We start from the raw sequence: 112,306 nt of genomic DNA, 5'->3' as shown, positions 1-112,306 counted from the left end.
GCTGACCTGGGGGATGGGCATATTGGTGTATCGGCAGGCCGACGCCATCCGCACCCTGCTGCGGCGCTTCGAGGGCGCGCTGGGCTGGACCGCCGACACGGTATTCGATGCCGTCATGTTCGGGCTGATCCGCTTTTCGGGCGCGGTGACGCGGCTGCTGCACCATGGACGGCTGGAACTCTACCTGGCGGTGGTGTTCGCGGCCATGGCGGTGGCGCTGTTCGGGCCGCTGCTGGCCTGGGGCGGGCTGGACTGGCTGGTGCCGGCGACGGATCTGGGCGACTGGCGCCCGCGCCTCCTGCTGCTGCCCGGGCCGACACCTTACGAATGGGGCGTGGCAGGGCTGGCGGTGCTCGGCCTTGCGGCGGTGCTGGCGGCGCCGACGCGGCTCATCGCCATCCTGTCGCTGGGCGTGCAGGGAACGGCGCTGGCGCTGATCTTCCTGCTGTTCGGCGCGCCGGACCTGGCGTTTACCCAATTTATGGTGGAAATCCTGTCCGTGGTGATCCTCACCTTCCTGATGACGCGGCTGCGGCTGGACGACCGCGATCCCCGCCCCTTCGAGGACTGGATGCGCGACGGCACGCTGGCGCTGGTCTGCGGGGCGGGGGTGAGCCTGCTGCTGATGCTCGTTCTCAACGGCAGCTATGATTCGCGCCTGCCCGATTTCTTCAGCGCCACCAGCGTGCCGCTGGCGCATGGGCACAATATCGTCAACGTCATTCTCGTCGACTATCGCGGCTTCGACACGCTGGGCGAGATCGCCGTGGTGATGGGGGCGGGCATGGCCATAATGGCCCTGCTGCGACGGCGGAAAAAACCGGCCTTGCCCGACGAGCGGCGGAAGGCGGCGCCATGAACACGGTGATTTTTCGCACGCTGGCGCCGACGGTGGTGGCGATCATGCTGGTCTTTTCCGCCTATGTGTGCCTGCGCGGCCATAACGAGCCGGGAGGCGGATTCATCGGCGGGCTGATCGGGGCGGCGGCCATCGCCGTGTTCGCCCTGGCCTCTGATGTCCGGGCGGTACGGCGGGCCCTGCGGGTCGATCCGCTCGCCATAGCGGGGTTCGGCGTGGTGCTGGCGGGCTCGTCCGGCCTGCTCAGCCTCTTCACCGGCTCGCCCTTCATGACCAGCATCTGGATCGAACTCGGAGCAGGGCAGGGTGCGCTGGCGCTCTCGACGCCGCTTTTCTTCGACCTCGGGGTCTATTGCACGGTGTTCGGAACGCTGTCCTGCGTGGCGTTGCTGCTGCTGGATGGCGAGCGGGAGGAGGAAGCCTAGATGGATTACGTGCTTGCCGTGCTGGTGGGGCTGTTCATCGCACTGGGCATCTATCTGCTGCTGTCGCGCTCGGTGATCCGCATGCTGATCGGCATGACCATTTTCGGCAACGGGGTGAACCTGCTGATCTTCACGGCCGGGCGGGTGACGCGGGAGCTTGCGCCCATCGTGCCGCCGGGGCTCAAGGCACCGGCAGGGCCGATCGCCAATCCACTGCCGCAGGCGCTGATCCTCACCGCCATCGTCATCGGCTTTTCCATGTTCGCCTTCCTGCTGGTGCTGGCATTCCGCGCCTATCGGAGCCTCGATGCGGACAATACCGACACCATGCGGCTGGCCGAGCCCGAACGCTCGCCGCAGCCGCCGCTGAGTTATTGACGCCATGGACGCTGAAACAGCCATTGCCGAACTGCCCGCCGCGACGATCGACACGCTGACCCCCGTGGCCGACTGGGTGATCGTGCTGCCGGTGGTGCTGGCGCTGCTGGGGGCGGCGGGCCTGCTGACGGTCCGGCTCCGCCCCGGCATGCCGCTCATCGGCGCCCTGATCGTCATCGGCGGCATCATCGCCTGCGAAATCGCGCTGCTCGCGGAAATCCTCGCCAACGGGCCGGTCAGCATGACCATGGGCAAATGGTTGCCGCCCTTCGGCATCAGCCTCACCGCCGATCTTTTCGGGGCGGGCTTCGCGCTGGCGGCATCGCTGGCGACGCTGTGCGTGCTGATCTATGCCGAAACGGAGCGCGGCGCGGAAGATGACGGGGACGCGTTCCACGCCATGGTGCTGCTGCTGCTGGCGGGCGTCACCGGCGCGTTTCTCACCGGGGACCTGTTCAACCTCTATGTGTGGTTCGAGGTGACGCTGATCGCCTCGTTCGGGCTGATCGTGCAGGGCGGCAGGCCGGTGCAGCTCGACGGGGCGGTGAAATACGGTTTCCTCAATTTCCTCGCGACGACGCTGTTCCTTTTGTCGCTCGGGCTGCTGCACGGCCTGCTGGGTACGCTCAACATGGCCGATATCATGCGGGTGGCGCCGCTGGCCGATCCGGCGGCGATGGGCGGGATCGCCGCCCTGCTGCTATTGGCCTTCGGCATCAAGGCGGCCGCCTTTCCGGTCAATGCCTGGCTGCCGGCCGCCTATCATACGCCCAGGGCGGCGGTGTCGGCCCTGTTCGCGGGCCTGCTCACCAAGGTGGGCGCCTATGCCATGCTGCGGGCGCTGGTGGCCATCCTGCCGGGCAGCCGCGACCTGCTGGAGCCGGTGCTGGCGCTGCTGGCGATCTTCACCCTGCTGCTGGCCCCGCTCGGCGCCATTGCCGAAACCAATCTGCGGCGCGCCATCGGCTTCATCGTCATCGGCGGCATCGGCGCCATCCTCGCGGGGCTGACGCTGCCCACGGCGAACGGCATCGCCGGGGCGGGCCTTTATATCTTCCATGCCATTTTGACGATGACAGCGCTCTACATGGTCGCGGGGCTGGTGGAAAAACGCACCGGCGCCACCGATACCCGCCGGATGGGTGGGCTCTATGCGGCGAGCGCTCCGCTTTCGGTATTGTTCTTCGTGCTGATGCTGGCCGCGACGGGCGTGCCGCCCTTTCTCGGCTTCTGGCCCAAGCTGCTGCTGCTCGAAGCGACGCTGGCCGGCGGCAGCGTAGGTGGCGAGGCCGGCTGGATCGGGATTGCCCTGACCGTTGCGCTGCTGGTCAATGCGGTGCTGACGCTGATCGCCGGCACGAGGCTGTGGGCGCACATATTCTGGCGTGCCGGGCCGGAGGGGGCGGTCTCTGAACACCACCACAATCAGCACGTGCCCTTGCCGCCGCGCGGGCGGCTGGGGCTGGCCTCGGCGGCGGTGCTGGCCGCCGCGATCACCGTGGCGGGGCTCTGGCCCAGCCCGCTTCTCGACGGCGCCAAGGGCGGGGCTGCCGACATTGTCGAGCCGGCCCGCTATGTGGCGGCGACCGGGCTGGCGGAGGGCGGCTCATGACCCCGGCCTTTCTCGTCGCGCTGCTGGCGCTGATCTGGGCCGGGGTCACCGGCAATTTCTCCGGTCTCAACCTGCTGTTCGGCGGTGTCGTCGGCGGCGGTGCGCTGCTGTTGCTGCGCCATTCGCTGGGCGGCGGGCCGGTGTTGCGCCGCGCGGGGCGCGTCCTGTCGCTGCTGGCCCTGTTCCTTTACGAATTGATCGCCAGCGCCGTGCGCGTCGCGCTGGTGGTGATTCGCCCCGACATGGGCAAGGTGCTGCGGCCGGCCATCGTCGCGGTGCCCCTCTCGGTGAAGTCGGACGCCGAGATCACCCTTCTGGCCAATATGATCACGCTGACCCCCGGCACGCTCAGCATCGACGTCTCGCCGGACCGGAGCGTGCTCTATGTGCATGTGCTCACTCTCGATGACCGCGAGGCGCTGATCGCCGATATCGCCAACGGTTTCGAAAAGCGGATCAGGGAGGTGTTCGAATGAGCCCGGAACAATTCATCGACTGGATCACGCTGGCGTCGTTGGTCCTGCTGGCGCTGGCGCTGCTGCTCTGCCTCGTCCGCATCGTCGCCGGGCCGAGCCTGCCGGACCGGGTGCTGGCGCTCGACACGCTGACGGTGGTGGCCATGGGCTTCGTCGGCGCCGTCGCGGTCAGGACCGGGCTGGCGCTCTATCTCGATATCGCCATTGCCCTGGCGCTGCTGGGGTTTCTCGCCACGGTGGCGCTGGCGCGATACATCCTGCTGCGCAGCCGGGCCGGGCGCGGGGAGGCAGGGTGATGGCGGGCGAAGTGATCCTCTATCTGGGGGGAGCGCTGCTGCTCGTGGGAGCGGTCTTCGCGCTGCTGGCCGCCATCGGCATCCTGCGTCTGCCCGACCTCTATACGCGCATGCACGCCGCGTCCAAGGCCGGCGCGGTGGGCGGCGGACTGATCCTGCTTGCCGTGGCCCTGTCGAGCCAGGATGCCGCAGTCGCGCTGCGGGCCGTTATTGGTCTCATGTTTCTATTGCTCACCACACCTCTTGCTGCGCATCTATTGGCGCGGGCGAGTCAACTTGCTGGATACGAGCCGTGCAAAGAAACTGTTCTGGATGAAATTTCTTCAAATGCAGAACAAAATCCCGCCTTACAAAAGTGATGAGAGTTATATGTTGAATGACATCACCACCGGTTGCGTGGCTCAGTAAACGATCATACGAGAGCAGTAAGGCAGGAGCCGCCCCTGTTGCTGCCCAATAATAAATTGGAAGGTTGAAAAAATGAACGACGATACCGGCACGATCGCTGTTGCCGAGGCCGATCTGATCGAGCTCAGTACCGAAATTGTGTCCGCCTATGTCAGTCACAATGCGGTCAGCCCCGGGGATCTGACCAAGCTGATCTCGGAAGTGCACGGCGCGCTTCGCGCCCTGCAGACCAACGAGGTCCCGGTGCAGGTGGAAGAGCTCAAGCCTGCCGTTCCGATTCGCAAGTCCGTCACCAACGATTTCATCATCTGCCTCGAAGACGGCAAGAAATTCAAATCGCTCAAGCGCCACCTGCGCACCCACTACAATCTGTCGCCGGAAGAATACCGCGAGAAGTGGGGCCTGCCGGCCGATTATCCGATGGTCGCGCCGAGCTATTCGGCGACGCGCTCCAAGCTCGCCAAGGAACACGGCCTGGGCCGCAAGGTCGACTGAGCCGGACCATTCGCTCGCTCCGCTCAGGAGCGGCGCGCGGACTGCAGAACGCAAACTTCCGCACCATCTCTTCGTTACCGCATCGTTTCAGCCGGAAACCGGTTTCCCTTTTTCCCGCGCGATGCTCTCAATGTGGCGGCTGCCCGGCGGGCGGCCGCCATTGTTTTGCACCGCGGGGGATTTCTCCCCAAAAGTGAACGGCCCCGGCCAACGCACTTATCCCCGGGGCGGTAGCTTTCAGCGAGATTATAGGAATATTATCCTATATTCGTTGGAGCCGCCCCATGCATATCGATCCAGCCGCATTCCGGACCGCCGTTCCTCTGCTCGCGGCCGCACCGCCCCCGCCGGTTCAGCGGGTCGTCGTGCTGGTGGCGCGGGAGCTGAACGTGCCGGCCACCCTGCTGCTACATCAATCGCGCTGCCGGGCGCCGGCCGCGCGGGCGCGGCAACTGGCCATGTATCTCGCCCACGTGGTGTTCGGCCAGAGCCTTACCGCGGTCGGGGCGGCCTTCGGGCGGGACCGGACCACGGTATCCCACGCCTGCCGGCTGATCGAGGATATGCGCGACGACCGCCATTTCGACGATGCGGTGTGCCGGCTCGAGGCGCTGCTGACCGAGGCGGAGCCGGACCATGAATGAGCGCCATGCGGACGAAGGCACGCCCGAGGCCGTGCAGCGGCTGGCGGCGGCGCGTGGCGGGGAGGCCTTCCTGCAACCGCATCACGTCGAAACGGCGCGGCGCTTGGCACGGCTGTTCGGCCGGGCGCGGCTGATGCAGCGGACCACGCTGTCCTACGACCCGGCCCGGCTGGGCGGTACGCGCAACCGCCCGATGCAGGCGGAAATAAGCCATAGCGCCGCCGATGCGCGGCGGCTCCTGGCGCAGCTTGCGCGGCAGACGCCAGGGGATTGTTGGGGCGTGCTGACCGATATTTGCGGTTTTGACCGGGGACTGCAGGAGGTCGAGATCGACCGGGGTTGGCCGCGGCGCGGCGCCAAGCTCGTGCTCCGCATCGGGCTGGATCATCTGGCCGGTCTGTTCGGGCTGGCGGCGCGGGCCGAGGGCGCGGAGGGCGGCCGCATGCGCGCCTGGTTGCCCGAACGGCCGGCGATGTTCGGCGATGGGGGAGATTAACGATGTCCGCGCTCGCCATGCCCGGTCGATGCGGCGCCGTGATATGGAATCGTCCGATCCTCCGACCGTCCATGGCATCGTCGTGACCACCAGGCTGCACACCATCCAGTATCTGCGCGCCATCGCCGCGGTGCTGGTGCTCGTTTCCCACGCGCTGCTCTATCCGATGGTCGAGCAGACGCTGGCCTATGGAAGGATCGGCTGGCTCGGCGTCATCCTGTTCTTCGTGGTCTCGGGCTTCATCATGGTGGCGGTGACCGGGGCAGGGCGGTTCGACCCGCTCGGCTTTCTGCGGCGAAGGGTGATCCGGGTGGTGCCGCTCTACTGGGCGTTCACCCTGCTGGCCGCGTTGCTGGCGCTGATCTTGCCGGGCCTGTTCAAGACCACGATCTTCGACGGCATGCAATTGCTGCTCTCGATGGCCTTCATTCCCTTCTACAATCCGGCCAGCCATGGCCTGCATCCGCTCTACAAGCTCGGATGGACGCTCAATTACGAGATGTTCTTCTATCTGTGCTTCGCCCTGTTGGCGCCGCTGGCGGCGCGGGGGCGGGTGGTGGTGCTGACGCTGGCCTATCTGGCGCTGGCGGTGTCCGGCACCCTGCTGCATCCGCAGACCCCGATAGCGGCGTTCTACACCAGCTACATGCCACTGGCGTTCGTCGCCGGCGCCTGGCTCGGCCTCGCCCATGTGGAGGGGCGGCTCGGCGGGATCGGCCGGCGGATCGCCGTGCCGCTGGCGCTGGTGGGGCTGGCCGGGGCGATCGAGGGTTTCGCGCTGGATCGGGGTGCGGTGGAGGACGGAACGGCGTTTCTGGGCCTTCTGACCTGTTCAACGGCGGCAGTGGCGCTGGCGGTCGGCTTCGAGCCGAAACTGCCGCGCCTCGTCATGCTGGAGCGGCTGGGCGACGCGTCCTATTCCGTCTATCTGGCGCATATCTTCGCGGTGGCGGGCTTCGCCGGCGTGGCGCTGCGGTTCGTGGGGCAGGAGGACGGACTGGCGGTGAGCGGCGCGATAGCGGTGGCGGTGATCGGCGGCATCGCGCTGGGGTTGATGCTCTACGAAACCGTCGAAAAACCGATGATGCGGCGGTTGCGCCGCCCGATATAGGTCAGGCGAGGGCGGCCCGCGCCTCGTTGCGAATGCGGTTCACCATGGCGACGAGGCCATTGGATCGCTGCGTGGTCAGATGCTCGCGCAGGCCCAGATCGTCGAACAGCGCGATGGCATCGGTATCGGCGATCTCGCGCGCGGCACGGCCGGAATAAAGCGCCAGCAGCACGGCGACGAGGCCCTGCACGATCAGAGCGTCGCTTTCGCCGCGAAAGCTGAGGCCGGGGCTGCCATTCATCTCTTCGCGTTCCGCCACCAGCCAGACCTGCGACACGCAGCCATTGACCTTGTTGGCTGGAATGCGCTCGCCGTCCTCGAGCCGGGGCAGGGCCTGCCCCAGTTCGATGAGGTAGCGGTAGCGGTCTTCCCAGTCGTCCAGGAAGTTGAGATTTTCGGCGATTTCGCGGAAGGGTTGCGGCTCGGTCATGCGTCCTTATCTAGGCGATGGCCGGCCGCTTTGCCAGAGTGGAGGCGATACTTTCAGGCCGCGCTGGGGCCAGGCTCGTCCGACCCGGGCGGGGTGACCCCGAGCACTTTGAGCCGATGGGAACCCTGACCGGGCCGGGGCCGGGTGATGGTCTGCCCGGCGCGCAGGCCGAACAGCGCGGAGCCCTGCGAACTGGTGACGGAAAGCCGGCCTTCGGCCTCGTTCGCGTCCTCGGGCAGCACCAGTTCGGCGGTGCGCTCCAGGCCGGTTTCATCGCGGTAGCGCACCACGCTTCCCAGGCGCACGACGTCGGAGGGAACCTGCGCGTCGGGCACGCGGCGCGCCCGGTCGAGCTCGTAAAGCAGATATTCGGCATGGCCGTCCGCCGCGCCGGCATGAGTTCGCGCGACGTCGCCGAGGCGGCGGCACTCGTCTTCACCGACCACGATTTCGGGCGACTGGGTCCAGTCGGACAGGGAAATGGTGGTCATGCTCAAAGGCCTTCATGGATGGAAAAGGGCGGAGGGCGTTTGGGCATCGTGCCCAGCCGGCCGCCCTCGTGGGCCGCGCCGGTCCTCAAAGTCGCCCGCGATCGTTCGGCGCGCCGCGGGAAAGTCCTGTGGCACCAGGGGCAGCGCATGCTGGCGCGGGGGCGGGGTCCTGCACATGAGGGGCATAACCTCAGGGCGGGCATGGTTTTTACTCCTTTCATGTGGGCCGGGCCGTGAGGCCCGGCGAAACGGTCAATTCAAAGGCGTTCGCGGCTGAATTGCTCCAGGACGCGCTTGCGGTCGTCCAGGGATCGCAGCCTGATGGTCATGGTATGGGTCTTCACCGGCGTCTGTGCCGGCAGACTATAGGTCAAATCCGGCAGATGCGCATCCGCCCACTCGCGGAAGCGGCTCAGCTTGTTGGCGCCTTCGATGGGCAGGGTCACGGTATATTTGAACGTCATGTCCAACTCTCCAGGTCTGGATAGCCCGCACCGCCTCCATGCGCTGCATGCAGGGGCGACGAACTGATATCGATGGGGAAGGGTTCGGTTTTATCCTGGCGCCGCTCTTGCGCTTGGCAGGTGGCAGCGCCAGGCAGCTAGCGTGCCTGGCGGCAGCTAATTTTTCTCGGGATGATGACGAGGAAAACCGGCTTCATGCCAGTCATCATGGCCATATATCCAGTCTTGTCAAATCCGGGCCGGAAGCGGCGCCGGCGAATGAAAAAGCCGCAGGCACGGGCGTGTGCCTGCGGCAGGGGCCAGGGGTGTATGGAGTTGCGTCGCTTGGGGAAGGACACGCCCCCTGGGGTCTTTGCCGGGCCCTCGAGGGGCCTCCTTTATCCCGCGCGATCCGGTCGAGGTCGGGGATGGGGAACCGGATGCCGTGCCGGCTGGGCATGCATGGGGGCGCCGGCGAGCGGGTTGGTCTGGAGCGCGGCGGTGGCAAGGGCCTTGCCGCCGACGCAATGCAAATCGTCACACTCGATGGCCTCGATCCGCTCGGCCACGAACTGGCTGCCGCGCGCCATCGCCTCGGAGGACAGTGCCGCAGCGGCATCGCCCATGTCCACGCCCGGCCGGATGACCAGGAAGGCGAGGGTGAGCCAGAATGCGCTGCGCAGCAGAAACATGGGGACCGTTCCATCGCGGCGGGCCTATTCCCGTCCGACGGGGAAAAGCTATCGCCGGCGAATTAAGCCCGATTGCGTCAAGTCGATAAAATTTGACGCAAATTGCGCGGGCATGGGAGCGGGCGTACTTCCGGAACGGACCGCCTCCGGGCAACCCCTTGTTTACGCTAACTTTCAAAACCGCCGTGGGAAGGGCCGCCGGAGGGTCGCGCAGCGCCCTGCTTAAGCCCCTCTTAGGGTTGCTGGCGGAGGCTGGAGCCCAGCAAGACCCGATTCCATTCGGGCAGGGCGGCTCGGGGAAGAGCCGTGAAACGGCTCCGTCAGGTGCCGGGAAACAGGGCGTCGGGTTGTGAGTTTTTTGTTGATGCGTAGCTTCACCTTCTTCGGAGCCGGAAAGGGAGGCGATCCCGCCCTCTCGGGGGCGGGCGCCCGCCCCGAAGTGCTTCGGCGCAAGACCATTGCCAACAATGCCCGCATCCTGATCGCAGCGGCGGCACTTGGCCTGGGGCCGGCCGCCTATATATTGGCCGGCGGCGGCGCGCTGCCCCTGCTCGCCGCCATGCTGGTGCTGGCGGGGGGGCTGGTGAGCCTCGCCACCCATCGCCGCGCCCTCTACGACTTCGCCGCCATGGCGCAGGTCGCGACGCTGATGGCGACCGGCCTGGTGCTGACCGTTGCCGATCCGCGGCCGGGCGATGCCGGCCTTGCCATGGCGGTGCTGGGGCCGGTGCTGGCGGCGCTGGTGGCGCGGCGCGAATTGCGGCGGCTGAGCTGGCTGGCGCTGCTGCCCGTGCTCGCGCTCGGGGTTCTGGCCAATTTCGCGGGCCTGCCGTCCCAGCCGGCCTCCGGGCAGGCGCTGCTGGTGGCCTCGCTTTTCGGCTTCGTCGTGGCCTTCCTCGTGGTGGCCCATAGTTCCCACCGCATCAACGCCGCCTATGAGGTGCACGACAAGGCGCAGATCAACGCCTATCGGCACCTGATCGAACATGTCCAGGACGCGGTGCTGCGGTTTTCGCCGGAAGGTGTCGTGCTTCTGGCGTCGCGGTCCTCCGAGATGCTCTTCGGTTGCCCCCGTTACCAGATTGCCGGGCAGGGTCTTGCCGAGCGGCTGCACGTGCTCGACCGTCCGGCCTTCCTCACGGCTTTCGCCGATGCCAATCAGGGCGGACGCAGCCGGACCATCGAGGTGCGCCTGCGCCAGGACGATCCGCGCGCCGGCTCCGGCGTGCCGCGCTTCGCCTGGGTGGAGATGCAGCTTTCGCCCATCCTCGACGAAGCGGGGGCGGGGCCGCGCCACGACGTGATCGGCCTGCTGCGCGATATCAGCAGCCGCAAGGACGCCGAAGCGGCCATGGCCGAGGCGCGCCGCGCGGCCGAGGACGCCTCGCAGGCCAAGTCGCGGTTCCTCGCCACCATCGGGCACGAATTGCGCACGCCGCTCAATGCCGTGGTCGGCTTTTCGGAAATGATGACCAGCGGCATCGGCGGTGAATTGTCGGACACGCACAAGGAATATGCCGGGCTGATCCAGCAGAGCGGGCGGCACCTGCTGGGCGTGGTGGGCATGCTGCTCGACATGTCGCGCATCGAGGCGGGCAAGTTCGAGATCCAGGCGGCGCCGCTGGCGCCGGCGGAGCTGGTTCCGGCCTGCTTCTCCATGGTGGAGACGCTGGCGCAGGAGCGGCAGGTGCTGCTGGCGCCGCAGATCGAGGCCGATCTGCCCCTGCTGGTGGCCGATGAGCGCGTCTGCCGGCAGATCCTGATCAACCTGCTCTCCAACGCCATCAAGTTCAGCCATGAAGGCGGCACGGTGACGGTGACGGTCAAGCGGCAGGGCCAGTCGATCAACTTCTCGGTCCGCGACCGGGGAATTGGCATGGCGCCGGCGGCGGTGGCGCGGATCGGCGAGCCGTTCTTCCAGGTCCAGGACGGGCTGGCCCGCAAATATGAGGGAACGGGGCTGGGCCTTTCCATCGTCAAGGGGCTGGTGGAACTGCATGGCGGCACGCTGCGGGCCATGTCGGAGATCGGGGCGGGGACAACCATCACCGTTCTGCTGCCCATAAACGGTCCGGCAACCAAACCAGGTGATACTGCCGACATCCTTCCTCTTTATCGCGAGCCTCCCACCGCCTCCCCGACGACATGGCCAAACGAAAAAAGAAAAGCTCAATGACGGCAACGACCTTCACCCAGCTCCCGCTGATGGCCGGCAGCGCCCTGTTCGGCGCAGCGGGCCGCGCGGGCCTATGGGCCTTTTCGCGCTATATGCGCGCACCGCTGGCCTCGACGGGCCTGATGGCCATGGTGACGCTGACGGCGCTGGCGGGCAGCAATGCCCTCTATTTCCAGACGGCCGAGCATCCGTCCCCATTCTTCATGCCTGCGCAGGACGTGGTGGCGCCGCTGCCGACCCCGGCGGTCGCGCGGCCGGAGGATAATCGCGTGCCGGAGCCGGAAGCGGCGCCCGCTGCCGTCGCCGCTCCGGTGGCGACGATGGAAACCACCGGCAGCGTGCCGGCGGCAAGGGCGGTGCCGGATGCGCCGGTGGGCAATGCGCAGATGTTCGCGGTGCAGAGGAAACTGGCGGAACTGCAATTGTTCACCGGCAAGGTGGACGGCTATTACGGCCCGCAGACCGCCGAGGCGATCCGGGCCTTCGAGCAGCGCAACGGCATGACGCCGACCGGTGCGCTCGATCCGCGCGTCATCGACGCCATCCTCGGCGCGGACCCGGCAGGCCGCGTGACCGCGCCGCAACCGCAGGCGGCAATGCCGGCGCCGGCCGCGCAGCCGGCTCCCGCGCCGGTCCGGCAGGCGGTCGTGACGCCGCAGCCGGGCCCGCAGGACCAGGTGGTGGCGCGCCTGCCGGAGCTATCTCCGGCCGAACGGGCGTTCGACACCGTCGCCCAATCGGCGGCGGACACCATCGATTCGATCATCGCCGCGGTGGATGTCTCGCGCTCCACCCCGCAAAGCGTCGCCAATCCGCCCATTCCCGCGGCACCGCTGCCCTCGCACGAGGCTCGCAGCCAGCCCATGCCGGCGCCGGTGCAGCAGGCATCGCTCCAACCCCAGGCAAGCCCCGTCGTCACGCCGCCAGTGGCCAGCACGGTGCGGGTGCCACCGGCCAACGATACCGAACTGGTCACGCAGATCCAGCGGGGCCTGGCCAGCCTGGGCTTCTTCCGCGCGCCGGTGGATGGCAAGCCGGGCCCCGAAACGGCCCGCGCCATCCGCGAATTCGAGAACTTCCACCGCTACCGGATGACCGGGCAGGTGCAGCCCGACCTGATCGATCTCTTGCTTCAGGCAGGCGCGACGATCTAGGACTTCCCCGATCCGGATTGGCCGGGGAGGGAGGTGTTTTCATGATGAGCCTGCGCAGCGATCTGTGGTGCCTGGCCTTCGTGCGCCGCCATAACGACAATGGCGACATGTGCGTGGTGGCGCGGCGCGGCGATCCCATTGCCGGGCAGGTTTTCATCGAGGTGGATCATCTCGACGGCACCCATTCGCTGTTCACCCCGGCCCCCATGGTCAGCCGCGGCGACAATGCCGGCCCGATGTTCCAGCGCCGCTTCGACCGTGTGGAACCCGGCAGGGTACGCGAGCGCATCGCGCAGGAAATCGCCTTCGATCCGGATCTGTGGGTGCTGAGCCTCGACAGGCGCGGCGACGATATCGGCATCGACCTGGTGCCGGAGGCGAGATGAGCCTTATCCGGCGCGACGGGCGCCGATGCGGGCCAGGGCCTCGATTGCCTCTTCCACCACCGGGTTGTGGGCCGGCGCCAGCGGCTTCGCGGTGCGGCGGCTGGGCTGGGTAAAGGGCTGGTGCTGGGGCTTGGCCAGTTCGAGCAGGTTCACCTCGCCGCGCCAGGCGCTCATGAGATAGGCCATGGATTCGGCAGAGACCGCTCCGAACAGGCTGGCATAGTCGGCAAGCGCCCGGGAGCGGTCGCTGTCATGGCTGGTGGCGTGGATGAGCACCTTGAGCCCGTCATAGGCGGTGGCGCCGAAAGCGCGCAGGATGACGAAAAGCGAGGCGCCGGTAACGTCATGGGCGATCTGGCCGCAGCGCACCTCGTCGAGTCCGGTGATCTGGGCGAGAAGGCGTGTCACCTCGGGGCGGCGATTTTCGGAAAACAGCTTCATCAGAGCCTTGGTGAGCTCTGCGGTCGCCACGGAAAGCTGCTCGATGGTGCGCGAGATCGGCGCAACCGGCGTCGTGCGGTTGGCGAAAGCCTGGATGACCTTGACGCGGTGAGCGTCGGAAAGATCGAAAAAGGCGGGTGCCAGCAGCGCGGCGTCGAAATCGTCGCGGCGGCCCAGGGCCTCGGCGACGAGGTGATCCATCTGGGCGGAGCGCGCCAGGGCGCTGAGATAGGCGCCGCGCGGGGCGATATCGGCATTGGCGGCGAGGGCGCGATAGACCTTGCGCGAATTCATCTGAAACAGCCGAGCCAGGACGACATTGGACAGCCCGGCGCGGCCCGCCAGCGTGGCGCAGGCCGGCACGTCATAGCGCGCGACGATGTCCAGCATGGTCTGGTCGGACAGGTCGAGGGCGCTTTCGAGGAAGGGAATGAGGTCCTCTCCGATATTGTCCACCACCAGGCGCTCGAGCGCGGGGGAGAGCAGTTCGGCCCGCCCGAGAATGGCGGCGCCCTTGGCACGGGCCTGCGGGCCGGCTGTGGGGAAGAGGCGGGCGGCCAGGGTCTCGAATTGTTCCATTTCGGGATGGGTCGGCTTGCCGCGCCGCGCATAGGCGTCGCAGGCCGCGATGAGGAGCGTATTGGTGCGATCGACGCCACCCGTCTCGATCAGTAGCTGAAAGGTCTCGTAGGGCTGAAATCCAAGCATTTCCGGCGCAACCATCGACTCGCATCCGCATCACAATCGATGCAGAACGACTTTTGCCGGCAATTCGTTAGCAGACTGTTAACCTTGACGATCTCTTAATGCGGGAAAGGGAAGGGCGTCGCGTCGGAACGGATCGCACTCGGCCCGCTGCCTCCAAAGAATGGGAGGGCGTGGCCATGCATATGGAGGCAAGCTTTGGGAAAGCTGCTGAAATTCGCCGCACGGAAGAAGTCCGAAGCCGCCGGCACGAGCGTGTCCGGCGATGCCCAGATATTGATCTTCACCGGGGTGCGTTATGAACGCTGGGCGCCGCCGCCACCAGAAACCCACGCCCAGAGCGGGCGGCGCAAGCGCAAGCGCGGCTGACGCGCTGGGAGCGCTGGCCCGCGCCGCCGGCCTGGTGATGCTCGCCGGTCTTGCTGCCGGCTGCGTGGCGCGCCCGGTGGGCGATTTCGGCCGGGCCCAGCCCGGTGTGCTGCACGACACCGTCATGCCCTATATGGGTGCGGGCCTCGCCCATTCGCGCAAGGAACCGGTCTCCAGCCTCAACCAGACCGACCAGGAACGCGAGATGCACGACCGCACCTGGCGCTTCCTCGTCGCTGCCCATAGCCGCGACTGGCAGTTCGATTCCTCGGTGGAACTGCAGCGCACCCGCATCGGCCGAGCCCGGGACCACAAGTTCACCACCGATCGCTATTATGCTTGGCTGCGCGGCACGCAATACCGCTCCTCGACCACGCGCTACGCCACGGTGGGGCGGCATATCCTCGCCGATTTCGACACGCTTCCGGCAACCTTCCGGGCCATCTGCGGGGTGGAGGAGGTGGACCGGCAGCGGCGGATCGCGGTGGCCGAGCTGGGTAGCATCGAGCCGGTCGTCGCCCATAATGTCGAGGCACGGCGGATGGAAAACCAATGGCATGTCGACTGGTTCGTGCGGGCGCTCAATTACCGCTACGAAAGCTATGCCTATGCCCTCGACCATCTGCTGGTGGAAACCCCGCACGAGCGGTCCATGGCGGTGGACGAAGCGTTGCGGCGGCTGCTGCCCTTCGTCGAGCGCGCCAATCGGGGCGATTTCTGCCTGGGCGGCATGTCCGGCGGCAGGGACGGGGCTGTCACCATAAGGTCGCGCTTCCAGACTATGGTGCAGGACAATGAGGTGATCCCGCAGAAATAGGCGGGAGGATGGGGCCATTGACCGACGACCAGCACACCGGCCGGGGCAATCCCGGCGAGGTGTTTTTCGCTTTCCTGAAACTGGGGGTGACCAGCTTTGGCGGCCCCATCGCGCATCTGGGATATTTCCGCGACGAACTGGTGATCCGCCGCCGCTGGACCGACGAGGCGGGCTATGCCGATCTGGTGGCGCTGTGCCAGTTCCTGCCGGGGCCGGCGTCGAGCCAGGTCGGCTTCGCGCTGGGGCTGCTGCGGGCCGGACCGCTGGGGGCGCTGGCGGCATGGGTGGGCTTCACCCTGCCGTCGGCGCTGCTGCTGGCGCTGTTCGCTTTTACCGCCGCGGCGCTGGAAGGGCCGGTGGCCCAGGGCGTGCTGCACGGGTTGAAGCTGGTGGCCGTGGCAGTGGTGGCGCAGGCGGTGTTCGGCATGGCCAAAAGCCTGACCCCGGACCGGGAACGGGCGGGCATTGCCGTATTGGCGGTGGGGCTGACCGTGCTGCTGGGCGGAGCCCTCGGGCAGGTCGGGGCCATCGCGCTGGGGGCGCTGGCCGGGCTGTGGCTTTGCCGGGGCGGCGAGACGCCGACGGCACGGCAGGCGTTTCCGGTGTCGCGTCGTGCCGGGATCGTGGCGCTGGTGGTTTTCGCGGCGCTGATGCTGGGCCTGCCGCTGCTGGGCGGGGCGGGACAGGGGCTGGCCCTGTTCGACGGATTCTATCGCGCCGGGGCGCTGGTCTTCGGGGGCGGCCATGTGGTGCTGCCGCTGCTCGAGGCGGAAACCGTCGCCCGGGGCTGGCTGACGCAGGACGCGTTCCTTGCCGGTTACGGGGCGGCGCAGGCGGTGCCCGGCCCGCTCTTCACGTTCGCCGCCTATCTGGGTGCAGCCATGGCGCCGGTGCCCAATGGCGTCACTGGCGCCATTATCGCGCTCATCGCCATTTTCCTGCCGGGCATGCTGCTGCTGGTGGGCGCCCTGCCGTTCTGGAACGGGCTGCGGCGCTGGCCGGCGGCGCAGGCGGCCATGCGCGGCGCCAATGCCGCCGTAGTGGGGCTGCTGGGTGCGGCGCTTTACGATCCGGTCTTTGTCGGCGCCGTGCAGTCGCCGCGCGATTTCGTGCTGGCGCTGGCGGGGTTCGTGGCGCTGATCGCCTGGAAGTCGCCGCCCTGGGTCGTGGTCGCGGCGCTGGCCGCGGCGGGCGGCCTGATCGGTGCACCGGGATAAGCCTTCAGCCGGGACGAGGGCCGCAGCGGAGCCTGGCGAGTTCCTGTTCGAAACGGGGCCGCATGACTTCGTGGGGCGGGGACAGGCGGACGAGGATGAACAGCTCGTCGCTTTGCGCCTCCACCACCAGCAGGCCCTCGGCGATGTCGATCTGCTGGCGGGCAAGCAGGCGCGTCTGCGCGGCGTTGAACAGGCCAAGTTCGACCGTCTGGCCGATGCCGTCGCGATTGGTGGTGGAATAGGTGACGATGCCGGCGGCGTCGAATACGGCGACCGACCAGAAGGCGTCGGGCAGGGTGCCGCTGAGATAGACCGGTCCTTCGGCAAGGTCGACCTGGCAGAGGCCATAGGTCAATTCCGGGTCCAGTTGCAGCGGATTGGGCTCGCCCGGCTGCACTTGGGGCAGGACCAGAACGCTATTCCGTGCCTCGAGGGCGGCGATGCGGGTCCAGGTGGTCTCCTCGGCCAGGAGGGGCAGGGTAAGAATGGTGACGATGTGGATGGCGCCGCCCAGCAGCACTCCACCCAGCAGCCAGAGCAGGAGCCGGATCATGCGCAATCCTCCAGGGTGACGGAGGGCATGACCATGTCGGCCGAGCTGAAGCCGGACAGCGCCGTGGTGTCGTAGAGGTTGAGGACCAGGCTGAACGGACCCTCGCCCGCCAGTTCCAGCCAGTTGGAGGGGCGCAGGCGGGTGCCCACATGGATGCGCACGGCTCCGTCGTCGGTGCGCGCGATCTCGCTGGAGCGCAGCGCCGCGTCGGTGCCGGGCGCGGCCAGGTTGATCCACTCCGCATCCACGGCGGACAGGGTCCAGAAGGTGGAAATGGGCATATGTCCGTCCAGGCGGTAGGAGCAGGCGAGATCGAGCGCCGCTCCATCGCTGTCGGTCCGGGCGATGAATTGCAGGCCTTCGCTGCGTCCGAGCTGCAAGGCCGCCTCGCGGGCGATATGGCCCCTTGTATAGGGATTGGGCGCGGGCGCGCCGATATCGGGCCAGGCGGTCCAGGGGCCGAGCGATACCGCCCCGAACAAGCGTCCATCGGTGAGCGCGTAGTAGCTGAGGCCGAAACCGACGCCGAGGGCGATGGCGATCGTGGTCAGGAGGCGCAGGACAAAACGCAAGGGTCAGCTTCTCTGCGATTGTGGCATGGGTGCAGGACCGGCCGCGTTGCACAATGACAAGGCTATAGCAACGGGTATGGCGGGGCGGAAGGCGTTTGTGCCGCAGGAATGGGAAAGGCCGCCCTCAGGGCGGCCCTCTGGCTCATTTGGCTTCGGCGCTGATATCGACCTTGTCCAGCAGGACGGTCGGGTCGCTCTCGGCTGCAACGAGATCGGCGAAGTCGAGGCCCGGATCGGTTTTGGCGACGATGCCGATGGCCAGGGTCTTCGCCTTGCCGCTGACGAAGCTGTTGATGGCTCCGCCCAACTGGGCCGCATCGGCGGCGCCGGCCATCATGGCGATGACGGTGCCTTCGGCGAGGCCCGCAAAGACCGGGCGCAGCGTGGCCGGGTCGGCATTCTGCTCGGCGGCGACCACGGAAAGCACGATGTCGGAAAGCCCCGCATCGATCACCGTCAGGTCCAGCCCCTTGAGGGCGACGGCCATGCCGGCGGCGACGGCCGTGTCGTTTTCGAGCGCGAACAGGTCCGCCGTGGCATTGGCGATGGTTCCGGCCAGCAGCACGGTGGCCAGATCGGCTCCGGTGACGGAGACTTCCTCGACATCGATGGTGCTGGCGGCCTCGTTCCAGGCGGCGGCGACGCGGAAACCGGCATCGACGCTGGTGATGCCCAGCGCGCGCAATTGCTGGATGGTGTCGTCGCCGCTATCGGCCGGCAGGTCGGCCAGGATATTGGCGGCGGACAGATCGAGACTGGTGGGAATGCCGTTGCGATAGCTGCCCAGCGTCAGGTCGAAATTGCCCACCGAGGCCTGGATGCGGGTTCCGGCGCTGTCGGGATCGGGAATGTCGATGTCGAGGCCGACGAAGGACAAGCCTTCCATGGCCGGGATCAGGGCCCTGGCATTGGTCTCGAACCAGGCCTCGTCCACGCGTTCGGGCGCGGCTTCGAGCGTGGCGACGATCCCGCCGAGGTCCATCGGCTTGACGGTGAAATTGTCGAGCTCGACGGCGCCGTCGCCTTCCACCACGATGGAAAAGCCATCCATGGAAATGGACGGATAGACCCCCGGGGACATGCCGCCCATGGTCATGCCGGCGATGGAGAAGGTCAGGGGACGGTCCTCGTCGTCGGTGCCTTCGCAGGACAGGCCGTCAAAGGTGATCTCGGAGGTTTCGAAGGCGGTAAGGATATCGGCATAGATGCGCAGGAACTGTCCGAGCAGGGCCGGATCGATATCCTCGGGATCGTCCTCCATGGCCTGGGCCATCGCCATGATATCGGCGAAAGAGGTGCGTAGGGGGCGGGCGCGGAACTCGTCCGCGGCGATGGCGCCGAAGGCGCAGGATACCTCGTCGGCCTCGAGCGTGCCGCCTTCCGCCACCAAATCCCTGTAGATGGTCTCGATTTCGGTGCTGCCGCGATCGACGAGGCCATAGACGCCCAGCATGCCCCCGATATCGAAGGAGGTGGCCGACATGGCGCCGAAATCGAACGTGCCTTCGTCGGTCAGCATGTCGATGCCGCCCAGGCTGACCCCGGCCGCGACGCCGTCGATGACGTCCTCGAACAGCAGATCGGTGAAGGTCAGCGTGGTGTCGTAGCGCTTGCCATCCTGGCTCGACGTCACCGAGACCACGATTTCCGGCACGCCGATGCTGGTGGCATCGAGTTCGGCCAGCGCCTCGGCGTGGCCGGCGATGTCGCCGCGCAGGATTTCCGCCAAGGTCGCTTCGTCGATGCTGGAATTGCGGGCCTCGATAGTGGGGATTTCAACGCTGACGCTGGTTTCGACGGTGGCCGGCGGCTTGGTCTTGGTCTTGACCTTCTGGGCCCAGGCGGGCGTTGCGGGCAGTGCGACGCTCAGCAGGCATGCCGTGGCGACCGCGCCGATGCGCCGGCGGGACAGGTGGGTGAGCAGCATTCTGTTTCTCCGGGTTATCCGGGAGGCAATCTGGGCCATCGGCAAGAGCGCATCAATAGGCCAGCGGGCGGCCGCGGCGAACTATCCGGGCAGTGTTGCAGGCAAATGCCAGTGCCGGCGGATCAGTGCGCATTGCCCCTGAACAGCTCGATGAACAGCGTCCGGGCGACGATCCTGATGTCGAGGGCTAAGGAAAAATGCTGGATATAGGCGATGTCGTGGCCGAGGCGGGCCAGCGCCGCCGCCCGCTCGTGGGTCGGGCCGCGCAGGCCATGGCACTGTGCCCATCCGGTGAGGCCCGGGCGCATCAGCGTGCGATAGGCGTAATGCGGGCTGAGACGCCCATAGGGAACGCCGCCGGCGTGCATGCCGGCCACATGCGGGCGCGGGCCGACGAGCGACATGTCGCCCTTCAGCACGTTGAACAACTGAGGCAGTTCGTCGATGCTGGAGCGGCGGATGAAGCGGCCGATGGGGGTGACGCGATCATCGGCGCCTTCGGCCTGACGGATGCCGGCCTGGTCGCAGCGATCCGCATACATCGAGCGGAATTTCAGGACCTGGAAGGGCACGCCCCCGAGGCCGAGACGGGCCTGGCGGAACAAGACCGGTCCGGGGTCGGTCAGCCGGATGGCGATAGCGACGAAGAACATGAGCGGGGTGAAAAATGCCAGTCCCAGGAGAGCGCCGGCGATATCCAGCAGGCGCTTCATCCGCAGCGCCCGGGCGCGGCTGGGCGTGAGGGCGGGCGGCACCGGCCCGTCACCCTGCCAGGCGATGAAGAGGCCGTGCTGTTCGCCGTCCAGCCCGCCACCGGCCGCGGAAACCTGCCAGCCGGCGTCAGGCCGCCAGCCAAGGCTTCCGGCAATTGTTTCGAAGCCTGATCCCGGCAGACGGTCGAGCGCCCCGTTCATTCAAATTCGCCTCCCACCGAATTTGATGCCCATCGGCAAGATCATCCCAGATAAGGAGACGCTTGTCATCCGGACCTGAAATGTGCCTGTGATAGGGGCGGAAATATTGTGCAAATGCTGTTTTGGGGTCCGTAAAGGAATGGGGGCGGCATGGAGGGGCAATATATCGACGCAGGGGCGATATTGGAGGTGCTGCGCCGCCGCGCTCGCCTCATCCTCATGGTTTTTCTGGCGATATCGACGCTTTCGGCCATCATCGTCTTTTCCCTGCGTCCCGAATATACCGCCTCGGCGCTGGTCATGGTGGACCCTTCGCGCAAGGATCTGCTCGACCCCGGCCTCGCGCAGATGGGGCCGGGACCGGCGGATGGAGCGCGGGTCGACAGCGAGGTGGAGATCGTCACCTCGATGCCGGTGCTTCTGGAAGTGGTGGAAACCGCCGGGCTCATCGACGATCCCGAGTTCGCGCCCAAACGAAGCCTCCAACACCGGCTGGCGTCGTTTCTGGGCGCCGGCGAACCGGTGCCGCCGACCCGTGAGGAGACGCTCCATGCCGCCGCTCTGCGGCTCGATGAGGTGGTTTCGGCGCGCCGCCGGGGCTCGACCTACCTCATCGCCGTGAATGCTGCCGCACCAGGGCCGGAGGCGGCGGCGCGGATCGCCAATGCGGTGGCCGAGACTTATATCCGGATGCAGGTGCAGTCCAAGGTCCGGTCGGTGCTCGCGGCGCTGGAGGTGCTGGAGCCGCGGATTGCGAATGCCAGCGCCGCGCTGGCGGCAAGCGAAAGCGCGCTCGATACCTTCCTCGATGACAATCTGGAGCGCATCGCCGCCAATTCCGGGCGACAGGATATCGTGGCGCTGAAACAGGCGGCGGATGCTCGCCTCGGTGAGCAGGTGCGGCTGGGGTCCGCCATCGAGGCAGCGTCGGCCAGCCTCTTGCGGGCGGATTTCGAGCAGATGGCCACGGTGTTGGCTTCGCCGGAGCTGGCAAATCTGGCGTGGCGGCATGCCGAGCTGCTGAATGGGCCGGGCGGCGGTTCGGGGGCCGAGATCGAAGCGCTGGAGGCGCTGCTGGACCGCACGGCGCAGGACGCGATGGCGGGTCTTCAAGGGCAGCTTGCGGAGCATCGGGCGCAAACCGCCGAGCTGCGGGAAGAGTTGCGGCACAGCCTGTTGGCCAGCGACATGCCGCCGGACGTGCTGACCGGCCTTTACGAACTGCAGCAGGAGTCGGCGCTGGCCCGGGCCAGCTATGAGCGGCTGGTCGCCCGCGTGCACGAATTGCGGGCACAGGCCGATCTGCAGGTGGCCGATAGCCGCATCGTGGCGGCGGCGACGGCGCCGCAGCGCCCGTCCTTCCCCGATATGCGCCTGATGTTCCTGATGGCGGGCGTGGGGGCGATGGGCTTCGGGGTGGCGCTGGCCTTCACGGTGGAAAATCTGGTTGGCGGGTTCACCTCGCTGGAGCAGCTCGAGGCGGTCACCCGTCGTGGCGGGGCGGTGGCCGTTTCACTGCAGAAGCCGCCGCAGCGGGCCGATGGCAGCCCGGCGGCCAGCGTCGCCGACACCGTCGCCCTTGCGCCTTTCTCGCAGTTTTCCGAATGCCTGCGCCGGCTCAAGCTGAACCTCGATCAAGCGCTGGTCGGATCCGGAAACCGGCAAAGAAGCGAGGGGGGCGTGGTGGTGGCCGTGGCCTCCTCGGTTCCGCTGGAAGGCAAGACCACGCTGGCGCTGGGGTTGGCACGGACCTATGCGGCGTCGGGGCGCAAGGTGTTGCTGATCGACGGCGATTTGCGCCACCCCTCGGTGCATCGCCATCTGGGAGTCGCCCCCTCCGGCGGGCTGTCCGACTATCTCTCGTCCAGCCTGGCGGATGCCATTCCCGCGACCATGCTGAGCAGCGATCCGCTTTCGGAGGTGGTTGCGGTGCTGGGCGGGCGGCACGGCGAGACGCCGGGCGAGCAATTGCTGACCAGTGGCACATTCGCGCGGCTGATCGCGGCGGCGCGGTCGGTGTTCGAGGTGACGATCATCGATACGCCGCCGGTCGGCGTGGTGGTGGATGGCAGCTATGTGCTGGAACTGGCCGACGCGGTGGTGTTCGCGGTGCGTTGGGCCGACACCGGCCAGCGCGAGGTGCTGCGGTCGCTCGATGCCGTGGACAGCTCGACGCGCCCGGACGTGCCGATCGTCCTGGCGATGACGCAGAAGGCGACGGAGCGCGATCGCAAGGGCAGATATCGGGCCTATTACGCCGAGGAGCAGGAGGGCTGAAACCGGGCCTGCGCGGCCGACTTATCCTCGCTTGTGCGGCCCGTGAGAATATGGCGTGGAAAATGATGAGGTTTTCCATGGCTGACAGATTTGAAGGGCGCGAGCCCGACCTGACCGGACCGGCCCTGCACGGTTTTGCGGTGACCCCCGACGACGAGCTGCCGCTGGCCGAGACGACGCGGGCTCTCTATGTGGGCATTGCGGGGGATGTGCGGGTGGGCTTTGCCTCGGGCGGGGAGGTCACGCTGCGCGCGGTTCCCGCCGGCACCATGCTGCCCTTGCGCGCCGTCAGGGTCGCCGCCACGGGCACCACCGCCGGCGATATCGTCGGGCTGGTCTGATGTTCGCCATCGGATTGCATATCGCCGGCGCGCGGCGCGGCGGCCCATGGTGGCCCGAAGGCGCGGTCCGCGCCGCCGATTTCGTCAATGGCCGCAATATGGCGGACGGTGTGGAGGTGCCGTTCGCGGAGGCGTTCGCATTCAGCCGCGAGACGCCCGGCCTGATGGCGGTCGGGGCGGGTCAATGGATCACCCATGATGCCGGTGTGCTCCGACGCCACGCCGGGCTCGGGGCGCTCTTGGAGCCGGCGACCTCGAACCAGTCACGCGGGACTGCCGATATCGGCGGTCCCGGCTGGACGCCCCCGGCCGGATTGACGCGTTCCGGGAACGCCACGGACGGCTTTGTCTTCACGGTCGGCCAGAGCCAGGTGGACCTGCTGCGGCTCGAGCAATATGGCTATATCGACATTCCCGCACATGAGCCGGGTTTCTTCGCCTTCGACCTGCACGACAGCGGCATGCGCGGCGCCGCGATCTGGTTCAGCGATGTCGGCTATCGGGCGGATTTCTCCACCGATACCGGCATCGCCAACGGCACGGGCGAGAACGACGTCGCCAGCATGGCGGCGCTGGGCGGCGGCTGGTGGCGCTGCCGCGTGCGCCACCGCCATACCGCAGTGACCCAGGCCTGGCGGATCAAGCTGGGCTCCAGCCGGTTCGACACCAGCTATCAGGCCGGCGATTTCATCCGGGTGCGCCTGCCGCAGGTGGAATTGGGGCGGTTCACCACGCCGGTGGTCAATACCTCGATAACGCAATCCACGATGCGGGCGGCGGATCGGCTCGCTGCGACCGGAGGCGCCAGCCTCGATGTCACCGTGTATTTCGCCGGTGGCGCGTCGCAGAACTTTCCGCAACTCAGTGGCCCGCTGCCGGCGGAGGAATTGCTGAACCCGCTCGTGACGCGGGCATTCTGGAGTTGAAGGCGGCCGGGCTGGCCGCCCGGCGCCGCCCGGCCTATCATGGACGGCATGAGCGGCACGGAACGGGGGAAGGGGCCGGATGCCGGCGGGGCGCAAGCGGGTCTGCTATGTCTACCCTTACGCCTTCCGGTACCGGAAGGCGTTCAGCGAACGCCTGAAACAATTGCTGGACGCTTCGGGCGTCGATTTCGACGTCATCCATTGCAGCGACCCGAAGCTCCGGGCGCCCCGGGGCGATCTCGAAGCGCCCGAATGGGCCATCGATAGCAGATGCGTGCGGTTTGACCTGGCGGGGCGGGCGTTGCGCTATCAAGGCGCGCTGCGCCGGGCGATGAGCTATGATCTCGTCATCATGCAGCAGGAAAACGGGCTGCTGTTGAACTATCCGCTCCAGCTCTTCTCGAACGTCTTCGGGTATCGAACCGCCTTTTTCGGCCATGGCCGGAATTTTCAATCCCGCAATCCCGATGGATGGGCGGAAAGGTTCAAGCGCTTCTGGTTGCGGCGGGCCCATTGGTGGTTCGCTTATACGGAACGCAGCGCCGCCGTGGTGGAAGCCGCGGGTTTCCCGAGGCACAAGATCACCGTCTTCAACAATGCCATCGACATAGCGGCGATAAGGGAGATGCTGGCGTCGATCGGTCCGGAGGAGCGCGAGGCGGCGCGGCGGCAGTTGCTGGGCGGATCGAGACGGGTCGGGGTCTATGTGGGCGGGCTCTACGAGCACAAGCGGATAAAATTCTTGCTCGCGGCGGCAAGGGAGATTCGCCGGCGCCTACCCGATTTCCATTTCATCGCCATAGGCGATGGCGCGGAGGCGGGCCTGCTGCGCGAGGCGGCGGCGGCCCATGACTGGATTCATTATCCGGGCGCCCGGTTCGGCCGCGAGAAATCGCTGCTTGTCGGGCTTGCCGATGTTTTCCTGATGCCGGGTCTCGTGGGCCTCGCGGTGCTCGACGCCTTCGCCCATGGCACTCCGATGGTCACCACGGACCTGCCCTATCACAGCCCCGAGATCGATTATCTCGAGGACGGGGTGAACGGGGTGATCGTGGACGAGAGCGGCAGCGTCGCCGCCTATGCGGACGCGGTGGTGCGGCTCATTGTGGACGACGCCTGGCGCCGGCGGCTGCAAGCGGGGGCGCAGGCGGCGCTGGAGACTTATACGATCGAGAATATGGCCGAACGCTTCGCCGGAGGGGTCCTGCAGGCGCTCCGGGATCAGCCCGCTCCGCCCCTTGGCTGAAATAGAGCAACGCACCGAGCATCCAGAGCAGATGCGTCGCGGTGTGGGCGGACATGACGACCATATAGGTTCCCAGGATAACGGCGACGCAAAGAGCGACGTAACCCGATCCCGGACGCCGGCGGATATGGATCCACAGCGTCGCGGAAACTGTGAACAGGAACAGCGCCAGCCCGGTCAGCCCCTGGCTCAGCAGGATGTGCATATAGCCGTTGTCGATGATGAACGGCTCATAGCCGATGCCGAAAATCTTCTCGAACATGTTGAAATCCGAGAACATTTCTACTGCCTGGGCGAACCAGATCTGCCGGCCGCGCAGGTTGAGGCCGTCCTCGCCCCAGATGGTGAAAAGCGATTCGAAGGCGTGATACCCAGGCAGGTTTTTTGCGATACCCGTCGCCGCCAGCATGGCGACGATGGCGAGGACGAGGGCGCTTTTGGCGATGAAATGCCGCCGCCGGTATTCGCAGATGACGATGACCGCGACGAGAATGGCGAGGGAGGAGCGGTGAGTGGAGAGGGCGACGAAGAACAGGGCTATCGCGACGGAGCCGTAAAGCAGGCGGCGCGAGAGGATCTTCCTGTCGAAGCAGACATAGGACAAGACCGCGAAAACCACGAATAGCCGCGCAAAGCTGTTCGGCTGGCGATAGCCGCCGCTGGGGCGGCCGGTGCGGACGCCCTCGATATAGTCGAAATAGGAGAAGGGGTGGAGCCCCGCATATTGCAGCAGGGCTATGGCGGCGGGAACGAGAAGCGCGATGCAGAATGCCAGGTGGAACAGCCGCAACTCAGCGCGGCGCGTCTCGTCGTCGCCGGCGCTGGTGCAGGCGAGATGGATGAAGACGCAGATACCGGAGAAATATTTGACCGGCACCTCGAAAATGGCGGCGATTCCGGCTCCGTAATGAAGGGGGCGGTGGAGATCGGCGACGACGAGCAGGGCGAGGGACAGAACGGCGGCAAAGAATGGCAGCCAGGCCTCGCCGCGCGAGGCGACGAGCTGCCACAGCACCAGCGCGGCGACGGCCAGCGCGTAGAGGCCGCCCGGCGCCAGTGCCCCGCCTGAGGATTCCCCGGCCAGATCGATCAGCGGCCGGAGCGCGACGAGGATCAGGACGGGCCGCACTGCGTCGCCGCGCCGGCGGTGGGCGAGGGCTGTTTCGGACGCCCTCATGGTGGCGCACTGCCGGTCTTGCCGGCGAAATCCGGCCGCAGGCGCCAGATGCTCCAGGCGGCGAAAAGCACGAAAGCGGCTGCGGTCGCGGCGAGGGCCGATGCTGCGGGAAAGGCCAGCCTGGCGGCAAGCGGGTAGAGGGCAACGGCCAGGATGACGGTCAGCCCGGTGACGATGGCGATGGCGGGCCAGGGATAGGCGATGGAGAGGGTGCGGCGCGTATGGAGCGCAAAGCCCAGGGCGTAGGCGCAAAGCCCGACGGTCTTGCCGGCGGCAATGCCGTGAACGCCCCAGCGGGGCGCCAGAAGGGCAATGGCGCAGAGACCGGCAAGGGCGGCGAGGCCGGTGACGACGAGGGCGGTGGCGGTCCTGCCTTCGCGTAGGCTGCCCAAGCTCAGTGGATTGCCGCAGGCAAAGACCGCCATGCCGGCCAGAAAGAGGCCGAAAAGCAGGGGATCGAAAGCAATGCCGGGAAACAGGATGGGCCAGAGCGCGGGGGCGAGCAGCCAGAGCGCGAGGGTGAGGGCGAGATCGGCGCCGGCGAAACCGAAGAAGCTGGCGCCGAAAAAGCCGGTATCGGCGGTCTTGGCGTGGAGGCGGGCCACGGCCAGAGGAGCAAGCCAGAAAAAGAAGGGGGCGAGCGCCGGGCCGAGCACCTGCGCCAGCCTTGCATGCGCCACATAGGCGGTGAGATCGGCATTGGAGGCGATGGCCAGCACCGCATAGCGGTCGAAATTCATCAGCGCCACGACGATGGCGGAGGCGAGGACGATGGGCAGGCCATAGGCGATGGCCTTGCCGGCTTTTGCGGGATCGGGCGACCATGGCCAGTTGACCGCCAGCAGTGCCGGCAGCAGGAAGGTGGCGCCGAGGGCAAGACGCAGGATCAGATAGCCGTCGAGCGACAATGATGGGCCCGCCAGCAAGGCGATGGCGGCGAGCGCCAGGGCGATCAGCACGGCGCGGCCGCCTTCCCGGATCGCATAGGCACCCGGGCGGCCGGTGGCGCGCCACCAGGCGATCTGGAAAACGATCATGCCTTCGATGGCGGCGATGCCGGCGGCCAGCAGGCCGAGCCGGATCGGCCAGCCGGACACGGTCATCCCGAGGGCGAGAAGCGTGGTCATGCCGAGCGCCGAGAGCACGTGCCAGGGCAGCAGGCGCTGCGCGGCCGAGCCGTCCCGCGGCAACTGGTTGAGGAGGCCATGCTGGATGCCGAGCCCGGCAAGGGGGATGACCAGGAGGATCAGCGGTTCGATTGCGGCCCACCGGGAAAATCCCCCGGTGCCGAGCAAGTGAACCAGCAGCGGAGTGGTGGCGAAGTTCGATCCCGATATGAGCAGGGTGCCCAGGGCGTAAAGCCCGATGGTGCGGAGATTCCGATTCAACGATCCGATGGAGTCGGTTGTGGCGATTGAAGAATTCATCGCCCCACCATTCTGGCTGCATAGATGAGGAAAAGGCGCAGCAGGCCGGCAGCGCCGCCATGGCGCCACATGAAGGTGAGCCAGGGCCGCAAGGGCAGGCCGAGCGGGCTGTCGAGGGCGCGCCAGCGTTGCATCGGCGTCAGGCCGCGTTGCCGGAACGGCATTTGCCGCCGATTGGCGCAGCATTCGCCGGCGGGTTGGCGGCCGATCCAGATGCCGGCGCCATGCGCGGCGGCGCGATAGCCATAATCGATATCGCCGAGCTGATGCACGAAGGCGGGATCGACCGGCCCGAGCGTGTCGGTCAGCTCTCTGGGGATCAGCACGAAATTGCCGTTCATGGTATCGCAGCGTCTTAGCTGCCCGGCATCGGGGTCGAGGCGGCGCAGCTTGCTGGGGTCGCGGCCATGGGTCCGCATGAAGCCGGAATAGGTGATGGCGCCGGTATGGGGATCGATCGTGGCGCCCACGACGATCTGGCGGGGATCGGCGGCGGCCGCCTCGCCATAATCGGCAAGAGCATTGGCGACGGCGTCGGGATGGAGCACCACGTCGTCGTTCAGCCACAGGATGAAGTCGAAAGGCAATTGCATCGCGGCGGTCATCGCCCGGTGCATGCCACGGCTCCAGAACAGGTTTCCGGTGCCGGCCAGGACCCGGACCTGCGGGAATTCGCTCCGCACGGCCGGGCCTGTGCCATCGGTGCTGCCGTCATCGACGAGCCAGACCTCGAAGGTCACCCGCTCGGTCTGTTGCGGCATGAGGCTGCGCAGGCAGCGCAGCGTCGTCTCGCGCCGGTTGCGGCAGGTCACGGTGACGGCGATGCGGACGGGGGCGGTCACGGGCGACCTCCCTTTCGCCTGAGCAGGCGCTCGGCGGCGAACAGCAGGACAAAACGGGGCGCCAGGACGAGATAGCGCCGCCAGAGCCGGCGGGGCTCGCGCCAGAGTCGGTGCAGCCATTCGAGGCCGTTGTCGCGCATCCAGCGCGGCGCGCGCGGCATGGCGCCGGACTGGAAATCGAAGGCCGCACCGACGCCCAGGCAGACGCCGCGCCGCAGATGGGGCAGGGCGAGCGCCATCCAGAAATCCTGCTTGGGACTGGATAGCCCGACCCAGATGAAATCGGGGTCGGCGCCGCGGATCCGCTCGAGTTCGCGCCGGCTTTCCGCGTCGAGCCGATGGGCGGCGTCGATATCGCGCATGGGCGGGGTCAGCGTGCCGGCGATGGCGAGGCCCGGATAGCGGGCGGCAAGATTGGCGGCCATGCGTTCGGCGATGCCGGGCCTGCCGCCGTAGAAGAAATGCCGCTTGCCGGTGGCGAGCGAGGCGGCGCAGACGGCATCGACCAGATCGGCGCCGGGCGTGCGCTTCACCGCATGGCCGGCCAGGCGCCCCGCCAGCGCCACCGGCGCGCCATCGGCCAAGACCAGGCTGGCCCTGCCGTGCAGGGAAAGCAGGGCGGGGTCGTCGACGGCCTGCATGAGGCTGGCGGCGTCGCGGAGCAGGACCATATGCGGTTGGCCGCTATCGGCGAGGCGGAGGATGGTCCGGGTGGCGGAAGTCAGGTCCGTGGCGTGAACCGGCACGCCCAATATGGCGCCGGCGGGCGGCGCGGCGCCATCGGCCGGGCTAGGACGGGGTCGCCGCATTTTGCTGGAACCGGCAGAACAGACCGGCGCCAGGCGGCAGCGACGGGTCCAGAATAAATCTTCCGACTGACATGATTGCGCCAGGCCCCTCCCAAAACCCGATCACGGATCATGGATAGCGGTATTTGGGCGCGATGAACAGCGCAGCAGGGAATATTTGCCGGATGCTTGGCCGCGGGGCCTGTAAAATTTCCGTGCTTCGCGATCAATAGATCGAGGAAAGGACCTCTATTTCGCGAGGGCTGCCGGGCTGCACCTCTACTTCGCGGTTGTAGACCTGCTCGCCCAGCTTGGCGAGCACGAGATATTCGCCTTCCGCCAGAACGGTGGAGGGGAAGGCGCCGCGTTCGCTGAATATGGTGGTGCCGTCCGAGGTCTTGACCGTCCACTCGACGTCCGCGATGGCCTCGCCGCCTTCCTCCGACACCAGCTTGAACGAAACCTCGCTGGCGTGGTGGTAGAGGGTGGCGTCGGTCAATTGGCCCGGCTCCACCCGGAGGTCGGCGCGGACCACCGCGTTGATGGGGCCGAAATGCGAGACGATATGATAGGTGCCGGCGTTGAGGGTGACGATCTCGTTGGGCGGCAGATTCTCGGCCACCATGGCGCGGCTGGCCTCCGGGCCGGCGGTGAAAATGTCGAAACGCAGTTGCGCGGGGGAAATGGGTATGTCGCCGGTCACCGCCGAGTTGAGGCGAAGGGCGCCCGCTTCGAGGATCAGGTCCTTCTGGTTGGGGCCGGGGGCGACCGAAAGCGACTCGCTGATTTGAGCCTGACCATAGGCGACATGCACCACATATTCGCCCGGCGGCAATTCGAGCGTGGCGGTGCCCGCCTCAGCCTTGGCCACCAGCGACATCTCGCCATCGGCGTCGGGAACGCTGTCGAAAATCCGCCACACCAGCCCGTCGGGAATGGCGGTGCCGTCCTGGGTGATGCGCGCGGTGAGCGTGACCGGCTGCGGCGCGCTGGTGAGCGCGACGATGGCTTCGGTGGCGGGCGTGGTTTCGGGCGCCTCGGCCGCCGGCGCCTCGGCGGCGTCGCGATCCGGCCGCGGGCGGGGCAAGGGCGGAATCTCGGCAGTCTCCTCCTGCGCCATGGCGGGTGGAGGTGGCAGCGCGGGCACGAAAACGACCAGCAGAACCGTCAATAGCGCGAAAAATCTCGCAGAACGCATGAAGTCTCCCGGTGGCCGCAACGCCGTTTTATGGCCGCTTCCGGCCGACTCTTGGGTGCGAGTAGGCCATGAATGGGGAAAAGCTGTGTCACATTTGTCCGGATTTTTAAACCGTCCCGGCCCAGGCGGACGGTTTTTCGCCGCGCGGACTTGGCCGGCGCGGGAGGGAGGGGCTATGTCTCTGGCCGACAAGGAGGCCGAACGATGCCAGCCAATCCCGCCCTGCGCGACTATCTGCTTTCCCGCCGCTCGGTCGGCCTGGCTTTCCTCAGGGAGCCGGGGCCGTCGGAGGCGGAGTTGGAAACCCTGCTGACCATTGCCACCCGCGTGCCCGATCACGGCAAGATCACGCCCTGGCGACTGGTGATCTATGAAGGCGAGGCCCGCGAGGCGGCCGGCGAGAAGCTGGCGGCCATCGCGCTCGAGCGCAATCCGGAGCTGGACGAGGCCGGGCTCGAGATCGAGCGGCGGCGCTTCCTGCCGGCGCCGCTCACCATCGGTGTGCTTTCCGCGCCGCGCCCCAATCCCAAAGTGCCCGAGATCGAGCAATTGCTGTCGGCGGGCAATGTGGCGTTCAACCTCGTCCATGGCGCCTTCGCGCTGGGCTATGCCGCTTCCTGGGTGACGCGCTGGTATGCCTTCGACGACGAGGCGGCGACGATGCTGGGGGCGGGGCCGGGCGAGCGCTTCGTCGGCTTCGTCCATATCGGTACCGCGACGGCGACCATCGAGGATCGGCCGCGTCCGGCGCTGGACGAAGTGGTGCGGCGCTGGCGCGCGCCGGGCGCCTAGGTCCGGCACCCGGGGGAGTCGCGGCGATCCGGATATGCTAGGATCGGGCTCCTGATTCTCATGCGGAATCCCGTTCATGGGTGTGCAGCCGGTCTCCATATCGCAGAGCCTCGCCAATGCTCTGACCGCCGCAGGCAATCGCAGCGGGGTGGATTTCGGCTATCTGCTGCAAACCGCCATGCGCGAAAGCAGCCTCAATCCGCAGGCGCGCGCCAGCACGTCCTCGGCGGTCGGTCTGTTCCAGTTCCTGGAAGGGACCTGGTTGCAGGTGATGAAGGAGGACGGGCCTCGACTGGGCTATCAGTCCCATGCCGACCAGATCGTGCGCATGCCCAGCGGGGATTACGTGGTGCGCGATCCCGCAAGGCGTGCGCAGATCCTGCAATTGCGCGAGAACCCGCAGATCGCCGCCGACCTGGCCGCCGCCTTCACCCGCACGAACGGGGAATATCTGCGGGGGGTGTTCGGGCGCATGCCCAGTGCCGGCGAGCTCTATATCGCGCATTTCCTCGGGGCACAGGGAGCCGAGAAGATGTTTCGGGCCGGCCTGCAGAACCCGGATCAGGTCGCGGTCGCTCTCTTCCCGCGCCAGGCCGCGGCGAACCGGGCGATCTTCTATGATCGCGCCGGGCAGCCGCGCACCATCAGGCAGGTCTATCAGGTGCTGGTTTCACGGCATGAGACCGGGACCGACGCCGCCTTCGCCACCCAGCAGATGAGCGGGCAGGGGGCCAAGCCGGTGGCGGAAGCGGCCCCGCCGCTGCCATCGCGCTTTTCCACCGAGAACCTGTCGTTTACCGGGCTGTTCAAGACCGAGCCGGAGGAGCCGGCGGGCGAAGGCGAGGCGGGGGCGGCCTTTTTCACCCAATTGTTCAGCCAGTGAGGCCGGGGCCCTCGCGGCGTCGTTATGGTGAACCGTTCCTTAAGCACTGATCGTTAGGGTCGTCGCCGCCAGAGCGCGGAGTTGAGTAGATGATCCCCTATCAGGCTTTTGCGGACCTTTGCCGGTCCAGCGACAGCGACGAGCGCGGACATGCCGCACATCTGGCCGCGCTGGCCTATCTCGATCATCGTGGTCCCGCCGACGAGCATGCCGCGCTCTATGCGGCGCTGATCGGCTTTCTCGACGATCCCTCGGTCAAGGTGCGGGCGGCGCTGGCCTATGGCCTGCTGCATTCGCCGGAGGCCCCCCGGCCGATCGTGCTGGCGCTGCTGCATGACAGCCCGGTCATTTCGCGGGCCGTGCTGCAATATTCCCCGGTGCTGGTCGACGCCGATCTCATGCCGCTGGTCCGGGTACAGGACAGTTCGGCACTGCTGGCCATCGCCCAGCGCGAGCGGCTCAGCGCCCGCATCGCCGCGGCGCTCGTCGCGCGGAACGACGACGAACTGACCTTGCGCGTGCTGCGCCGCATCGAGATATCCCTCGCGCCGGACCTGCTTCTGGATCTGGCAGGCACGCATGGCGACAGCGCCGCGATCCGCGGGGCGCTGCTGGCGCGGCGCGACCTGCCGCCGGCGGCGCGTCTGGCTATGCTGCGCCGGGTGACGGAGAGCCTGCGCGGAGCGCGGATCGTCAAGGGCGCCCTGGCGCCCGAGCGGCTGGAGCGCCTGCTGCGCGACGGCACCGACGCGGCGGTCGCCGCGATCGGGGAGGCGCCGGAGGCCGGCCCGCAATTCGTTGCGGAACTGGTGGGCGCCGACCAGATCAATACCCGCCTGCTGCTGCATGCCGTGGTCACCGGCCATGTCATGTTCTTTTCCACCTGCCTGGCGGCGCTGGGGGAGGTGCCGCAGCACAAGGTATTCGCCCTGCTCGAAAACGGCAGCCGGGCGGCGCTCAAGGCGCTGTTCGCCCGCTGCGGCCTCGACGAGGCGATTTGCGGCCTGCTGGGGCGCATGGTGCTGCATGCCCGGCTGGCCGATCTGTCCGACGATCTCTCCGCCCGGCACTATGTCGTCACCGCGCTGACCGAGGAATTGCTGGCCGAATATGACGGGGAGATCCCCGAGGCGCTGGAGGAGGCGTTCGCCTATCTCAGCGAGCAGAACATTTCCCTGGCACGGCTGGCGGCGCGCGGGGTGATGGCTGCCTTTGCCGGATCGCGCGATGGCGCGCTGACCCTGCCCCCGGCGCCGAAAGCCGAAATCATGGCGCTGCCGGCCGCCTGACCGCTCAGTACCGGAACTGCTCGACCAGCACCCGCTCCTCGAGGCTGGTGCCCGGATCGAATAGCAGCGTCACCGCATGGGTGCGGTCCTCGCGCACCGTCACTTCCCGGACGTTCTTGAACTCGACATTGTCGGCGACGGCGCTGACCGGACGTTTCTCGGCCTCGCGGGTGATGAATTTCACTTCGGCGCGGTTGGACAGGATCGCCCCGCGCCAGCGGCGCGGCCGGAACGGCGAAATCGGCGTCAGGGCGAGCAGATGCGCTTCGATGGGCAGGATCGGGCCGTGGGCGGACAGGTTGTAGGCGGTGGAGCCGGCCGGGGTGGCCAGCAGCGCGCCGTCGCAGATCAACTCGTCCAGCCGCACCTCGCCGTCCACGAGGATTTGCAGCTTGGCGGCCTGATAGGTGGTGCGGAACAGCGAGACTTCGTTGATGGCCAGCGCGCTGCATCGTTGCCCCGCGGCGTCGATGGCCGTCATCGAGAGCGGATAGATCTCGGTGCGCTGGGCGGCGCGGATGCGTTCGTCCAGCCCGTCCTCGCCGAAATTGTTCATCATGAAGCCGACCGAGCCGAAATTCATGCCATAGACCGGCTTGCCGGTGCCCATGACCTGATGCAGCGTCTGCAGCATCAGGCCGTCGCCGCCCAGCGCCACGACGATTTCGGCCTCGGCGACGCTGGCCTTGCCATAGCGCTCGCGCAGTGCCGCCGCCGCCTTGTCCGCCGCTGACGTTTCATTGGTCACGAATGAAATGATGGGCATGGACGTGGGCTCGATAGGTGCGGGCAGAGCCTGCCTAGCACGTGGCGGGCACGGGAGCCAGCCGCGGCTGCATGGCCCTAACGGTCGCGGCTCACCAGCCGGCCGGCACGGCCCCGGCTGCTGCCGTCCTGGTCGAACGACATGACGCCGTTGACCATCACCCATTCGATGCCGACCGATTGCAGGGAGGGGCTCTCATAGGTGGCGCGGTCGGCGATGCGGTCGGGGCGGAAGGCGACGAGATCGGCGAAATTGCCGGCCCTGATCTCCCCTCTCCGCTGAAGGCCGAACACACCGGCGGTCAGCCCGGTCATCTTGTGCACGGCCGTTTCGAGCGGCAGCAGGCCCAGTTCGCGGGAGTAATGGCCCAGGACGCGGGGGAAGGTGCCCCAAAGGCGCGGATGCGGGTGCTTGTCATGCGGCAGGCCGTCCGAGCCGATCATCGAAAGGTCGCTGGCGAGCACCCGGCGGACGTCTTCCTCGTCCATCTGGAAATAGATGGCACCCGCAGGTTGCAGTTTGCGGGCGGTTTCCGCCAGGTCCAGTCCCCATTCCCGGGCGATGTCGGTGAGATAGCGGCTGGCCATTTGCGGGTGGGGCTCGGACCAGGCGATCATGATCGGATAGGTATCGGTTACCAGATCCGCCCGCAGATTGGTGGAGCCGGCCGAATAGGGATAGACGTCGACATTGACCCTGTGCGTCTGCGCGGCGGCGGCGATCCGGGGCAGGGTCTGCGTGGTGCGTCCCCAGTTCTCCACCCCGGCGCATTTGTGGTGCGAGATCACCAGCGGCGTGCCGGCGGCCCTGGCGGTGTTCACCGCCTCATCGATGCTGTCGAGCACATTGGCGAATTCGTCGCGCATGTGAGTGGCGTAAACGCCTCCCGCGGCGGCCACGACCCGGCCCAGCTCCACCACCTCCTCGGCGTCGGCGGCCGCATTGGTGGGATAGAACAGGCCCGTCGACCAGCCGGCCGCGCCATTGGCCATGGCCTCCTCGAGCATCTCCGCCATGCGCCGCATCGCCTCGGGCGGTGCCTTGATGGAAATGTCGGCCATGGTGGCGAGGCGCAAAGCCGAATGCCCGATCAGCGCCGCCACATTGATGGCGGGGCGCGCCCGCGCGACGGCATCGGCATAGGCGGCGAAAGTGGGGAATTCATAGGCCTGACTTCCGCCCAGCAGGTTCATGGGCGGGGGCGGGGGGCCGTCGAAACGGACCGGCGCCAGCGAGATGCCGCAATTGCCCACCACCACCGTGGTGACGCCCTGGCTGATCTTGGGCAGCATGTCGGGGGCGTCGAGCACGATGCGGTCGTCATGAGTGTGGGAGTCGATGAAGCCCGGCGCCAGCGCCATGCCGGCAAGGTCGATCTCCTGCGCCCCCGCGCCGAGAGTTTTCGGCGGTCCGATCGCCTCGATGCGGTCGCCGACGATCCCCACGTCGCCCGGAAAGGCCGGGCCGCCGGTGCCATCGACGACCAGCGCGTTGCGGAAGACCCAGTCGAAGCGGTCGTTTGGCCTGGCGGCGGAGCTGGACATGGCTACTCGTGCGGTTTGATGGTTTTCATCAGGATGGTCGGGTCGGTCGAGGGGGTGGGGATGGCGATGCCGATGCTGGCCACGGTGTAGCGCACCCGGCGCAGCGTCTCGCGCGCCTCGGCGCCCCGTCCGGCGGCGACCCCGGTGGCGATGGTGTCCACCACCCCCATATGGGCATAGCGCGAGGGCGTGGGGATCAGCACGTTCTCGTCCTCGGCGATCACCATCGGAATGAGAATGTCGGCTCCCTGCGCCACCGGCGTCTCCGGCCGGGTGAGGGCAATGGTGGTGGCGCCGAAGGAGCGGGCGATCTGCAAGGCTTCGGCCACCGCCTTGGAGCGCCCGCTGTTGGAAATGGCCAGCACCGCGTCGCCCTGCGACAGCGTGGCGGCCGACATGCGCTGCTGGTGTCCGTCGACATAGGCGCTGACGGGCAGGCCGATGCGGAACAGGCGCAGCCTGGCGTCTTCCACGAGACTCGCCGAGCCGCCGCCCTGGCCGTAGATGTCGAGACGCCGGGCGGCGGTGATGGTCTCGATGGCGCGGGCCACCGCGTCGGTGTCGAGGGCGTTGAGGGCGTCGCGCATGGCGTTCATCGCCCGCGTCATGACCGATTGCGCCAACTGGCCGGCATTGTCGTCGAATTGCCGGTCCGGCTGCAGATAGACGGCCGCCACCGTCAGCGTGGTCGCCAGATCGATCTTGAAATCGGCGAAGGAGGCGCAGCCGACGGAGCGGCAGAAGCGGGTGACGGTGGGCTGGCTGACCCCGGCGAGCGTCGCCAGTTCGGCGATGGTCATGCGCGTGGCGGCCTCGTAATCGATCCGCACGGCGCGAAGCACCTGCCGTTCGGCGGACGACAATTCGCCTTCCACGCGCAGCATGCGCGAGACCACGTCGATCACGTCGGAATGGTTTGCCTTGAGCGCGCGCTTTGCCGGATCGGTCGGGGCCATGGGCCGTGTGTCTCCGTGGATCAGCTAAGAAATTGAATTACAGCCATGGCCGATTTTCGCAAGTCCTATTCTCCCAAAAGCGATCTTACCTCGCCAGGGAGATCAAATTTACTGATCTGGTCTGATCTTATTTTTCTTGTTTTTCAGTAGGTTGATCAGCATTTATAAAACTGCATAATACTAAAGTCTAATCGAGAAGTTCCTGAAATTCGGTTTCAGTCTGCTAAGAAGGAACAGCGTCGGCTGCCGAGGAGGGCGGGCGGTGCAATGCCGCAAAGGCAGAGGGAGGGCGCAGCATGCCTGCTGCTACCGGGGCGGTCGTGGACGCCCGGAATCCAGTGAAGATGAAGATCGAGAACGCCTCGAAGGTGTATCACACGCGCTCGGGCGGGGTGCATGCGCTCGACAATGTCTCGATCGACGTGCGCGAGGGCGAATTCCTGTGCCTGCTGGGGCCTTCGGGATGCGGCAAGTCCACCCTGCTATGGTCGATGGCGGGGCTGCACGGTCTCACGGACGGCACGATCCGCCTCGGGGACGAGCCGATCACCAATCCTCATCCCGAGATCGCCATGATCTTCCAGGAGGCGAACCTGCTGCCCTGGCGCAACCTCGAGCGCAATATCCAGTTGCCGTTCGAGATCAAGCGGCAGGCGCCGGATCGGGCCCGCATCGAAAAACTGCTCAGGCGCGTCGGCCTCGAGGGGTTCGAGAACAAATATCCGCGCGAGCTTTCCGGCGGCATGCAGCAGCGCGCCTCCATCGTGCGGAGCCTGGCGGTCGATCCGTCCGTGCTGCTGATGGACGAGCCCTTCGGCGCGCTCGATGCCTTCACCCGCGACGAGATGAACCTGCTTATCCAGGAAATCTGGATGGAGACGGGCAAGACCATCATCTTCATCACCCATTCGATCGCCGAGGCGGTGTTCCTCGCCGACCGGATCGTGGTGATGTCGGCCCGCCCGGGGCGCATCGCCAATATCATCGATGTCGACCTGCCGCGCCCGCGTCCGGTCAAGCTCCAGACCAGCCCGGATTTCCTCGAACGGGTCGAGGCCATCAAGGCCATGATCGATCACCGCCCCGCCTGAACACGTCCACGCCAGGAGAAATTTCGACATGGACAACGCCTTGCAGGACAAGATCCCGACCTTCGGCAAAGGGCAGAAGGCCGATGTGAGCCTGGCGGGCGGGATGGGATCGCTGATGTCCGGGCCGAGCCGCGGCGCGTTCGAGATGTTCATCATCGCGCTGGTGGCGGTCGTCATCATCGGCAGCGCGGAAATCCTCATCCGGCTGTTCGAGGTGCCGATCTACATCTTCCCGCCGCCCAGCGCGATCGGTATGGCTCTGGTTACCGAATGGCCGTTCCTCTGGCCGCATCTGTTCACCACGCTGTGCGAATTGCTGATCGGGTTCAGCATCGGCACCTCGATCGGCTTCATCCTGGCGGCGGTGATCACCCAGTTTCCCTTCGCCGAAAAGATCATCACGCCCTACATCCTCCTGCTTGTCACCACGCCCATGCTGGCACTGGTGCCGCTGCTGGTGCTGCGCTTCGGTTTCGGCTGGGAGCCGCGCATCATCGCGGTGGCGCTGGCTTCGGGGCCGATGGTGATGATCAATTCGGCCACCGGTTTCCGCCGCGTCGACCTCGCCAAGATCGCGCTGGCGCGCTCCTTCGGCGCCTCGACCTTCCAGATCTTCACCAAGATCCGCATTCCCATGGCCATGCCCATGATCATGGTGGGGCTGATGGTGGGGTCGATCTTCGGTCTGCTGACCACGGTGGGCGCCGAAATGGTGGGCGGGGCCGAGGGGCTGGGCAATCGCCTCAACTACTATTCGTCGATGATCCGGATGCCGCAATTCTTCGCGGTCATCACCCTGCTCGCGATCATCGGCATCTCCATCTACGTCATCTTCTTCCTCATCGGGAAGAAATGGACCAGCTGGGAGTCCTGAGGACCCCGGCGCACATCCGGCGAGGGGCCGGGTGACACAAGGGACACAAATGGGAGGAGACCTGAATGTCCAGAACGCTGACTAATCCGACGATCGGCCGCCGTCGCCTGCTGCAGCTGACTTCCGCCGGCATCGCGGTATCGGCGCTCGGCCTCAATTCCCGCGCGGCCTTTGCGCAGGACCGGGCCGTTCGCTGGGTGTCGCCGCGCGGCACGCTCGAAGTGGTGGACGACTTCGCCTATTGGGTCGCCAAGCGCATGGGCTATTTCGGCGACCTCGAAACCGTCATCGAGGCCGGCCCGCAGGACGGCACCGCCACGGTCAAGCTGGTCGACCAGAACCAGTCCGATTTCGGCTATCCCTCCCCGGGCGTGCTCTCGCTCGGGCTCGAACAGGGCATGAACCTCAAATCGGTCTTCCACATCATGGCCGGCGACGTGTTCGACTTCGCCTTCCAGAAAGGGCAGGCGCCTGCCGATCTCAAGGGCCTGGAAGGCATGACCATCGTTCTGGGCTCGGCCGGCTGGCAATCCATCGCCGATCCGATGCTGGCCGCGGCCGGTGTCGATCTGAGCAAGATCAAATATGTGGAAGTGGCGGCCTGGGGCCAGGCGCTCGCCCAGGGCCAGGCCGACGCGGCGCTGACCTGGGAAGGGCTGCGGGCCCAGTGGCGCGGCCAGGGCTTCGATTTCGATTACCTGTTGGGCAAGAACGCCTCGGTGTTCCCGGCGAACTCCTTCGTCACCCGCGCCTCCGACCTCGAGGACGAGGCGATCAAGGACCTTTACACCCGCTATCTGCGCGGCTGGGCCATGGGGCTGGAATTCGGCTGGCTCAATCCGGCCGCCGCCACCCAGATCACCATGGAGGAATTCCCGGGCCTCGCCAGCCAGATGGACCCGGCCACGGCAGTGGAATCGCTGATGCAGCAGAGCGGGCTGATGCACGCCCATTGGGACCGGCGCGGCAAGTGGGGCTTCCATTTGCAGGATAGCTGGCAGGCCTATTTCGACGCCATCGCCGAGATCGGCCAGGTATCGCAGGTGTTCAAGGCCGAGGACGTCACCACCAACGAGCTGATCGACGGGGCCAACGACTTCGACCACGCCCAGATCAAGGCCGATGCGGACGGGTTCGCCCTTTCCGACGATTATGCGGCGGTGGACGTGGCGGCGATCGAAGCCGTCCTCTGACCGTTGCCTTTGCGGGCGGGGAGCCTTCCCCGCCCCTTCCGCGAAAAAGGGGAACAGCCGTGTTCGAATTCGATCACGTGGGCGTCACCACGACCGTCAGGCAGGAGCAGGAAGATTGGGTGGAGCAATCCCGCCTCTGGGTGACCAATCCGCGCAATCATCCCGAGCATATCGAATTCCTGCGCTATGAGCCGGACAGCACCGTGCCGGATATCGTCAAGAACAATCCTCACGTGGCCTATCGCATCGACGACATGCAGGCTCGGCTGGCGGAAGCCGACGAGGTGCTGATCCCGCCCTTCATCGTCGGCGACTTCCTCGAAGTGGCCTTCGTGCTCAAGCACGGCATGGTGTTCGAATATATGCGTTACCTCAAGGATGGCTGGTTCGGGCAATGAGCTACAAGGCGATACTGACCTATGCGTGGGATCTGCACGAACATGGCGTGAGCGGCGCCGTTTCGGAGTTTGCCGCAATGGGGCTCGATACCGTCACCATGGCGGGCACCTATCATGCCGGCAAGTTTCTCCGGCCGCAGGGCAAATCGGGAAAGGTCTATTTCCCCGAGGATGGCACCGCCTATTTCCGGCATGACGACAGCCGCTACGGCGCCATCAGGCCGATAGGCAACTCGCTTCTCGACAGGGCGGACGTCTTGGGCGAACTGTGCGACGACGGGCGCCTGGCGGCCAATGTCTGGCTGGTGCTGTTGCACAATACGGCGCTGGGCATGCGCCATCCGGACAGCGTGGTGCGCAACGCCTTCGGCGATCCCTATTACTACAATCTCTGCCCCAGCGCGCCCGAGGCGCGAGCCTATGCCGTCGGGCTGGCGGTGGACGTCACCCAAACCTATCCCGTCTCCGGGCTCTCGCTCGAAGCGCCGGGCTTCACGCCCTATGCGCATGGCTATCACCACGAGATGAGCTTCGTGCGCCAGGAGCCCTGGTTCGAGGGGATGATGGGCCTCTGTTTTTGCGACCATTGCCTCGCCGCCGCCACCGCGAAGGGGATCGACGCCCAAGGGCTCAAAACGGAAGTGGCGCGCCGGATCGAGGATTTCCTGCAAAGCGAGGTCGATATTCCGCCCGACATGGGCCAGGCCTTCTGGATGGCCGATATCGCCACCAATGCCGATCTGCGCGCCTATCTCGATTTCCGCTGCGCGCAGGTGACCGGTCTCGTCGCCGAAATCCGGGACCGCGTTCGCAGGGACGCCGAGGTCGCCGTGATCCCGTCCGTGGCAAGGCCCACCGCCGGCGCCTGGTATGAAGGCACCGATCTTCGGGCGCTGGGCGAAACCGCCGGCATCATCGAAGCCTGTTTCTATGAGCCGAGCGCCGGCCGCATCGCCGCCGATCTCTTCGACCTGCGGCGCCGGCTGCCGGCGGACACCGTCCTGCGCGGCATCCTCCGCCCCAGCTTCCCCGATATCGAGAACAAGGCCGAATTCCTTGCCGCCATCGACCTGCTGGTGGCCGGCGGGGTGACCGATCTGGCCTTCTACAATTGGGGACATCAGCGGCGGCGCAATCTCGAATGGATCGGCGAGGCGCTGGCGAGGGTGCCCGGATGAGCGCATTTTCCGGCAAGAGCGTCGTCATTACCGGGGCGGCCGGGGGCATCGGCCTGTGCCTGGCGCAATGGTTCGGCGCGCGCGGTGCCCACATTGTGGGGCTCGACCGCTCGGTTACCGCCGGCGCGGCGATGAGCGCACTGGAAGACGCGGAAATTGCCGCCCGCTTCATCCGCCTCGATATCGGCGATGCCGAGGCGGTGGAGGCGGCCTTCGCCGAGATCGAGGCGGTCGACGTGCTCGTCAACAATGCCGGCTATTCCAACCATCACGTGTTGCGGCTCACCACGCCCGCCAGTTGGGCCGAAGAAATCAACGGCAATCTCAACGGGGCGTTTTTCTGCGCCCATGCAGCAGCCGCCAGGATGCGGGAGCAGGGGGGAGGCGCCATCGTCAACATCGCCTCGGTCAACGGCCAGAGCGCGTTGGGCGACCCGGCCTATAGCGCCGCCAAGGCCGGGATGATCGCCATGACCCGCACGCTGGCGCAGGAGCTGGGCCAATACGGCATCCGCGCCAATTGCGTTATGCCGGGAACGGTGCGTACGCCGCTCTGGCGCGAGCGGGCGCAAAAGGACCCGGACGTGCTCCGGACGCTGGAGCGCTGGTATCCGCTGGGGCGCATCGTCGAGCCGGAGGAGGTGGCTTCCGTGGTGGGCTTTCTCGCCTCCGACGCTGCCAGCGCCGTCTCGGGCGCCGTCATTCCGGTCGATTGCGGGCTGAGCGCGGGCAATATCGTGATGACGCGCGAGCTGACGCTCGAAGAACTATGAAGGGGAGGGAAACGATGTCGCAATTGCGCATGGGGGTGATCGGCCTGGGCTGGTTCGGCGAGATCCACGCCGAAACCATCATGGGAATCCCCAATATCAAGCTGGAGGCGCTGTGCACCCGCACGCCGGATCGCCTTGCCGAGCAGGGCAGGAAATTCGGCGTCACCAAGCTCCATGCCGATTACCACGACTTGCTGGCCGATCCGGACATCGATGCCGTCTCCATCTGCACGATGTGGGACCAGCACACCGCGCCGGCCATCGCCGCGCTCGAGGCCGGAAAGCACGTGTTCCTGGAAAAGCCCATCGCCTCCACCGTCGAGGATGCGGCACGGATCGTCGCGGCGGCGAAAGCATCGAAGGGCATCCTCTTCATCGGGCATGTCGTGCGTTTCAATCCGCGTTATCGCATGGCCAAGCAGGCCATCGACGAGGGCCGTATCGGCAGGATCGTGGCGCTGAGCTCGCGCCGCAACATCCCGGCGGCCTGGACCCCGACGATTCTGGAGAAGATCGGACCCATCGTGGGCGATGCCATCCACGACACCGACATCATGCTGTGGCTGACCGGGGACCGCATCGTTTCGGCCTATGCGCAGACGGTCGACGTGCGCGGGCTCAAACATCCCGATATCGGCCAGACCATGTTCCGCTTCGCCGGCGGCGCCACCGCCACCCTCGAAACGGTCTGGTGCATGCCCGAAAAGACCCCGTTCGACATTGACGAGCGCATGTCGATCATCGGCACGGAAGGCATCATCCATATCCAGGACACGTTCCCGAACCTGGCCATTGTCGATGGCGACAAGCTGCATAGTCCCGACACGACCTATTGGCCGATGTTCGACGGCGTGCGGGGCGGGGCGCTGCGGGATGAATTCGTCTATTTCGCCGGCAAGGCGCTGGCCGGCGAGCAGCCCGACATCGGCAGGCCGGAAGATGCGGCGGCGGCGCTGGAAGCCTGCCTCGCCGCCGAGGAATCGGCCCGCGCCGGCACTGTCATTCGCATCGGTTAGGAGGTGGAAATGAGCGATTTGCGCGTACTCGTGGTTGGTCTGGGCAATATGGGCATGAGCCATGCCATGGCCTATACGCGGATCGAGGGTTTCGAGGTGGTGGGCGTGTGCACCCGCAATATCGACAAGGTCGAGTTGCCCGACGCCCTGGAGGGTGCTGCCCGCTACAAGGATTTCGAGACGGCCCTGGCCGAGCTCAAGCCCGACGTAGTCTCGATCAACACCTTGCCCGACACCCATGCCCCCTTCGCTATCAAGGCGATGGAGGCAGGGGCTCATGTGTTCGTTGAAAAACCGATGGCGCTGACCGTGGCCGATGCGGAAAAGGTGGTCGAGACCGCCAATCGCACCGGCCGCAAGCTGGTGATCGGCTATATCCTGCGCCAGCATCCGAGCTGGGTGAAGTTCATCGAGATCGCCCGCGAACTGGGCACGCCGCTGGTGTTCCGCATGAACCTCAACCAGCAGTCCAACGGCGAGACCTGGGACTGGCACAAGCGCCTGATGGACAGCTTCCCGCCCATCGTCGATTGCGGCGTGCATTATGTCGACGTCATGTGCCAGATGACCGACGCCAGGCCCATCAAGGTGCATGCCATCGGCGCCAAGCTCACCGATGAGGTCGCCAAGAACAATTATGGCATGCTGCAGGTGCAGTTCGACGATGGCTCGGTGGGCTGGTACGAGGCCGGCTGGGGACCGATGGTCAGCGAAACCGCCTTCTTCGTGAAGGATGTGTTCGGCCCCAAGGGCTCGGTCTCCATCGTCATGGCCGAAACGGCCGGGGAGGTGAAGTCCGACGACATCAACGCCCATACCAAGACCAATCAGATCCTGCGGCACTATGCCGACATGTCGCGGCCGGACGAGCGGATCGACATGACCGACGAGCCGGACCACGACGATCTGTGCGAACGCGAGCAGCGCTACCTGCTCGAGGCCATTCGCGAGGATATCGACCTGACCGATCATATGCGCGATGGCGTCGACAGCCTGCGCATAGTTTTGGCGGCGGACGAATCCATCCATAGTGGCCAGGTGGTTCATCTCTAGGATCGGGCGCCGCTCCCTTCCGGGCGGCGCCGGTCTTCTTTCGGGAGCGTTTTCGTGAATTCCATCGATCTCAAAGGCCAGGTCGCCGTCGTCACCGGAGGCGCGCAGGGGCTGGGTTTCGCCATGGCGCAGCGCATTCTCCAGTCGGGGGCGCAAGTGAGCCTGTGGGACCGCGATGCGGCGGCGCTGGAGGCGGCGGTCGCAGCGCTGGGGAAGGGGGCGTCGAGCCAGACGGTCGACATCACCGATCTGGACGGGCTCGCCCGGGCGCATGCGGCGGTCGAAGCGGAAACCGGGCCGGTCTCGATCCTGGTCAATTCCGCCGGCATTGCGGGCTCCAACGCGCCGCTCGACGATTATGATCCGGACGAATGGCGGCGCGTGGTCGAGATCAATCTCAACGGCACCTTCTATGTGAACAAGGTGGTGGTGCCCGCGATGAAGGCCCGCAATTACGGACGCATCGTCAACATCGCCTCGGTGGCCGGCAAGGAGGGCAATCCCAACCTCGCCGCCTATTCCGCCGCCAAGGCCGGCGTCATCGGGCTCACCAAGTCGCTGGGCAAGGAATTGGCCAAATACGACATCGCGGTCAACGCCATCACGCCGGCGACCGCCAAGACGCGCATCCTCGAGACGCTGACCGAGGAATTCATCGAATACATGCTGGTCCGCATCCCGCGCGGCCGTTTTCTCGAACTGGACGAAGCCGCGGCGATGGTCGCCTGGCTGGTTTCCAAGGAGAACAGTTTTACCACCGCCTCGGTCTTCGACCTGTCCGGCGGCCGCTGCACCTATTAGAGCCTTTCATCGTCAGGCGAACCAGATCCCGGGCACCATGTCATGCCGGCCTCGAGCCGGCATCCATGCTGAAGGCCATCAACTCCCACCAGCGCGCGTGGGAAAAGATCGCGTTTCAATCAGAACGTAAAACCATCCACACACGTCACCACCCGGTTTATCCGGGTGGTCCACGCTTTTTGCGCCAAGGATGGATTGCCCGGACAAGCCGGGCAATGACGGCGGTGAGAGGCCGCTTCCTTCAAACTGAAATGCTCTATCTGTTTATTATCGCAACGGATTCGTCCCAAAACCACTTCGCACTTTTGGGTCCGATGCTCTAAAACGAGCTGAACAGGGCCTTCTGGGCGATCTTGAGCGCGGCGATGGCGTCGTGCCTGCTCTGGGCCTCTTTAAGCGCTTCGATATCGAGCACGTCGAGGCCGCGGCCGGCGGCCTTGAGGAAGTCGATGGCGTGATTGGCCGTCTCGACGCTGTCCTCGCGGAAGGGGAACTGGTCGAGCTGCCAGACGCCTTCCCATTTGTTCTTCTTCAGCACGTAGAAAAACTCGAACAGCTCGATGGGGTGGAGGCTGCCGGCGACGAGGTCGTCGTCCCAGGAGCGGTAATTGTCATTCACGTCCATGCCGAACAGGCGCCCGTAGTCGATGGCGAGCTGGGCGCTGTCGGCTGCCGATTCCCCGCCCATGATGGCATGGCCGAAATCGAGCAGGATGCCGATATTGGGCAGGCCGATCTTCTCGATGCCCAGAAGCGTACGGGCGACCGAGCCGAAGCTCATGCGCACGCGCGGCTCGCGCGGCTTGTATTCAATGACGAATTTGAGGTCCGGATTCTCGCTGGCCAGTTGGCCCACGCCATCGAGCGAATGCTGCCAGAGCGTGCCGTAATCGACCTGGAAGGGATAGTCCCAGCCGTCCTGGCCGGGCCAGAGCTTGACATAATCGGCGCCGAAATAGCGGACCTGCTCGCAGGCTTCGGTGACTAGCTCATGGGTGCGGCGGCGCACGCCCGGGTCGGGATTGGTGAACGAGCCCTTGGTGAAGTCGCGCGTGTAGATTTCCGGCGTGATGCCGATGACGCCCAGCTTGTTGCGATCGAGCGCTTCCTTGATCTGGGCGTTGGAAAAGTCGCCGCCGAAAAACGGATAGTTGATGTCCACGACCGAGAGGTCGCGGACCTGTCCGGCCAGGTCGATCGCCTCGATGACGCTGCGGGGCTCGCCATAGCCGTCGGTGGCATAGCGGTCGAGATAGGTGGCGAAATGCCAGATGCCGGCGCCGAAACGCTGGGTCATGAGTGTCCTCCTGTTGTCGAGCCATTGGCGGTCTCGGTGAGTGTCTGGGCGATGGCGCGGCGCCAGCGCGACAGATGCGATTGCCGGTCGGCGTCCTCGATTTCGGGCCGGAAACGGTGCTGGGCTTGCGCCATCTGCATCTCTTGCCCCAGCCCCGAAAAGGCCAAAGCGGCCGCGCCCAGCGCGCTGACCTCGGCGGCGGCGGCGGTTTCCACCGGCCGGCCGATGAGGTCGGCCTGGAACTGCATGAGAAAACCGTTGCGCGAGGCGCCGCCATCGGCGCGCAATTCCGCGAAGGGGATGCCGATATCCTGTTCCATGGCGGAAAACACGTCCGCCACCTGAAAGGCGATGGCTTCCAGCGCCGCCCGGGCCAGATGGGCGGGCCTGGTGCCCAGCGTGAGACCGGTCACCAGCCCGCGGGCATCGGCGCGCCAATGGGGAGCGCCCAGCCCCACGAGGGCCGGCACGAAAGCGACGCCGTTGCTGTCCGGCACCGATCGGGCAAGCGCCGAAAGGGCGGCGGCGTCCTCGAGGCCCAGCATGTCCGCCATGAAGGCGGCCGCCTGCCCGGAAACCGAGATATTGCCCTCGAGCGCATAGGCAGGGCCGTCCGCCGTGCTCCAGGCGATGGTGCTGGATATGCCGTGGTGCGACAGCACCCGCTCCCGCGTCAGCGCCATCAGCGAGGTGCCGGTGCCATAGGTGGCCTTGACCGTTCCGGGTCCGCGCACGCCATGGCCGTAAAGCGCGGCGTGGGAATCGCCGATCATGGCGTGGATGGGAATGCCTGGGGGCAGGGCGCCGATACTGGCCGCTATTCGTCCGAATTCGGCATTGGAGGGGCGGATTTCGGGCAGCAGCGAGAGCGGCACGTCAAAGAGGCGGGCCAGCTCTTCGTCCCATCGCAGCGCCGCGGTGTCGAAAAGCTGGGTGCGCGAGGCGTTGGAATGGTCGGTGGCGTGGACCTTGCCGCCGGTCAGCGTCCATAAAAGCCAGCTATCCACGGTCCCCGCGCGCAGCCTGCCGGCATCGGCGCGCTCGCGGGCGCCCTCGACATTGTCGAGCAACCAGGCGATCTTGGCGGCCGGGAACAGCGGATCGAGAGCAAGGCCGGTCTTTCGCTCGATGGTTTTGCCGTGGCCGTCCGCCCGCAGCTTTTCGCATGCAGGAGCCGAACGACGACACTGCCAGATGATGCAGGGGCCGATCGGCTCGCCCGTTTCCGCATCCCAGACCACGATGGATTCGCGCTGGTTGGAAATCGCCACGGCGACGATGTCCTCGGTCGCGCCGGCCGCTGCTTCGGCAATGACCGCAAGAACCCCCTCCACGAGCGCCGTCGCCGATTGTTCGGCCCAGCCGGGCTGCGGATAGCTGACCGTGTTGGGAGTGGAGGCCTGGCGCAGAATCTCGCCGCGGGCGTCGACCAGCAACGCCTTGGTGTTGGTCGTGCCCTGGTCGATGGCAAGAACTACGCCGTTCGCCGTCATTTCTTGCGTGCCACCGTCTGGCGCACGGCCTCGGCGATGCCGGCTTCGGTCAGCCCGAAACGCTCCATCAGCCAGCTTGCCGATCCGGTCGGCAGGAAGCCGGGAAAGCCCATGATGCGCATCGGCACCGGATCGTTGGCGGTCACCACTTCGGCCACCGCGCCGCCCAACCCGCCGCGCACGGAATGCTCTTCCACGGTGACGATGGCGCCGGTTCCGGCCGCATCGAGAATGGCAGCCTCGTCCAGCGGATTGACGGTGGCCATATTGACCACCCGCACCGACAGTCCTTCGGCGGCGAGGGTTGTCGCGGCCGCCACGGCGCGGTGCACCATGGTGCCGTTGGCGATGATGGCGGCGTCCGTGCCCTCGACCAGGGTTTCGGCCTTGCCGATCTCGAAGCGCGCCTCGGCCCGCTCGAGCGCCGGCACCGGCATGCGGCTGACGCGGACGAAGACCGGGCCGTCCATGGCCGCCGCGGCGCGGATCGCCTGCTCGGTCTGCCAGGGATCGGCCGGCACGATCAGCACCAGATCATTGAGCACGCGCAGCCAGGCCAGATCCTCGATGGAATGGTGGGTGGGGCCCAGCTCGCCATAGGCGACGCCGCTCGACTGCCCGATCAGCTTCACGTTCACATTCGAATAGACGATGTCGGCCTTGACCTGTTCGAGCGCGCGGGCGGTGAGGAAGCAGGAGGCGGCGGAGACGAACGGCACCTTGCCGCCATTGGCGAGGCCCGCGCCGACCGCCACCAGCGTCTGTTCGGCGATGCCGACATTGACCATGCGTTCGGGAAATTTCTCCCGGAAGCCGCCCAGCTTGGAGGAGCCCACACTGTCGCTCACCACGGTGACGATGCGGGGATCGGCCTCGGCCAGCGCCTCTATCGTGGCGGCGAAACTGTCGCGGCAATCGAAATAAAGGTCATTTTTCGGGGCAGCAGCGCTCATCGGACCAGTTCCGCCATTGCTTGTTCGTATTGTTCCTTGTTGGGGACGCCGTGGTGCCACACGACATTGTCGTGCATGAAGCTGACGCCCTTGCCCTTATAGGTGTTGGCGATGACGCAGAGCGGCTTGCCGCGCCCCCGGGCAGGGGCGGAGAGCACGGCCAGCAATTGCGCGGGGTCGTGCCCGTCCACCATTTCCACATGCCAGCCGAAGGCGCGCCATTTGTCGTCGAGCGGGTCGAGCGAGGCGGTGTCCTCGGTGCGGGCGCCCTGCTGCAGCCGGTTCCGGTCGACGATCAGGGTGAGGTTTTCGAGCCCGCGATGGCCGGCAGTGAGGGCGGCTTCCCAATTGCTGCCTTCCTGCAATTCACCGTCGCCGGTGAGCACGAAGGTGCGATAGTCCGCCTTGTCCATCTGCCCGGCGATGGCGATGCCCACCGCGACCGGCAGGCCGTGCCCGAGTGGGCCGGTATTGGTCTCCACCCCCGGCAGGTAGTTGCGGTTGGGGTGGCCGTTCAGCATGGAGAGCGGCTCCATATAGGTCTTGAGGTCCGCTTCCGGAAAATAGCCGGCGGCGGCCAGCACGGCATAGAAGGCGCCGGTGCAGTGCCCCTTGCTCATGACGAAGCGGTCGCGCCCGGGGTCGTCCGGCGTTTCGGGGTCGTGGCGCAGCACGCCGAAATACAGCGTCGCCAGAATGTCGGCCGCGCTGAAATCCCCGCCGGGATGCCCCTGCCGGGCCTCATAAACCATCTGGAAGCTGCGGCGGCGAATCCACAATGCGCGGTCGGCTATGGTGGCAACGAGATCGTTGCGGAGAGTTGGCGCAGGTGTAGTCACTTGGATTTCCTCTGGCGCTGGGTCCTGGCTCGTGTCGGAGCTTGCGCACAGGCTAGCCGCAACGCTTTCACCCTGCAACGAGAATATTTTCGATTTTTACGTTTTTCTGCTGTCCGGTGCAAAGGCCGGTTTTACAAGGGATTCGGCGAAGCCTGGCATTGACAAGCCTGGGCCGGGTGCTGCACAAGCAGTTAAATCGAAAATAATCGCAATGATCCAGAACGAAGGGTGATGGAGAGCGCTGTTTTTCTCTCCGGGATCGCAAGTGGCGTCGATGGGCGGAGCGGGCGACGAAAGGGCGGGCGGGGCGTCCAGAATTCTGCAAATCTGCCATCAAAAGACTTGCGATCGTGGCGGCGGTGGTGCTCGATCGTCAGCGGGCGCGGGATTGTCGCACATGCCCGGCAGGGATAGAGACCGAATTTACATCACCGCAGGAGGACAAGGCATTGGCCGTTACCAGGGCGATCAGCGACGCGCCGGCCCGCAAGGGGCGCAAATCGGTCAACGATGCGCGGCAGAACCTGCTCGCCGAGCCGCGCCGGATGAAGATACTCGAATGGCTGCAGGAAGAAGGCAGCGCGCGGGTTCGCGATCTTTCGCAGGCTTTCGCGGTTTCCGAAGCGACGATCCGGCAGGATCTCGAGCGGCTCGACCAGGACGGCTTCGTGGTGCGCGAGCATGGCGGGGCCTATCTGAAATCGGTGCCGCAGCAGGTGCAGTCCATGTCGTTGCAGCACCTGACCAATATGGATCGCAAGAAGCGCATCGGCCGCGCCGCCGCCGCGCTGGTGAGCAATGGCGAGACCATCATCCTCGATTCCGGCTCGACCACCACCGAAATCGCCAATAATCTCACCGCTCATCAGAACCTGAACGTGATCACCAATGCGATCAATATCGCGCTGACGCTCGGGGCGCTGCCGAGCATGACGGTGCATTTGTCCGGCGGGCAGTTCAAGGCCCCGACATTGTCGGTGACGGGCGAGAAATCGGGCGATTTCTTCAACGGCATCTTTGCCGAAAAGCTGTTCCTGGCCACCGCCGCCGTCTCCTTCGAGGCGGGCCTGACCTTTCCGGCCATGGCCGATCTTTACGTCAAGCGGGCCATGATCAAGGCCTCCTCCAAGGTATATCTGGTGGCCGATAGCACCAAGATCGGCCGCACCTCCTTCTCCTCGCTCGGCCCCATCGACATGATCGGCGCCTTCATCACCGATGAAGGCATCGCCGACGAGGACCGCGCCGAATTCGAAAAGCGCGGCATCGAGGTCATCATCGCCCGGTGATATCGCGCTTTGCATGAGGATCCGGTGAGGCACCGGATCCCCTGTCATGGCAACGAAAGGCTAGCCGAAATTGGCCAGTTCGTGCACGCCGCGGTGGAAGCGGGCGAGCTTGGCGTAGAAGTCCTCCAGAATGTAGCGGACGTCGATCGAGTCATAGACCTTGATCGGGCGGTTCTGGCCGGTGTGGACATAGTGCATTTGCGGCGAGAATTCGGGTGCCGGCCGCCAGTCGGAGACGCCGCCCAGCGGGTTGAGGATCACCGACAGCGCCGGCGTATCGCCGAGCGAGCGGTGCTCGATGGGGCCCTGGTGAACGCGCAGATTCCAGTCGATCAGCTGATCCACCAGATATTTGCCGATCGCGCCCTTGTCCTCGCAGCGTTCGCGCAGTTCGGCATAGCTCACCGACATCATGCGATAGACGGTCGAGGGGATCTGCCAGACCTGCACGTTGGAGCGCATCACCACATTGGCTGCGGCGATGTCGTTCATCAGGTTGAATTCGCGCCCGCCGGACGGCCAGACGCCGCCGCCGATCCATACGCAGACGATGTTGCGCTCGTTGAGGCGGGGCTCCATGAGGATGGCCGAGGCCATGTCGGTCAATGGCCCGAGAAAGGCGACGTGCAGCGGGCGGTCGTCATCGCTCATAGCCTGGTCGATGATCATCTGCGCGCCGGGCGAAGGCACGGGCGTGTTTTCGTCGGGCAGGGCGGTGGCGGCGCCGTTGGCGACGGGAATGCGGCCGGACAGGTCCATCAGGGTCAGTAGATGCTCGATCTCGTCGCGGCTGTCCTGCATCGAGGTCTTGGAGCGATGGTCGCCGAAATGGGCGGCGATGATGCCGTGGAAATCGAAGGTCGGCGTCAGCAGCGCCTGCACGATGGTGAACTGATCGTCCGCCTCGTTCTTGGCGTCGGTGTTCAGGATGAGCCGGGCGCGCTTTTCACGTGGAAGCACAATGTTTTCCTTTTGATCATGAGGATGAGGGTCGCAAGGCTGGGCACCGGAGCTCCGTCCTCCCGAGCGACGGTGCCTGCCGGAGGAGGCTAGCGGCGGGGTGCGCGCCCGACAACAAGAAAATTTTTGTTCACATCCGTAACGAGAAAGTTCCGTAGATTTCATCTGGGAACTTCTGCACGGCCCTGGAATCGATCTGTCCAATGCCCCGCTGAGCGCCGGATTTCCGCAGTTAAGCTCTTTGGATCGCTATGCTTTTCCGGCGTGCTGTCGCTGATGCCATCGGGTGGTTTCCGGTCGGTCGCCCGGCGGTTTTTCGTTCCTTCCCGCGTGAAGGCTTTGGTCGATATCTCATTGTTCGTCGAAAAACGAAAACAATTGACAATGATCGGTAGCGCTTGCATGGTCGGGAGCGTGGAGAATGACAATCCCGCCAGGAGGACTCAAAAAGTGACCAAAATTGCACGGGCGCTGGCCTGCACCACCGCCCTTACCTGTCTGGTCGTCCCTGCGCTTGCGCAGGACCAGCAGTTGACGATCTGGACCATCAGCTATCAGGCCGACGCCCAGGTGAATGCGCTCAAGCGCGCGGAGGAGGCGTTCGAGGCGAGTCATCCCGGCGTGGACGTGGAAATCGTCATGCGCGGGGTGGACGAGCACAAGACGGCGCTGCGCGTCGCCGCCGGCTCCGATTCCGGGCCCGATATCTATATGAGCTGGGCCGGGCTCGGCCTGGGCGGCGAATATGTGAAGGCGGGCCTGAGCGCCGACATGTCGGAATATTACGACCAGTATGGCTGGTCGGAGCGGCTCTCGGCTCCTTCGCTGGCCTTCAACAGCGCCTTTGCCGAAGGCAAGCACGGCATTCCGTTCCGCTTCTCGGGCGAGGGCCTCTATTACAACAAGGCCCTGTTCGACGAGGCCGGCATCACCGAAGTGCCCACCACCTATGACGAACTGGTCGAGGTGGCCGAGCAGCTCAAGCAGGCCGGCATCGCCCCGATCACCTTCGGGGGCACGGTCAACTGGCACGTGATGCGCCTCATGGACATGCTGCTCGAGGCGAAGTGCGGCGCCGAGACCAACGATGCGCTGATGGGCATGCAGGCGGACTGGAACACCACGCCCTGCGCCACGGAAGCCTTCGCCGAACTGCAGAAGTGGGGCGCGGACTATATCCTCTCGCCCTTCATGGGGATCGACGAGGCCCAGTCCAACCAGCTCTATTATGCCGGCCGCGCCGCCATGGCGCTGCAGGGAGACTGGTTCGTCAACCAGCTCGACGAGAACACCGACGATCTGGATAATTTCGGCGTCTTCGAGCTGCCCACGGGCACGGACCGGCTCTATGGCTTTGCCGAATACTGGTACATCGCCGCCAGGGCGGACGATCCGGATCTGGCCGCCGAATTCCTCGACCTGTTCACCTCGGACGAGTTCCAGGACCAGATCAAGGGTGCCTTCGGGGCCCTGTCGGTGAACGTCAATGTCGAAGTGGCGGACGACGCTCCGGCCATGTATGGCGATTGGGTGGAGCTGTTCCGCAACGCCAAGGGCACCTTCGTCAATGGCGACCAGGCCTTCCCGCTCGATGTCACCACCGAATATTTCCGTGTCATCAACGAGGTGGTCACCGGTAATATGGAGCCGGCCGCCGGTGCCGCGGCCATGCAAACCTTCATCGATAATCTCGGCTAAGGCTGCACGGCGGGCAGCGAGGTGGGCGGGATCGCACAATCCTCCGCCCGCTCTCGCGGCAATGCGAGCATAGAGGGTCCGCGGCGATTTCGTGCGTCGCGGACCCCGTTTCCACCGGACCTGGAACATGACACCAACCAAACCGTTCAGTTCGCCCAAGACCCAGGCCGTCGTGCTGATGGGCCCGGCTATCGCGGTCTATGCGATATTCGCGATATGGCCGATCATCGAAGTGATCACGCTGAGCTTCCAGAGCTGGAACGGGCTGACGCCCGACCGCGCCTGGGTCGGCCTCGATAATTACCGGCGCATCTTCACCGAGGACCCGGTGTTCTGGATCGCCTTCCGCAATACGGTGATCTGGACGGTTCTGTCGGTCATTTTCCCGCCCGTCATGGGCCTGCTGCTGGCGCTGGGGCTCAATGAGAAGCTGTTCGGCCGGGTGCCGCTGCGGGCCATCTATTACCTGCCCGTCATCATCGCCCCCATCGCGGTGGCCACGATGTGGCGCTGGATGTACGATCCCTTTTTCGGCCTCTTCAACCAGGTGCTGACCTCCTGGGGCCTGACCGGGCTCATCCAGGACTGGCTGGGCGACCGCAATGTCGCGCTCTATTCGATGTTCGTCGCCTATACCTGGCAGCATGTGGGCTTTTCCATGGTGCTGTTCCTGGCCGGATTGCAGAATGTCGACCGCTCGCTGGTCGAGGCCGCGCGCATCGACGGGTGCAATCGGTGGCAGGTCTTCGTGCACGTGACCCTGCCGGCGCTGATGACCACCATCACCATCGTGCTGGTGCTCTCCACCATCTCCTCGCTCAAGGCCTTCGACATCGTCTACGGCATGACCGGCGGCGGTCCGGCCCAGTCCACCCAGATGCTGGCGCTGTGGGCGTTCGTGCAATCCATGCAGATCTTCAATTTCGGCAGGGGCTCGGCCATCTCGGTCATCCTGCTGCTGGTTACGCTGGTGATCGTCATTCCGTATCTGCGGTGGTCGCAACGGCGAGAGGAGACTTCGCGATGACTGTCGCAACTTCGCAAATCGCGCTCGAGGACGCGCCCATCCGGCGCCGCGACCCGCTGCTGATCGTGCTGTGGATCGTGCTGGTCGCGGTGGCGGTGATCTGGGTGGCCCCCTTCGTCTTCATCGCCTTTACCTCGCTCAAGACCAATCCCGAGATCATGTCCACCTCGGCCTTCGCGCCGCCGGAGGAATTGCAGTTCCAGAATTTCGCCGGCGCCTGGGAGCGCGGGAATTTCTCGACCACCTTCCGCAACAGCTTCATCATCACGCTGGTCAAGGTGCCGCTGGGGCTGCTGCTCTCGGCCATGGCCGCCTATGCGCTGGCGCGGATCGATCTGGGCCGGATCGGCAAGTTCCTGCTGGTCTTCGTGCTGTTCGGCGCGATGATCCCGTTCCAGGTGATGCTGGCGCCGATCTTCACGCTGGTGAACGGCATGGGCCTCATCAACACCTATCCGGGGGTGATCCTGCCCTATCTGGCGTTCGGGGTGCCCTATCAGGTCTTCATCCTGCACGGCTTCTTCAAGGCGGTGCCCAAGGAGCTTTCCGAGGCGGCCCTGATCGACGGGGCCTCGCACTTCACCGTGTTCAGGCGGATTTTCCTGCCGATTTCCCTGCCGGTGCTGGCGGCGCTGCTGATCCTCGATTTCGTGTCGACCTGGAACGAATTCGCCATGGCCCTCGTGCTGCTGCAGGACCAGAAAATGTGGACGCTGCCGCTCGGGCTGATGTCCTTCCAGGGCCAGTTCTCGCGGGACTATGCCCAGCTCAACGCGGCCATCGTCATGACGGTGTTCCCCGCCATCCTCGTTTACATGATTTTTCAGCGGTACTTCGTGAGCGGGCTCACGTCGGGCGCGGTGAAAGGGTAAGTCAGTTGTCAGACATGCAGTTTTCCAGCACCACCGTCGCGGTCTGGGACGTCTTCGAAGTTTCCGCCTCCGGTCCCGCCGCCGGCAATCCCTATCTGGACGTGACGGTGGAGGCGACCTTTTCGCTCAATAACCGCCTCGTGCGGGTCTGGGGCTTTTACGATGGCGAGGGGATTTATCGCGTCCGCTTCTGCCCGGACACGGAGGGGGAATGGCGCTTCCGCATCCATTCCAGCGCCCCCGAGCTCGACGGCCTCGAAGGCGGCTTCACCGCCACGCCGGCGCGGGAAGGGGTGCGCGGCCCGGTCCGGGTCCGCAACCAGTTCCATTTCGCCTATGCGGATGGCACGCCCTATCTGCCCTTCGGCACCACCTGCTACGCCTGGACGCACCAGGAGCCGGCGCTGCAGGAACAGACCCTCGAAACGCTGGCCGCGGGTCCCTTCAACAAGATCCGCATGGGCATCTTTCCCAAGGATTATATCTACAATACCAATGAGCCGCTGCACGACGTGTTCGAGCGCGACGCCGCTGGCAGCCACGACATGGACCGGCCCAATTTCGAATGTTTCCGGCACTTCGACCGGCAGGTCGCGCGCCTCGGCGACATGGGCATCGAGGCCGACATCATCCTCTTCCACCCCTATGACCGCTGGGGCTATTGCACCATGTCGGAGGAGCAGGATTTCCGCTATCTGCGCTATGTCGTCGCCCGGCTTTCGGCCTATCGCAATGTCTGGTGGTCGCTGGCCAACGAATACGACTTCCTGCTCGACACCAAGCCGCTGAGCCGCTGGGACAGGTTCTTCCACATCATCGAGGAAGGCGACCCGCTCCGGCATCTGCGGTCGATCCACAATGGCGACGTGGAGAAAAACTACGACCACCGCCAGCCCTGGGTCACTCATGTGTGCATCCAGAACTGGGACGTGAAGAAGACCCAGGACTGGCGCAACGCCTATGGCAAGCCGGTGGTCAACGACGAGCCCGAATATGAGGGCGATATCCCCAAGCTCTGGGGCAATATCGACGCGCATACGCTGGTGGACCGCTATTGGCAGACGCTTTGCCGGGGCGGCTATATCGGCCATGGCGAAACCTATATGCACCCGGAGGACGAGCTCTGGTGGTCCAAGGGCGGCGTTCTGCGGGGCGAGGCCCCGGCGCGCATCGCCTTCGCCCGCCGGATTTTCGAGGATGGCGTGACCAATGGCTTCGAGCCGCTCCGCGCGCTCAGCGACAGTTTTCACCTGCGCATTTCGGGGGTGGGCGACGGGGATGTCCGCATCATCTATTTTTCCGAGCATCAGCCGGCCGAATTTGCCGAAGGCCTGCCGGAGACCGATGGCGATTGGGAGATCGACCTCATCGACGTCTGGAACATGACGGTCACGCCGCTCGAGAAAGCCGAGTTGCCCAAGGTGCATCCGCAAAGGGTGACCGGCGGGGCCACGGTCTCGAACCGGCCCGACGCGGCCTTCGGCATCAGGCTGCCGGGCAAACCCTATCAGGCCGTGCGCGTCCGCGCCCGCCGGGCACAGTAGGAGGCCGGATCATGGCTCCAGTTTCGATACAGAGCGTGCGCAAGAGCTATGGCGCGCAACAGGTCATCCACGGCGTCGATATCGACATCGCCGATGGTGAATTCGTCATTCTCGTGGGCCCGTCCGGATGCGGCAAGTCCACCCTGCTCAGGATGATCGCCGGCCTCGAGGATATTTCCCAGGGCCGCGTCGAGATCGGCGGGCGGGTGGTCAACGCGCTTTCGCCCAAGGACCGGAACATCGCCATGGTGTTCCAGAACTACGCCCTCTATCCGCAGATGACCGTGGCGCAGAACCTGGCGTTTTCGCTGGAGATCGCCGGCGTGAAGAAGCCGGAGATCCGCCGCAAGGTCGAGGAGGCGGCGGAAATCCTCAGCCTCACGCCGCTCCTGGGCCGCAAGCCCTCGCAGCTTTCCGGCGGCCAGCGCCAGCGCGTCGCCATGGGCCGCGCCATCGTGCGCGATCCGGACGTGTTCCTGTTCGATGAGCCCCTGTCCAATCTCGATGCCAAGCTGCGGGTGCAGATGCGCGCCGAGATCAAGGCGCTGCACCAGCGGCTGGGATCGACCATCGTTTACGTCACCCACGATCAGATCGAGGCGATGACCATGGCCGACAAGATCGTGGTGATGAATGCGGGGCGGGTGGAGCAGTTCGGCTCGCCGCTGGATCTGTACGACCGGCCCGCCAACATGTTCGTCGCCGGCTTCCTGGGTTCCCCGGCGATGAATTTCGTCCACGGCACCGCCGAAGCCGACGGCCTGCGGCTGGCCGACGGCACGCTGCTGCAGGCGGGCGGCCTTCCCGCCGGGGGGCACGGCCGCAAGCTGGTCTACGGCATCCGCCCCGAACATCTCCAGCTCGTCGCCGAAGGCGGCCACGAGGCGCTTGTGGTGCTGGTCGAGCCGACCGGCGCGGAAACCCATGTCGTGCTCGACGTAGCCGGCAACGAGATGACCGGCGTGTTCAAGGACCGCCTCGATGTCCGCCCCGGCCAGACCCTGCGCATCGGCTTCGCCCCGGGCAAGGGGCACCTGTTCCTCGAGGAGGACGGACGCCGGATCGAATGAGCCGCCGGTCGGCTCAGGCCCGGGGCGCGCTGGCCGTCGTGCCGCGCACCACCAGCTCGGGCGCCAGGCCGATCCGCTGGGGGGAGAGCGCGTGCATCGGCCCGCTCGAGCCGAGGCGCGCCAAAAGCAGGTTCATGCCGACCGCCCCCATCTGGTGGTGAGGCACCTTGACCGTGGTGAGAGCGGGGGAGGTGTGCTGGGCCACCACGTAATCGGCATAGCCGACGACCGAGGCGTCCTCGGGCACGCGCTGGCCCATGCGCATGAGTTCGGTGAGAACCGTGACGGCCACATAGTCGTTGCCGCAGAAATAGGCGGTCGGATGGAAACCCTGGCGGCGCAGGTTCGTATGCGCCTGTTCGAACTCTCCCGGCGCGTTGTCTTCCGAAAGCAATATTTCGCGCAGCTCCGTGTCCGCCACTTCGTTGATCTGCGCCGCGAAGCTCTCGAGCCGTACGGTGCGGCCGGGAAAGCCGGCCTTGCCGTGCACAAAGACGAATTTGCGATGCCCAAGAGCGAGAAGATGAAGCGCCACGGCCGCGGCGCCTTCCTCATCGGCGCCCGACACCTTGTCCATGGCATCGAGCGGCGGCAGAGGGCCGCCGATGCGCACGCAGGGCCTGCCGGAATCGCGGATGGCGGCGAGAATGGCGTCGTCGTGCGGCCCCAGCAGCATGAAGGCGTCGCAATTGCGGGCGAACTGGGCGATCGCCCTGGGGTCGTCGAGGCAGCGCACCGCCGTGTCGACATTGCGCCGGGCCCCCTCGATCTGTGCCCCCGCCTGAACCTTGGTCCACAATTCCCGATGCATGACGTTGGGGTCGTGGTAGAGGATTTCCACGGTCCGGCGGGTGACCGAGCGGGCAGGGGGCGTGTAGCCGAGCCGCTCGGCGAGCTCGACGACGGCGGCGCGCGTCGCCTCGCTCACCCCGGAATGCCCGTTCAGCGCCCGCGACACCGCGAATTTCGATATTCCCAGTTGATCGGCAATGGACTGAACGGTGACGCGCGCCATGGAAGCTCCGAATGCTCTTCCTGGCTTGTATACGCTAGTCCGGCGCGCGGGAAAGGTGGGCGATGGCCTCGATCAGGGCGGAGTGGTCCTTATCCCCAAGGCCGATGCCGACCGCGGCACTCATCAATTGCTGGATGAGGGCGGTTGCCGGCAGCGCCAGATCCATCGCCTTGGCGGCGTCGGCGGCCAGCGAAAGATCCTTGCGATGCAGCCGGATGCGGAAGCCCGGATCGAACGTCTCGTCGATCATTCGCTGCCCATGCACCTCGAGGATGCGGGAGGAGGCGAAGCCTCCCATCAGGGCCTCGCGTATCTTGGCCAGATCGGCGCCGGCCTCGCGGGCGAAGGTCAGCGCCTCGGCCACGGCGCCGATGGTGAGGCCGACGATGATCTGGTTGGCGACCTTGGCCGTCTGCCCGTCGCCATTGGCGCCGACATGGGTGATCGCCTTGCCCATCTTTTCGAGCAGGGGCAGGGCGCGGGCGAAATCTTCTTCGCTGCCGCCGGCCATGATGGTGAGCGCGGCGTTGCGCGCGCCCACTTCTCCGCCCGATACGGGTGCGTCGAGATATCCCACGCCTTCGGCCCGGAGCCGCTCTGCGAACTGCTTGGTCGCGACCGGCGATATCGAGCTCATGTCGATCACCAGCTTGCCGGGCGAGAGGCCTTCGGCCACGCCGTTGCTGCCGAACAGCACGTGCTCGACATCGGGCGTGTCGGGCAGCATGAGGATGACGATGTCGGCATTGGCGGCGACGGCCCTGGCGCTGTCAGCGGAAACGCCACCCTGGTCGACAAGGAACTGGCTGACCGGCTTAACCCTGTTGAGATAGACCTTCTGGCCGCTCGCAATGAGGTGCTGGGCCATCGGGCGTCCCATGACGCCCAGGCCGATGAATCCGATCATCTCGATCTCCCTTGTCGTTCCGCCGGCTCGCCGGCAAGTTTGGTCATGCTCGTCGTCCCGGCCGCTGCGACCGGAAGCTGCGCCATTATCGGACCCCGTTCGGGGAAAAGCTCGCCAGGCCGCGCAGCCGGCTCCGCCAGGATCGCGTCGAGGCCGGGCCGGACGACTGGCGTTCGACCAGCCGTGGCACGAGGCTGACCCGCTGTGGCGGCAATCCCTCGAATTCCGGGCTCATCGCCGCCCGGCCCAGCAGGATGCGGACGGCGGCGACCCCCATTTCGCGGTGCGGCATCCGCACGGTGGTCAATTGCGGAGAAATCTGGGTGGCGATGCCGTAATCGGCATGACCGATCACCGAAACGTCCTCGGGCACGCGCAGGCCCATGCGCATGAGTTCGGACACCACGGTCACGGCGACTCCATCGCTGCCGCAGAAGAAGGCGGTGGGTTCGAAATTGTCGCGGACCATGGCGAGCAGGGCGTCCCTGAGGTCGCTCGCCGCCTGGTCGTCGGCGAAGGACACTTCGCGCAGCACCATGTCTTCGATGGCGTCGATGGCTTCGGAAAAACCGCGCAGGCGGGCGAACCGGCCTGGGTAGCCCATGCGCCCATGCGCGTAGACTACGCGCCGGTGGCCCAGATCGGCCAGATAGCGGGCCACATAGACGCCGGCCTCGATGTCGGTGGCGCTGATCTGGTCGATCCGCAGCAGCGGGGGGACGATATGGTTCACCACCACGGCCGGTAACGGGCTGTTGCCGATGGCCTCGAACATTTCGGGGCTCTGCGGTCCGATCAGCACGAAGCCGGCCGTATTGGCCTCGAGGCGCTTGAGGATATTGGGGTTGTCGGTCCAGCGCACGGCCATGTTGTAGCCATTGCTGACGGCTTCGCTGTCCACTCCGCTCTGCACGTCGATCCAGAGTTCACGGCTCGCCACGGTGCGATCCTTGAAGATCACCTCCACGGTCTTGCCGACCACCGGTGTCCGGCGCCGATTCTGATAGCCCAGCTCGTCCGCGGCATTTTGCACGAGCAGCCTTGTCGTCTCGCTGACGCCGGACTTGCCGGTGAGGGCCCGCGAAACTGCGAATTTCGAGATGCCGAGATGGTCGGCGATGCTTTGAATGGTTACGCGAGACATGATCCGTACAATGGTACGTTCCTTCCAAACGCGGGTTTTGTTTGTTTGTTTTGTTATGTTGGTTCTGGCTGCGGTGTCAATGTGTTTTGCATTGAGATGGCAAACTAGGCACTCTTCTTCGTACTTTGTTATTATATGTCATTCTTAAAAATCTTTTATATACAAAGGGTTATGCGGAAAGTATCTCCGCAAGTGCAAGAATCCTGTTGATATCTGATACGAAACCGGCTTGACGTCTCACCCTCTCCGTGCTCATTGTTTGGCTAAATTGTTGCAAAACAAATGGCGCTACAAAACGCCGGCAACGAGGGAGGGGTGATCAGTGAAGCCGTGTGCTTGGTCAGCTTTGGTGCGCTTTTCGCGCCGTCTGAATGCGCCATGACGACGGCGGCCGAAGGGAGCCGGATCGTGCCGGATGCCGTGGCTGCGCCCGTCGGCATGGCGACGCAGCGCCAGTTGATCTGGATGAAGTTCACCGAGCATAAGCTGGCCGTCATCAGCCTGGTGGTGATCGGACTGATCTATCTCGTCGGCATGTTTTGCGAGTTCGTGGCGCCCAGAAGCCCCGATTATTACGATTCCGCCTATACCATGCTGGCGCCTCAGCCGCTGAAACTTTGGTACACCGATGAGGCCGGGCAGACCCATTTCGGGCTCCATGTCACCGGCTTTACCTCCGAGCGCGATCCGAACACCTTCAGGCGCGTCTTCGTCCCCGATGAGGACGTGCGTATTCCGGTGGGTTTCTTCGTCCAGGGCGAGGCCTACAAGCTCTTCAACCTGATCCCCGCCAATATCCACCTGATCGGGCCGGTCGATCCCAGCCAGCCTTTCTATCTTCTGGGCTCGGACCGGCTTGGCCGCGACGTTCTCAGCCGCGTGGTTTACGGCACCCGCATCTCCACCTCGATCGGCCTGATCGGCGTGGCGATCAGCCTGGTGCTCGGGGTGATCCTGGGTGGCATTTCGGGCTATTTCGGCGGCGGTATCGACAATTTCATCCAGCGCGTCATCGAGTTCATCATGTCGGTGCCCACCATCCCGCTGTGGATGGGGCTGGCCGCCGCCATTCCCGTCACCTGGTCGCCCATAGCGGTTTATCTGATCATCACCATGATCATCTCGCTGATCGGGTGGACGTCGCTGGCCCGCGAAGTGCGTGGACGGTTCATGTCCTGGCGCAACGAACCTTTCGTGGTCGCGGCGCGGCTCGACGGCACCAGCCAGATGACCATCATCCTCCGTCATCTCGTGCCGGGCTTCATCTCCCACATCATCGCCTCGGTGACGCTGGCCATCCCGGCGATGATCATCGCCGAAACCTCGCTCTCCTTCCTCGGCATCGGGTTGCGGCCCCCGGCCGTGAGCTGGGGCGTTCTGCTACAGGAAGCGCAGAACATCCGCTCGCTGGCGGAAGCGCCCTGGCTGCTGGCTCCCGGCGCCCTCGTCATCGTCACCATTCTCGCCCTCAACTTCCTGGGCGACGGCCTGCGCGACGCAGCGGACCCCTACCTATGACCGACAATCCCTTGCTCTCGATCCGTGGTCTCAAAGTGCAGTTTCCGCTGCGCGAAGGGCTGATCCGCGCTGTCGATGGCGTCGATGTCGACGCCCATTCGAGCAAGACGCTGTGCATCGTGGGCGAAAGCGGCTCGGGCAAGTCCATGCTGGCCCGCTCGATCCTGCAGATCGTGTCGGCGCCGGGCCGGGTGACCGAGGGGAAAATCCTGTTTACCCGGCCCGGCCAGCCAAGCGTCGACATTGCCGGGCTCGATCCCAAGGGCAAGCCGATCCGCGCCATTCGCGGCCGCGACATCGCCATGATCTTCCAGGAGCCGATGAACTCGCTCTCCCCCATCCACAGCGTGGGCAATCAGCTTGTCGAAAAGATATTGCTGCACCACAAGATCGGGAAGAAGGCCGCAATCGAGCGCGCCATCGGCGCTCTCGACAAGGTGGGCATCCCCAATCCGCGTCAGCGGATGGACAATTACCCGTTCGAGCTGAGCGGCGGCATGCGCCAGCGCGTGATGATTGCCATGGCCCTGGCCTGCGAGCCGGCGCTGCTGATCGCCGACGAGCCCACGACCGCGCTCGACGTGACCACCCAGGCCAATATTCTCGATCTTATCGCCGGCCTCCAGAAGGAGCTGGGGATGGGCGTGGTGTTCATCACCCACGATCTGGGCGTTGTCGCCGAGATCGCCGATGAGGTGGCGGTGGTCTATCTCGGCCGCGTGGTCGAGCGTGGATCGGTCGACGACATATTCTACAATCCGCAGCATCCCTACACGCTGGCATTGCTCGCCTCGATCCCCAAGCTGGGTGCGCGCCGCGCCCGCGGCCAGCGGCTTCATGCCATCGAGGGGATGGTGCCCCATCCGCTCGATCGCCCGGTGGGATGCCCGTTCCACACGCGATGCGCCGAGGCGCGGGCCGGCCTTTGCGACCGTGTCGATCCGGCGACGCTGGAATTGGAGCCCGCCCATTTCGTGGCCTGCCATATGCGCGATCCGTCCATCGTCAATTCCAGCGCCGAGGTGATCACGTGAGCGCCCATCTCGCCGATATCGGGGCCGAGCCGCTGATGCGGGTCAGGGATGTCAAGGTCCATTTCCCCATCAAGCGCGGCATTCTCAAGCGTACGGTCGGCCAGGTCCGCGCCGTCGATGGCATCAGCCTCGATATCAGGGCCGGCGAGACGCTGAGCATCGTGGGCGAAAGCGGCTGCGGCAAGACCACGTTCGGCCAAGCATTGGTGCGCGTGCTCGAGCCGACCCATGGGAGCATCGAATATTTCGGCGCAAACGGGCAGGGCACCGACATCGCCCATCTGGGCGAGACGGAACTGCGGCCCTACCGGTCCGACATCCGCATGATCTTCCAGGATCCTTTCGCCTCGCTCAATGCGCGCCGCCGGGTCATCGACATCATCGGGGAATCCCTGCGCAATTTCGGCGTCAGCGATGAGAGGGAAGTGGAGAGCCGCGTCGCCGCCATGCTGCGCAAGGTCGGTCTCCGCCCGGAATACATGAATCGCTTCCCCTATGCCTTTTCGGGCGGCGAACGCCAGCGCATCGGCATTGCCCGCGCGCTGGCTGTCCACCCCCGGCTGGTCGTGGCGGATGAATGCGTGTCCGCGCTCGACGTTTCCATCCAGGCTCAGACGCTCAACCTCATGCAGGACCTGCAGGAGGAGTTTGCGCTGACCTATGTGTTCATCAGCCATGATCTCAGCGTCGTCGAATATATCTCCGACCGCGTCGCGGTGATGTATGCCGGCCGGGTGGTCGAGCTCAGCGACACCGAAGCGCTGTTTGCGCGGCCGCGCCATCCCTATACGGCGGCGCTGCTGGCCGCCGTGCCGCGGCCGGACCCGCGCCGCGCAAGGACCGGTGCCGCCACGCGCCTTAAGGGCGAGGTCGCCGATCCGGCCAATCGTCCCACCGGCTGCGCCTTCCATCCGCGCTGTCCTTTCGCGACCGATCGTTGCCGCTCCGAGGAGCCGGAAATGCGTCCGGTCGGCGCCGCGATGGTCGCCTGTCACCATTCGGAAAAACTGGATCTCAAGGGAGTTACTGCCAATGCTGCATGAACAGGAATCGCGCTCTGCGGCTGCGACGGATACCAAGGACTGGTGGAAGCGGCCCTACCGCATGGTGCAGACCAATCTGCGCCAGCTCGATGCGCTTTACGACCAGAAGGCGCTTGCCCGCGAGGTCAAGGCGTTCGGCGCCGATGTGCTGCTCTACAATATCGGGGGCATCTACGCCTTTTACCCCACCGAACTCGAACTGCACGCCATCAACCCGCATATGAAGGGGGACGCCCTGGGCGACGCCATCGAGGCGGCGCATTCGGAAGGAGTGGCGCTGGTGGGCCGCTACGACATGTCCAAGGCGACGCGTCTCGGCTACGAAGCGCATCCGGAATGGTTCGTCCACAATGCAAGGGGCGAGGCGCTGGAATATAACGGCACCTATCAGGCTTGCGTGAACGGCGGCTGGTATCAGGACTATTCGCTGCAGATCATCTCCGAGTCGCTGGGGAAATACGATGTGGACGGCGTGTTCTTCAACATGTTCGGCTACACCAATTTCACCTATTCCGGGCACTATTTCGGCACCTGCGCCTGCGATAATTGCCGTCGTCGTTTCCACGACATGTATGGCAAGCCGCTTCCGCTCAAGGAGGATTTTTCCGATCCCTCCTATGCCGATTACCTCGAGTTCAAGGACCGCACCTCGCTCGAGCTGCGCTCGAAGGTCTATAAGCACATCAAGCAGGTGGCCCCCAGGGTAGCCATGACCGGCCATCGCGGCGACAGCGACCTCATCCGCATGGAAACGCAGCGCGCGGTGGATCGGCCACAGCCCGAATGGCCCTATCAGGCCGGCGAGCAGGCCCGTTGGGGGCAGGCCTATGGGCAGGGCAAGACGGTCTCCTCCACCTCCGCCAATTTCATCGATTTCGCCTGGCGCTTCGTCTCCGAAACCGGGGCCTACCAGTTGGTGCGCGCCGCCCAGCAACTCGCCAGCGGCGCGACGCTCGATTTCTATCTGCTGGGGGTGATGGATCAGGACGACAAATCGGCCTTTGCCGATACCTCGAAGCTCTTCCATTGGCACAAGGCCAATGAGGCGCACTATACCGGCCTCAAGCCGGCCTCCAAGGTCGCGCTCTATCACTCGCATGCCGTATCGGTCGGCCATGGTGCCGGGGGCTATGCCAAACGTACCGCCAGCGGCCACCTGGCCGAGGCTTCCTTCCGGGGGGCCTATCGCGCGCTTGCGGAAGCGCGCATTCCCTTCGACCTCGTGGTCGACGAGATCATCACTGGCGAGGGTGGCGACAAGGCGCTGGCGCAATACGACGCTCTCGTGCTGCCCAATGTCACCTGCATGTCGGATGCGGAAGCCAGGGTGATCGACGCCTGGGTCGAGGCCGGCGGTGTGCTGCTGGCGACCGGTGAAACCTCCCTTTACGACCAGAAGGGCGTGATGCGCGAGAAGCCGGCCCTGCGCAGCCTGCCGATTGCCGACCGCCCCATGCCGCGCCGCGACATGAAGGGGGCCTATTTCCGGGTCGCGCCGGGGGAACTGCCCATTGGCGACGACGTCAAGCTGCTCATGCTCGACCATACCTATTATGTGGCCGAGCCGACAGCAGGTGCCGAAACGGTTCTCACCCTGCTGCCGCCGCAGCGTTTCGGGCCGCCCGAACTGTGCTTTCCGGATTTCGAGAGCGAGATGCCCGGCGCCATCATCGGCGCTCACGGCAAGGGCAAGGCCATCTATGTGCCCTGGCACGCCGAGGCGCTCTATTACCGCGACAGCCTGCCCCACACCCGCACTTTCCTCGTCGATCTGGTGGCGCGCCATATCGCGCCGGCGCCGGCGAAAGTGGTGGGGCGCGGCTCGCTCGAGGTCACCGTGCAGAGCCAGCCCGCTACCGGCAAGGTTCTCGTTCACCTGGTCAACTATGGGGGCCAGCGGAACAATCTCTACGAGGATGCGCCGGCCCTGCACGATCTGCGCCTGGGCGTGCGTGCGGTGGAAGGCGCCGCCAACGCGCTGGTTTCGGGCAGCGTCATCGAGCCGGAAGGCCCGGCTGATGGGGATGGCTATGTCTGGTACGCGCTTCCGCCCGTCGGTGCCTTCGAGGCCATCCAGATCACCGGCAAGTAAGCGCCGGCGGAAAACGCCGGCATATCTCAGCGGGCGGCTCCGAAGCCGCCCAAGACAGTGAATGAAGGAGGAGAAACATGCATTGTCTATCGAGAGTGGCACTGACCGTGCCCAGGCTGACCCTGGCCGCGCTGCTGATGACCTCGGTATCGGTGATGGCGCAGGATTACAGCGAAGCGCCGGAGCTTGCGGATCGCGTTGCCAGTGGCGACCTGCCGCCGGTGGAGGAACGCCTGCCGGCCAACCCCATGGTGGTCGAGCCGTTCGAAACCGTGGGCCAATATGGCGGCACCTGGCGGCTGGTGATGAATTCGCCCAGTGATATCAGCACGCTCGCCCGCACCATCGGCTACGAGAATTTCGTGCGTTCGGTCACTTGGCAGCCGGGTATCGAGCAGGAGGACATCCTCCCCGACGTCATCATGAACGTCGCCGAGGACGTCGAGATCAGCGAGGACGGCACCGAATACACCTTCCATCTGCGCGAGGGACATAAATGGAGCGACGGCGAGCCGTTCACCGCCGACGACGTGATGTTCTGGTACGAGAACGTTTATTCCAACACGCAGCTTTTCCCGGCCAAGCCCACCTGGTCGGTACGAAACGGCGAGCCGCTGGTGGTGGAGAAGATCGACGACACCACGGTCAAGTTCAAGTTCGGCGGGCCCAGCGGCCTGCTGCTGCAATATATGTCGACACCGTCCAATGATGCCGAGCAGAACCAGCCCTTTGCCTATCCCAGGCACTACTTGTCCCAGTTCCATCCCGATCACAATCCGGATGCGGCGAGCAGCACCTGGGTGCAGGATTTCCACGCCAAGGCCGATATGTGGCGTAATCCGGAAATGCCGCGCCTGCACCCCTGGATCATCACCCAGGGCATCGGGCAGGGCAGCGGCGCACAGGTCATCGCGGAGCGGAATCCCTACTATTTCAAGGTGGACACCGAAGGGAACCAGCTTCCCTATTTCGACCGGGTGACCGTGGACATCATCACCGACGCGCAGGTGACCACGCTCAAGGCCGCCAATGGCGATTTCGACATGCTCGACTCCTATGTCGGCTTCGTGGCCACGCCGGAAAATCGCGGCACCTTCTTCGACAATCAGGAAAAGGGTGGCTACGAATTCTATGAGGTGCTGCCCAACCGCGCCAATCTGATGATCATTTCGCTCAACATGACCCACAAGGATCCGGTCTTGCGCGAACTGTTCGCCAACAAGACCTTCCGTCAGGCGCTGTCGACGGCGGTGGACCGCGACGAGGTCATCGAACTGGTCTGGCTGGGGCAGGGGCGTCCGTATCAGACCGTCGAGCGGCCTGAATCTCCGCTCTTCGACGAGGAGATGGCGACCCAGTTCACCGATTTCGACATCGCCAGGGCCAACGAGATGCTGGACAGCATCGGGCTGACCGAGAAGGACGGTAACGGTATCCGGCTGATGTCCGATGGACGTCCGCTGCAATTCACCATCGACATTTCCGTCATCCGCCAGCCCTGGATCGATAGTGCCGAGCTCATCAAGGGCTATTGGCGCCAGATCGGGGTGGACCTTCTGATCAACACCTCCGATACCACGGCACTCAATCAGCGCGTGGAATCGAACGAGCACGATGCGGCTGTCTGGTCCGCCTCGGGCGGCGCGGATTCGCTGTTCGATCCGAAGTACTACTTCCCCTATTCCTGGGCGGCCTTTTACGCCACCACCTGGGGGCAGTGGTTCACCAACGACACCCATCCCGAGGAGCCGTCAGAGGCCGCCAAGCGGCAGATGGACCTTTATCAGCAGGTGTTCGCCACGGTGGATGCGCCCACCCGGCTCGAGCTGATGCGGGAGCTGATGACCATCGCCAAGGAGGAATTCTACACCATCGGCGTCATGCAGCCGACCTCCGACTATGGCATCGTCAACCGGCTGATGGGCAATTTCCCCGGCGTGCTCCTCGCCAGCACGGAATACGCTCATCCGGGCGCCGCCAATCCGGAGCAGTTCTACTACGAAGCCGAGTAACGCTTCACATCCCGGCCACCCGGCTCTGCCGGGTGGCTCCGATCCGGAGAGCATGGCATGACGGCCTTCATCATTCGTCGAATACTCTACATGCTGGTGACGGTGGCCGCTATTTCGGTCATGACCTTCATCATCATCCAGCTTCCGCCGGGCGACTACGTCACCGCCATGGTGGCGCAGCTCAACCTGCAGGGCACCACGGTGGACCCGGCGGAAATGGCCGCCCTGCGGGCGCGATACGGCCTCGATGATCCGCTCTACGTGCAGTACTGGAAATGGATTTCCAACATCGTCTTTGCCGGCGATTTCGGCTACTCGCTCGAATGGCGGCGTCCTGTCGCCGACCTGCTATGGAACCGTCTCGGCCTGACCTTCGTGCTTGCCCTCGTGACCCTGCTGTTCATCTGGGCGGTTTCGCTGCCGATCGGGATCTATACCGCGGTGCGCAAGAATACGGCCGGAGACTATCTGGCCACCTTTATCGGCGTCCTCGGGCTGGCGATCCCCAATTTCCTCTTCGCCCTGGTGCTGATGTATATTTCGTTCCGGTATTTCGGTGCCGGTATCGGCGGCCTGTTCTCGCCTCAATATGAAAACGCGCCCTGGTCCTGGGGCAAGCTGGTGGATCTGGGCCAGCATCTCATCATTCCCACCATCGTGCTGGGCACCAGCGGCACGGCGGCCCTCATCCGTATCCTGCGGGCCAATCTGCTCGACGAATTGTCCAAGCCTTATGTAACGACCGCCCGGGCCTACGGCCTCTCCGAAAACCGGCTGCTGTTGAAGTATCCGGTCCGTATCGCCCTCAATCCCTTCATCTCGACGGTGGGCTGGGTGCTGCCCACGCTGGTTTCGGGCACGGTGATCACCGCCGTGGTGCTCAACCTGCCCATAACCGGTCCGCTCCTGCTGCAGGCGCTCATCAGCCAGGACATGTACCTGGCGGGCAGCTTCATCATGATGCTGAGCGTCCTGACCGTCATCGGGACGCTGCTTTCCGACCTGCTGCTCGCCTGGCTCGATCCGCGCATCAGATATACCTGAGGACGCCCGAGACCTGCCCCGTCACACCGTCGCCCAGCCGCCGGTTCTTTCGCTGGCGAACACGGCGTCGAGCGCCTTCATGGAGGAAATCGCGTCCTCGATGCCCCAGGGCAGGGGCTGTCTGCCGAGCACGGCCAAGGCGAAGGCTTCCGCCTGTTCGGTATATTGATCGCAGGCGGGCAGGATTTCGCGCCGGGCGAGGGACCCGTCGAAGGGGGCGCCGGTGTCGACGGTGATGGCGGTGCGCTCATTGGGCGGGGCGTTGAAGGGAATGATGATCTCCAGCTTGGCCTTGCTGCCCAGCACCTTGACGGACTGGTCGCCGGCGGCCTGGGTGGAGCAGACGAAATTCAGATGGCGGCCATCGCCGAAATCGGCGAGCACGCTGGCCAGCCGGTCGGTGCCGAAGCCCGGGTCCCGCTCCACCAGCGCGGCGATGCGGCGCGGCTCGCTCTCGAACAGGAAACGCGCGGCCGTCAGCGGATAGCAGCCGATATCGAGAATGCCGCCGCCGCCGATATCGGCCTGATTGCGGACATTGCCTTCATCGACGTTGAAATAGGTGAACACCGCATTGATGGCGCGAATCTCCCCGAGCTCGCCGGATCGGACGATCTCCCGGGCGCGCAGCCATTGCGGATGGAAGCGGATCATGAAGGCCTCCAGCACGATCCGGCCGGGCGCGCAGGCCCGCAGGCCCTCCGCATCCGCGGCGGAGAGGGCGATCGGCTTTTCGCACAGGACGTGCTTGCCGGCCTGCGTCGCCGCAACCGTCATCGGCACGTGCAGATGGTTCGGCAGCGGATTGTAGATGGCGTCGATGTCGGGATCGGCCAGCAATTGCTCATAGGAGCCGTAGGCCTTGGGAATGCCCAGCCTCTCGGCCGCCGCCCGCGCCTTCGAGAGGTCCCGGGAGGCGATGGCCACGACTTCCGAATGGGCCGAGCGCTGGATGGCCGGCGTCACCTTTTCCATGCCGATATCGGCCGTCGACAATATGCCCCAGCGGATCTTTTCTGCCATCATGTCCTCCTGATGTCGGTTGGGCTGCGTTCGGGAAGGCGAAAGCGGCCGGGCCGATATATGAACTGCCAAAGTTCATATAAGGATAAGGTCAGGCCCGGGCCATGGAGGCGAGGGGAGGAACGGGAAAGACGAGCGGGCAGGGCGCCTGTGCCGGTCGCGGAGACGATCGGGAGCGCGTGGCTTCGTTCCTTCAATTCCGTCATTTCAGAAAGGTTTTCATATGCTGACCGTCGCATCGATCACCCATGTAGCGATCCGAGTGAAGGATGTCGCCCGCACCCTGGAGTTTTACGTCGGCAAGCTCGGCTTTGCCGAAATGATGCGCCTCGACCGCGACGGGCGCCTCTGGCTGGTCTATCTGCGCATCACCGACGATCAATATCTGGAAGTGTTTCCGGAGGGCGAAGGCGATGCGGCGCCGGGCGCCGATGCGGTGGGCTATGATCACATGTGCCTGGCCGTGGCCGATATCGACCGGGCCGTGCGCGAACTGGAAGCGGCGGGCATTCCGCTCTACCGTCCCAAGACGCAGGGCGCCGACGGCAATTGGCAGGCCTGGATCGTGGACCCGGACGGGCACCGGATCGAGCTCATGCAGATGTCGCCGGACAGCCTGCAGGCCAAGGCCATTGCGCGCCTGCGGAACGCCTGACCGGCAAGGAGGGAAGAGCATATCCATGAGTAAGCGCATCATCTTCACCGGCGGCAGCGGCAAGGCCGGTCGCCACGCAATCGCCTATCTGCTGGCGCAGGGCCATAAAATCCTCAATCTCGACCTCAAGCCGCTCGTGCTCGAGGGCGTCAACACGCTGATCGCCGACCTCACCGATAGCGGCCAGGTGTTCAACGCGCTCTCCATGCATTTCGGCTTTGATGGTTTCGAGACCGGCAAGGGGCCTGCGCCAGTCGATGCCGTAGTGCATTTCGCGGCCATTCCGCGGGTGCTGATCCATCCGGACAACGAGACGTTCACGGCCAATGTCACCTCGACCTACAATGTCATCGAGGCGGCGACCAAGCTGGGCATAAGCAAGATCGTCATCGCTTCCAGCGAAACCACCTATGGCGTGTGCTTCGCCGAGGGCGACAAGGACTATCACCGGTTTCCGCTCGAGGAGGATTACGACATCGATCCGATGGACAGCTATGGCCTCTCCAAGCTGGTCAACGAGAAGACCGCCCGGGCCTTTGCGATGCGCACCGGGGCCGATATCTACGCCCTGCGCATCGGCAACGTCATCGAGCCGGAGGATTACGCCCGGTTTCCGGCGTTTCTCGCCGATCCGCCATCGCGCAAGCGCAATGCCTGGAGCTATATCGACGCTCGCGATCTCGGCCAGATCGTCGATCTGTGCATCGCCCGGGACGGGCTGGGCTTCCAGGTCTTCAACGCCGTCAATGACGAGATCACGGCGACCGAGCCCAGCGCCGCCTTTCTTGCCAAATGGGCGCCCCGGACGCCCATCGCCCGACCCATGGGGGAATACGAAGCCCCCATCTCCAACCGCAAGATCCGCGAGGTCCTGGGTTTCCGGGAACGGCACAATTGGCGCCAATACGTCACCGGCATTGGCGGCGCGGGAAGCTGAGCCTGGGCTGGTGCCGGCAGCAGGGTTCGAACCCGCGACCCCCTGATTACAAATCAGGTGCTCTACCAACTGAGCTATACCGGCTTGGCCTGCCCTGTAGCATCGCGCGGGCGTAGCGGCAACTCGGATCGCATGAGGCCGTGATGGGAGAGGAGGCGGTGGCGGCCGTGCTCCTACCGTGCTGTGGCCGGCAGCGCGGCGAAGTCGGTCTGGTCGATTTCGCCGAGCGTTTTCATCATCAGTCCCCGGAAAATCGGTTCCTTCTCGTCCGGATGCGAGATGACTTCCGGTAACCCGTTGATGCGGCAGACCAGCGAGGCGCCCAGCGCGGCGGCAATTTCGGCGCGCATCAGATGCAGCGCCTGGGCGCCGGGGCCGACGATCAGGATATGCGAGGGATCGAACATGGCCAGCATGCGGCTGAGGCCGTAGCCGATGGCGCGACCGGCGAGGTTGAAGCCATGGGTGGCGGCGCGGTCGCCCTGTTCGGCGCGCTGGATCAGCGCTTCATATTGCTGCGGGGGGACGGCGGGGGCGGGGGGCGTCGCCTCGGGCACGGAAAAAGTGGTGCGCAGCACGCCGTAATCGGCGGCATAGGCCTCGATGCAGCCGCGCATGCCGCAACGGCAGAGCGCGCCGTCGGGAACGTGGTTCATATGGCCGAATTCGGTGGCTCCGTCGCCGCCGCGCCCGGCGATCTGGCCGTGCTGGCTGAGGCCCATGGCCACGGTGGAGCCGATGAAGACCGTGGCGACGCTGGCCTCGAGCAGATGCGGATGCATCCAGCGCGTGCCCTCGGCCAGGAGCCGCCCGCGCTTGTGCAGGGTGACGCGAAGGCAGGTATGGGCGGCCAGTTCATGCGCGAATGCCGGGCCAGCCAGATGCGCGATGGGCGACCATTTGAGCCCGCCCCCCTCGCGGTCGAGAATGCCCTGCACCGAAATGGCGACCCGGCGCAGGGTGCCGGAGGCCCGGGGCGTGCGCCGGCACAGGTGATCGAGTTGCGCCACGAGGAATTGGGTGGGGGCGCAGTCGCGGAAGGTCGCGGGCGTGACTTCGGTTTCCAGCCGGTCCACCAGCACGCCGCCATAATCCACCAGCGACAGGCGGGCGCGGTTCACGTCGATCTCGAACAGCGCCACATAGGCGGCGTCGCGCCGGAAGCCGATCAGCGTCGCCGGGCGTCCACGTGCGCGTCCTCCGCTCCGCTCGGGGCTGGCCAGTTCCTCCACCAGGCCCTGCGCGATCAGGTCCTGCATGATGGCGGTGACGCTGGCGTGGCTGAGGCCGGTGGCGCTGGCCAGAGTGGTGCGCGATTGCGGGCCGCCGGTACGCAGCGCCCGCAGGATCAGCCCGCGATTCTGCCGCCTTATGGTGTCGCTGTCGCTGACATGTCGCGTCAAGCGTGCCTCTCCCCGGTCCCTCGCGGCCAAGCGAGCATTCCTCTTCGTCTATCGCAATATCCCAACGGGCCTGAAGCTGGAACATGCCGCGCGAATTTGACGTTGACACGCCGCGCCGGCCTATGCGAGAGCTTTTTTCGAGCAGTAAAAATAATGCTCGGGACGCAGGGAGGCGTCGTCCGCTCCGGATCGTACCGCCACCTGCACAATGCGGGGCAGTTCGCTGCCCGTTGGGAGGACAGATATGAAAAAGTTCGCAGCGGTCCTGCTTGCCTCGACCGTTCTTGCCGGTTCGGCGGTAGCCCAGGACCAGGTGACCATCGGCGTGTCCTGGAACAATTTCCAGGAAGAGCGCTGGAAGACCGACGAAGCGGCCATCAAGACGGCGCTCGAGGCCGCCGGCGCGCAGTATATTTCGGCCGACGCGCAATCGTCCGCCTCCAAGCAGCTCACCGATATCGAAAGCCTCATCAGCCAGGGCGCCGATGCGCTGATCGTGCTGGCGCAGGACAGCGACGCCATCGGCCCGGCCGTGGCGGCGGCGGTGGCCGAGGGCATTCCGGTGGTCGGCTATGACCGCCTGATCGAGAACCCCGACGCCTTCTACCTGACCTTCGACAACCGCGAAGTGGGCCGCATGCAGGCGCAGGCGGTGTTCGACGTGCAGCCCGAGGGCAATTACGTCTTCATCAAGGGCAATTCGGCCGACCCTAATGCCGACTTCCTGTTCGCCGGCCAGATGGACGTGCTCAAGGGGGCCATCGATTCGGGCGCCATCAAGAATGTCGGCGAAGCCTATACCGACAACTGGAACCCCGAAGTCGCCCAGGCCAATATGGAGCAGTTCCTGACGGCCAACAACAACGAGGTCGACGCCGTGGTCGCCTCCAATGATGGCACGGCAGGCGGCGCCATCGCGGCGCTGGCGGCGCAGGGCCTCGCCGGCGCGGTGCCGGTTTCGGGCCAGGACGGCGACCATGCCGCCCTCAACCGCATTGCGCTGGGCACCCAGACCGTCTCGGTGTGGAAGGATGCGCGCGAGCTGGGCAAGAAGGCGGCCGAGATCGCCCTCGAACTGGCTGGCGGCGCGGCTCTGGATGAGGTCACCGACGCCACCACCTTCTCGGATGGCCCGAACGGCGTCGAGATGAACGCGGTGCTGCTGCCGCCGGTGCCGATCACCCAGGAAAACCTCAACGTCGTCATCGATGCCGGCTGGGTGGCCAAGGATGTGGTCTGCCAGGGCGTCGCGGCCGGAGCGGTTGCCGCGTGTGACTGAGGCCGGTCCGGTATAGACTGGTCAGCGAGGTGCCGCGGCGTTCGCGCTGCGGCACTTCCGTAACCGGACCGCGATCCCGCACGCGTCGTTTCCAGAAGGGGAGCCCAATGGCCGAACAGCAAGCCATTTCCAGCAGCACGCATCCGAGCCATTCGGTTCACAATCCACTCCAGCGCTTTCTGTCGGCGACCGAGATCGACACGCGCCTTCTGGGCATGATCGGCGCGCTCGCCGTCATCTGGATCGGCTTCAACATCTTTTCGGGCGGGCTGTTCCTGACGCCGCGCAACCTGTGGAACCTGTCGGTGCAGACCGCCTCGGTGGCGGTGATGGTCACCGGCATGGTGCTGGTCATCGTCACCCGCAATATCGATCTGTCGGTGGGGTCCATCCTGGGCGTGGTCGGCATGGTCATGGGGGTCATGCAGACCCAGATCCTGCCGGTGCAGCTCGGGCTGGGGCTCGGCCATCCGCTGATCTGGGTGCTGTCGCTGGCCTCCGGCCTCGTGGTCGGGGTGGGGATCGGCGCGATCCAGGGCAGCATCATCGCCTATTTGCGGGTGCCGGCCTTCATCGTCACGCTGGGCGGCTATCTGGTGTGGCGCGGCTCCGCCTGGTGGGTGACCGCGGGGCGGACCGTGGCGCCGATGGATTCGACCTTTCAGCTCATGGGCGGCGGGCCGTCCGGGGCCATCGGCGCGTTCTGGAGCTGGGTGGTGGCCATCGTCGCCTGCGCCGCCATCGTCCTGGCCATCTATTTCGGCCGCCGCCAGCGCCGCCGCTTCCATTTCCCCCAGCGCCCGATCTGGGCGGAGGTCGCTCTTGCGGCCATCGGCTGCGGCGCCACCATCGGCGCCGTCTGGGTCGCCAACGCCTATCCCTGGCCGGTGCGCATCGCCGAGAATTTCGCCCGCGCCAACGACATCGCCATTCCCGAGCAAGGGCTGTTCATCGCCCATGGCATCGCCATTCCCGTGCTCATTGCGCTGGGCATCGGCGTCGCCATGACCTTCCTGACCACCCGCACGCGCTTCGGCCGCTATGTCTATGCCATGGGCGGCAATCCGGAGGCGGCGGAGCTGGCCGGCATCAACACCCGCTGGGTCACGGTCAAGATCTTCATGCTGATGGGCGCGCTCTGCGCCGTCGCCGCCGCCATCGCCACCGCGCGGCTCAATGCCGCCACCAATGCGCTGGGCACACTCGACGAGCTCTACGTGATCGCCGCCGCCGTCATCGGGGGCACCTCGCTGGCGGGGGGCGTGGGCACCGTGGCCGGGGCGTTGCTGGGGGCGCTGGTCATGCAGTCGCTGCAATCGGGCATGGTTCTGATGGGCCTCGACAGTCCGCTCCAGTCGATCGTCGTGGGCATCGTGCTGGTGTTTGCGGTGTGGCTCGACACGCTCTATCGCCAGAACAAGCAGTAGGAGTAGCGCTATGCTGGATTCCGGCACGCCCCTGGTCGAAATGACCGATATCTCCATCGCCTTCGGCGGCATCCGCGCGGTCGATCAGGCCTCGATCTCGCTGCATGCCGGTGAGGTGGTGGGCCTGCTCGGGCATAATGGCGCGGGCAAGTCGACGCTCATCAAGATTCTGTCCGGCGCCTATAAGCGCGATACCGGCGAGATCCGCATCAATGGCGAGACGGCGACCATCAACAATCCCCGCGACGCCAAGGCCTATGGCATCGAGACCATCTACCAGCAGCTCGCCGTCGCCGACAATGTCGACGCTGCGGCCAATCTGTTCCTGGGGCGCGAAATGGTCACCCCGCTGGGCACGCTGGACGATGCGGCGATGGAATCCAAGGCGCGGGAGGTGATGGGGCGGCTCAATCCCAATTTCCGCCGCTTCAAGGAGCCGGTGAAGGCGCTTTCGGGCGGGCAGCGGCAATCGGTGGCCATCGCCCGGGCGATCCTGTTCAACGCCCGCATCCTGGTCATGGACGAGCCCACGGCGGCGCTCGGGCCGCAGGAGACCGCGCAGGTGGGCGAGCTCATCAAGCAGCTCAAGTCCGAGGGCATCGGCATCTTCCTCATCAGCCACGACATCCACGACGTCTTCGACCTGGCCGACCGGCTGGTGGTGATGAAGAACGGGCAGGTGGTGGGCGAGGCCCGCACCGATGAAGTGACCAAGGACGAGGTGCTGGGCATGATCATCATGGGCAAGGTTCCGCCCGGCGCCACGCCGGGCCCTGGCGCCATCCGGGAGTGACCCGGCCCATCCCCCTGCGTACCGGCATCGATCGGGGCGGGAACCGGAAGGGCCGGGGCCGCGGCGCGACATGATCCAGATGCCGTCCAGCAGCCCGAAAATCCTCGTCGATGCCGATGCCTGCCCGGTGAAGGAGGAGGCGCGCCGGGTGGCCGAGCGCGTGGGCCTGGTCATCGTCTTCGTCAGCAATGGCGGCATCCGCCCCTCGCGCGATCCCATGGTCCTTGTGGTGATCGTGCCGTCCGGCGCCGATGCGGCCGACGACTGGATCGTCGAGCATGCGGCGCCCGGCGATATCGTGCTGACCGCCGATATCCCGCTGGCGAGCCGCGCCATCGACAAGGGCTGTCATGTGCTGGGCTTCACCGGCAGGCCGTTCACCCCGGCTTCCATCGGCATGGCGCTGGCCATGCGCGGCCTCAAGCAGCATTTGCGCGAGACCGGCGCCATCGCCGGGCACAATCCCGGCTTCCGCCCCGCCGACCGCTCGGCGTTCCTCGGTGCCCTCGATACGCTGGCGCGCAAGGCCAAGTCTTTGGCCGGTAAGTAGTTCTTAAGATTTTGCGAGGGGATTATTAACCATAATAGCAAATTGTGGAGCGCACTTAATCAGGTGTTATGGGTGCTCCCTTGCGGTCGTTGCGCGCGCTTGTCGTTACCGGTCTTGTGGCCGTTGCCATGGCGGGCTGCGCCAAGCCCATCGCCCAGCACGATCTGGCCGCCGGGCCGGTCGCGGCCAAGGACGGGATCGTCACGGCCAGCGCCTATCGCGCTCCGCCGCCGAGGATGAGCCAGCCCATGCCCGATCGGATCTTCAAGGGCGGCGCGCTGGCGGGGCGGACCCTGCAGATCGCCTCCACCGCCGATATCGTCCTCAAGCCGCGCGAAGTGGTGCTGACCTTCGACGACGGCCCGCGCGCCGGCAAGACGCCCGCCATTCTCGACACGCTCGACAGTTTCGGGGTGAAGGCGACGTTTCTGATGCTCGGATCGGCTGCCCGCGCCAATCCCCAGCTCGCCCGGCAGGTGGCCCGGCGCGGCCATACGGTGGGCAGCCACACCTATGATCACGTCGATCTGGGCAAGCTCTCCCGCCAGCAGGCGATCGCCGAGATCGTCCGTGGCGAGACGGCGGTGTCCGAGGCGCTGGAAGGGGCGGGGGCGGGGCTCTCGCCGTTCTTCCGTTTCCCCTATCTCTCCGAAACCGGCTTTCTGCGCACCTCGCTGCTGCAGGGCGACATCGTGGTGCTCGACGTCGATATCGACAGCAAGGACTATTATCGCGACAGCCCCGAAACCGTGGCCGCCCGCACCCTGGCCCGGCTCGATGCAAGGGGCAGCGGGATCATTCTTTTCCATGACATCCACCAGCGCACGGTGGACATGCTGCCGGCCTTCCTCGCAGAGCTGGAGGCGCGCGGCTATTCCGTGGTGCGCCTCGCGCCGCGCAGTACCGGCCTGTTCGGGCGCAGCGTCATCACCGCCGAAGCGCCCCCGCCGCTCGAGAGCCCGTGAGGGGGTGCCCCTCACCCCCGGCGGGAGGAAGCGCCCTAATCCTCGTCTTCCTCGACATCGGTGAGATAGACCGACACCTCGATATCGATGCCGCGCATGGCGATGGCGGCGGCGGCGTGGGCCGGCAGGCGCACCGACATGTCCTCGCCCTGCTCGGGATAGTCGAAGGCGATATCGAGCACCGCCCGGCCGATGCGCCGGTCCTCTAGCATGGCGGCAATGGCCGCGCCGGAGCGGTCCGCCAGGTCCAGCAGGGCGCGCACCGGATTGGCGGTCGGCACGTCGATCTGGGCGTAGAAACTGTTCTCGGCGTCCTCGGGCTCGTAGCGCACGGTGAGCTGCCGGAGCGCCGTGTCGAGCTCTTCCTGCGGCACGGTGACGCCCGAAAGGCGCAGCGCCATGGCGAAGGGGTCGAACCGGGTCATGGCTGGCGCCCCGCCGTGGCGGCGAACAGGGCGATGGCGGCGGCATTGGAGACGTTGAGCGACTTGATCGGGCCGGGCATGTCCAGCCGCACCATCTCGTCGCACAAGTCGCGGGTGCGCTGGCGCAGGCCCTTGCCCTCCGCCCCCAGCACCACCGCAAGCGGCGTGTCGCCCTGGCGCGGCTTCAGCGGCGCCTCCGAATCTGAATCAAAACCCAGCACCAACATGTTGCGCCGCTTCAATATTTCCAGTGTATCGCCCAGATTGCGCACCTCGATCATCGGGATCATGTCGAGCGCGCCGGAGGCGGCCTTGGCCATCACGCCGGTTTCGCGCGGCGAATGGCGGGCGGTGGTGATCACCGCATCGGCGCCGAAGGCGCAGGCGGTGCGCAGGATGGCGCCGACATTGTGCGGGTCGGTGATCTGGTCGAGCACCACCACGAGCCGCAGCGGGTCGATGTCGTCGAGCCCGAACCGGCTCACCGGATCGACCTCCAGCGCCACGCCCTGGTGCACGGCATCGCTGCCCAGCAGCCGGTCCAGCTCCTTGGGCGTCGTTTCGCTCAGCGGCACCGCCCCGATCTCGCCGCTCTCGCGCAGGCGGTTGAGGGCGTTGGGCGTCGCCAGCAGCGCCTTTTTCACCCGGGCGGGATTGTCGAGCGCGGCGCGCACCGTGTGCAGCCCGTAAAGATAGACCGGCCCGGTATCGGGATCGTATTTCGGCTTTGGCGGGAACTTGTTGCGGCTCATGGGGCGAGCGGTAGCGCCTTTGCGGTTTTTCCGCAAGGAATGGCTGATGGGGCGCCCGTCATCGCCGGTCCCAGCGCTGCCAGTCGGCCTCCGCCTCGATGGCCCGGCTCAGCCGGTCCTCATAGGCGGGGCGGGAAATCTCGATGCCGCCGAGCGAGGCGAGGTGCGGGGTGAGGAACTGGGTGTCGAGCAACTGGAAGCCGCCCGCATTGAGCCGCTCGACCAGATGCGCCATGGCCATCTTCGAGGCGTCGGTGCGCCGATGGAACATGGATTCACCGAAAAAGGCGGCGCCGATGGCCAGGCCGTACAGCCCCCCGGCCAGTTCCTCGCCGTCCCAGACCTCGACCGTATGGGCGATGCCGCGCCGGAACAATTCGCCATAGACGGCGCGGATGGTGCCGTTGATCCAGGTGGTCTTGCGGTCCTTGCCGGTGGTGGCGCACCCCTCGATGACGCCGTCCCAGTCAGTGTCGACGCGAATGGTCCAGCTTGTATTACGCATGGCCTTCCGCAGGCTTTTCGAGGCGCGAAAGCCATCGAGCGGCATGATGCCCCGCATTTCCGGGCTGACCCAGAACAGGTCCTCGTCCGCGGCGTCCTCGGCCATGGGGAAGATGCCCGCCCGATAGGCGCGCACGATCAGCTCGGGCGTGATATCGAGGGTGAAGGGGTCGCTGCGACGGGCCATGATTGCTTCATCTTCCCTTCCCCCGCGCGCCAGGGCTATCGCATCTGGATAAATCCGGAGGCCGGTCCTTCGCCTCCCTCCCCCTTGTGGGGAGGGATCGAGGGTGGGGGTGGTTTTCCAGGCCATTGAGGCGCTTACGCCTTGTTGTCGGCCAGGAATTTCTCCAGCCAGTGGATATCGTAGTTCCCCGCCAGGATATCCGGCTCCTTGATGAGGCGCTGGAACAGGGGCAGGGTGGTCTTCACCCCGTCGACGACGAATTCGTCCACGGCGCGGCTCAGCCGCTTGAGGCATTCCTCGCGGGTGCGGCCATAGACGATGAGCTTGCCGATCAGCGAGTCGTAATAGGGCGGGATCTTGTAGCCCTGATAGACCGCCGAATCGACGCGCACGCCCACGCCGCCGGCCGGATGATAGAAGGTGATGGTGCCCGGTGAGGGCGCGAAGGTCTGCGGGTCCTCGGCATTGATGCGCAATTCGATGGCGTGGCCGTAGAACTGCACCATGTCCTGGGTCATCGACAGCTTTTCGCCCGAGGCGACGCGGATCTGCTCATAGACGATGTCGATGCCGGTGATGCGCTCGGTGACCGGATGCTCCACCTGCAGGCGCGTGTTCATTTCGATGAAGTAGAACTCGCCGTTCTCGTAGAGAAATTCGATGGTGCCGGCGCCGGAATATTTGAGCTTGCGCATGGCCACGGCGCAGATTTCGCCGATCCGGTCCCGCTCTTCCGGGGTGATGGTGGGGCCGCCGGCCTCTTCCCACACCTTCTGGTGGCGGCGCTGCAAGGAGCAGTCGCGGACGCCCAGATGCACGGCGTTGCCCTGGCCGTCGCCCAGGATTTGCACCTCGATATGGCGCGGCTGGCCGAGATATTTCTCCATATAGACCGAGTCGTTGCCGAAGGAGGCCTTGGCCTCGGTGCGGGCGGTGGACCAGGCCTCGATCACGTCCTTTTCGGATTTGGCGACCTTCATGCCGCGCCCGCCGCCGCCGGCGGTGGCCTTGATCAGCACCGGATAGCCGATCCTTTTGGCGGTCTGGCGGGCCTCGTCCTCGGTCTCGACCGCGCCCGCGGAGCCGGGAACCACAGGGATGCCCAGTTCGACCGCGGTTTTCTTGGCGGTGATCTTGTCGCCCATGATCTCGATATGGTGCGCCGAGGGGCCGATAAAGGTCACCTTGTGCTCGGTGAGGATTTTGGCGAAGCGGGCGTTTTCCGCGAGAAACCCATAACCCGGATGCACCGCGTCGGCGCCGGTGATTTCGCAGGCCGCGAGAATGGAGGGGATGTTGAGATAGCTGTCCTTGGCCGCATTGGGGCCGATGCAGACGCTTTCGTCCGCGAGGCGCACATGCATGGCATTGGCGTCGGCGGTGGAATGCACCGCCACGGTCTGGATGCCCAGTTCCTTGCAGGCGCGCAGGATGCGCAGGGCGATTTCGCCGCGATTGGCGATGAGGACTTTCTGGAACATGCGAAGCCCCCTTATTCGATGACGACGAGCGGCTCGCCATATTCGACCGGCTGGGCATCGTCCACCAGGATGCGGGTGACGGTGCCGGAGCGGTGCGCCGGAATCTGGTTCATGGTCTTCATCGCCTCGATGATGAGCACGGTCTGGCCCTCGGAGACCTTGGCGCCGACATCGACGAAGGGCGGCTTGCCCGGCTCGGAGGCGCGATAGGCGGTGCCCACCATGGGCGAGGTCAGCGTGCCGGGATTGGCGGCGAGGTCCTCGGCCTTGGCGGGGGTGGCGGCGGGCACCGAGCCGGCGGGGGCGCTGGGCGCCGGAGCGGCGGCGGGCGGCGCCATGTACTGCATCGGGGGCGGGGCGTAGGCCGGAGCCTCATTGGGATAGGAGCGGGTGACGCGGACCCGCAGGTCTTCCTGCTCGATCTCGATTTCGGCGAGATTTTCCTTGTTGAGCAGTTCGGCAATGGCGCGGATCAGGTCCTGATCCACCTGCGATGACTTCGTCATTCTTGTCGGTCTCCGGCTTCTCGCGTCGAAGCGTTATGTGAGTTTTTCGGCCAAGGCCATGAGGGCCAGTTTATATCCAAGCGGGCCAAAGCCGCAAATGACGCCGAAGGCCACCGACGACACGTATGAATGGTGCCGGAAGGCCTCGCGCTGGTGGATATTGCTCAGATGCACTTCGGCCACCGGCAGCGCCACGGCGCGCAGCGCGTCGTGGATGGCGAGGGAAGTGTGGGAATAGGCGGCGGGGTTGATCAGGATGCCGTCGGCGGTCTCGCGCGCCTCCTGGATCCAGCTCACCAGTTCGCCCTCGTGGTTGGACTGGCGGAACTCGATGGCCAGCCCGAGGTCTGCGGCGGCGGCCCGGCACAGCGTCTCGATGTCCGCGAGCGTTCCGGCGCCATAGGTCTCCGGCTCGCGCGTGCCGAGCAGGTTGAGGTTCGGGCCGTTGAGGACGAGAACGCGTTTTGCCATGATCAATGCCTTTTGCACCGGCCGTTCGGGCCGGCGCAAGGGCGGTTACACGAAATGCACCGAAAAGGCCAGCGTGGCCAGGCGGTCAGCTGCACCGGCTCTCGCCGCATTCGCGCATGTCGGCGATGCGGGCGCGCAGCCCATCGAGGCCGATGGCGCCGGGGATGACCTCGTTGCCGATGATGTAGGTGGGGGTGCCGGTGATGCCCAGCGCCTGCGCGATCTCGTAGGAGTTCTGGATGACGCTGGCGACGCGCGGCTCGCCCATGCGCAGCTCGAGATCGACCGGGGAGAGACCCAGTTCCTGCGCGGCGGCGAGGGCGGCGGCCTTGTCGACCTTGCCCCGGCTCGAGAACAGCGCCTCGTGGAAGGCCCAGTAATCGGCATCGGATTCCCCGACCAGCACCGCGATGCGCGCCGCGTCGATGGACTCGTTGGACAGGATGGGGAATTCCTTGAGGATGACCTTGAGGTTCGGGTCTTCCGCCAGCAGCGCCGCCAGGTCGGGCAGGGCGGTCCGGCAATAGCCGCAATTGTAGTCGAAGAACTCGACCAGGGTGACGTCGCCGTCCGGATTGCCCAGCACCACCTGTCCGGGGGCCTCGTAGATGGCCTTGCGGAAATCGGCCATCGCCAGGCGCGCCTGCTCCTGCTCCTCGACCCGCAGCGTTTCGTCCAGCGCCACCGATAGCCGCTGGAGCAGTTTCGGGTCGCTCATCAGGAAATCCTCGATCATCGGATTGAGCGTGGCCGCGTCGATGGCGGGGGCCACCGGCGCCGGTTCCGGCGCCCGCTCCGCCAGCACCGCCTCGACGATGGCGCGCACCGCGACGGCGTCGGTTTCGGGCTGCGGCCGGTCCAGCAGGGCATAGCCCAGGGCGCCGGCAAGCAGGCCGGCGATGACAGCGAGAACGAGGGCGAGGCGATTCATGAACGGCTCCGGTCGAGTCTTTTGCGGCTTCTTAGCAGACAAGCGTCGCGCTGGCACCCGCTTGTGGGCCAGCCGCTTCCTTGCCGATCGGCTGTCATTGGGCTAGGTCCCGGGGAAACGAACGGAGCCCAGATGACCAGGACCGCGCCCGATGGGCTGATGCCATTCTTCGCCATGGACATCCTCAAGCGCGCCAGGGCGCTGGAGGCGGAGGGGCGGAGCATCTGCCATCTGGAGCTGGGCGAGCCGGGAGCGCCGCCGGCGCCGCGCGTGCTCGAGGCCGTGGCGCAGGCCCTGCCGCAACCGCAGGGCTATACCGACGCCAAGGGCATGATGGCGCTGCGCGAGGGCCTGGCCCGCCACTACCAGAGCCGGCACGGCGTTCAAGTCGATCCGGATGCGATCCTTGCCACCATGGGCTCGTCCGCCGGCTTCATCCTCGCCTTCCACGCCGCCTTCCGGCCCGGCGCCCGCATCGCCGTCACCCGGCCGGGCTATCCGGCCTATGTGAACACGCTGCTCGGCCTCGGCTTCGCGGTGGCGGAAATCCCGGTCGCCGCCGGCGATGGCTGGCGGCTGACCGGCGCCGCCATCGAGGCGGCCCACCGCGCGCAGCCCTTCGAGGGCCTGCTGTTCGCCAGCCCGGCCAATCCCACCGGGGCGGCTGTCGACCGCGCCGGCCTCGCCGATATCGTCGCCACCTGCGCGCGGCTGGGCGTCACTCTCATTTCCGACGAGATCTATCACGGGCTCGATTATCGCGGCCCCTCGGTCAGCGCGCTGGAGCTGACGCGCGACGCCATAATCATCAACAGTTTCTCGAAATATTACTGCATGACCGGCTGGCGCATCGGCTGGATGGTGCTGCCCGAGCCGCTGGTGCGCCGCGCCGAGATCCTGCAGCAGAACCTCTTCATCTCGGCCCCCACGCTGAGCCAGATCGCCGCCACCGCGGCGCTGGGTGAGCGCGACTATGCCGAGGCGCGGAAGGCGGATTACGCGCGCAACCGGACACTGCTCACGGATGGGCTGCGCGATCTCGGGTTCGAGCTGCCGGCGGCCGGGGATGGCGCGTTTTACGCCTATGCCGGCATCAGGAACTTCGCCAATGATTCCCTCGCCTTCTGCGACGCCATGCTGAACCGGGCCGGCGTCGCGGCCACGCCGGGCATCGACTTCGACCGCACCGACGGCCACGGCTTCGTGCGCTTCAGCTATGCCGGCACGACCCAAAGCATCGAGGACGCGCTGGAGCGACTGCGCGGCTTTTTGGCGGCGGGGGGCTGATCCGCCCACACAAGCACTTCGCTACCCTCGGGCGTGACCCGAGGGCCGGCTCGATGCGACCGCCCCGGCAGGACCCGGAAGACCTGGTGTTTCGCTATCATCCGTCTTGACCAGGGGTGGAGGTGACAGGAAACGGGGCGGCGTTTCAGGTCTGTATCTTCCACCACCACCAGGTCATTCCCGCGAAAGCGGGAACCCCCGTTATCCCTTTCTGGAACCAAACAGAGGTCCCCGCTTTCGCGGGGATGACAGCGTGGTGGTGGTGACGTGATCTTGCCCCCGCTCCGGCGCGGCCCGCGGACTTGATCCGCGGGCCGCTCTCAGCAAGTGCCGAAGTGGTGGAGGCGCTCTGGCCGGCCCACGGGTCAAGCCCGTGGGCAGCGGCGGTGGTTTTGGAAAATTCTTGGCGAGACACCGACGCTTGGGGAAATGCCCTCGCCTTATCCGTGGATGCCGGTGGCTTTGGTGGCAGCGGCTGGTCGCCGGAGAGAAAAAAAGGGCGGCCCGGAGGCCCCCCTTGTGTTCGATCCCTCAACCGAGACCGAGGCGGCGCTGCCACCAGCCGACCTTCTTTTTCTTTTCCGGCTCGTCTTCGGGCTGCGCTTCCTCCTCGGCCGGGGCGGAGGCGGAGGTCACCACCACGCCTTCGGGCGGCAGTTCCTTGCGCGTGCGGCGGGCGCGGGCAGGGGCGGCGGGTGCCGCCTCGGCCTTGGCCTCCATCGGAGCAGTCTCGGCGGGCTGGGCCGTCTCCGCTGCCGCAGCAGCGGGCGCCTCTGCCGGCACTGCCTCTGCCGGCGTCGCCTCGGCCGCCGGGGCCTTGGGCTTGCGGGTGCGCGGCGCGCGCTTGGGCTTTTCCTCGGCGACCGGCTCGGAGGCCGGTTCGGCGACGGCCTCCACCGGCGCGGTCTCGGCAGGCGCCGATTCCTCGGTCTCGACCACCTTCTTGCGGCGGGTGCGGCGGGGCTTTTCCACCGGCGCCGCCTCGGCCTCCGCTTCGGCGGTCACGGCCTGGGCTTCCGTCGCCGGCGCGGGCGCCGGTTCGGGGGCCGGGGCCTCGGCGATCTCCACATGCTCCACCACCGCATCCTCGGGCGCTTCTATCGCGGCCGCCTCGGCCTCGGGCGCGGTCTCGCCGTCCTGGTCGCGGCGATTGCGGCGGCCGCCGCGACGGCCCCGGCGCCGGCGGCGGCGGGTCTCGCCATCGCCCTCGGCGGCGGCGTCCTCGCTCTCGGCATCGATGGCCTCGGCTCCGTTTTCGTCGTCGCTTTCGGCCTCGCCGGCGGCAGCGCCTTGTGCAGCCGGCTGCGGGGCGTGATCGCCATTGCGCTCGCCATTGGCGCCACCCCGGCGGCGGCGGCGGCGGCGGCGCCGGCCATTGCCCTCGCCTTCGCCATTGTCGTCGTGGGCCTCGGCGTCGCCGGCTTCGGCCTCGATCTCCTCATCCTCCTCGGCATCCTCGATCACGGCGCTGTCGACGCGCACATGGGCGGCGGCGCGCTGGTCGGCATAGGCGGAGACGCGGGCCTCGCCCTTTTCGATGGTGAATTGATGCCCGGTCAGCTTGCTGTCGGCGGTGATGGTGATCGACAGGGCGTTGCGGGCTTCGAGCGCCGAAAGGGTGTCGCGCTTGTAGTTGAGGATATAGAGCGCCACTTCCGTGGGCACGCGCACATTGATCGACTGGCCGTGCTTGCGCAGCACGTGTTCCTCGATATGGCGCATGATCATCAGCGCCAGGCTCTCGGTGGAGCGCACCAGGCCGGTGCCGTCGCAGACCGGGCATTTGTGGGTGGAGCTTTCCACCACGCCGAAGCGGATGCGCTGGCGGCTCATTTCCATCAGGCCGAAATGGCTGATGCGGCCCACCTGGATGCGGGCGCGGTCGTCCTTGAGGCAATCCTTGAGCTTGCGCTCCACTGCCCGGTTGGAGCGGTTCTCCATCATGTCGATGAAGTCGATGACGATGAGCCCGGCCAGGTCGCGCAGGCGGAGCTGGCGCGCCACTTCCTCGGCCGCCTCCAGATTGGTCTGGAGCGCGGTGTCCTCGATATTGTGCTCCTTGGTGGAGCGGCCCGAGTTGACGTCGATGGAGACCAGCGCCTCGGTGGGATTGATGACCAGATAGCCGCCCGAGGGCAGGGTCACCACCGGCGAGAACATCTGGTCGAGCTGCGCCTCGACATTGTATTTGGAAAAGAGCGGCTGTTCCTCGCCATAGGGTTTCACGTTCTTGGCGTGGGACGGCATGATCATCTTCATGAAGTCCTTGGCCTCGCGATAGGCGTTCTCGCCCGAGACCAGAACCTCGCCGATGTCCTTGTTGTAGAGGTCGCGGATGGTCCGCTTGATCAGCGAGCCCTCCTCATAGACGAGGCAGGGCGCCTGGCTCTGCAGGGTCAGCGTGCGCACGCTCTCCCACAGCCGCATCAGATATTCGAAGTCGCGCTTGACCTCGGCCTTGGTGCGCGAGGCGCCGGCCGTGCGCAGGATGACGCCCATGCCCTGGGGCACTTCCAGGTCGGCGGTGATTTCCTTCAACCGCTTGCGGTCCGCCGCATTGGTGATTTTCCGCGAGATGCCGCCGCCCCGCGCCGTGTTCGGCATCAGCACCGAATAGCGGCCGGCCAGCGACAGATAGGTGGTCAGCGCCGCGCCCTTGTTGCCGCGCTCTTCCTTGACCACCTGCACCAGCATCACCTGGCGGCGCTTGATCACCTCCTGGATCTTGTACTGGCGCTTGGCCGGGGAGCGGCGCCGCTCGGGCACTTCCTCGAGGGCGTCGCCGCCGCCGATGGATTCCACCGGGCCGCTATTGGCCGGGGCCTGCTCGATATGGCCGATATCGCCGGGCTCCTGCGGGTCGGCCTCGGCGTCCGGCTCGGTCACGCCCTCGGGCAGCGAGACGGTGTCGTCCCCATCGTCGTGATGGTCATGGTCGTCGTCGTGCTCCTCCTCGCGCAGCAGGGCTTCGCGGTCGGCGACGGGGATCTGGTAATAGTCGGGGTGGATTTCGCTGAAGGCCAGGAAACCGTGGCGGTTGCCGCCATATTCGACGAAGGCGGCCTGCAGGCTCGGTTCGACGCGCGTGACCTTGGCGAGGTAGATATTGCCCCGCAATTGGCGGCGGGTCGCCGATTCGAAGTCGAATTCCTCCAGCCGGTTACCTGCGGTAACGACTATCCGTGTTTCTTCCGGGTGGATGGCATCCACCAGCATTCTCTTGATCGCCATAATGAGCTCCGCGCACTCGCGCTCCGACAGGGGCGGGCCGGAATGCCGGCAGCCCTGTGGCGCATTGCGAGGCGAATGGTTTGATGAGTGATATTGAGCGCGAACCTCTCACGTTCAGCGCATTGTTATATGTGGCCACGGCCGGCATCGAGGGCGAAGCAAAGCGGCAATCGGCATATTCGATCGCGTCGCGTCCTGTTCGCCTGCGGGCCATATGACCTCTTCCTATTGGGCGGCTTGCCGGGGCAATCCACCGTCCGGCCGGGAAAGGCCGAAATTCTTCATATAAGGCGCCGAAACCGCAATTACACCGGATCGCCCCGCCTTCTGCGGGTTTCCTCCGGCCTGTCGGGGATCATAGGGGGCGGCGTCACCCGTCCCGAAAACGATCGCCGAACACCGGCACCTTGGTCCTAGCGTGTAAGAAAGTTGCGCCCGAATGGCAACAGGAAAGTCGAATTGGCCGGTCTCCGGCGGATTTGAACCATGCTTTCTTGGCCCGGGCCGCAAATCATCGCATAAGGCGAACCCATGCCGAAGAATCGCCGCAAGGGCGAGGCATGTGACGCTGCGGAACTGTGGGAGCCGGTCTGGTTTTGACCCCGTATTTGCTGAAACGGCTGGCGGTCGCTCTGGTGGCGGTGCTGGCGCTGGTCGCCACCGCCATGGCGCAGGAACAGTCGGTCCTGCCGCCATTGCCCAACGTCATCGACGCGCGGGTGACCGCGACGCCCGAGCGGGCGCGGCTGGTGATCGACCTGGCCGACAGGACCGAGTTCGCCTTCGTGTCGCTCGACGAACCGGCCCGCCTCGCCATCGACGTCCGGGCGGGCACTTTTTCCGTGCCCGAGGATGAGGGCGAGCCGGCGGGCGAGGGGATGGTCTCCGAATACACCATCGAGCAGGCCGCGCCCGACCGCGTGCGCACCACGCTCGTCCTGTCGGGGCCGGCGCAGGTGCAGCAGGCCTATGTGCTCGACCCCTTCGAGGGCCAGCCGGCCCGGCTGGTGGTGGACATCATCCCGGCGACGGACGAGGAGTTCGCCGCCAATGTGGAGCGCGACCGGGCCGCCTCGGCCCAACTGGCGCCCGCCGCCTCGACGCCGGCGGGCGGGTCGGAGCTGCCCATCGCCTCCAAACCCCTGGTGGTGATCGATCCGGGCCATGGCGGCATCGACAGCGGCGCGGAGACCGCCGACGGGGTCAAGGAAAAGGACATCGTTCTCGCCTTCTCGCTGCGGCTCCAGCAATTGCTGGTGGAATCGGGCCGGTTTGACGTGGCGCTGACCCGCGAGGACGACAGCTATCTGCGCCTCGAGGAGCGGGTGGCGCTGGCGCGGGCCAACAAGGCCGATATCTTCATCTCCATCCATGCCGACAGTTTCCAGCAGCCGGAGATTCGTGGCGCCAGCGTCTATACGCGCGACGAGAACGCCACCGACATTCTCGACAAGGTGCTGGCCGACAACGAGAACAAGTCGGACGTGATCGCCGGCTTCGCCATGCCGCAAATGGCGCCGGAAGTGGTCGATATCCTGCTCGACCTGATGCGGCGGGAGATGCGGGTGCAGTCCTACATGGCGGCGCGGTCGATCGTGCACCAGCTCGAGCCCAGCGTGGAGCTGCGGCGGTTCCCGGTGCGTCAGGCCGATTTCTTCGTGCTGCAGGCGCCTGACGTGCCCTCGGTGCTGGTGGAGCTGGGCTTTCTCTCCAATGCCGCCGATATCGCCAATCTGACCGAATCGAGCTGGCGTGACCGCACCGCCGAGGCGATCGCGCGGGGCATCTCGACCTATTTCGACAGTCTCGAGGAGCAGAAGTGAACGTGCGTCCGTCCGGGGCGGATCGGAACAACGTGATCCCTTCCGCCCGCCACTCCTGCTATGATTCCAGCGCCGCCGACCAGCGGCATGAGGTGCCTGACTAGATGTTCCGTCTGCTCGGCTGGCTTTTCGGTTTCGGCATGTTCCTGGCGCTGGGCGGCGTCGGGCTGGCCGCGGTCTATCTCGCGGCGGTGACGGCGCAATTGCCCGACTATACGGTGCTGCAGGATTACCAGCCCCCGGTCACCACCCGCGTCCACGCCGCCGACGGCACGCTGCTGGCCGAATATGCGCGCGAGCGGCGGCTGTTCCAGCCGGTGGAGACGGTGCCGCCGCTGGTGGTGGAGGCCTTCCTTTCGGCCGAGGACAAGGATTTCTATACCCATGGCGGCATCGCCATCGACGGCGTCGTCCGCGCCCTGCGCGACAATCTGATGGCGCGCCTGGACGGCATCACCGCCATCCAGGGGGGCGGGTCGTCCATCACCCAGCAGGTGGCCAAGAATTTCCTGCTCACCTCCGAGCAGACCTGGGACCGCAAGATCCAGGAAGCGATCCTGGCGCTGCGCATCGAATCCACCTTCACCAAGGACAAGATCCTCGAGCTCTATCTCAACGAGATTTTCCTGGGGCTCAATTCCTATGGCGTGGCGGCGGCGGCGCTGAACTATTTCGACAAGGCGCTCTACCAGCTTACCCTCTCCGAGGCCGCCTATATCGCCGCGCTCCCCAAGGGGCCGAACAATTACCATCCCTTCCGCCGCCCGCAGGCGGCGATCGAGCGCCGCAACTGGGTGATCGATCGCATGGTCGAGAACGGCTACGTCTCCTACGCGGAGGCCAGCGCCGCCAAGCAGGAGCCGCTCAACGTCATACCCCGCGCCGCCGGCAGCCAGCTCTATTCGGCCGAATATTTCACCGAGGAGGTGCGGCGCGAGCTGGCCAAGCTCTATGGCGAGGACCAGCTTTACGGCGGCGGGCTGTCGGTGCGCACCACGCTCGAGCCGCGCCTGCAGGAATATGCGCGCCGCGCGCTGATGGACGGGCTCATCGCCTATGATCACACGCGCGGTTTTCGCGGCCCCGTCGCCAGCGTCGAGCCGGGGGACGATTGGGGGCTGGCGGTTTCGGAGATCAGGCCGCTCGGCGACGTGCCCGAATGGCAGCTTGCCGTGGTTCTCGAGGCCGGGAACAACCAGGCGCGGATCGGGCTGCGGCCGGACGACGACGTCGACGGCGCCATCTCTCCCGAACGCGTCGAGGGCACGCTGTCCGGCCCCGAGATCAAGTGGGTGTCGCGGCCCGTTCAGGATATCCTCAAGCGCGGCGACGTCATCTATGTCTCCCCGGTCGCGGGCAAGGACGGCATCTATACGCTCGAGCAGGTCCCCGAGATCGAGGGGGCGCTGGTGGCCATGGACCCGCGCACCGGCCGGGTGCTGGCCATGGTCGGCGGCTTCTCCTTCGCCGAGAGCGAGTTCAACCGCGCCACCCAGGCCCTGCGCCAGCCCGGCTCCGCCTTCAAGCCCATCGTCTATGCGGCGGCGCTGGACAATGGCTATACACCCGCATCGGTGGTGCTCGACGCGCCCATCGAGGTGCGCATGTCCGACGGCTCGGTGTGGCGGCCGGAAAACTACGCCCAGCAATTCTACGGTCCGCAGACCCTGCGCCGGGGCATCGAGCGCAGCCGCAACGTCATGACCGTGCGGCTGGCGCGCGATATCGGCATGCCGCTCATCGCCGACTATGCCCGGTTGTTCGGCATTTACGACGACATGCAGCCGGTGCTGGCCATGGCGCTGGGGGCCGGCGAGACCACCGATCTGCGCATGACCGCCGCCTATGCCACCATCGCCAATGGCGGGCGCAAGATCGTGCCGACGCTGATCGACCGCATCCAGGACCGCTATGGCAAGACGGTCTATCGGCACGACCAGCGCATCTGCGAGGGATGCAGCGCCGCGGACTGGCACGGGCAGGGCGAGCCGCGCATCCTCGACAACCGCCAGCAGGTGCTGGACCCCATGACCGCCTATCAGATCACCTCGATGATGGAAGGCGTGGTGCTGCGCGGCACGGGCACGGCGGCGCGCGCGCTCAACCGGCCGGTGGCCGGCAAGACCGGCACCACCAATGACTACAAGGACGCCTGGTTCGTCGGCTTCACGCCGGAACTGGCGGTGGGGGTCTATGTGGGCTACGATCAGCCCCGCTCCATGGGCTCGGCCTCGACCGGCAGCGGCATGGCGGTGCCGATCTTCACCGATTTCATGGCCAAGGCGCTGCAGGGCAGGCCCGCCACCCCGTTCAACGTGCCGCCGGGCATGTCCACCGCCTGGATCAATCCCAGCACCGGGGTCAAGGCCTTCGAGGGCGAGGCGGCGATCGCCGAGGCGTTCAAGCCCGGCACCGGTCCCAACCTCATGACCTCGGTGATCGGCCTCGACGTGCAGGCCTATGACGCCATCCAGCGCGAGCAGATGATGCAGCAGCAATATGGCGGCATGTTCACCACCCAGCCGGGCAGGGGCGGCACCTATCTCGATCCGGGCCTCGAGCGGCGGTCGAGCCGCTGGCAATGACGGGCGGCTTTTCGCTCGCTGACCCGTTGCGCGACGCCGGCTTGTGCGATAGGAACCCGACCCGTGCCCCTCTGGCGGAATGGTAGACGCAGAGGACTCAAAATCCTCCGCCGCGAGGCGTGCGAGTTCGAGTCTCGCGGGGGGCACCACCGACCGATCCGCAACGGATCGTTCCAGCATCTCATGGCAGCGCCGGGGCTATCGCATACGCATGCGTTTCCTTCCCCTCAAAGAGGAGAGGAAAACACCCTCTACGTCCCCAGCCAGAGGCGCATCAGATAGACGGTCAGCACGCCCCCGGCCATGGCGGCGAACAGGTTCTTCGACAGGATGAAGATGGCGGAGGTCGCGGCGGCGGCGACCACTTCAGCCATGCTGCCGGTCACCAGTGCCGGGGCCACCAGCGCCGCCAGCACCGCGCCGGGAATGTGCCGCAGCCAGGCGGCGGCGAAACCGTCGCGGGGCAGGCGGTCCGCCAGCAGCAGGCCGCTGGCCTTGACGGCGATGGTGACCAGCGCCATGCCCAATATGGCGATGACGGCTTCAGGACTTGTGAACATGCTTGCGCATCTCCACCACCGCGCCGGCCAGGCTGCCCGCAAGGCCGCCCACCAGGATATGCCAGCTTCCCTCGACCCAGCGCGCCGTCAGGATCGCCGCCAGCGCCGCCACCAGCCAGGGCACGATGTCGCCCCGGCCCTTCCACATGCCCAGCAGCAGGGCGAGAAAAGTGGCGGTGAAGGCGAAATCGAGGCCCCAGCGCGCCGGATCGTCGATGGCCGAGCCGAGGCCGTAGCCGACGAGATTGGTGCTCATCCAGGACAACCAGGCCAGCACCCCGCCGCCCATGAGGAAGGCGACGCTGCCGCCGCCGCGCGCCATGGCCGCGGCGGTCATGGCCCAGTTCTCGTCCGTCACCAGATACATGCCCAGCGCCCGGAAGCCCAGCCGTCCGGGCGGATAGAGCGGACGCAGCGTGGCGGTGAGCAGCAGGTAGCGCAGATTGACGATGAGGGCGGCGAGCACCAGCGGCCCGATGGGCAGGCTCGCCGGGGTCGCGGTCCACAGGTCCAGCGCCACGAATTGCGCCGAGCCGGCGAAGACCAGCCCGCTCATCATCACCACTTCCAGCGGGCTCAGGCCTGCCCCCCGCGCCAGCACGCCCCAGACCAGGCCATAGGCGGCGACGGAAATGGCCACCGGCACGCAGGCGCGGGCGCCGGCGAAGAACTGGTCCATGGGGGAAGCGGGCAGGGTCATGGCTTGCGACATGCGCCGTCTTTAGATCGTTTCGGCGTTTGACGGAAGCGGCGTCAGGCGCTCCTGCCCCCTCCGGGGTGAAGGGTTCTCTCCACGCACTCGATATTCGCTGAAATCCCCCGCCATTCGCGCCATCGCTGCGCCCATCGGCCGGGAAAAGGCCGATTGACGCTTGCAGGAGGGCGGCGTAGAGACCGGCGTGTCATTGCCGAGCCTCCAGCGTGCACCCGCCGACATCCGCCCTGGGCGGATGTGACTTGGCCCTCCGGCGGTCTGAATATTGCTCAGTCCCTGCCGGTTCCGGGGCCTCGAGGCCGTGACGCGCCGTTCAATTCCACTCCGGAGCGTTTTCCGATGCACCCCGATTCGACCCGTCCGCTCTGGCAGCGGTTCAGCCTGTTCCTGATCCCGCTCATGGCCTCGAACATCCTCCAGGCCTTGTCGGGCACGATCAACTCCATCTATGTGGGACAGATGATCGGCGTCGAGGCGCTGGCGGCCACCGCCACCTTCTTCCCCATCATGTTCTTCCTCATGAGTTTCCTGATCGGGCTCTCGGCCGGCTCGACCGTGCTCATCGGACAGGCCTGGGGCGCCCGCAATGTCGACAAGGTCAAGCAGGTGACCGGCACCACGCTGGCCGCCGCCATCGTGCTCGGCCTCGTCGTCGCCGTCGTCGGCGGCATCTGGACCGAACAGATCATGACCGTCCTGGGCGCGCCCGACAATATCCTGCACATGGCCGTGGGCTATGCGCGGATCGTGCTCATCGGCATGCCCGGCTTTTTCCTGTTCCTCGTCGTCACCTCGGTGCTGCGCGGGGTGGGCGACACCATCACCCCGCTGTTCTCTTTGATCCTGTCCATGGTGGTGAGCCTGCTGGTCACCCCGGCGCTGATCCTGGGTTGGTTCGGCCTGCCGCAACTGGGCGTCAACGCCGCCGCCTGGGCGATGATCGCCGGTTTCGTGACGGTGCTGGTGTTCCTCTTCGTCTATATGCGCGTGCGCAACATGCCGCTGGCGCCGGATGGGGTGCTGCTCGCGGCCATGCTGCGGCCCGATTTCCGGCTTTTGGGGCTGATCCTCAAGCTGGGCGTACCGGCGGGCCTGCAGATGGTGATCTCCTCCATTGCCGGCATCGTCGTGGTGGGGCTGGTCAACCGCTTCGGCTCGGACGCCACCGCCGCCTATGGCGCGCTGGGGCAGGTGATGAGTTATGTGCAGTTCCCCGCCATGTCGATCGGCATCGCCGCCTCGATCTTTGCGGCGCAGGCGATCGGGGCGCGCCAGAACCACCAGCTTTCGGCCATCACCCGCACGGCGCTGGGGCTCAACCTGCTCATCACCGGGGGCCTGATCGTGCTGGCCTATCTGTTCAGCCAGCACGTGGTGGCGCTGTTCATCACCGATCCCGAAGTGGTCGAACTGACCGAGACCCTGCTGCACGTGGTGCTGTGGAGCATATTGTGCTTCGGCTGGAGCGTGGTGTTTTCCGGCATCATGCGGGCCAGCGGCACGGTTTACATGCCCATGGTGCTCTCGCTCGCCTGCATTCTGCTGATCGAGCTGCCCGGCGCCATCTGGCTCAGCCAGACCAGCCTGGGCCTCACCGGCATCTGGATCGCCTACGCCGCCAGCTTCACCATGATGCTGGTTCTGCAGGCCGGCTGGTACCAGTTCGTCTGGAAGCGCAAGGAAATCGTGGCGCTGGTGTAGCGCTGCCCTCGGGTCGAAGCCCTCCCCACCGTCACCACCCGGTTTGTCCGGGTGGGCCATCGCGATGCCGGAGCAAAGATGGATTGCCGGAACAAGTCCGGCAATGACGAAGGCAGGGGAGGGGGCGGTATCCGGCACAAACCGCCGCTTCCACCCCTGAACGAACCCCTCCACACCGTCACCACCCGACTTGTTCGGGTGGTCCATGCGATGGTCCGGCGCACTGGATTGCCGGAACAAGTCCGGCAAGGACGAAGGGGGGGGGTGGGCGCATCCCCAACGCTGCCCTCGGGCTCCGACCCGAGGGCCCCTCACCGCCAGCAAAATGCGCCAAACGGGAATGCACCGGGAACAAGTCGGAAGCAGCGGACTCCGCTATTCAATCCCCGCCCAGCATCAGGCGCAGGGCGCGCTTGCCGCCGGGGGCGAAGACGTCGATTTCCACGGACACCGGGTCCTGCGCCATGCGCCTTGTCCGGGCCGAGAGGGTCATGACCACGCCGAGCAGGTCGCCCACCGAGCGCTTCTGGCGGGGCAGCAGCCGTTCGGCCATGCCGCCGAGCGCGCGGTTGCGGATCTTCATGTCGGGGGAGGCGAGGGGCGAACGGCCGATAAAGCCGGCCAACTCGACCAGGGCGTTACGGTCACTCATCGGGCTACTCCATACACAAGCACCAGGTGGCTTCCCCGTTGGATTTTGCCGGCCGGCGGTTGGTTCCGCCGTGCCGGAAGAAGGTGTCGTCAGCCCTGCATCGCCAGGCAGGCCAGATTCTGGTCCTTGAGGCGGCTGCACATGGCGTTGGCGTCGTCCCGGTCGCCGAAGCCGACGAAACGGGCGCGGTAGAAGATCTGGCCGCTCTTTTCGAAGCGTTCGACATAGGAGCGGAAATCCCCCAGCGCGCCGACCTTGCTGGCGGCGTCGGCGAGCATGGCGCGGGCGCTGTCCTCGGAGGGGCCGGCGCCGATCTGCACGATCCAGCCGCCGACCGGGGCCGCCTCGGCCACCGAGCCGGAATGCATCAGGTCGACCGGCTGGCCGGCGCCGCCCCCGACATTGCCGGGCGGCAGCAGCGGCGCGGAGGGCGCCGTCTGCCCCAGGGCCGCCGGGGGGGCGCCCAGATTATAGGTTTCGCTGAGCCAGGCGCCGATGACGTCCTGGCTGGGATAGGCGGGCTCGGCCTGGCTGGGCGCGGCCAGCACGGTCGCCGCCTGCACCGCCGGCGACAGGCCCAGATCGGTGGGCATGGGCGTGGGCAGGTCCACCGGCGCCGCGGCGCTGGCGACCGCCACCTGCGGCTGGGCCTGCGGCCGTGCGCCATTGCCGGCGACCAGCGCGGCGAGGCGGAAATCGGGCATGGGCGTGGGCATGGCGAAGCCCGGCTTGCGCGGCTGGGCCAGCGCGAACTGGCTGTTGCCCTGGCGGCCCGGCACCGGAACCATGGCGGTCTGCAGGTAGTCACCGCGCCGTCCCTTGCCCAGATAGGCGGAGACGAGCTGGCGCACCTTCTCGTCGCGCGACGCGGCCGAGTTGAAGCCGAAGGCGACGATGACGATGTGGCGATTATCCTTGCGGGCGGCGGTCAGCAGATTGGAGCCGGCGGCGTTGATATAGCCGGTCTTGATGCCGTCCACGGCGCCCATATAGCCCAGCACCCGGTTGTGGTTGCCATAGGTCTTGCCGCCGAACTTGAAGCTCTTGGTCTGGAAATATTCGTAATATTGCGGGAAGTGCTGGTAGATGGCGATGCCCAGTATGGCCTGGTCGCGCACCGTGGTCACCTGGCCGCCATCGGGTAGGCCCGAGGCGTTGCGATAGGTGGTGTTGCGCATGCCCATGGCGCGGGCCGTGGCGGTCATGCGCTCGGCGAACTTGGATTCGGTGCCCGAGATGTGCTCGGCGATGACGCGGGCCATGTCGTTGGCCGACAGCGTCACCAGCGACTTGATGGCGTCCTCCACCGAAATGGTCGAGCCGGCGCGCAGGCCCAGCTTGGTGGGCACGGCGGCGGCGGCGTGGCGCGACACCGTCATCTTGGTGGAAAGGTTCAGATTGCCGGCCTTCAGCTCCTGGAACAGGATGTAAAGGGTCATCACCTTGGCCACGGAAGCGGGGTAGCGCTTGGCGTCGGCGGCGTCCTCGTAGAGGATCTTGCCGGACTTGGCGTCCACCACGATACCGGCATATTTGCGGAGATTTTCGATGGAATGGGCCGGCGCCGCAGCGGAAATGCTGAGGGCGAGGGCAACCAGGACGGCAGCGGCGGCGCGGAAAAACACAGCGCCCCATGGGGTCTTCGCCAGGGAAATCACCCGGTACTCCAATACTTACTCGGGCATTACGCGCCCGTACGCAACTCGATCGACGCGGCCGGGTCGCGGATTGTCCCCAAACACCCCAAACCATCGGCCAATGCGCAGCCTATGGCCGCCGCCGTTACCATTCGGTAAAATGCCATCGATTTTCGGGGCAAAGATGAGTTCGGGTAACGGACCGTTACCGCAGGCCGTCGCCGACCCCTTGGGGGACCGAATCCCGGCCTTTTCCCGCTCTCACATATTCGCGAAGGGTTGGCCCTTAACACCGGGAGGATTTTGCCTACATAATGGGTCCGACCGACTGCTTCGTTCTTCCGGCGACAGAGCGCCTGCCATGACCATGACTCCCTTTCTGCCCGCTCCGATCGAACCGTTCCCGACCCGGCCCGCGCCCTCCTTGCGCCCGGCTGCCGGCCCCGGGGACGAGGATGGCGGCCGCCGGGGCGGGGACGATGCGAATTTCGAAACCGGGACGGTGACCAAGACGCGTCCCAAGACCAAAAGGCCGAACCTCTACCGGGTTCTGCTGCTCAACGACGACTACACGCCGATGGAATTCGTCGTTCTGGTGTTGCAGGACGTCTTCAACAAGTCACGCGAAGACGCCATGCGCATCATGCTGCACGTGCACCAGAAGGGGGTGGGTGAGTGCGGCGTATATCCATACGAGGTGGCCGAGACCAAGGTGACCCGCGTGATGGATACGGCACGCAAGAACCAGCATCCGCTGCAATGCGTGATGGAAAAACAGTAGGAACGTCATATGCCCTCATTTTCACGCGGACTCGAAAAGGCTCTGCACCAGGCGATGAACCTGGCTCGTGAGCGCAACCATGAGTTCGCCACGCTCGAGCACCTGCTGCTCGCCCTCACCGACGACCGCGAGACCATCGCGGTGCTGACCGGCTGCGACGTCGATATCGACGCGCTCAAGAGCGATCTGGAAGACTTCATCAACGAGGAGCTGGACAGCCTGATCGTGCAGAACGGTCAGGACGCGCGCCCCACGGCCGCCTTCCAGCGCGTCATCCAGCGCGCGGTCATCCATGTCCAGTCCTCCGGCCGCGAGGAGGTGACCGGGGCCAATGTGCTCGTCGCCATCTTCGCCGAGCGCGAGAGCCACGCGGCCTATTTCCTCGAACAGCAGGACATGAGCCGGCTGGACGCGGTCAATTTCATCTCCCACGGCATCACCAAGTCCGGCCCCAGCGAGGAGCGCAAGGTGCGCGGCGCCGAGGACGGCGAGAGCAATGCCGAAGGCGGCGCCGAGGGCAAGAAAAGCTCGGCCCTGGCCGATTTCTGCGTCAACCTCAACGAAAAGGCCCGCGCCGGCAAGATCGACCCGCTGATCGGGCGCGACGCCGAATTGCGCCGCACCATCCAGGTGCTGTGCCGCCGCTCGAAGAACAACCCGCTCTATGTGGGCGATGCCGGCGTCGGCAAGACCGCCATCGCCGAGGGGCTGGCGCGCAAGATCGTCGAGGGCGAGGTGCCCGAGGTGCTCAGGAACGCGGTCATCTATGCGCTCGACATGGGCTCGCTGCTGGCGGGCACGCGCTATCGCGGCGATTTCGAGGAGCGGCTGAAGGCGGTGATGAAGGAACTCGAGAAGATGCCCGACGCGGTGCTCTTCATCGACGAGATCCACACCATGATCGGCGCCGGCGCCACTTCCGGGGGGGCGCTCGATGCCTCCAACCTGCTCAAGCCGGCCCTGGCGTCGGGGGCGATCCGCTGCATCGGCTCGACCACCTATAAGGAATACCGCCAGTTCTTCGAGAAGGACCGGGCCCTGGTTCGGCGCTTCCAGAAGATCGACGTCAACGAGCCTTCGGTTCCGGATGCCATTGAGATCGTGAAAGGCCTGCGTCCTTATTTCGAGGACTTCCACAAGCTCAAATATACCGATGACGCGCTCAAATCCGCCGTCGAGCTCAGCGCCCGCTACATCACCGACCGCAAGCTGCCCGACAAGGCCATCGACGTGATCGACGAGACCGGCGCCAGCCAGATGCTGCTGCCGGAGGACCAGCGCAAGAAGGTGATCGAGGTCGAGGATATCGAGGCCACCATCGCCTCGATCGCGCGCATTCCGCCCAAATCGGTCAGCAAGTCCGATGCCGAGCTGCTGTCGGGGCTGGAGCAGAGCCTCAAGACGGTGGTGTTCGGGCAGGACCGGGCCATCACCGCCCTGTCCTCGGCCATCAAGCTGGCGCGGGCGGGCCTGCGCGAACCGGAAAAGCCCATCGGCTCTTATCTGTTCACCGGCCCCACCGGCGTCGGCAAGACCGAGGTGGCCAAGCAATTGGCCGACACGCTGGGCGTGGAGCTGCTGCGCTTCGACATGTCCGAATATATGGAGCGCCACACGATCAGCCGGCTGATCGGCGCGCCGCCGGGCTATGTCGGCTTCGACCAGGGCGGGCTGCTCACCGATGGCGTCGACCAGCATCCGCATTGCGTGGTGCTGCTGGACGAGATCGAGAAGGCCCATCCGGACCTCTACAACGTGCTGTTGCAGGTCATGGACCACGGCAAGCTGACCGACCATAACGGCAAGGCGGTCGACTTCCGCAACGTGATCCTGATCATGACCTCCAATGTCGGCGCGGCGGAACTGGCCCGGGCGCCCATCGGCTTCGGGCGCAAGCGCGAGGTCGGGGACGACGAGGATGCGATCAACCGCACCTTCAGCCCGGAATTCCGCAACCGGCTCGACGCCATCATCTCCTTCGCGCCGCTGCCGCGCGAGGTGGTGCGCCGGGTGGTGGAGAAGTTCGTGCTGCAGCTCGAGGGCCAGCTGGCCGAGCGGGGTGTCACCATCAACCTCACGCCCGAGGCTGCCGACTGGCTGGCCGATCACGGCTATGACGAGCGCATGGGCGCGCGCCCCTTGGGCCGCGTGATCCAGGAGCACATCAAGAAGCCGCTGGCCGACCAGGTGCTGTTCGGCGAACTGGTCAAGGGCGGCTCGGTTACCGTCGCCGTGGTGGGCGAGGGTGCCGAAGCCAAGCTGGAACTGGTCGCGGTCCCCCCGCGCCCGGCCAAGCCCAAGGCCCTGCCCAAGCCCAAGAAGCCCAAGGCGGCGGCGGAGAAATAACCACAAAGGCCGGGAGCGATCCCGGCCTTTTCATTCCCGTCGCGTCGCTGCCCGAGGGCAGCGTTCGAGAAGGAGGGGAAGGCCGGCCCCGTCGCCTCCCTCCCCCTTGTGGGGAGGGAATGAGGGTGGGGGCTCGGGATTGTCCGGGGGTCCGATCGGTTCATCGAGAAAATCGACGGCGCGGAACCCCTCAAGGGGAAGGGGAACGCAACAGCTACCCCTTCCGCGCCGCCCATAAATGCCCGAGTGCGAAGGCGGCATAGATGGCGGCGGGCAGGGCGAGGGCGACCATGCCTGAGAACCGGTAGAGCAGGGCGCCCAGCGTGGCGCCGCCCAGGAGGCCCAGCCATACCGCCAGATGTTGGGTCCAGCGCCAGGGCGGCACTTTTCCTTTCAGCGCCAGCGCCAGGTCCTGTCCGGCGACATAGAGCGTGCCGGTGACGAAAGTGGCGCCCAGCCGCACCGCGCCGCGCATGGGCAGGATGGCGTTTTGCGCGCCCGCCGCCGCGGCGAGCACCAGCATGGACTGGCTGGGCGGCCAGCCGCGCAGGCTCAGGACCAGCGTGGCGGCGACCCCCAGCGTGACGCCGAAGCTGACGATGGCCGGGCCCCAGCGGGCATTGGAGGTGGCCAGCAGCGTTCCCGATATGCTGCCCAGGAAGAACAGCGCCACCAGCGACAGGCTGAAGCCGAACACGCCCCAGGCGCCCTCCACCAGCGCCGCGCCGCCATGGGTGGTGTTGCCGCTCATGAAGGAAATGAAGAAGCCGCCCAGTTCGACGAAGCCCACCGCGTCGATGAAGCCGGCGGCGGCGGTGAGGACCATGCCGAGGGCGAGGTGGCGGGTGGGCGTCACGGCTGGAGGCTGGCGGCGATGTCGGCGGCGAGGGCGGCAAGTTCGGCATCGTCCGCCTTGCCTCCGGCATGGGCGCCCAGCGGCACGCCCTCGTAAACGGGAATCAGGTGGAAATGCAGGTGGAACACCGTCTGGCCCGCCGGTGCCTCGTTGAACTGGGCCAGCCGGATGCCGTCGGCCCCGGTGACCGCCTTGAGGGCGATGGCGAGCCGCTGCACCAGCGGCATGACCGCCGAAAGGGTTTGCGGATCGGCATCGAGCAGGTTGCGGGACGCCGCCTTGGGAATCACCAGCGTATGGCCTTTCGACTGCGGGAAGATATCCATCATCACCAGGGCGGTGTCGTCCTCATGGACCTTGTGGCAGGGCATCTCGCCCCTGAGGATTTTCGCGAAGATATTGGTGGAATCATAAGCCATGAAAAGCTCCCTATCGTCGGACCGCCCTGTTTTAGGGTGGCTTGGGAACAAGGGAAAGGGCCTGCGCGTGTCGCTGTGAGCTCTGCCGAAATCCCGCGACGGCCGGCCCCCCTCGAACCTCCCCCATCGTCACCGCCGGACTTGTTCCGGTGGTCCACGCGAAACCGCCGCAAGCTGGATTGCCGGGATAAACCCGGCAATGACGAAAGAGGGGGAAGGGCGGGAAAGGCAAAGGCACTGAATCTCCCCACCCGCAATGTCATTCCCGCGCCAAGCGGGAATCCCCGTTTCCCCAGCCCATGCGGCGGGCGCGTCTCACCGCTCCTGGCGCTCGCCCTTGCGGAAGGGGGTGAAGGTTTCGAGCATTTGCTGCTCGCGGGAGACGGCGGGGCGTTCGTCCTCCAGATAGTCGGCGACGGCGCGGCGCAGGCCGGGATGGGCGATCCAGTGGGCCGAATGGGTGCTGACCGGCTCGTAGCCGCGGGCCAGCTTGTGTTCGCCCTGGGCGCCGGCCTCGACCACGGCCAGATCGTGGGCGATGGCATAGTCGATGGCCTGGTAATAGCAGATTTCGAAATGCAGGAACGGCACGTTGCGCACCGCGCCCCAGTTGCGGCCGTAGAGCCGGTCGCGTCCGCGGAAATTGATGGCGCCGGCAATCGGCTCGTGGCCGTCATAGGCGAGCATCAGCACCACGCTCTCGGCCATATACTGGCCGAGCAGGGAGAAGAAGCTGCGGTTGAGATAGGGGCGACCCCATTTGCGGGCGCCGGTATCCTCGTAAAAGGCGAAGAAGGCGTCCCAATGGGCTTCCTCGATCTCGCGGCCGCTCAGCCAGCGCACCGTCAGCCCGTCGGCCAGCGCGTCGCGGCGCTCGCGGCGGATGGTCTTGCGCTTGCGCGAGGACAGCGTGTCGAGGAAATCCTCGAAGCTGGAAAAGCCGCGATTGAACCAGTGGAACTGGGTATCGACGCGGCGCAGCCAGTCCATCGAGCCCGCAAGGGCCGCCTCCTCCTCCGGCAGGAAGGTGAGATGCGCCGAGGAGGCGTCGAGCCGCAGTGTCAGTTGCTGGGCGGCCGACAGCAGCGCCGCCTGCGCCTCGAGACTGCCGGAGGGCACCAGCAGCCTCGGCGCGGTTGCCGGAGTGAAGGGCACCGAGCCCTGGAGCTTGGGATAATAGTGTCCGCCGGCGCGCTCCAGCGCATTGGCCCAGCCATGGTCGAAGACATATTCGCCCATGGAGTGGGATTTGAGGAAGAGGGGCAAGAGGCCGGCCGGCTCCCCCGCGGCGTCGCGCAAGAGGATATGCTGCGGCTGCCAGCCGGTGCGGGCGGTGGCGCAGCCCGATTCCTCGAGGGCCTGGAAAAAGCCGTGGTCGAGAAAAGGATTGTGCGGCGTGCCGGCGCTCGCGGGCACGAGGCCGTTCCACGTCGCGGCCGGAATGGCGGCCGTGCTGGAATGGATTTCTGCCGTGAACTGGCTGGACAAGGGGGCGGGCAACTTCTGCGGATCGGGTCCGCCTAATATGGGCCCCGGCCGGCGAAGCTGCAACCGGGACGCCTCACCTCTCCCTTTTTGGGGGCGCGGCCGGATAAGTCTATGCGTCCCGGCTTTGCCGCAAGCCCCGCTTCGATCTCGCGCAGGCTTGCGGCGCCGGACAACTGCCCGAACAGCCTCTAAAAGCTGAACGTCCCCTCCACCGGCACGTGGTCGCTGGGCCGGTCCCAGCCGCGCAAATCCTTGTGCACCATGACGTCGTCGAGCCGGTCGGCGGCCTGGGGGGAGAGCATCATGTGGTCGATGCGGATGCCGGCATTGCGCCGCCAGGCGCCGGCCTGGAAATCCCAGAAGGTGAAGGTCTGCTCGCCGGTGACGGCGCGCAGGGCGTCGGTCATGCCCAGATTTTGCAGGATGCGGAATTTTTCGAGGCTTTCCGGACGATAGAGCGCGTCGCCCCACCACGCCTCGGGGTCGTGCGCGTCGATGGGGGCGGGGATGAGGTTGAAGTCGCCCATCAGCACGAAGGGCTCCTCCAGTTCCAGCCGCTCCGCCGTGAAGCGGTTGAGCCGCTCCATCCAGCCGAGCTTGTAGGGGAATTTTTCCGTATCCACCGGGTTACCGTTGGGCAGGTAGATATTGCACACCCGCACCACCCCGCCTTCGGCGGAGAACACCCCCTCGATCAGCCGCGCCTGTTCGTCGGCGTCGTCGCCGGGCAGGCCGCGATGCACCTCGTCGAAGGGGAGTTTCGAAAGCAGCGCCACTCCGTTCCAGCTCTTCTGGCCGTGCGTTTCGATATTGTAGCCCAGCGCCTCGATCTCGGCGCGGGGAAAGCCCTCGTCCACCGTCTTGATTTCCTGCAGGCCGACGATGTCCGGCTTTTCCTCCTCGAGCCAGCGCACGAGCAGTTCGAGCCGGGCCTTGATGCCGTTGATGTTCCAGGTGGCGATGCGCAGGGCCATGATTTGTCCTCAGGTCAGGTCGGCATAGACGGCGCGGATCAGGTCCTTGGGATATTGCCCCGTGCACCCTTCCAGCGCCGTATTGGTCATCGACACGATGGTAAGCCCGTTCACCGGATCGACAAGCCAGGAATGGCCATAGACCCCGCCCCAGTTGACCGTGCCGGCCGCCGATGGCGAATTGGCCGCCACCGGGTCCGCGACGATGGCGCCCAGATAGCCGAAGCGCTGCCCCGCATCCTTGCGCGCGATGTCGCCGATGCGGTTGGAAAAGGCGAGGGCCACGCTTTCGCGCGAGACCGCGCCGCCGCCGCCATTGCGCATGGCTTCGAGAAAGCGAAGCATGTCGCCCGGCGTTCCCGCCATCCCCGCCCCGCCGGACTGGAAGGCGCGGGGGTGGAAGATGCGGGCGGGCGAAAAGACCCGGCTATTGCCCTCGTCATCGGTCACTACCTGCGGCTCGGCCATGGGCATGGGCGGCGTGCCGTCCGCATAGGGCTTGGCGAGGCGCTGCTCGTCGGCCACGAAGAACCCCGTTTCCGTCATGCCCAGCGGCCCGGTGACATGGGTGCGCACCGCATCCCCGAGGCTGGCGCCATGCACCTGTGCCAGGACCGCGCCGAGCACGTCGATGGCCACCGAATAGAGCCAGCCCGTGCCCGGCTCGTATTCGAGCTTCTGCCGGGCGACGCGGCTGAAATTTTCCTCGAGCGTCAGCTCGGTCGGCCCCAGCCCGCCCGAAATTTCGGGATCGGCGGGATAGGCATAGGCCAGCCCGGCGGTGTGGGTCAGCAGATGGTGGATGGTGATGCGCGCCGGCGAGCCGTCATCGAGGCGCGGCGCGAACCAGTCCAGATGCGCCGATACCGGGTCCTCGAGGCTGAGCAGTCCCTTGTCCGCCATGGCCAGCGCCGTGGCGGCGACGATGGGCTTGGTCACCGAGGCGAGGCGATAGATGGCGTTGTCGATCATGTCGATGCCGGCTTCGCGGTCGAACCAGCCGAAGCTGCGGCGATAGGCGATGTCGCCATGGCGCGCCACCACCAGTTCGCCGCCCACGATGGACTGCTTGTCCACGGCCTCGTCCATCACGGCATCGATATGGCTGCTCATGCGATTCCTCCCGTTGCCGGCGGAGCTTAGCGCCGTGGGATGGAGCCGTGAAGCTAAACCGCGAAGCTCGTGCCGCAGCCGCAGGAGGCCACCGCGTTCGGATTCCGGATCTGGAAGGACTGGCCGACCAGATCGTCCACGAAGTCGATTTCGGCGCCGCCCATGAATTCGAGGCTGAGCGAATCGATCAGCACCGTCGCGTCGCCCTTTTGCAGCACGAAATCGTCGTCCCCCGGCGTTTCCTGCACCAGATTGTATTCGTACTGGAAGCCGGAGCATCCTCCTCCGGATACGGCGACGCGCAGCACGGTGCCGGGCGCCTCCTTGGCGAGGATGCGCGCCACGCGCTTGGCGGCGCGGTCGGAAAGGGTTACGGCGGGGATGTCGGCGAGGGCGGTCATGGGTGTTTCCGGGGCGGTCGTAATGTCATAACGCTGCGCCTAAGATAGGCGCATGAAGCGCCGTTGCAAAGGCCCGGGACCCGACAGATGAACCAGACCGCCTCCTATGCCTCGCGGCCCGCCCTGTCCCCGGGCCGGCTCCACGGCACCGGTCCGAGCCCCACGCGCTCCGAATTCCAGCGCGACCGCGACCGCATCATCCATTCCACCGCCTTCCGCCGCCTCCAGCACAAGACCCAGGTGTTCCTGCATCACGAGGGGCGGCATTTCCGCAACCGGCTGACCCATACGCTGGAGGTGAGCCAGATCGCCCGCTCCATCGCCCGGGCGCTGGGGCTGGACGAGGATCTGGCCGAAGCGGTGGCGCTCAGCCACGATCTGGGCCACACCCCCTTCGGCCATGCCGGCGAGCGGGCGCTGGACCGGGCCATGGCGCCTCATGGCGGCTTCGATCACAATGTGCAGGCGCTGCGCGTCGTCACCCTGCTCGAAAACCGCTATGCCGAGCATGACGGCCTCAATCTCACCTGGGAGACGCTGGAGGGCATCCTCAAGCACAACGGGCCGCTGCTCCATCCCGATGGACGGCCCCGCGGCCGCTATGCCGAGCACGGCCTGCCCGCCGGCCTCGACGCCATTCCGGTGCCGGCGGACCTGCGCCTGGCCACCCATGCGAGCCTCGAGGCGCAGGTGGCGGCGATCGCCGACGACATCGCCTATAACGCCCACGACATCGACGACGCCTTGCGGGCGGATCTGGTTTCGCTCCGGGACTTCCTCGACGTGCCCATGGCCGGCCCCATCGTCGCCGAAGTGCTCGGACGCTATCCGGACATCGCCGTCAAGCGCCAGACCCACGAGGTGCAGCGCCGCATGATCACCCGGGCGGTCGAGGACGTCATCGCCACCAGCCGCGCCAATATCGCCGCTGCCGGCGTCGCCTCGGCGGAGGCGGTGCGGCTGGCCGGCCGGACGCTGGTGATGTTTTCGCCGCAGGCGGCCGTTGCCGAGCAGGCGCTCAAGCGTTTCCTTTTCGAGCGGGTCTATCGCCACGAGGCGGTGATGGTGCCGGTGCGCGAAAGCGAGGCGGTGGTGGAGCGCCTGTTCGCCCGCTATATGGACGATGCCGACATGCCGGGCCGCTGGGGCGAGGCGGGCAGGGCGGTCTCCGGGCCGGCGCGGGCGCGCATCGTGGCCGATTTCATCGCCGGCATGACCGATCCCTATGCCCTCGATGAATATCAGCGCCTGTTTGACGCTCGACCGGAATTCCGTTAACCGGACCCCAGCTTTTCGAGCAGGTTCGTCATGGATATTTTCGCGCTTTTTACCACCCGGGTCATCGAGGCACTGCGTGCCGATCATCCCGGCATCGATGAGGGCCTGCTGGCGCGCGTCGTGGTCGAGCCGCCGCGCGACGCCGCCCATGGGGACCTGTCGACCAATGCCGCCATGGTGGTGGCCAGGCCGCTGGGCCGCAATCCGCGCGAGGTCGCGGCGGCGCTGGTGGAGCGCTTCGCCTCGGCGCCGGACGTCGAGACGGTCGAGATCGCCGGGCCGGGATTCATCAATTTCCGCCTGTCCAACGCCATCTGGCATCAGGTGCTGAAGGCCGTGGGGGCGCAGGGCGAAAATTACGGCCGCTCCGACATGGGCCGGGGCGAGCGGGTCAATGTCGAATATGTCTCGGCCAATCCCACCGGCCCCATGCATGTGGGCCATACGCGCGGCGCCGTCTTCGGCGATGCGCTGGCCTCGCTCATGGCGTGGTCGGGCTACGACGTCACGCGCGAATATTACATCAACGACGCCGGCGGGCAGATCACCGTCCTCGCCCGCTCGACCCTGCTGCGCTATCGCGAGGCGCTGGGCGAGACCGTCGGGATTCCCCCCGGCCTTTATCCGGGCGATTATCTCATCCCGGTGGGCGAGGCGCTCAAGGCCGAATTCGGCGACCGGCTGCTGGCCATGCCCGAGAGCGAGGCGCTGCCGCTGGTCAAGGAGCGCGTCCTGGCCGCGATGATGGATCTGATCAAGGCGGACCTGGCCAAGCTCGATATCCATCACGACGTGTTCTTTTCCGAGCGCGCCCTGCACGGGCCGGGCGGCGATATCGAAACCACCCTGGCCTGGCTGCGCGAGGAGGGCATGGTCTATGAGGGCCGGCTCGAGGCGCCCAAGGGCAAGACGCCCGAGGACTGGGAGGACCGCGAGCAGACCCTGTTCCGCGCCACCGATTACGGCGACGACACCGACCGGGCGCTGGTCAAGTCGGACGGCTCCTATACCTATTTCGCCGCCGACATCGCCTATCACCGCAACAAATATCTGCGCGGCTTCAACCACATGGTCAATGTGCTGGGCGCCGACCATTCGGGCTATGTCAAGCGCCTGCAGGCGGCGGTGAAGGCCGTGTCGCATGGCGAGGCGGAGATGGACGTGCGCATCTGCCAGTTGGTGCGGCTGCTGAAGGACGGCGAGCCGTTCAAGATGTCCAAGCGCTCGGGGGACCTCGTCACCCTCGCCGATCTGGTCGAGGAGGTGGGCTCCGACGCCACCCGCTTCATGCTGCTGTTCCGCCGCAACGACGCGGCCATGGATTTCGACTTCGCGCTGGTCAGGGAACAGACGCGCGACAATCCGGTCTTTTACGTGCAATACGCCCATGCCAGGGCCTGTTCGGTGTTCCGCAACGCGGCGCGCGACATGCCCGGGCTCGACATTTCCCCCGCGGCGCTGGCCGGCGCCGAAACCGGGCTGCTGGAAAGTGCCGCCGATATCGAGCTCATCCGCCTGCTGGGCGCCTGGCCGCGCACCGCCGCCGCCGCCGCCGTGGCGCACGAGCCGCACCGGGTCGCCTTCTTCGTGCACGATCTGGCCGCCGCTTTCCACGCTTTCTGGACCCGGGGCCGGGACGATGCGCAGTTACGATTTGTTAACCCTTCCGACCCGAAGTTGACGCTTGCGCGACTCGCGCTGGCCGATGCCGTCCGTCAGGTAATCCGCAATGGATTGGGCATATTGGGGGTCTCGGCGCCCGAAGAGCTTTCATAATTCGGGCGCATTGGTGTGAACACTCGCGGCAAAATCCTTGCAGGGATTATCCGCATTCTAGGGGCGCTGCGACATGCCGTCAGCGAAGCCGCAATCCATGGCCGGACAGACTGAAGCACCGGACGATCTTATTGCAGAACTGGCCCGGCTGATGGCCGACGATGCGCGCGGCGGCGATGCCGGCAAGCCGGCGCCGGCACCGGTCCGTATCCCCGGCGGCGAGGCGCCCGTGTCCGGGCAGACAGCGCCGCCCCAGCCTGCAGCCGAATCCCGTCCTTCCGCTCCCGCAATCCGTATTCCGGGCGACGAGCCGCCGGCCGCATCGCCCGGCGCCGAGCCCTTCGCCTTCGATTTCAGCCTCGATAGCGCCGGCGCGCCTGCCGGGCCGGTCACGCCGGTGCCCGAACGGGAACCGGCGCCGCCGCCCGTTGCGCCCGCCGAGCCGGCGCCGCTGGATCATGAGAGCATCGCCGATCTGATCGCGGCGGAGCTGGCCAACGATATCGCTCCCGAGCCCGAGCACGAGCCGCAAGAGGTGCCGTTCGTTGCCGGTCCGGCGCGCGGCGAGGACAATTTCGGCGTGCCGCCGGTCTTCGGCCTCCGCTCCCCCGAGCCGGCCATGCCGGCGCCCCGTCCCGAAGCGGTGGAACCTCAACCGACAGCGCCCGAACCCGTCGCTCCGGCGGAGCCGGCGCAGGCCATGCCGCCGTCCGGCCAGGCCGACGCGCTGGGCGATATCGAGCGGCTGGTGGGGCCGGCGGTGCATTTGAACAAGCCCGCGCCGCCCAGCCCGGCCTTGCGCAGCCTTGCCACCCCCACCATTCCCGTTGCCGCCGCGCCGGCGTCGCCGCAGGTTCCGGTGTCCGAAGTGAAGGCCGAGGCCGCAACGGTCGACGATGCCATCCTCGCCGCTGCCGCCGCCACCGGCGCCCGGGTCGAATGGGTGCATGAGGACGACGCGCCCCTCGGCCACGCCTCGGAACATGTCCCGGAAATGGAGCGCGCCGTTCCCCTGCGCGAGCGCCGCGGGCCGCTTCTGGGCATGCCGCGCGCCGTGGCTGGTCCGGTGGTCGCGGTCGGCCTCCTGGCCGTCGCGGGCTTTGGCCTCTACTGGGTGCTGGGGCAGGGGGGCGCGCCCGCCGGCCCGGCCCCGCTCCTTGTCGCCGATACCACCCCGATCAAGGACGTTCCGGAGCCGGATGCCTCCGCCGCTGCGCCGGAATCGGTGGTCTTCAACGAGATTTCCGGCACCAATACCGGGGCCGACGAGCAGATCGTGTCGCGCGACCAGGCCGATGCCGACACCGTGGCGGAGGTCAATTCCGCCGCCGGCAGCGGCGTCCTGGCGGGAAATGACGGCACCGCCGTCGATCCCAACCAGGAAGGACTGGTCAATCGCCGGGTGCGCACCGTCACCGTGCGTCCCGACGGCACCATCGTCAGCGGCGACGACAGCCTGGCGGGCAGCGCCATGCTGCCGGTCGACCGTCCCGCCGTGCCCGACGTTCCCGGCGCCGATTTCTCCACGCCCGAGCTGATCGCCAGCACCGAGGCCGGCGAGGCCACCGCCGTCGCCCCGCAGGCCGAAGCCACCCCGGCGCCCACGCCCGCCGCGCCGGGCGCCGTCGTTCCGGTCGTCGACGTGGCGGGCGCCGCCATTCCCGGCCGCAGCGTCACCATGCCCATGTCGCGCCCGGACGATTTCGCCCAGGCCGCCGCCGCGGCTCTCTCGGCCGCCAGCGCCGCGCCTGCCGCGCCCGCTCCGATCGCGACCGAGCCGGTCGCCGCGGCGCCAGCCGCCAGTGCCGGCGGCGGCGCGGCCTATGTGCAGCTCGCCTCGCAGCGTACCGAGGAAGCGGCCCGGCAGTCCGCCCAGGCCATCGCCACCCGCTACGGCGTTCTGTTCGGCGGTGCCAATCTGGAAATCCAGCGGGTCGATCTGGGCGAGCGCGGCATCTACTACCGCGTCCTCGTCCCCGCCGCCTCCCGCGAAGGCGCCGCCAATATCTGCACCAACATCAAGGCCGCCGGCGGCGACTGCCTGCTGCTGTAGGGGGCGTCCTCCCTCAAACGGCCCTTCACCGCCCCCTCCCCACCGTCACCACCCGACTTGTTCGGGTGGTCCATGCGATGGCCCTGCGTACTGGATTGCCCGGACGAGTGTTCGGCCCTGATACATAGCTGACAGATGTTCGGGGACATGCCTGACACTTTTGAGGTGTTTGCC

At 66.2% G+C, this 112,306-nt stretch carries 106 protein-coding genes and 2 tRNA genes (1 of these 108 cut by a window edge); 63 read left to right on the top strand and 45 right to left on the bottom strand.

All coding sequences use genetic code 11. From position 1 onward, the window contains the following. The 11 genes from mbhE to ACFOOL_RS15510 form a co-directional block, all read left to right on the top strand. Window positions 1–859, top strand: partial view of a hydrogen gas-evolving membrane-bound hydrogenase subunit E gene (gene mbhE / locus ACFOOL_RS15560; RefSeq protein WP_380098241.1) — the final stretch only. It extends 1,535 nt beyond the left edge of the window; 859 of the gene's 2,394 nt are visible here — the last part of the coding sequence; its start codon lies off the left edge, out of view; its stop codon occupies window positions 857–859. After that, window positions 856–1,284, top strand: coding sequence for an MnhB domain-containing protein (locus ACFOOL_RS15555; protein ID WP_380098240.1), 429 nt, complete (start codon window positions 856–858; stop codon window positions 1,282–1,284). Before mbhE ends, ACFOOL_RS15555 begins: the two co-directional genes overlap by 4 nt. Next, window positions 1,285–1,662 carry a Na+/H+ antiporter subunit C gene (locus ACFOOL_RS15550; RefSeq protein ID WP_380098239.1) on the top strand — a complete coding sequence of 126 codons (378 nt, stop codon included), beginning with the start codon at window positions 1,285–1,287 and terminating at the stop codon, window positions 1,660–1,662. A 4-nt stretch (window positions 1,663–1,666) separates the two neighbouring features. After that, complete coding sequence (locus ACFOOL_RS15545; RefSeq protein ID WP_380098238.1) at window positions 1,667–3,274, top strand: proton-conducting transporter transmembrane domain-containing protein; 1,608 nt, start codon at window positions 1,667–1,669, stop codon at window positions 3,272–3,274. Next, window positions 3,271–3,750, top strand: a complete 480-nt coding sequence (locus ACFOOL_RS15540) for a Na+/H+ antiporter subunit E (protein ID WP_380098237.1) — start codon at window positions 3,271–3,273, stop codon at window positions 3,748–3,750. The genes ACFOOL_RS15545 and ACFOOL_RS15540 overlap by 4 nt, the downstream gene beginning before the upstream one ends. Continuing rightward, the gene (locus ACFOOL_RS15535) at window positions 3,747–4,046 is read left to right on the top strand and encodes a monovalent cation/H+ antiporter complex subunit F (protein ID WP_380098236.1); all 300 of its coding nucleotides are present in this window, start codon (window positions 3,747–3,749) and stop codon (window positions 4,044–4,046) included. Before ACFOOL_RS15540 ends, ACFOOL_RS15535 begins: the two co-directional genes overlap by 4 nt. After that, window positions 4,046–4,405: a monovalent cation/H(+) antiporter subunit G gene (mnhG, locus tag ACFOOL_RS15530; protein WP_380098235.1), complete on the top strand. Its 360-nt coding sequence runs from the start codon at window positions 4,046–4,048 to the stop codon at window positions 4,403–4,405. The genes ACFOOL_RS15535 and mnhG overlap by 1 nt, the downstream gene beginning before the upstream one ends. Before the next feature lie 121 nt (window positions 4,406–4,526). Then, a complete protein-coding gene (locus tag ACFOOL_RS15525) occupies window positions 4,527–4,949 on the top strand; it encodes a MucR family transcriptional regulator (protein WP_380098234.1) in 423 nt (140 codons plus the stop codon). A gap of 284 nt (window positions 4,950–5,233) precedes the next feature. Beyond that, window positions 5,234–5,593 carry a helix-turn-helix domain-containing protein gene (locus ACFOOL_RS15520; protein WP_380098233.1) on the top strand — a complete coding sequence of 120 codons (360 nt, stop codon included), beginning with the start codon at window positions 5,234–5,236 and terminating at the stop codon, window positions 5,591–5,593. After that, entirely contained in the window at window positions 5,586–6,089 is a 504-nt protein-coding gene (locus tag ACFOOL_RS15515) for a DUF6456 domain-containing protein (protein ID WP_380098231.1), read from the top strand. The genes ACFOOL_RS15520 and ACFOOL_RS15515 overlap by 8 nt, the downstream gene beginning before the upstream one ends. A gap of 43 nt (window positions 6,090–6,132) precedes the next feature. After that, entirely contained in the window at window positions 6,133–7,200 is a 1,068-nt protein-coding gene (locus tag ACFOOL_RS15510; protein WP_380098230.1) for an acyltransferase family protein, read from the top strand. A 1-nt stretch (window position 7,201) separates the two neighbouring features. Here ACFOOL_RS15510 and ACFOOL_RS15505 read toward each other — a convergent pair whose 3' ends face one another. From ACFOOL_RS15505 to ACFOOL_RS15490, 4 genes are all read right to left on the bottom strand, one after another. Next, window positions 7,202–7,630, bottom strand: coding sequence for a SufE family protein (locus ACFOOL_RS15505; protein ID WP_380098228.1), 429 nt, complete (start codon window positions 7,628–7,630; stop codon window positions 7,202–7,204). 53 nt (window positions 7,631–7,683) lie between these two features. Further along, complete coding sequence (locus ACFOOL_RS15500) at window positions 7,684–8,121, bottom strand: GreA/GreB family elongation factor (RefSeq protein ID WP_380098227.1); 438 nt, start codon at window positions 8,119–8,121, stop codon at window positions 7,684–7,686. A gap of 257 nt (window positions 8,122–8,378) precedes the next feature. Next, a complete protein-coding gene (locus tag ACFOOL_RS15495) occupies window positions 8,379–8,585 on the bottom strand; it encodes a hypothetical protein (protein WP_380098226.1) in 207 nt (68 codons plus the stop codon). 377 nt (window positions 8,586–8,962) lie between these two features. Beyond that, a complete protein-coding gene (locus tag ACFOOL_RS15490; RefSeq protein ID WP_380098225.1) occupies window positions 8,963–9,256 on the bottom strand; it encodes a hypothetical protein in 294 nt (97 codons plus the stop codon). A 364-nt stretch (window positions 9,257–9,620) separates the two neighbouring features. Here ACFOOL_RS15490 and ACFOOL_RS15485 point away from each other — a divergent pair, with 364 nt between their 5' ends. From ACFOOL_RS15485 to ACFOOL_RS15475, 3 genes are read left to right on the top strand one after another with little or no spacing between them, the layout of a single operon-like run. After that, complete coding sequence (locus tag ACFOOL_RS15485) at window positions 9,621–11,432, top strand: PAS domain-containing sensor histidine kinase (protein WP_380098223.1); 1,812 nt, start codon at window positions 9,621–9,623, stop codon at window positions 11,430–11,432. Further along, window positions 11,429–12,586, top strand: a complete 1,158-nt coding sequence (locus tag ACFOOL_RS15480) for a peptidoglycan-binding domain-containing protein (RefSeq protein ID WP_380098222.1) — start codon at window positions 11,429–11,431, stop codon at window positions 12,584–12,586. The genes ACFOOL_RS15485 and ACFOOL_RS15480 overlap by 4 nt, the downstream gene beginning before the upstream one ends. 44 nt (window positions 12,587–12,630) lie before the next feature. Next, window positions 12,631–12,972, top strand: a complete 342-nt coding sequence (locus ACFOOL_RS15475; RefSeq protein ID WP_380098219.1) for a DUF1491 family protein — start codon at window positions 12,631–12,633, stop codon at window positions 12,970–12,972. A 3-nt stretch (window positions 12,973–12,975) separates the two neighbouring features. Here the strand turns inward: ACFOOL_RS15475 and ACFOOL_RS15470 are convergent, their stop codons facing one another. Then, window positions 12,976–14,121 (bottom strand): DUF2336 domain-containing protein, encoded by a 1,146-nt coding sequence (locus ACFOOL_RS15470; RefSeq protein ID WP_380098218.1) that lies wholly within the window; start codon window positions 14,119–14,121, stop codon window positions 12,976–12,978. A 195-nt stretch (window positions 14,122–14,316) separates the two neighbouring features. Here ACFOOL_RS15470 and ACFOOL_RS15465 point away from each other — a divergent pair, with 195 nt between their 5' ends. From ACFOOL_RS15465 to chrA, 3 genes are read left to right on the top strand one after another with little or no spacing between them, the layout of a single operon-like run. After that, window positions 14,317–14,487 carry a hypothetical protein gene (locus ACFOOL_RS15465; protein ID WP_380098217.1) on the top strand — a complete coding sequence of 57 codons (171 nt, stop codon included), beginning with the start codon at window positions 14,317–14,319 and terminating at the stop codon, window positions 14,485–14,487. Further along, window positions 14,417–15,304, top strand: coding sequence for a hypothetical protein (locus ACFOOL_RS15460; RefSeq protein WP_380098216.1), 888 nt, complete (start codon window positions 14,417–14,419; stop codon window positions 15,302–15,304). Before ACFOOL_RS15465 ends, ACFOOL_RS15460 begins: the two co-directional genes overlap by 71 nt. Before the next feature lie 8 nt (window positions 15,305–15,312). After that, window positions 15,313–16,521, top strand: a complete 1,209-nt coding sequence (chrA, locus tag ACFOOL_RS15455) for a chromate efflux transporter (protein WP_380098215.1) — start codon at window positions 15,313–15,315, stop codon at window positions 16,519–16,521. 4 nt (window positions 16,522–16,525) lie between these two features. Here chrA and ACFOOL_RS15450 read toward each other — a convergent pair whose 3' ends face one another. From ACFOOL_RS15450 to ACFOOL_RS15435, 4 genes are all read right to left on the bottom strand, one after another. Continuing rightward, entirely contained in the window at window positions 16,526–17,074 is a 549-nt protein-coding gene (locus ACFOOL_RS15450; protein ID WP_380098213.1) for a DUF1254 domain-containing protein, read from the bottom strand. Continuing rightward, window positions 17,071–17,646 carry a DUF1214 domain-containing protein gene (locus ACFOOL_RS15445; RefSeq protein ID WP_380098212.1) on the bottom strand — a complete coding sequence of 192 codons (576 nt, stop codon included), beginning with the start codon at window positions 17,644–17,646 and terminating at the stop codon, window positions 17,071–17,073. Before ACFOOL_RS15445 ends, ACFOOL_RS15450 begins: the two co-directional genes overlap by 4 nt. Before the next feature lie 142 nt (window positions 17,647–17,788). Then, the gene (locus ACFOOL_RS15440; protein WP_380098211.1) at window positions 17,789–19,573 is read right to left on the bottom strand and encodes a hypothetical protein; all 1,785 of its coding nucleotides are present in this window, start codon (window positions 19,571–19,573) and stop codon (window positions 17,789–17,791) included. Window positions 19,574–19,695: 122 nt separating this feature from the next. Next, window positions 19,696–20,487 carry a sugar transferase gene (locus tag ACFOOL_RS15435; RefSeq protein ID WP_380098210.1) on the bottom strand — a complete coding sequence of 264 codons (792 nt, stop codon included), beginning with the start codon at window positions 20,485–20,487 and terminating at the stop codon, window positions 19,696–19,698. Between the two features lie 150 nt (window positions 20,488–20,637). On the opposite strand from ACFOOL_RS15435, the gene ACFOOL_RS15430 reads away from it, so the two are divergent. The 4 genes from ACFOOL_RS15430 to ACFOOL_RS15415 all read left to right on the top strand — a co-directional run bounded on the left by ACFOOL_RS15430 (window position 20,638) and on the right by ACFOOL_RS15415 (window position 25,277). Continuing rightward, window positions 20,638–22,764, top strand: coding sequence for a GumC family protein (locus tag ACFOOL_RS15430; protein ID WP_380098209.1), 2,127 nt, complete (start codon window positions 20,638–20,640; stop codon window positions 22,762–22,764). Between the two features lie 77 nt (window positions 22,765–22,841). Continuing rightward, window positions 22,842–23,105: a spike base protein, RCAP_Rcc01079 family gene (locus ACFOOL_RS15425; protein WP_380098208.1), complete on the top strand. Its 264-nt coding sequence runs from the start codon at window positions 22,842–22,844 to the stop codon at window positions 23,103–23,105. Further along, window positions 23,105–24,031, top strand: a complete 927-nt coding sequence (locus ACFOOL_RS15420) for a phage head spike fiber domain-containing protein (RefSeq protein ID WP_380098206.1) — start codon at window positions 23,105–23,107, stop codon at window positions 24,029–24,031. Before ACFOOL_RS15425 ends, ACFOOL_RS15420 begins: the two co-directional genes overlap by 1 nt. 79 nt (window positions 24,032–24,110) lie before the next feature. After that, the gene (locus tag ACFOOL_RS15415) at window positions 24,111–25,277 is read left to right on the top strand and encodes a glycosyltransferase family 4 protein (protein WP_380098204.1); all 1,167 of its coding nucleotides are present in this window, start codon (window positions 24,111–24,113) and stop codon (window positions 25,275–25,277) included. A 1,173-nt stretch (window positions 25,278–26,450) separates the two neighbouring features. Here the strand turns inward: ACFOOL_RS15415 and ACFOOL_RS15410 are convergent. The 4 genes from ACFOOL_RS15410 to ACFOOL_RS15395 form a co-directional block, all read right to left on the bottom strand. Next, window positions 26,451–27,842, bottom strand: a complete 1,392-nt coding sequence (locus ACFOOL_RS15410) for a lipopolysaccharide biosynthesis protein (RefSeq protein WP_380098202.1) — start codon at window positions 27,840–27,842, stop codon at window positions 26,451–26,453. Window positions 27,843–27,877: 35 nt separating this feature from the next. Beyond that, window positions 27,878–28,723 carry a glycosyltransferase family 2 protein gene (locus tag ACFOOL_RS15405; protein WP_380098201.1) on the bottom strand — a complete coding sequence of 282 codons (846 nt, stop codon included), beginning with the start codon at window positions 28,721–28,723 and terminating at the stop codon, window positions 27,878–27,880. Next, entirely contained in the window at window positions 28,720–29,532 is an 813-nt protein-coding gene (locus ACFOOL_RS15400) for a WecB/TagA/CpsF family glycosyltransferase (RefSeq protein ID WP_380098199.1), read from the bottom strand. The genes ACFOOL_RS15405 and ACFOOL_RS15400 overlap by 4 nt, the downstream gene beginning before the upstream one ends. 205 nt (window positions 29,533–29,737) lie before the next feature. Continuing rightward, window positions 29,738–30,709, bottom strand: a complete 972-nt coding sequence (locus ACFOOL_RS15395; RefSeq protein WP_380098197.1) for a hypothetical protein — start codon at window positions 30,707–30,709, stop codon at window positions 29,738–29,740. 204 nt (window positions 30,710–30,913) lie between these two features. Here ACFOOL_RS15395 and ACFOOL_RS15390 point away from each other — a divergent pair, with 204 nt between their 5' ends. From ACFOOL_RS15390 to ACFOOL_RS15380, 3 genes are all read left to right on the top strand, one after another. Further along, window positions 30,914–31,501, top strand: a complete 588-nt coding sequence (locus tag ACFOOL_RS15390) for a nitroreductase family protein (RefSeq protein WP_380098196.1) — start codon at window positions 30,914–30,916, stop codon at window positions 31,499–31,501. A gap of 76 nt (window positions 31,502–31,577) precedes the next feature. Beyond that, entirely contained in the window at window positions 31,578–32,384 is an 807-nt protein-coding gene (locus ACFOOL_RS15385; protein ID WP_380098194.1) for a transglycosylase SLT domain-containing protein, read from the top strand. Window positions 32,385–32,473: 89 nt separating this feature from the next. After that, window positions 32,474–33,673, top strand: a complete 1,200-nt coding sequence (locus ACFOOL_RS15380; protein ID WP_380098193.1) for a DUF2336 domain-containing protein — start codon at window positions 32,474–32,476, stop codon at window positions 33,671–33,673. Window positions 33,674–33,677: 4 nt separating this feature from the next. Here ACFOOL_RS15380 and ACFOOL_RS15375 read toward each other — a convergent pair whose 3' ends face one another. The 3 genes from ACFOOL_RS15375 to ACFOOL_RS15365 form a co-directional block, all read right to left on the bottom strand. Further along, a complete protein-coding gene (locus ACFOOL_RS15375) occupies window positions 33,678–34,439 on the bottom strand; it encodes an NAD kinase (RefSeq protein WP_380098192.1) in 762 nt (253 codons plus the stop codon). Window positions 34,440–34,516: 77 nt separating this feature from the next. Continuing rightward, window positions 34,517–35,983 carry an N-acyl-D-amino-acid deacylase family protein gene (locus tag ACFOOL_RS15370; RefSeq protein WP_380098191.1) on the bottom strand — a complete coding sequence of 489 codons (1,467 nt, stop codon included), beginning with the start codon at window positions 35,981–35,983 and terminating at the stop codon, window positions 34,517–34,519. Between the two features lie 2 nt (window positions 35,984–35,985). Next, window positions 35,986–36,939, bottom strand: coding sequence for a MurR/RpiR family transcriptional regulator (locus tag ACFOOL_RS15365; RefSeq protein ID WP_380098190.1), 954 nt, complete (start codon window positions 36,937–36,939; stop codon window positions 35,986–35,988). 296 nt (window positions 36,940–37,235) lie between these two features. Between ACFOOL_RS15365 and ACFOOL_RS15360 the strand changes: the two genes are divergently transcribed. From ACFOOL_RS15360 to ACFOOL_RS15315, 10 genes are all read left to right on the top strand, one after another. Next, window positions 37,236–38,030, top strand: a complete 795-nt coding sequence (locus ACFOOL_RS15360; protein WP_380098188.1) for an ABC transporter ATP-binding protein — start codon at window positions 37,236–37,238, stop codon at window positions 38,028–38,030. Between the two features lie 28 nt (window positions 38,031–38,058). Beyond that, complete coding sequence (locus ACFOOL_RS15355) at window positions 38,059–38,904, top strand: ABC transporter permease (protein WP_380098186.1); 846 nt, start codon at window positions 38,059–38,061, stop codon at window positions 38,902–38,904. Between the two features lie 65 nt (window positions 38,905–38,969). Beyond that, window positions 38,970–40,097 (top strand): ABC transporter substrate-binding protein, encoded by a 1,128-nt coding sequence (locus ACFOOL_RS15350; protein ID WP_380098184.1) that lies wholly within the window; start codon window positions 38,970–38,972, stop codon window positions 40,095–40,097. Window positions 40,098–40,156: 59 nt separating this feature from the next. Continuing rightward, window positions 40,157–40,495: a hypothetical protein gene (locus tag ACFOOL_RS15345; RefSeq protein ID WP_380098182.1), complete on the top strand. Its 339-nt coding sequence runs from the start codon at window positions 40,157–40,159 to the stop codon at window positions 40,493–40,495. Next, a complete protein-coding gene (locus ACFOOL_RS15340) occupies window positions 40,492–41,673 on the top strand; it encodes a hypothetical protein (protein ID WP_380098180.1) in 1,182 nt (393 codons plus the stop codon). Before ACFOOL_RS15345 ends, ACFOOL_RS15340 begins: the two co-directional genes overlap by 4 nt. Then, entirely contained in the window at window positions 41,670–42,446 is a 777-nt protein-coding gene (locus tag ACFOOL_RS15335; RefSeq protein ID WP_380098179.1) for an SDR family oxidoreductase, read from the top strand. Before ACFOOL_RS15340 ends, ACFOOL_RS15335 begins: the two co-directional genes overlap by 4 nt. Window positions 42,447–42,460: 14 nt before the next feature. Further along, a complete protein-coding gene (locus tag ACFOOL_RS15330; protein WP_380098178.1) occupies window positions 42,461–43,462 on the top strand; it encodes a Gfo/Idh/MocA family protein in 1,002 nt (333 codons plus the stop codon). A 9-nt stretch (window positions 43,463–43,471) separates the two neighbouring features. Next, a complete protein-coding gene (locus ACFOOL_RS15325) occupies window positions 43,472–44,515 on the top strand; it encodes a Gfo/Idh/MocA family protein (RefSeq protein WP_380098177.1) in 1,044 nt (347 codons plus the stop codon). A 54-nt stretch (window positions 44,516–44,569) separates the two neighbouring features. Continuing rightward, complete coding sequence (locus ACFOOL_RS15320) at window positions 44,570–45,316, top strand: SDR family NAD(P)-dependent oxidoreductase (RefSeq protein WP_380098175.1); 747 nt, start codon at window positions 44,570–44,572, stop codon at window positions 45,314–45,316. 65 nt (window positions 45,317–45,381) lie between these two features. Continuing rightward, window positions 45,382–45,639 carry a hypothetical protein gene (locus ACFOOL_RS15315; protein WP_380098174.1) on the top strand — a complete coding sequence of 86 codons (258 nt, stop codon included), beginning with the start codon at window positions 45,382–45,384 and terminating at the stop codon, window positions 45,637–45,639. Here ACFOOL_RS15315 and ACFOOL_RS15310 read toward each other — a convergent pair. Genes ACFOOL_RS15310 through ACFOOL_RS15295 form a run of 4 tightly spaced genes read right to left on the bottom strand, consistent with a single transcriptional unit; the run spans window position 45,636 to window position 49,811 of the window. Further along, entirely contained in the window at window positions 45,636–46,613 is a 978-nt protein-coding gene (locus ACFOOL_RS15310) for a sugar phosphate isomerase/epimerase family protein (RefSeq protein ID WP_380098173.1), read from the bottom strand. The two genes, ACFOOL_RS15315 and ACFOOL_RS15310, sit on opposite strands and share 4 nt — an antisense overlap. Continuing rightward, a complete protein-coding gene (locus ACFOOL_RS15305; RefSeq protein ID WP_380098171.1) occupies window positions 46,610–48,106 on the bottom strand; it encodes an FGGY family carbohydrate kinase in 1,497 nt (498 codons plus the stop codon). The genes ACFOOL_RS15310 and ACFOOL_RS15305 overlap by 4 nt, the downstream gene beginning before the upstream one ends. After that, entirely contained in the window at window positions 48,103–49,059 is a 957-nt protein-coding gene (locus ACFOOL_RS15300) for a transketolase family protein (RefSeq protein WP_380098170.1), read from the bottom strand. The genes ACFOOL_RS15305 and ACFOOL_RS15300 overlap by 4 nt, the downstream gene beginning before the upstream one ends. Then, window positions 49,056–49,811: a transketolase gene (locus tag ACFOOL_RS15295; RefSeq protein WP_380098311.1), complete on the bottom strand. Its 756-nt coding sequence runs from the start codon at window positions 49,809–49,811 to the stop codon at window positions 49,056–49,058. Before ACFOOL_RS15295 ends, ACFOOL_RS15300 begins: the two co-directional genes overlap by 4 nt. 536 nt (window positions 49,812–50,347) lie before the next feature. On the opposite strand from ACFOOL_RS15295, the gene ACFOOL_RS15290 reads away from it, so the two are divergent. Continuing rightward, window positions 50,348–51,187 carry a DeoR/GlpR family DNA-binding transcription regulator gene (locus ACFOOL_RS15290; RefSeq protein WP_380098169.1) on the top strand — a complete coding sequence of 280 codons (840 nt, stop codon included), beginning with the start codon at window positions 50,348–50,350 and terminating at the stop codon, window positions 51,185–51,187. Window positions 51,188–51,247: 60 nt separating this feature from the next. Here ACFOOL_RS15290 and ACFOOL_RS15285 read toward each other — a convergent pair whose 3' ends face one another. Continuing rightward, window positions 51,248–52,147: a nucleoside hydrolase gene (locus ACFOOL_RS15285; RefSeq protein ID WP_380098168.1), complete on the bottom strand. Its 900-nt coding sequence runs from the start codon at window positions 52,145–52,147 to the stop codon at window positions 51,248–51,250. 402 nt (window positions 52,148–52,549) lie between these two features. Between ACFOOL_RS15285 and ACFOOL_RS15280 the strand changes: the two genes are divergently transcribed. The 5 genes from ACFOOL_RS15280 to ACFOOL_RS15260 all read left to right on the top strand — a co-directional run bounded on the left by ACFOOL_RS15280 (window position 52,550) and on the right by ACFOOL_RS15260 (window position 58,358). Further along, the gene (locus ACFOOL_RS15280; protein WP_380098310.1) at window positions 52,550–53,845 is read left to right on the top strand and encodes an extracellular solute-binding protein; all 1,296 of its coding nucleotides are present in this window, start codon (window positions 52,550–52,552) and stop codon (window positions 53,843–53,845) included. Window positions 53,846–53,972: 127 nt separating this feature from the next. Continuing rightward, window positions 53,973–54,872, top strand: a complete 900-nt coding sequence (locus ACFOOL_RS15275; protein ID WP_380098167.1) for a carbohydrate ABC transporter permease — start codon at window positions 53,973–53,975, stop codon at window positions 54,870–54,872. Continuing rightward, window positions 54,869–55,744: a carbohydrate ABC transporter permease gene (locus ACFOOL_RS15270; RefSeq protein ID WP_380098166.1), complete on the top strand. Its 876-nt coding sequence runs from the start codon at window positions 54,869–54,871 to the stop codon at window positions 55,742–55,744. The genes ACFOOL_RS15275 and ACFOOL_RS15270 overlap by 4 nt, the downstream gene beginning before the upstream one ends. 14 nt (window positions 55,745–55,758) lie before the next feature. Further along, the gene (locus ACFOOL_RS15265; protein WP_380098309.1) at window positions 55,759–57,288 is read left to right on the top strand and encodes a DUF5060 domain-containing protein; all 1,530 of its coding nucleotides are present in this window, start codon (window positions 55,759–55,761) and stop codon (window positions 57,286–57,288) included. An 11-nt stretch (window positions 57,289–57,299) separates the two neighbouring features. Further along, window positions 57,300–58,358 (top strand): ABC transporter ATP-binding protein, encoded by a 1,059-nt coding sequence (locus ACFOOL_RS15260; RefSeq protein WP_380098165.1) that lies wholly within the window; start codon window positions 57,300–57,302, stop codon window positions 58,356–58,358. A 13-nt stretch (window positions 58,359–58,371) separates the two neighbouring features. Here ACFOOL_RS15260 and ACFOOL_RS15255 read toward each other — a convergent pair whose 3' ends face one another. From ACFOOL_RS15255 to ACFOOL_RS15245, 3 genes are all read right to left on the bottom strand, one after another. Next, window positions 58,372–59,373, bottom strand: a complete 1,002-nt coding sequence (locus ACFOOL_RS15255; protein ID WP_380098164.1) for a LacI family DNA-binding transcriptional regulator — start codon at window positions 59,371–59,373, stop codon at window positions 58,372–58,374. Window positions 59,374–59,407: 34 nt separating this feature from the next. Beyond that, window positions 59,408–60,286, bottom strand: coding sequence for a 2-hydroxy-3-oxopropionate reductase (locus ACFOOL_RS15250; protein WP_380098308.1), 879 nt, complete (start codon window positions 60,284–60,286; stop codon window positions 59,408–59,410). Between the two features lie 79 nt (window positions 60,287–60,365). Then, window positions 60,366–61,424: a LacI family DNA-binding transcriptional regulator gene (locus tag ACFOOL_RS15245; protein ID WP_380098163.1), complete on the bottom strand. Its 1,059-nt coding sequence runs from the start codon at window positions 61,422–61,424 to the stop codon at window positions 60,366–60,368. 378 nt (window positions 61,425–61,802) lie between these two features. Here ACFOOL_RS15245 and ACFOOL_RS15240 point away from each other — a divergent pair, with 378 nt between their 5' ends. From ACFOOL_RS15240 to ACFOOL_RS15215, 6 genes are all read left to right on the top strand, one after another. After that, entirely contained in the window at window positions 61,803–62,942 is a 1,140-nt protein-coding gene (locus ACFOOL_RS15240; protein WP_380098162.1) for an ABC transporter permease, read from the top strand. Further along, window positions 62,939–63,976, top strand: a complete 1,038-nt coding sequence (locus ACFOOL_RS15235; protein WP_380098161.1) for an ABC transporter ATP-binding protein — start codon at window positions 62,939–62,941, stop codon at window positions 63,974–63,976. Before ACFOOL_RS15240 ends, ACFOOL_RS15235 begins: the two co-directional genes overlap by 4 nt. A 35-nt stretch (window positions 63,977–64,011) precedes the next feature. Then, on the top strand, window positions 64,012–65,019 hold the full coding sequence (locus ACFOOL_RS15230; protein ID WP_380098307.1) for an ABC transporter ATP-binding protein: 1,008 nt from the start codon (window positions 64,012–64,014) through the stop codon (window positions 65,017–65,019). Continuing rightward, window positions 65,009–67,111, top strand: a complete 2,103-nt coding sequence (locus ACFOOL_RS15225; protein ID WP_380098160.1) for an alpha-amylase family protein — start codon at window positions 65,009–65,011, stop codon at window positions 67,109–67,111. The genes ACFOOL_RS15230 and ACFOOL_RS15225 overlap by 11 nt, the downstream gene beginning before the upstream one ends. 77 nt (window positions 67,112–67,188) lie before the next feature. Beyond that, window positions 67,189–69,123: an ABC transporter substrate-binding protein gene (locus tag ACFOOL_RS15220; RefSeq protein WP_380098158.1), complete on the top strand. Its 1,935-nt coding sequence runs from the start codon at window positions 67,189–67,191 to the stop codon at window positions 69,121–69,123. 57 nt (window positions 69,124–69,180) lie between these two features. Further along, a complete protein-coding gene (locus ACFOOL_RS15215; protein WP_380098157.1) occupies window positions 69,181–70,167 on the top strand; it encodes an ABC transporter permease in 987 nt (328 codons plus the stop codon). Between the two features lie 21 nt (window positions 70,168–70,188). Here the strand turns inward: ACFOOL_RS15215 and ACFOOL_RS15210 are convergent, their stop codons facing one another. After that, complete coding sequence (locus ACFOOL_RS15210) at window positions 70,189–71,190, bottom strand: Gfo/Idh/MocA family protein (protein WP_380098155.1); 1,002 nt, start codon at window positions 71,188–71,190, stop codon at window positions 70,189–70,191. Window positions 71,191–71,413: 223 nt separating this feature from the next. On the opposite strand from ACFOOL_RS15210, the gene ACFOOL_RS15205 reads away from it, so the two are divergent. Continuing rightward, window positions 71,414–71,845: a VOC family protein gene (locus ACFOOL_RS15205; protein WP_380098154.1), complete on the top strand. Its 432-nt coding sequence runs from the start codon at window positions 71,414–71,416 to the stop codon at window positions 71,843–71,845. Window positions 71,846–71,870: 25 nt separating this feature from the next. Beyond that, window positions 71,871–72,782, top strand: coding sequence for an NAD-dependent epimerase/dehydratase family protein (locus ACFOOL_RS15200; RefSeq protein ID WP_380098153.1), 912 nt, complete (start codon window positions 71,871–71,873; stop codon window positions 72,780–72,782). An 8-nt stretch (window positions 72,783–72,790) separates the two neighbouring features. Here ACFOOL_RS15200 and ACFOOL_RS15195 read toward each other — a convergent pair. Both ACFOOL_RS15195 and ACFOOL_RS15190 read right to left on the bottom strand, forming a co-directional pair. Further along, a tRNA-Thr gene (locus ACFOOL_RS15195) sits at window positions 72,791–72,866 on the bottom strand. 89 nt (window positions 72,867–72,955) lie between these two features. Then, complete coding sequence (locus ACFOOL_RS15190) at window positions 72,956–74,185, bottom strand: ROK family transcriptional regulator (RefSeq protein ID WP_380098152.1); 1,230 nt, start codon at window positions 74,183–74,185, stop codon at window positions 72,956–72,958. 244 nt (window positions 74,186–74,429) lie between these two features. Between ACFOOL_RS15190 and xylF the strand changes: the two genes are divergently transcribed. The 5 genes from xylF to ACFOOL_RS15165 all read left to right on the top strand — a co-directional run bounded on the left by xylF (window position 74,430) and on the right by ACFOOL_RS15165 (window position 79,199). Further along, the gene (gene xylF, locus ACFOOL_RS15185; RefSeq protein WP_380098151.1) at window positions 74,430–75,464 is read left to right on the top strand and encodes a D-xylose ABC transporter substrate-binding protein; all 1,035 of its coding nucleotides are present in this window, start codon (window positions 74,430–74,432) and stop codon (window positions 75,462–75,464) included. A 107-nt stretch (window positions 75,465–75,571) separates the two neighbouring features. Beyond that, window positions 75,572–76,891: a sugar ABC transporter permease gene (locus tag ACFOOL_RS15180; protein ID WP_380098149.1), complete on the top strand. Its 1,320-nt coding sequence runs from the start codon at window positions 75,572–75,574 to the stop codon at window positions 76,889–76,891. A gap of 10 nt (window positions 76,892–76,901) precedes the next feature. Next, window positions 76,902–77,684: an ATP-binding cassette domain-containing protein gene (locus tag ACFOOL_RS15175; RefSeq protein WP_380098148.1), complete on the top strand. Its 783-nt coding sequence runs from the start codon at window positions 76,902–76,904 to the stop codon at window positions 77,682–77,684. 79 nt (window positions 77,685–77,763) lie between these two features. Next, complete coding sequence (locus ACFOOL_RS15170; RefSeq protein ID WP_380098306.1) at window positions 77,764–78,234, top strand: YaiI/YqxD family protein; 471 nt, start codon at window positions 77,764–77,766, stop codon at window positions 78,232–78,234. An 80-nt stretch (window positions 78,235–78,314) separates the two neighbouring features. After that, on the top strand, window positions 78,315–79,199 hold the full coding sequence (locus ACFOOL_RS15165) for a polysaccharide deacetylase family protein (protein WP_380098146.1): 885 nt from the start codon (window positions 78,315–78,317) through the stop codon (window positions 79,197–79,199). Window positions 79,200–79,234: 35 nt separating this feature from the next. Here ACFOOL_RS15165 and ACFOOL_RS15160 read toward each other — a convergent pair whose 3' ends face one another. From ACFOOL_RS15160 to ACFOOL_RS15130, 7 genes are all read right to left on the bottom strand, one after another. Next, complete coding sequence (locus ACFOOL_RS15160; protein WP_380098145.1) at window positions 79,235–79,624, bottom strand: hypothetical protein; 390 nt, start codon at window positions 79,622–79,624, stop codon at window positions 79,235–79,237. Next, complete coding sequence (gene rlmB, locus ACFOOL_RS15155; RefSeq protein WP_380098142.1) at window positions 79,621–80,376, bottom strand: 23S rRNA (guanosine(2251)-2'-O)-methyltransferase RlmB; 756 nt, start codon at window positions 80,374–80,376, stop codon at window positions 79,621–79,623. Before rlmB ends, ACFOOL_RS15160 begins: the two co-directional genes overlap by 4 nt. 58 nt (window positions 80,377–80,434) lie before the next feature. After that, complete coding sequence (gene aat, locus ACFOOL_RS15150) at window positions 80,435–81,067, bottom strand: leucyl/phenylalanyl-tRNA--protein transferase (RefSeq protein WP_380098141.1); 633 nt, start codon at window positions 81,065–81,067, stop codon at window positions 80,435–80,437. Between the two features lie 134 nt (window positions 81,068–81,201). Beyond that, window positions 81,202–82,548, bottom strand: a complete 1,347-nt coding sequence (accC, locus tag ACFOOL_RS15145; RefSeq protein ID WP_380098139.1) for an acetyl-CoA carboxylase biotin carboxylase subunit — start codon at window positions 82,546–82,548, stop codon at window positions 81,202–81,204. 11 nt (window positions 82,549–82,559) lie between these two features. Then, window positions 82,560–83,054 carry an acetyl-CoA carboxylase biotin carboxyl carrier protein gene (gene accB, locus ACFOOL_RS15140; RefSeq protein ID WP_380098138.1) on the bottom strand — a complete coding sequence of 165 codons (495 nt, stop codon included), beginning with the start codon at window positions 83,052–83,054 and terminating at the stop codon, window positions 82,560–82,562. Window positions 83,055–83,087: 33 nt separating this feature from the next. After that, window positions 83,088–83,525 (bottom strand): type II 3-dehydroquinate dehydratase, encoded by a 438-nt coding sequence (aroQ, locus tag ACFOOL_RS15135; protein WP_380098136.1) that lies wholly within the window; start codon window positions 83,523–83,525, stop codon window positions 83,088–83,090. Between the two features lie 85 nt (window positions 83,526–83,610). Next, window positions 83,611–84,456: a DsbA family protein gene (locus tag ACFOOL_RS15130; RefSeq protein ID WP_380098135.1), complete on the bottom strand. Its 846-nt coding sequence runs from the start codon at window positions 84,454–84,456 to the stop codon at window positions 83,611–83,613. A 132-nt stretch (window positions 84,457–84,588) separates the two neighbouring features. Here ACFOOL_RS15130 and ACFOOL_RS15125 point away from each other — a divergent pair, with 132 nt between their 5' ends. Beyond that, window positions 84,589–85,743 (top strand): pyridoxal phosphate-dependent aminotransferase, encoded by a 1,155-nt coding sequence (locus tag ACFOOL_RS15125; RefSeq protein WP_380098134.1) that lies wholly within the window; start codon window positions 84,589–84,591, stop codon window positions 85,741–85,743. 531 nt (window positions 85,744–86,274) lie between these two features. On the opposite strand, the gene ACFOOL_RS15120 is transcribed toward ACFOOL_RS15125, so the two are convergent. After that, the gene (locus ACFOOL_RS15120) at window positions 86,275–88,974 is read right to left on the bottom strand and encodes an Rne/Rng family ribonuclease (RefSeq protein ID WP_380098133.1); all 2,700 of its coding nucleotides are present in this window, start codon (window positions 88,972–88,974) and stop codon (window positions 86,275–86,277) included. 596 nt (window positions 88,975–89,570) lie between these two features. Here ACFOOL_RS15120 and ACFOOL_RS15115 point away from each other — a divergent pair. From ACFOOL_RS15115 to ACFOOL_RS15105, 3 genes are all read left to right on the top strand, one after another. Then, window positions 89,571–90,797, top strand: coding sequence for an N-acetylmuramoyl-L-alanine amidase (locus tag ACFOOL_RS15115; RefSeq protein ID WP_380098132.1), 1,227 nt, complete (start codon window positions 89,571–89,573; stop codon window positions 90,795–90,797). Between the two features lie 104 nt (window positions 90,798–90,901). Beyond that, complete coding sequence (locus ACFOOL_RS15110) at window positions 90,902–93,382, top strand: penicillin-binding protein 1A (RefSeq protein WP_380098130.1); 2,481 nt, start codon at window positions 90,902–90,904, stop codon at window positions 93,380–93,382. 65 nt (window positions 93,383–93,447) lie between these two features. Then, window positions 93,448–93,531, top strand: a tRNA-Leu gene (locus ACFOOL_RS15105). A gap of 102 nt (window positions 93,532–93,633) precedes the next feature. On the opposite strand, the gene ACFOOL_RS15100 is transcribed toward ACFOOL_RS15105, so the two are convergent. Both ACFOOL_RS15100 and ACFOOL_RS15095 read right to left on the bottom strand, forming a co-directional pair. Further along, window positions 93,634–93,942 carry an AzlD domain-containing protein gene (locus ACFOOL_RS15100; RefSeq protein WP_380098129.1) on the bottom strand — a complete coding sequence of 103 codons (309 nt, stop codon included), beginning with the start codon at window positions 93,940–93,942 and terminating at the stop codon, window positions 93,634–93,636. Then, window positions 93,926–94,654 (bottom strand): AzlC family ABC transporter permease, encoded by a 729-nt coding sequence (locus tag ACFOOL_RS15095; RefSeq protein ID WP_380098127.1) that lies wholly within the window; start codon window positions 94,652–94,654, stop codon window positions 93,926–93,928. The genes ACFOOL_RS15100 and ACFOOL_RS15095 overlap by 17 nt, the downstream gene beginning before the upstream one ends. Before the next feature lie 342 nt (window positions 94,655–94,996). Between ACFOOL_RS15095 and ACFOOL_RS15090 the strand changes: the two genes are divergently transcribed. Next, window positions 94,997–96,358, top strand: a complete 1,362-nt coding sequence (locus ACFOOL_RS15090; protein WP_380098126.1) for an MATE family efflux transporter — start codon at window positions 94,997–94,999, stop codon at window positions 96,356–96,358. A 379-nt stretch (window positions 96,359–96,737) separates the two neighbouring features. On the opposite strand, the gene ACFOOL_RS15085 is transcribed toward ACFOOL_RS15090, so the two are convergent. Next, a complete protein-coding gene (locus tag ACFOOL_RS15085; RefSeq protein WP_380098125.1) occupies window positions 96,738–97,010 on the bottom strand; it encodes a hypothetical protein in 273 nt (90 codons plus the stop codon). A gap of 89 nt (window positions 97,011–97,099) precedes the next feature. After that, window positions 97,100–98,668, bottom strand: coding sequence for an SPOR domain-containing protein (locus ACFOOL_RS15080; RefSeq protein ID WP_380098124.1), 1,569 nt, complete (start codon window positions 98,666–98,668; stop codon window positions 97,100–97,102). Window positions 98,669–99,014: 346 nt separating this feature from the next. Here ACFOOL_RS15080 and clpS point away from each other — a divergent pair, with 346 nt between their 5' ends. Both clpS and clpA read left to right on the top strand, forming a co-directional pair. Further along, complete coding sequence (gene clpS, locus ACFOOL_RS15075; RefSeq protein WP_380098304.1) at window positions 99,015–99,428, top strand: ATP-dependent Clp protease adapter ClpS; 414 nt, start codon at window positions 99,015–99,017, stop codon at window positions 99,426–99,428. Between the two features lie 9 nt (window positions 99,429–99,437). After that, window positions 99,438–101,774: an ATP-dependent Clp protease ATP-binding subunit ClpA gene (clpA, locus tag ACFOOL_RS15070; protein ID WP_380098123.1), complete on the top strand. Its 2,337-nt coding sequence runs from the start codon at window positions 99,438–99,440 to the stop codon at window positions 101,772–101,774. Window positions 101,775–101,988: 214 nt separating this feature from the next. Here the strand turns inward: clpA and ACFOOL_RS15065 are convergent, their stop codons facing one another. The 6 genes from ACFOOL_RS15065 to ACFOOL_RS15040 form a co-directional block, all read right to left on the bottom strand. Continuing rightward, window positions 101,989–102,630: a YoaK family protein gene (locus ACFOOL_RS15065; RefSeq protein ID WP_380098122.1), complete on the bottom strand. Its 642-nt coding sequence runs from the start codon at window positions 102,628–102,630 to the stop codon at window positions 101,989–101,991. Further along, window positions 102,627–103,049, bottom strand: coding sequence for an HIT family protein (locus tag ACFOOL_RS15060; protein ID WP_380098120.1), 423 nt, complete (start codon window positions 103,047–103,049; stop codon window positions 102,627–102,629). The genes ACFOOL_RS15065 and ACFOOL_RS15060 overlap by 4 nt, the downstream gene beginning before the upstream one ends. A 315-nt stretch (window positions 103,050–103,364) precedes the next feature. Then, window positions 103,365–104,537, bottom strand: a complete 1,173-nt coding sequence (locus ACFOOL_RS15055) for a GNAT family N-acetyltransferase (RefSeq protein WP_380098118.1) — start codon at window positions 104,535–104,537, stop codon at window positions 103,365–103,367. 188 nt (window positions 104,538–104,725) lie between these two features. Continuing rightward, window positions 104,726–105,505 carry an exodeoxyribonuclease III gene (gene xth, locus ACFOOL_RS15050; RefSeq protein ID WP_380098301.1) on the bottom strand — a complete coding sequence of 260 codons (780 nt, stop codon included), beginning with the start codon at window positions 105,503–105,505 and terminating at the stop codon, window positions 104,726–104,728. 15 nt (window positions 105,506–105,520) lie between these two features. Next, window positions 105,521–106,624, bottom strand: coding sequence for a serine hydrolase domain-containing protein (locus tag ACFOOL_RS15045; RefSeq protein WP_380098117.1), 1,104 nt, complete (start codon window positions 106,622–106,624; stop codon window positions 105,521–105,523). A 53-nt stretch (window positions 106,625–106,677) separates the two neighbouring features. After that, entirely contained in the window at window positions 106,678–107,025 is a 348-nt protein-coding gene (locus tag ACFOOL_RS15040) for a HesB/IscA family protein (RefSeq protein WP_380098116.1), read from the bottom strand. 87 nt (window positions 107,026–107,112) lie between these two features. On the opposite strand from ACFOOL_RS15040, the gene ACFOOL_RS15035 reads away from it, so the two are divergent. From ACFOOL_RS15035 to ACFOOL_RS15025, 3 genes are all read left to right on the top strand, one after another. After that, the gene (locus ACFOOL_RS15035) at window positions 107,113–108,303 is read left to right on the top strand and encodes a deoxyguanosinetriphosphate triphosphohydrolase (protein WP_380098114.1); all 1,191 of its coding nucleotides are present in this window, start codon (window positions 107,113–107,115) and stop codon (window positions 108,301–108,303) included. Window positions 108,304–108,333: 30 nt separating this feature from the next. Beyond that, window positions 108,334–110,079, top strand: a complete 1,746-nt coding sequence (gene argS, locus ACFOOL_RS15030; RefSeq protein WP_380098112.1) for an arginine--tRNA ligase — start codon at window positions 108,334–108,336, stop codon at window positions 110,077–110,079. Window positions 110,080–110,152: 73 nt separating this feature from the next. Beyond that, window positions 110,153–112,132 (top strand): SPOR domain-containing protein, encoded by a 1,980-nt coding sequence (locus ACFOOL_RS15025; protein ID WP_380098111.1) that lies wholly within the window; start codon window positions 110,153–110,155, stop codon window positions 112,130–112,132. Window positions 112,133–112,306: the final 174 nt, after the last annotated feature.

Source organism: Devosia honganensis (assembly GCF_042648785.1).
Lineage (GTDB): Bacteria > Pseudomonadota > Alphaproteobacteria > Rhizobiales > Devosiaceae > Devosia > Devosia honganensis.
This window is presented reverse-complemented; position numbering and strand designations above follow the sequence as displayed.

Excerpts from the sequence above, each read along its gene's own strand:
- ACFOOL_RS15555 (WP_380098240.1), top strand. The coding sequence starts at position 856 with ATGAACACGGTGATTTTTCGCACGCTGGCGCCGACGGTGGTGGCGATC.
- ACFOOL_RS15550 (WP_380098239.1), top strand. The coding sequence starts at position 1,285 with ATGGATTACGTGCTTGCCGTGCTGGTGGGGCTGTTCATCGCACTGGGC.
- ACFOOL_RS15545 (WP_380098238.1), top strand. The coding sequence starts at position 1,667 with ATGGACGCTGAAACAGCCATTGCCGAACTGCCCGCCGCGACGATCGAC.
- ACFOOL_RS15540 (WP_380098237.1), top strand. The coding sequence starts at position 3,271 with ATGACCCCGGCCTTTCTCGTCGCGCTGCTGGCGCTGATCTGGGCCGGG.
- ACFOOL_RS15535 (WP_380098236.1), top strand. The coding sequence starts at position 3,747 with ATGAGCCCGGAACAATTCATCGACTGGATCACGCTGGCGTCGTTGGTC.
- mnhG (WP_380098235.1), top strand. The coding sequence starts at position 4,046 with ATGGCGGGCGAAGTGATCCTCTATCTGGGGGGAGCGCTGCTGCTCGTG.
- ACFOOL_RS15525 (WP_380098234.1), top strand. The coding sequence starts at position 4,527 with ATGAACGACGATACCGGCACGATCGCTGTTGCCGAGGCCGATCTGATC.
- ACFOOL_RS15520 (WP_380098233.1), top strand. The coding sequence starts at position 5,234 with ATGCATATCGATCCAGCCGCATTCCGGACCGCCGTTCCTCTGCTCGCG.
- ACFOOL_RS15515 (WP_380098231.1), top strand. The coding sequence starts at position 5,586 with ATGAATGAGCGCCATGCGGACGAAGGCACGCCCGAGGCCGTGCAGCGG.
- ACFOOL_RS15510 (WP_380098230.1), top strand. The coding sequence starts at position 6,133 with ATGGAATCGTCCGATCCTCCGACCGTCCATGGCATCGTCGTGACCACC.
- ACFOOL_RS15505 (WP_380098228.1), bottom strand. The coding sequence starts at position 7,630 with ATGACCGAGCCGCAACCCTTCCGCGAAATCGCCGAAAATCTCAACTTC.
- ACFOOL_RS15500 (WP_380098227.1), bottom strand. The coding sequence starts at position 8,121 with ATGACCACCATTTCCCTGTCCGACTGGACCCAGTCGCCCGAAATCGTG.
- ACFOOL_RS15495 (WP_380098226.1), bottom strand. The coding sequence starts at position 8,585 with ATGACGTTCAAATATACCGTGACCCTGCCCATCGAAGGCGCCAACAAG.
- ACFOOL_RS15490 (WP_380098225.1), bottom strand. The coding sequence starts at position 9,256 with ATGTTTCTGCTGCGCAGCGCATTCTGGCTCACCCTCGCCTTCCTGGTC.
- ACFOOL_RS15485 (WP_380098223.1), top strand. The coding sequence starts at position 9,621 with ATGCGTAGCTTCACCTTCTTCGGAGCCGGAAAGGGAGGCGATCCCGCC.
- ACFOOL_RS15480 (WP_380098222.1), top strand. The coding sequence starts at position 11,429 with ATGACGGCAACGACCTTCACCCAGCTCCCGCTGATGGCCGGCAGCGCC.
- ACFOOL_RS15475 (WP_380098219.1), top strand. The coding sequence starts at position 12,631 with ATGAGCCTGCGCAGCGATCTGTGGTGCCTGGCCTTCGTGCGCCGCCAT.
- ACFOOL_RS15470 (WP_380098218.1), bottom strand. The coding sequence starts at position 14,121 with ATGCTTGGATTTCAGCCCTACGAGACCTTTCAGCTACTGATCGAGACG.
- ACFOOL_RS15460 (WP_380098216.1), top strand. The coding sequence starts at position 14,417 with ATGAACGCTGGGCGCCGCCGCCACCAGAAACCCACGCCCAGAGCGGGC.
- chrA (WP_380098215.1), top strand. The coding sequence starts at position 15,313 with ATGGGGCCATTGACCGACGACCAGCACACCGGCCGGGGCAATCCCGGC.
- ACFOOL_RS15450 (WP_380098213.1), bottom strand. The coding sequence starts at position 17,074 with ATGATCCGGCTCCTGCTCTGGCTGCTGGGTGGAGTGCTGCTGGGCGGC.
- ACFOOL_RS15440 (WP_380098211.1), bottom strand. The coding sequence starts at position 19,573 with ATGCTGCTCACCCACCTGTCCCGCCGGCGCATCGGCGCGGTCGCCACG.
- ACFOOL_RS15435 (WP_380098210.1), bottom strand. The coding sequence starts at position 20,487 with ATGAACGGGGCGCTCGACCGTCTGCCGGGATCAGGCTTCGAAACAATT.
- ACFOOL_RS15430 (WP_380098209.1), top strand. The coding sequence starts at position 20,638 with ATGGAGGGGCAATATATCGACGCAGGGGCGATATTGGAGGTGCTGCGC.
- ACFOOL_RS15425 (WP_380098208.1), top strand. The coding sequence starts at position 22,842 with ATGGCTGACAGATTTGAAGGGCGCGAGCCCGACCTGACCGGACCGGCC.
- ACFOOL_RS15420 (WP_380098206.1), top strand. The coding sequence starts at position 23,105 with ATGTTCGCCATCGGATTGCATATCGCCGGCGCGCGGCGCGGCGGCCCA.
- ACFOOL_RS15415 (WP_380098204.1), top strand. The coding sequence starts at position 24,111 with ATGCCGGCGGGGCGCAAGCGGGTCTGCTATGTCTACCCTTACGCCTTC.
- ACFOOL_RS15400 (WP_380098199.1), bottom strand. The coding sequence starts at position 29,532 with ATGCGGCGACCCCGTCCTAGCCCGGCCGATGGCGCCGCGCCGCCCGCC.
- ACFOOL_RS15395 (WP_380098197.1), bottom strand. The coding sequence starts at position 30,709 with ATGCGTTCTGCGAGATTTTTCGCGCTATTGACGGTTCTGCTGGTCGTT.
- ACFOOL_RS15390 (WP_380098196.1), top strand. The coding sequence starts at position 30,914 with ATGCCAGCCAATCCCGCCCTGCGCGACTATCTGCTTTCCCGCCGCTCG.
- ACFOOL_RS15385 (WP_380098194.1), top strand. The coding sequence starts at position 31,578 with ATGGGTGTGCAGCCGGTCTCCATATCGCAGAGCCTCGCCAATGCTCTG.
- ACFOOL_RS15380 (WP_380098193.1), top strand. The coding sequence starts at position 32,474 with ATGATCCCCTATCAGGCTTTTGCGGACCTTTGCCGGTCCAGCGACAGC.
- ACFOOL_RS15375 (WP_380098192.1), bottom strand. The coding sequence starts at position 34,439 with ATGCCCATCATTTCATTCGTGACCAATGAAACGTCAGCGGCGGACAAG.
- ACFOOL_RS15370 (WP_380098191.1), bottom strand. The coding sequence starts at position 35,983 with ATGTCCAGCTCCGCCGCCAGGCCAAACGACCGCTTCGACTGGGTCTTC.
- ACFOOL_RS15365 (WP_380098190.1), bottom strand. The coding sequence starts at position 36,939 with ATGGCCCCGACCGATCCGGCAAAGCGCGCGCTCAAGGCAAACCATTCC.
- ACFOOL_RS15360 (WP_380098188.1), top strand. The coding sequence starts at position 37,236 with ATGCCTGCTGCTACCGGGGCGGTCGTGGACGCCCGGAATCCAGTGAAG.
- ACFOOL_RS15355 (WP_380098186.1), top strand. The coding sequence starts at position 38,059 with ATGGACAACGCCTTGCAGGACAAGATCCCGACCTTCGGCAAAGGGCAG.
- ACFOOL_RS15350 (WP_380098184.1), top strand. The coding sequence starts at position 38,970 with ATGTCCAGAACGCTGACTAATCCGACGATCGGCCGCCGTCGCCTGCTG.
- ACFOOL_RS15340 (WP_380098180.1), top strand. The coding sequence starts at position 40,492 with ATGAGCTACAAGGCGATACTGACCTATGCGTGGGATCTGCACGAACAT.
- ACFOOL_RS15335 (WP_380098179.1), top strand. The coding sequence starts at position 41,670 with ATGAGCGCATTTTCCGGCAAGAGCGTCGTCATTACCGGGGCGGCCGGG.
- ACFOOL_RS15330 (WP_380098178.1), top strand. The coding sequence starts at position 42,461 with ATGTCGCAATTGCGCATGGGGGTGATCGGCCTGGGCTGGTTCGGCGAG.
- ACFOOL_RS15325 (WP_380098177.1), top strand. The coding sequence starts at position 43,472 with ATGAGCGATTTGCGCGTACTCGTGGTTGGTCTGGGCAATATGGGCATG.
- ACFOOL_RS15315 (WP_380098174.1), top strand. The coding sequence starts at position 45,382 with ATGCTGAAGGCCATCAACTCCCACCAGCGCGCGTGGGAAAAGATCGCG.
- ACFOOL_RS15310 (WP_380098173.1), bottom strand. The coding sequence starts at position 46,613 with ATGACCCAGCGTTTCGGCGCCGGCATCTGGCATTTCGCCACCTATCTC.
- ACFOOL_RS15305 (WP_380098171.1), bottom strand. The coding sequence starts at position 48,106 with ATGACGGCGAACGGCGTAGTTCTTGCCATCGACCAGGGCACGACCAAC.
- ACFOOL_RS15300 (WP_380098170.1), bottom strand. The coding sequence starts at position 49,059 with ATGAGCGCTGCTGCCCCGAAAAATGACCTTTATTTCGATTGCCGCGAC.
- ACFOOL_RS15295 (WP_380098311.1), bottom strand. The coding sequence starts at position 49,811 with ATGGTTTATGAGGCCCGGCAGGGGCATCCCGGCGGGGATTTCAGCGCG.
- ACFOOL_RS15280 (WP_380098310.1), top strand. The coding sequence starts at position 52,550 with ATGGTCGGGAGCGTGGAGAATGACAATCCCGCCAGGAGGACTCAAAAA.
- ACFOOL_RS15275 (WP_380098167.1), top strand. The coding sequence starts at position 53,973 with ATGACACCAACCAAACCGTTCAGTTCGCCCAAGACCCAGGCCGTCGTG.
- ACFOOL_RS15270 (WP_380098166.1), top strand. The coding sequence starts at position 54,869 with ATGACTGTCGCAACTTCGCAAATCGCGCTCGAGGACGCGCCCATCCGG.
- ACFOOL_RS15265 (WP_380098309.1), top strand. The coding sequence starts at position 55,759 with ATGCAGTTTTCCAGCACCACCGTCGCGGTCTGGGACGTCTTCGAAGTT.
- ACFOOL_RS15260 (WP_380098165.1), top strand. The coding sequence starts at position 57,300 with ATGGCTCCAGTTTCGATACAGAGCGTGCGCAAGAGCTATGGCGCGCAA.
- ACFOOL_RS15255 (WP_380098164.1), bottom strand. The coding sequence starts at position 59,373 with ATGGCGCGCGTCACCGTTCAGTCCATTGCCGATCAACTGGGAATATCG.
- ACFOOL_RS15245 (WP_380098163.1), bottom strand. The coding sequence starts at position 61,424 with ATGTCTCGCGTAACCATTCAAAGCATCGCCGACCATCTCGGCATCTCG.
- ACFOOL_RS15240 (WP_380098162.1), top strand. The coding sequence starts at position 61,803 with ATGACGACGGCGGCCGAAGGGAGCCGGATCGTGCCGGATGCCGTGGCT.
- ACFOOL_RS15235 (WP_380098161.1), top strand. The coding sequence starts at position 62,939 with ATGACCGACAATCCCTTGCTCTCGATCCGTGGTCTCAAAGTGCAGTTT.
- ACFOOL_RS15230 (WP_380098307.1), top strand. The coding sequence starts at position 64,012 with ATGCGGGTCAGGGATGTCAAGGTCCATTTCCCCATCAAGCGCGGCATT.
- ACFOOL_RS15225 (WP_380098160.1), top strand. The coding sequence starts at position 65,009 with ATGCTGCATGAACAGGAATCGCGCTCTGCGGCTGCGACGGATACCAAG.
- ACFOOL_RS15220 (WP_380098158.1), top strand. The coding sequence starts at position 67,189 with ATGCATTGTCTATCGAGAGTGGCACTGACCGTGCCCAGGCTGACCCTG.
- ACFOOL_RS15215 (WP_380098157.1), top strand. The coding sequence starts at position 69,181 with ATGACGGCCTTCATCATTCGTCGAATACTCTACATGCTGGTGACGGTG.
- ACFOOL_RS15210 (WP_380098155.1), bottom strand. The coding sequence starts at position 71,190 with ATGGCAGAAAAGATCCGCTGGGGCATATTGTCGACGGCCGATATCGGC.
- ACFOOL_RS15205 (WP_380098154.1), top strand. The coding sequence starts at position 71,414 with ATGCTGACCGTCGCATCGATCACCCATGTAGCGATCCGAGTGAAGGAT.
- ACFOOL_RS15200 (WP_380098153.1), top strand. The coding sequence starts at position 71,871 with ATGAGTAAGCGCATCATCTTCACCGGCGGCAGCGGCAAGGCCGGTCGC.
- xylF (WP_380098151.1), top strand. The coding sequence starts at position 74,430 with ATGAAAAAGTTCGCAGCGGTCCTGCTTGCCTCGACCGTTCTTGCCGGT.
- ACFOOL_RS15180 (WP_380098149.1), top strand. The coding sequence starts at position 75,572 with ATGGCCGAACAGCAAGCCATTTCCAGCAGCACGCATCCGAGCCATTCG.
- ACFOOL_RS15175 (WP_380098148.1), top strand. The coding sequence starts at position 76,902 with ATGCTGGATTCCGGCACGCCCCTGGTCGAAATGACCGATATCTCCATC.
- ACFOOL_RS15170 (WP_380098306.1), top strand. The coding sequence starts at position 77,764 with ATGCCGTCCAGCAGCCCGAAAATCCTCGTCGATGCCGATGCCTGCCCG.
- ACFOOL_RS15160 (WP_380098145.1), bottom strand. The coding sequence starts at position 79,624 with ATGACCCGGTTCGACCCCTTCGCCATGGCGCTGCGCCTTTCGGGCGTC.
- rlmB (WP_380098142.1), bottom strand. The coding sequence starts at position 80,376 with ATGAGCCGCAACAAGTTCCCGCCAAAGCCGAAATACGATCCCGATACC.
- aat (WP_380098141.1), bottom strand. The coding sequence starts at position 81,067 with ATGGCCCGTCGCAGCGACCCCTTCACCCTCGATATCACGCCCGAGCTG.
- accC (WP_380098139.1), bottom strand. The coding sequence starts at position 82,548 with ATGTTCCAGAAAGTCCTCATCGCCAATCGCGGCGAAATCGCCCTGCGC.
- accB (WP_380098138.1), bottom strand. The coding sequence starts at position 83,054 with ATGACGAAGTCATCGCAGGTGGATCAGGACCTGATCCGCGCCATTGCC.
- aroQ (WP_380098136.1), bottom strand. The coding sequence starts at position 83,525 with ATGGCAAAACGCGTTCTCGTCCTCAACGGCCCGAACCTCAACCTGCTC.
- ACFOOL_RS15130 (WP_380098135.1), bottom strand. The coding sequence starts at position 84,456 with ATGAATCGCCTCGCCCTCGTTCTCGCTGTCATCGCCGGCCTGCTTGCC.
- ACFOOL_RS15125 (WP_380098134.1), top strand. The coding sequence starts at position 84,589 with ATGACCAGGACCGCGCCCGATGGGCTGATGCCATTCTTCGCCATGGAC.
- ACFOOL_RS15120 (WP_380098133.1), bottom strand. The coding sequence starts at position 88,974 with ATGGCGATCAAGAGAATGCTGGTGGATGCCATCCACCCGGAAGAAACA.
- ACFOOL_RS15110 (WP_380098130.1), top strand. The coding sequence starts at position 90,902 with ATGTTCCGTCTGCTCGGCTGGCTTTTCGGTTTCGGCATGTTCCTGGCG.
- ACFOOL_RS15100 (WP_380098129.1), bottom strand. The coding sequence starts at position 93,942 with ATGTTCACAAGTCCTGAAGCCGTCATCGCCATATTGGGCATGGCGCTG.
- ACFOOL_RS15095 (WP_380098127.1), bottom strand. The coding sequence starts at position 94,654 with ATGTCGCAAGCCATGACCCTGCCCGCTTCCCCCATGGACCAGTTCTTC.
- ACFOOL_RS15090 (WP_380098126.1), top strand. The coding sequence starts at position 94,997 with ATGCACCCCGATTCGACCCGTCCGCTCTGGCAGCGGTTCAGCCTGTTC.
- ACFOOL_RS15085 (WP_380098125.1), bottom strand. The coding sequence starts at position 97,010 with ATGAGTGACCGTAACGCCCTGGTCGAGTTGGCCGGCTTTATCGGCCGT.
- clpS (WP_380098304.1), top strand. The coding sequence starts at position 99,015 with ATGACTCCCTTTCTGCCCGCTCCGATCGAACCGTTCCCGACCCGGCCC.
- clpA (WP_380098123.1), top strand. The coding sequence starts at position 99,438 with ATGCCCTCATTTTCACGCGGACTCGAAAAGGCTCTGCACCAGGCGATG.
- ACFOOL_RS15060 (WP_380098120.1), bottom strand. The coding sequence starts at position 103,049 with ATGGCTTATGATTCCACCAATATCTTCGCGAAAATCCTCAGGGGCGAG.
- ACFOOL_RS15045 (WP_380098117.1), bottom strand. The coding sequence starts at position 106,624 with ATGAGCAGCCATATCGATGCCGTGATGGACGAGGCCGTGGACAAGCAG.
- ACFOOL_RS15040 (WP_380098116.1), bottom strand. The coding sequence starts at position 107,025 with ATGACCGCCCTCGCCGACATCCCCGCCGTAACCCTTTCCGACCGCGCC.
- ACFOOL_RS15035 (WP_380098114.1), top strand. The coding sequence starts at position 107,113 with ATGAACCAGACCGCCTCCTATGCCTCGCGGCCCGCCCTGTCCCCGGGC.
- argS (WP_380098112.1), top strand. The coding sequence starts at position 108,334 with ATGGATATTTTCGCGCTTTTTACCACCCGGGTCATCGAGGCACTGCGT.
- ACFOOL_RS15025 (WP_380098111.1), top strand. The coding sequence starts at position 110,153 with ATGCCGTCAGCGAAGCCGCAATCCATGGCCGGACAGACTGAAGCACCG.